The organism is Pseudomonas sp. M5, assembly GCF_016907075.1.
Lineage (GTDB): Bacteria > Pseudomonadota > Gammaproteobacteria > Pseudomonadales > Pseudomonadaceae > Aquipseudomonas > Aquipseudomonas putida_E.
Genome location: NZ_JAFBBH010000001.1, coordinates 1,065,460 through 1,180,404 on the forward strand (window position 1 = coordinate 1,065,460; position 114,945 = coordinate 1,180,404).

The 114,945-nt window shown below is 62.6% G+C and carries 103 protein-coding genes and 2 pseudogenes (2 of these 105 cut by a window edge); 42 read left to right on the forward strand and 63 right to left on the reverse strand.

The features are described 5' to 3' along the window. Positions 1-15, forward strand: the 3' end of a protein-coding gene (gene bamA / locus JOE27_RS04970) for an outer membrane protein assembly factor BamA (protein WP_196914403.1). 2,349 nt of this gene lie to the left of the window's left edge; the window shows 15 of its 2,364 coding nt (coding positions 2,350-2,364); its start codon lies off the left edge, out of view; its stop codon occupies positions 13-15. Positions 16-172: 157 nt separating this feature from the next. Further along, positions 173-520: a hypothetical protein gene (locus JOE27_RS04975; protein WP_046786050.1), complete on the forward strand. Its 348-nt coding sequence runs from the start codon at positions 173-175 to the stop codon at positions 518-520. Here the strand turns inward: JOE27_RS04975 and JOE27_RS04980 are convergent. Continuing rightward, positions 493-972 (reverse strand): isochorismatase family protein, encoded by a 480-nt coding sequence (locus JOE27_RS04980; protein WP_046786049.1) that lies wholly within the window; start codon positions 970-972, stop codon positions 493-495. The two genes, JOE27_RS04975 and JOE27_RS04980, sit on opposite strands and share 28 nt — an antisense overlap. Positions 973-1,296: 324 nt before the next feature. On the opposite strand from JOE27_RS04980, the gene JOE27_RS04985 reads away from it, so the two are divergent. Then, positions 1,297-1,605, forward strand: a complete 309-nt coding sequence (locus JOE27_RS04985; RefSeq protein WP_348632612.1) for a hypothetical protein — start codon at positions 1,297-1,299, stop codon at positions 1,603-1,605. Positions 1,606-1,617: 12 nt separating this feature from the next. Here JOE27_RS04985 and JOE27_RS04990 read toward each other — a convergent pair whose 3' ends face one another. The 3 genes and pseudogenes from JOE27_RS04990 to JOE27_RS05000 form a co-directional block, all read right to left on the reverse strand. Further along, positions 1,618-2,373 carry a putative DNA-binding domain-containing protein gene (locus JOE27_RS04990; protein ID WP_204918102.1) on the reverse strand — a complete coding sequence of 252 codons (756 nt, stop codon included), beginning with the start codon at positions 2,371-2,373 and terminating at the stop codon, positions 1,618-1,620. Next, positions 2,366-3,211, reverse strand: coding sequence for a DUF692 domain-containing protein (locus JOE27_RS04995; RefSeq protein ID WP_204918105.1), 846 nt, complete (start codon positions 3,209-3,211; stop codon positions 2,366-2,368). The genes JOE27_RS04990 and JOE27_RS04995 overlap by 8 nt, the downstream gene beginning before the upstream one ends. A gap of 91 nt (positions 3,212-3,302) precedes the next feature. Further along, positions 3,303-3,623 (reverse strand): annotated as a pseudogene (locus JOE27_RS05000) (hypothetical protein); the annotation flags it as partial. A gap of 460 nt (positions 3,624-4,083) precedes the next feature. Here JOE27_RS05000 and JOE27_RS05005 point away from each other — a divergent pair. From JOE27_RS05005 to JOE27_RS05020, 4 genes are all read left to right on the forward strand, one after another. After that, entirely contained in the window at positions 4,084-4,872 is a 789-nt protein-coding gene (locus JOE27_RS05005; protein WP_046786045.1) for a formate/nitrite transporter family protein, read from the forward strand. Between the two features lie 164 nt (positions 4,873-5,036). Next, positions 5,037-5,564, forward strand: coding sequence for a (2Fe-2S)-binding protein (locus JOE27_RS05010; RefSeq protein ID WP_125923670.1), 528 nt, complete (start codon positions 5,037-5,039; stop codon positions 5,562-5,564). Then, positions 5,561-6,562, forward strand: a complete 1,002-nt coding sequence (locus tag JOE27_RS05015; RefSeq protein ID WP_204918107.1) for a xanthine dehydrogenase family protein subunit M — start codon at positions 5,561-5,563, stop codon at positions 6,560-6,562. The genes JOE27_RS05010 and JOE27_RS05015 overlap by 4 nt, the downstream gene beginning before the upstream one ends. After that, positions 6,559-8,760, forward strand: coding sequence for a xanthine dehydrogenase family protein molybdopterin-binding subunit (locus JOE27_RS05020; RefSeq protein WP_204918109.1), 2,202 nt, complete (start codon positions 6,559-6,561; stop codon positions 8,758-8,760). Before JOE27_RS05015 ends, JOE27_RS05020 begins: the two co-directional genes overlap by 4 nt. 97 nt (positions 8,761-8,857) lie before the next feature. On the opposite strand, the gene JOE27_RS05025 is transcribed toward JOE27_RS05020, so the two are convergent. From JOE27_RS05025 to JOE27_RS24935, 3 genes are all read right to left on the reverse strand, one after another. Beyond that, positions 8,858-10,405, reverse strand: a complete 1,548-nt coding sequence (locus JOE27_RS05025; RefSeq protein ID WP_115274646.1) for a PAS domain-containing protein — start codon at positions 10,403-10,405, stop codon at positions 8,858-8,860. A gap of 150 nt (positions 10,406-10,555) precedes the next feature. Further along, positions 10,556-11,080, reverse strand: a complete 525-nt coding sequence (locus JOE27_RS05030; RefSeq protein WP_046786040.1) for a hypothetical protein — start codon at positions 11,078-11,080, stop codon at positions 10,556-10,558. Next, complete coding sequence (locus tag JOE27_RS24935; RefSeq protein ID WP_256658422.1) at positions 11,049-11,171, reverse strand: hypothetical protein; 123 nt, start codon at positions 11,169-11,171, stop codon at positions 11,049-11,051. The genes JOE27_RS05030 and JOE27_RS24935 overlap by 32 nt, the downstream gene beginning before the upstream one ends. Positions 11,172-11,274: 103 nt before the next feature. On the opposite strand from JOE27_RS24935, the gene JOE27_RS05035 reads away from it, so the two are divergent. Then, complete coding sequence (locus JOE27_RS05035; protein WP_115274645.1) at positions 11,275-12,132, forward strand: SDR family oxidoreductase; 858 nt, start codon at positions 11,275-11,277, stop codon at positions 12,130-12,132. Positions 12,133-12,172: 40 nt separating this feature from the next. Next, positions 12,173-12,637: a hemerythrin domain-containing protein gene (locus tag JOE27_RS05040; protein ID WP_046786038.1), complete on the forward strand. Its 465-nt coding sequence runs from the start codon at positions 12,173-12,175 to the stop codon at positions 12,635-12,637. A 94-nt stretch (positions 12,638-12,731) separates the two neighbouring features. Here the strand turns inward: JOE27_RS05040 and JOE27_RS05045 are convergent, their stop codons facing one another. The 6 genes from JOE27_RS05045 to JOE27_RS05070 all read right to left on the reverse strand — a co-directional run bounded on the left by JOE27_RS05045 (position 12,732) and on the right by JOE27_RS05070 (position 17,788). After that, positions 12,732-13,496 carry a hypothetical protein gene (locus tag JOE27_RS05045; protein ID WP_115275535.1) on the reverse strand — a complete coding sequence of 255 codons (765 nt, stop codon included), beginning with the start codon at positions 13,494-13,496 and terminating at the stop codon, positions 12,732-12,734. Positions 13,497-13,601: 105 nt separating this feature from the next. Then, a complete protein-coding gene (gene crcB, locus JOE27_RS05050; protein ID WP_161872387.1) occupies positions 13,602-13,985 on the reverse strand; it encodes a fluoride efflux transporter CrcB in 384 nt (127 codons plus the stop codon). Beyond that, positions 13,979-14,158, reverse strand: coding sequence for a DUF2986 domain-containing protein (locus JOE27_RS05055; RefSeq protein ID WP_115275534.1), 180 nt, complete (start codon positions 14,156-14,158; stop codon positions 13,979-13,981). Before JOE27_RS05055 ends, crcB begins: the two co-directional genes overlap by 7 nt. A 76-nt stretch (positions 14,159-14,234) precedes the next feature. After that, positions 14,235-14,435, reverse strand: coding sequence for a DUF1289 domain-containing protein (locus tag JOE27_RS05060; RefSeq protein WP_012314714.1), 201 nt, complete (start codon positions 14,433-14,435; stop codon positions 14,235-14,237). Between the two features lie 76 nt (positions 14,436-14,511). Continuing rightward, entirely contained in the window at positions 14,512-16,677 is a 2,166-nt protein-coding gene (locus tag JOE27_RS05065) for a methyl-accepting chemotaxis protein (RefSeq protein ID WP_204918111.1), read from the reverse strand. 178 nt (positions 16,678-16,855) lie between these two features. Continuing rightward, a complete protein-coding gene (locus JOE27_RS05070) occupies positions 16,856-17,788 on the reverse strand; it encodes a LysR family transcriptional regulator (RefSeq protein ID WP_046786027.1) in 933 nt (310 codons plus the stop codon). A 130-nt stretch (positions 17,789-17,918) separates the two neighbouring features. On the opposite strand from JOE27_RS05070, the gene JOE27_RS05075 reads away from it, so the two are divergent. Further along, positions 17,919-18,188, forward strand: a complete 270-nt coding sequence (locus tag JOE27_RS05075; protein WP_115275533.1) for a DUF2790 domain-containing protein — start codon at positions 17,919-17,921, stop codon at positions 18,186-18,188. 1 nt (position 18,189) lies between these two features. Here the strand turns inward: JOE27_RS05075 and JOE27_RS05080 are convergent, their stop codons facing one another. After that, positions 18,190-18,885 (reverse strand): tRNA (adenine(22)-N(1))-methyltransferase TrmK, encoded by a 696-nt coding sequence (locus JOE27_RS05080; protein WP_204918113.1) that lies wholly within the window; start codon positions 18,883-18,885, stop codon positions 18,190-18,192. A 238-nt stretch (positions 18,886-19,123) separates the two neighbouring features. Here JOE27_RS05080 and JOE27_RS05085 point away from each other — a divergent pair, with 238 nt between their 5' ends. From JOE27_RS05085 to JOE27_RS05105, 5 genes are all read left to right on the forward strand, one after another. Beyond that, entirely contained in the window at positions 19,124-19,378 is a 255-nt protein-coding gene (locus tag JOE27_RS05085; RefSeq protein WP_119687127.1) for a hypothetical protein, read from the forward strand. A gap of 145 nt (positions 19,379-19,523) precedes the next feature. Further along, a complete protein-coding gene (locus JOE27_RS05090) occupies positions 19,524-19,778 on the forward strand; it encodes a hypothetical protein (RefSeq protein ID WP_204918115.1) in 255 nt (84 codons plus the stop codon). Positions 19,779-20,001: 223 nt separating this feature from the next. Then, the gene (locus JOE27_RS05095) at positions 20,002-20,172 is read left to right on the forward strand and encodes a YhfG family protein (RefSeq protein WP_119687129.1); all 171 of its coding nucleotides are present in this window, start codon (positions 20,002-20,004) and stop codon (positions 20,170-20,172) included. Beyond that, positions 20,169-20,678 carry a Fic family protein gene (locus JOE27_RS05100; protein ID WP_348632613.1) on the forward strand — a complete coding sequence of 170 codons (510 nt, stop codon included), beginning with the start codon at positions 20,169-20,171 and terminating at the stop codon, positions 20,676-20,678. The genes JOE27_RS05095 and JOE27_RS05100 overlap by 4 nt, the downstream gene beginning before the upstream one ends. 227 nt (positions 20,679-20,905) lie before the next feature. After that, positions 20,906-21,739, forward strand: coding sequence for a hypothetical protein (locus JOE27_RS05105; RefSeq protein WP_125923683.1), 834 nt, complete (start codon positions 20,906-20,908; stop codon positions 21,737-21,739). A gap of 34 nt (positions 21,740-21,773) precedes the next feature. Here the strand turns inward: JOE27_RS05105 and JOE27_RS05110 are convergent, their stop codons facing one another. Genes JOE27_RS05110 through JOE27_RS05120 form a run of 3 tightly spaced genes read right to left on the reverse strand, consistent with a single transcriptional unit; the run spans position 21,774 to position 22,863 of the window. Beyond that, a complete protein-coding gene (locus JOE27_RS05110; RefSeq protein WP_119687132.1) occupies positions 21,774-22,079 on the reverse strand; it encodes a hypothetical protein in 306 nt (101 codons plus the stop codon). After that, positions 22,076-22,321, reverse strand: a complete 246-nt coding sequence (locus JOE27_RS05115; RefSeq protein WP_125923684.1) for a hypothetical protein — start codon at positions 22,319-22,321, stop codon at positions 22,076-22,078. Before JOE27_RS05115 ends, JOE27_RS05110 begins: the two co-directional genes overlap by 4 nt. After that, positions 22,318-22,863, reverse strand: a complete 546-nt coding sequence (locus JOE27_RS05120) for a hypothetical protein (protein ID WP_204918116.1) — start codon at positions 22,861-22,863, stop codon at positions 22,318-22,320. The genes JOE27_RS05115 and JOE27_RS05120 overlap by 4 nt, the downstream gene beginning before the upstream one ends. A 144-nt stretch (positions 22,864-23,007) precedes the next feature. Between JOE27_RS05120 and JOE27_RS05125 the strand changes: the two genes are divergently transcribed. Together JOE27_RS05125 and JOE27_RS05130 are read left to right on the forward strand one after the other, a co-directional pair. Next, positions 23,008-23,367, forward strand: a complete 360-nt coding sequence (locus JOE27_RS05125) for a RidA family protein (protein WP_012314719.1) — start codon at positions 23,008-23,010, stop codon at positions 23,365-23,367. Positions 23,368-23,521: 154 nt separating this feature from the next. Beyond that, positions 23,522-25,522 (forward strand): U32 family peptidase, encoded by a 2,001-nt coding sequence (locus JOE27_RS05130; RefSeq protein WP_204918118.1) that lies wholly within the window; start codon positions 23,522-23,524, stop codon positions 25,520-25,522. Positions 25,523-25,710: 188 nt separating this feature from the next. Here JOE27_RS05130 and JOE27_RS05135 read toward each other — a convergent pair whose 3' ends face one another. From JOE27_RS05135 to JOE27_RS05145, 3 genes are all read right to left on the reverse strand, one after another. Further along, the gene (locus tag JOE27_RS05135; protein WP_115274639.1) at positions 25,711-27,093 is read right to left on the reverse strand and encodes an aspartate aminotransferase family protein; all 1,383 of its coding nucleotides are present in this window, start codon (positions 27,091-27,093) and stop codon (positions 25,711-25,713) included. Between the two features lie 22 nt (positions 27,094-27,115). After that, positions 27,116-28,606: an aldehyde dehydrogenase gene (locus JOE27_RS05140; protein ID WP_115274638.1), complete on the reverse strand. Its 1,491-nt coding sequence runs from the start codon at positions 28,604-28,606 to the stop codon at positions 27,116-27,118. 69 nt (positions 28,607-28,675) lie between these two features. Continuing rightward, a complete protein-coding gene (locus JOE27_RS05145; protein WP_046786023.1) occupies positions 28,676-29,524 on the reverse strand; it encodes a helix-turn-helix transcriptional regulator in 849 nt (282 codons plus the stop codon). Between the two features lie 123 nt (positions 29,525-29,647). Between JOE27_RS05145 and JOE27_RS05150 the strand changes: the two genes are divergently transcribed. Further along, positions 29,648-30,559, forward strand: a complete 912-nt coding sequence (locus JOE27_RS05150; RefSeq protein WP_125923687.1) for a LysR substrate-binding domain-containing protein — start codon at positions 29,648-29,650, stop codon at positions 30,557-30,559. A gap of 48 nt (positions 30,560-30,607) precedes the next feature. On the opposite strand, the gene madM is transcribed toward JOE27_RS05150, so the two are convergent. Genes madM through mdcA form a run of 9 tightly spaced genes read right to left on the reverse strand, consistent with a single transcriptional unit; the run spans position 30,608 to position 37,902 of the window. Then, positions 30,608-31,372, reverse strand: a complete 765-nt coding sequence (madM, locus tag JOE27_RS05155; RefSeq protein WP_012314725.1) for a malonate transporter subunit MadM — start codon at positions 31,370-31,372, stop codon at positions 30,608-30,610. Between the two features lie 5 nt (positions 31,373-31,377). Further along, positions 31,378-31,779, reverse strand: a complete 402-nt coding sequence (gene madL / locus JOE27_RS05160; protein ID WP_046786022.1) for a malonate transporter subunit MadL — start codon at positions 31,777-31,779, stop codon at positions 31,378-31,380. 60 nt (positions 31,780-31,839) lie between these two features. Continuing rightward, positions 31,840-32,760, reverse strand: coding sequence for a malonate decarboxylase subunit epsilon (mdcH, locus tag JOE27_RS05165; RefSeq protein WP_115275532.1), 921 nt, complete (start codon positions 32,758-32,760; stop codon positions 31,840-31,842). Next, positions 32,757-33,371: a malonate decarboxylase holo-ACP synthase gene (locus JOE27_RS05170; protein ID WP_204918120.1), complete on the reverse strand. Its 615-nt coding sequence runs from the start codon at positions 33,369-33,371 to the stop codon at positions 32,757-32,759. The genes mdcH and JOE27_RS05170 overlap by 4 nt, the downstream gene beginning before the upstream one ends. A gap of 1 nt (position 33,372) precedes the next feature. Next, entirely contained in the window at positions 33,373-34,164 is a 792-nt protein-coding gene (gene mdcE / locus JOE27_RS05175; protein WP_204918122.1) for a biotin-independent malonate decarboxylase subunit gamma, read from the reverse strand. Next, positions 34,161-35,009 carry a biotin-independent malonate decarboxylase subunit beta gene (locus JOE27_RS05180; protein WP_046786019.1) on the reverse strand — a complete coding sequence of 283 codons (849 nt, stop codon included), beginning with the start codon at positions 35,007-35,009 and terminating at the stop codon, positions 34,161-34,163. Before JOE27_RS05180 ends, mdcE begins: the two co-directional genes overlap by 4 nt. Further along, positions 35,002-35,301, reverse strand: a complete 300-nt coding sequence (locus tag JOE27_RS05185; RefSeq protein ID WP_012314731.1) for a malonate decarboxylase subunit delta — start codon at positions 35,299-35,301, stop codon at positions 35,002-35,004. Before JOE27_RS05185 ends, JOE27_RS05180 begins: the two co-directional genes overlap by 8 nt. A gap of 1 nt (position 35,302) precedes the next feature. Then, the gene (locus tag JOE27_RS05190; protein ID WP_204918124.1) at positions 35,303-36,241 is read right to left on the reverse strand and encodes a triphosphoribosyl-dephospho-CoA synthase; all 939 of its coding nucleotides are present in this window, start codon (positions 36,239-36,241) and stop codon (positions 35,303-35,305) included. Then, positions 36,241-37,902 (reverse strand): malonate decarboxylase subunit alpha, encoded by a 1,662-nt coding sequence (gene mdcA, locus JOE27_RS05195; RefSeq protein WP_115274634.1) that lies wholly within the window; start codon positions 37,900-37,902, stop codon positions 36,241-36,243. Before mdcA ends, JOE27_RS05190 begins: the two co-directional genes overlap by 1 nt. Positions 37,903-38,185: 283 nt before the next feature. Here mdcA and JOE27_RS05200 point away from each other — a divergent pair, with 283 nt between their 5' ends. Continuing rightward, positions 38,186-39,256: an enoyl-CoA hydratase/isomerase family protein gene (locus JOE27_RS05200; RefSeq protein WP_204918126.1), complete on the forward strand. Its 1,071-nt coding sequence runs from the start codon at positions 38,186-38,188 to the stop codon at positions 39,254-39,256. A 16-nt stretch (positions 39,257-39,272) separates the two neighbouring features. Next, the gene (locus JOE27_RS05205; RefSeq protein ID WP_115274632.1) at positions 39,273-40,424 is read left to right on the forward strand and encodes an acyl-CoA dehydrogenase family protein; all 1,152 of its coding nucleotides are present in this window, start codon (positions 39,273-39,275) and stop codon (positions 40,422-40,424) included. A gap of 95 nt (positions 40,425-40,519) precedes the next feature. On the opposite strand, the gene JOE27_RS05210 is transcribed toward JOE27_RS05205, so the two are convergent. Further along, positions 40,520-41,476, reverse strand: coding sequence for an AraC family transcriptional regulator (locus JOE27_RS05210; protein WP_119687142.1), 957 nt, complete (start codon positions 41,474-41,476; stop codon positions 40,520-40,522). A gap of 313 nt (positions 41,477-41,789) precedes the next feature. Between JOE27_RS05210 and JOE27_RS05215 the strand changes: the two genes are divergently transcribed. Then, the gene (locus JOE27_RS05215; RefSeq protein WP_119687143.1) at positions 41,790-42,674 is read left to right on the forward strand and encodes an alpha/beta hydrolase; all 885 of its coding nucleotides are present in this window, start codon (positions 41,790-41,792) and stop codon (positions 42,672-42,674) included. 6 nt (positions 42,675-42,680) lie between these two features. Here the strand turns inward: JOE27_RS05215 and JOE27_RS05220 are convergent, their stop codons facing one another. Both JOE27_RS05220 and hisN read right to left on the reverse strand, forming a co-directional pair. Next, positions 42,681-43,412, reverse strand: coding sequence for a hypothetical protein (locus tag JOE27_RS05220; protein ID WP_046786400.1), 732 nt, complete (start codon positions 43,410-43,412; stop codon positions 42,681-42,683). Between the two features lie 172 nt (positions 43,413-43,584). Beyond that, a complete protein-coding gene (gene hisN / locus JOE27_RS05225) occupies positions 43,585-44,376 on the reverse strand; it encodes a histidinol-phosphatase (protein ID WP_115274630.1) in 792 nt (263 codons plus the stop codon). Positions 44,377-44,534: 158 nt separating this feature from the next. On the opposite strand from hisN, the gene JOE27_RS05230 reads away from it, so the two are divergent. Then, a complete protein-coding gene (locus JOE27_RS05230; protein ID WP_046786012.1) occupies positions 44,535-45,425 on the forward strand; it encodes a universal stress protein in 891 nt (296 codons plus the stop codon). Positions 45,426-45,624: 199 nt separating this feature from the next. Next, positions 45,625-47,760, forward strand: coding sequence for a TonB-dependent receptor (locus JOE27_RS05235; RefSeq protein WP_204918128.1), 2,136 nt, complete (start codon positions 45,625-45,627; stop codon positions 47,758-47,760). 31 nt (positions 47,761-47,791) lie between these two features. Here JOE27_RS05235 and JOE27_RS05240 read toward each other — a convergent pair whose 3' ends face one another. After that, entirely contained in the window at positions 47,792-48,313 is a 522-nt protein-coding gene (locus JOE27_RS05240; protein ID WP_046786010.1) for an acyloxyacyl hydrolase, read from the reverse strand. A gap of 153 nt (positions 48,314-48,466) precedes the next feature. After that, complete coding sequence (locus JOE27_RS05245; RefSeq protein WP_046786398.1) at positions 48,467-49,351, reverse strand: LysR family transcriptional regulator; 885 nt, start codon at positions 49,349-49,351, stop codon at positions 48,467-48,469. A gap of 105 nt (positions 49,352-49,456) precedes the next feature. Here JOE27_RS05245 and JOE27_RS05250 point away from each other — a divergent pair, with 105 nt between their 5' ends. Continuing rightward, the gene (locus JOE27_RS05250; protein WP_204918130.1) at positions 49,457-50,842 is read left to right on the forward strand and encodes an aldehyde dehydrogenase family protein; all 1,386 of its coding nucleotides are present in this window, start codon (positions 49,457-49,459) and stop codon (positions 50,840-50,842) included. A 37-nt stretch (positions 50,843-50,879) separates the two neighbouring features. On the opposite strand, the gene JOE27_RS05255 is transcribed toward JOE27_RS05250, so the two are convergent. Together JOE27_RS05255 and JOE27_RS05260 are read right to left on the reverse strand one after the other, a co-directional pair. Next, positions 50,880-52,793 carry an AAA family ATPase gene (locus JOE27_RS05255; RefSeq protein ID WP_119687146.1) on the reverse strand — a complete coding sequence of 638 codons (1,914 nt, stop codon included), beginning with the start codon at positions 52,791-52,793 and terminating at the stop codon, positions 50,880-50,882. A gap of 59 nt (positions 52,794-52,852) precedes the next feature. Next, positions 52,853-53,761: a helix-turn-helix domain-containing protein gene (locus JOE27_RS05260; RefSeq protein ID WP_046786008.1), complete on the reverse strand. Its 909-nt coding sequence runs from the start codon at positions 53,759-53,761 to the stop codon at positions 52,853-52,855. A gap of 150 nt (positions 53,762-53,911) precedes the next feature. Here JOE27_RS05260 and JOE27_RS05265 point away from each other — a divergent pair, with 150 nt between their 5' ends. From JOE27_RS05265 to JOE27_RS05275, 3 genes are all read left to right on the forward strand, one after another. Then, a complete protein-coding gene (locus JOE27_RS05265) occupies positions 53,912-55,270 on the forward strand; it encodes a glutamine synthetase family protein (protein ID WP_046786007.1) in 1,359 nt (452 codons plus the stop codon). Between the two features lie 66 nt (positions 55,271-55,336). Then, the gene (locus JOE27_RS05270) at positions 55,337-56,425 is read left to right on the forward strand and encodes a polyamine ABC transporter substrate-binding protein (protein WP_046786006.1); all 1,089 of its coding nucleotides are present in this window, start codon (positions 55,337-55,339) and stop codon (positions 56,423-56,425) included. Between the two features lie 14 nt (positions 56,426-56,439). Then, complete coding sequence (locus JOE27_RS05275; protein ID WP_115274626.1) at positions 56,440-57,735, forward strand: FAD-binding oxidoreductase; 1,296 nt, start codon at positions 56,440-56,442, stop codon at positions 57,733-57,735. Between the two features lies 1 nt (position 57,736). Here JOE27_RS05275 and JOE27_RS05280 read toward each other — a convergent pair whose 3' ends face one another. Beyond that, positions 57,737-59,113: an L-serine ammonia-lyase gene (locus tag JOE27_RS05280; protein ID WP_115274625.1), complete on the reverse strand. Its 1,377-nt coding sequence runs from the start codon at positions 59,111-59,113 to the stop codon at positions 57,737-57,739. A 146-nt stretch (positions 59,114-59,259) separates the two neighbouring features. Here JOE27_RS05280 and JOE27_RS05285 point away from each other — a divergent pair, with 146 nt between their 5' ends. Beyond that, positions 59,260-60,225, forward strand: a complete 966-nt coding sequence (locus JOE27_RS05285; protein WP_046786003.1) for a LysR substrate-binding domain-containing protein — start codon at positions 59,260-59,262, stop codon at positions 60,223-60,225. Here the strand turns inward: JOE27_RS05285 and JOE27_RS05290 are convergent, their stop codons facing one another. From JOE27_RS05290 to JOE27_RS05345, 12 genes and pseudogenes are all read right to left on the reverse strand, one after another. Next, positions 60,226-61,887, reverse strand: a complete 1,662-nt coding sequence (locus tag JOE27_RS05290) for a phosphoethanolamine transferase (protein ID WP_115274624.1) — start codon at positions 61,885-61,887, stop codon at positions 60,226-60,228. It lies immediately after the preceding gene. Between the two features lie 43 nt (positions 61,888-61,930). Then, entirely contained in the window at positions 61,931-63,349 is a 1,419-nt protein-coding gene (locus JOE27_RS05295; RefSeq protein ID WP_046786001.1) for an undecaprenyl-phosphate glucose phosphotransferase, read from the reverse strand. Positions 63,350-63,518: 169 nt separating this feature from the next. Beyond that, positions 63,519-64,268: a WecB/TagA/CpsF family glycosyltransferase gene (locus JOE27_RS05300; protein WP_046786000.1), complete on the reverse strand. Its 750-nt coding sequence runs from the start codon at positions 64,266-64,268 to the stop codon at positions 63,519-63,521. Beyond that, positions 64,269-65,456 carry a glycosyltransferase family 2 protein gene (locus JOE27_RS05305; RefSeq protein ID WP_046785999.1) on the reverse strand — a complete coding sequence of 396 codons (1,188 nt, stop codon included), beginning with the start codon at positions 65,454-65,456 and terminating at the stop codon, positions 64,269-64,271. Continuing rightward, on the reverse strand, positions 65,453-66,655 hold the full coding sequence (locus JOE27_RS05310) for a glycosyltransferase (RefSeq protein ID WP_115274622.1): 1,203 nt from the start codon (positions 66,653-66,655) through the stop codon (positions 65,453-65,455). Before JOE27_RS05310 ends, JOE27_RS05305 begins: the two co-directional genes overlap by 4 nt. Positions 66,656-66,734: 79 nt before the next feature. After that, a complete protein-coding gene (locus tag JOE27_RS05315) occupies positions 66,735-67,691 on the reverse strand; it encodes a VirK/YbjX family protein (RefSeq protein ID WP_115274621.1) in 957 nt (318 codons plus the stop codon). A gap of 10 nt (positions 67,692-67,701) precedes the next feature. Continuing rightward, positions 67,702-68,679: a glycosyltransferase gene (locus JOE27_RS05320; protein ID WP_115274620.1), complete on the reverse strand. Its 978-nt coding sequence runs from the start codon at positions 68,677-68,679 to the stop codon at positions 67,702-67,704. Between the two features lie 58 nt (positions 68,680-68,737). Continuing rightward, positions 68,738-69,262 carry a serine acetyltransferase gene (locus tag JOE27_RS05325; RefSeq protein WP_115274619.1) on the reverse strand — a complete coding sequence of 175 codons (525 nt, stop codon included), beginning with the start codon at positions 69,260-69,262 and terminating at the stop codon, positions 68,738-68,740. 8 nt (positions 69,263-69,270) lie between these two features. Beyond that, positions 69,271-70,227 carry a glycosyltransferase family 2 protein gene (locus tag JOE27_RS05330; RefSeq protein WP_046785995.1) on the reverse strand — a complete coding sequence of 319 codons (957 nt, stop codon included), beginning with the start codon at positions 70,225-70,227 and terminating at the stop codon, positions 69,271-69,273. Further along, positions 70,220-70,837, reverse strand: coding sequence for an acyltransferase (locus tag JOE27_RS05335; protein WP_046785994.1), 618 nt, complete (start codon positions 70,835-70,837; stop codon positions 70,220-70,222). The genes JOE27_RS05330 and JOE27_RS05335 overlap by 8 nt, the downstream gene beginning before the upstream one ends. Positions 70,838-70,959: 122 nt before the next feature. Beyond that, a pseudogene (locus JOE27_RS05340) lies at positions 70,960-72,417 on the reverse strand (GMC family oxidoreductase); the annotation flags it as partial. Positions 72,418-72,676: 259 nt separating this feature from the next. Further along, positions 72,677-74,053 (reverse strand): oligosaccharide flippase family protein, encoded by a 1,377-nt coding sequence (locus JOE27_RS05345; protein ID WP_115274618.1) that lies wholly within the window; start codon positions 74,051-74,053, stop codon positions 72,677-72,679. Between the two features lie 94 nt (positions 74,054-74,147). Between JOE27_RS05345 and JOE27_RS05350 the strand changes: the two genes are divergently transcribed. The 3 genes from JOE27_RS05350 to galE all read left to right on the forward strand — a co-directional run bounded on the left by JOE27_RS05350 (position 74,148) and on the right by galE (position 79,317). Then, positions 74,148-75,674, forward strand: coding sequence for an O-antigen ligase family protein (locus tag JOE27_RS05350; RefSeq protein ID WP_204918133.1), 1,527 nt, complete (start codon positions 74,148-74,150; stop codon positions 75,672-75,674). Positions 75,675-75,678: 4 nt separating this feature from the next. Further along, on the forward strand, positions 75,679-78,279 hold the full coding sequence (locus JOE27_RS05355) for a glycosyl hydrolase family 5 (RefSeq protein ID WP_204918135.1): 2,601 nt from the start codon (positions 75,679-75,681) through the stop codon (positions 78,277-78,279). Between the two features lie 75 nt (positions 78,280-78,354). Then, positions 78,355-79,317: a UDP-glucose 4-epimerase GalE gene (gene galE / locus JOE27_RS05360; RefSeq protein ID WP_119687156.1), complete on the forward strand. Its 963-nt coding sequence runs from the start codon at positions 78,355-78,357 to the stop codon at positions 79,315-79,317. A gap of 66 nt (positions 79,318-79,383) precedes the next feature. On the opposite strand, the gene JOE27_RS05365 is transcribed toward galE, so the two are convergent. The 7 genes from JOE27_RS05365 to JOE27_RS05395 form a co-directional block, all read right to left on the reverse strand. Next, a complete protein-coding gene (locus JOE27_RS05365) occupies positions 79,384-80,190 on the reverse strand; it encodes a CpsD/CapB family tyrosine-protein kinase (RefSeq protein WP_046785988.1) in 807 nt (268 codons plus the stop codon). A gap of 12 nt (positions 80,191-80,202) precedes the next feature. Then, complete coding sequence (locus JOE27_RS05370) at positions 80,203-81,771, reverse strand: Wzz/FepE/Etk N-terminal domain-containing protein (protein ID WP_115274614.1); 1,569 nt, start codon at positions 81,769-81,771, stop codon at positions 80,203-80,205. Positions 81,772-81,791: 20 nt separating this feature from the next. Further along, complete coding sequence (locus JOE27_RS05375; RefSeq protein ID WP_115274613.1) at positions 81,792-82,907, reverse strand: hypothetical protein; 1,116 nt, start codon at positions 82,905-82,907, stop codon at positions 81,792-81,794. Positions 82,908-82,932: 25 nt separating this feature from the next. Then, complete coding sequence (locus JOE27_RS05380) at positions 82,933-83,490, reverse strand: polysaccharide biosynthesis/export family protein (RefSeq protein ID WP_125923708.1); 558 nt, start codon at positions 83,488-83,490, stop codon at positions 82,933-82,935. A gap of 303 nt (positions 83,491-83,793) precedes the next feature. Continuing rightward, on the reverse strand, positions 83,794-83,970 hold the full coding sequence (locus tag JOE27_RS05385) for a hypothetical protein (RefSeq protein ID WP_168216558.1): 177 nt from the start codon (positions 83,968-83,970) through the stop codon (positions 83,794-83,796). Positions 83,971-84,309: 339 nt separating this feature from the next. Continuing rightward, on the reverse strand, positions 84,310-85,428 hold the full coding sequence (locus tag JOE27_RS05390; protein WP_115274612.1) for a glycosyltransferase family 61 protein: 1,119 nt from the start codon (positions 85,426-85,428) through the stop codon (positions 84,310-84,312). 74 nt (positions 85,429-85,502) lie between these two features. Continuing rightward, a complete protein-coding gene (locus tag JOE27_RS05395; protein ID WP_174141914.1) occupies positions 85,503-86,651 on the reverse strand; it encodes a hypothetical protein in 1,149 nt (382 codons plus the stop codon). A gap of 313 nt (positions 86,652-86,964) precedes the next feature. Here JOE27_RS05395 and JOE27_RS05400 point away from each other — a divergent pair, with 313 nt between their 5' ends. Then, positions 86,965-90,753, forward strand: coding sequence for a DUF6543 domain-containing protein (locus JOE27_RS05400; RefSeq protein WP_204918137.1), 3,789 nt, complete (start codon positions 86,965-86,967; stop codon positions 90,751-90,753). Between the two features lie 6 nt (positions 90,754-90,759). On the opposite strand, the gene JOE27_RS05405 is transcribed toward JOE27_RS05400, so the two are convergent. Beyond that, complete coding sequence (locus JOE27_RS05405; protein ID WP_115274609.1) at positions 90,760-92,361, reverse strand: EAL domain-containing protein; 1,602 nt, start codon at positions 92,359-92,361, stop codon at positions 90,760-90,762. A gap of 138 nt (positions 92,362-92,499) precedes the next feature. On the opposite strand from JOE27_RS05405, the gene JOE27_RS05410 reads away from it, so the two are divergent. The 3 genes from JOE27_RS05410 to JOE27_RS05420 all read left to right on the forward strand — a co-directional run bounded on the left by JOE27_RS05410 (position 92,500) and on the right by JOE27_RS05420 (position 95,959). Then, positions 92,500-94,119, forward strand: coding sequence for an NADP-dependent glyceraldehyde-3-phosphate dehydrogenase (locus JOE27_RS05410; protein ID WP_204918139.1), 1,620 nt, complete (start codon positions 92,500-92,502; stop codon positions 94,117-94,119). 121 nt (positions 94,120-94,240) lie between these two features. Next, positions 94,241-94,720: a VOC family protein gene (locus tag JOE27_RS05415; RefSeq protein WP_046785979.1), complete on the forward strand. Its 480-nt coding sequence runs from the start codon at positions 94,241-94,243 to the stop codon at positions 94,718-94,720. A gap of 51 nt (positions 94,721-94,771) precedes the next feature. Further along, the gene (locus tag JOE27_RS05420; protein WP_204918141.1) at positions 94,772-95,959 is read left to right on the forward strand and encodes a hypothetical protein; all 1,188 of its coding nucleotides are present in this window, start codon (positions 94,772-94,774) and stop codon (positions 95,957-95,959) included. Positions 95,960-96,055: 96 nt separating this feature from the next. Here JOE27_RS05420 and ilvA read toward each other — a convergent pair whose 3' ends face one another. Both ilvA and JOE27_RS05430 read right to left on the reverse strand, forming a co-directional pair. Next, on the reverse strand, positions 96,056-97,618 hold the full coding sequence (gene ilvA / locus JOE27_RS05425; RefSeq protein WP_080952106.1) for a threonine ammonia-lyase, biosynthetic: 1,563 nt from the start codon (positions 97,616-97,618) through the stop codon (positions 96,056-96,058). Positions 97,619-97,802: 184 nt separating this feature from the next. Further along, complete coding sequence (locus JOE27_RS05430; protein WP_115274604.1) at positions 97,803-98,234, reverse strand: PACE efflux transporter; 432 nt, start codon at positions 98,232-98,234, stop codon at positions 97,803-97,805. Positions 98,235-98,422: 188 nt separating this feature from the next. On the opposite strand from JOE27_RS05430, the gene wecB reads away from it, so the two are divergent. The 4 genes from wecB to JOE27_RS05450 are packed head-to-tail and all read left to right on the forward strand — an operon-like array spanning position 98,423 to position 105,586. Next, on the forward strand, positions 98,423-99,577 hold the full coding sequence (gene wecB / locus JOE27_RS05435; RefSeq protein WP_115274603.1) for a UDP-N-acetylglucosamine 2-epimerase (non-hydrolyzing): 1,155 nt from the start codon (positions 98,423-98,425) through the stop codon (positions 99,575-99,577). Next, entirely contained in the window at positions 99,574-101,748 is a 2,175-nt protein-coding gene (nrfB, locus tag JOE27_RS05440) for a cyclic di-3',5'-guanylate-activated glycosyltransferase NrfB (protein ID WP_204918143.1), read from the forward strand. The genes wecB and nrfB overlap by 4 nt, the downstream gene beginning before the upstream one ends. Next, entirely contained in the window at positions 101,745-104,747 is a 3,003-nt protein-coding gene (locus JOE27_RS05445) for a phage receptor (protein WP_204918145.1), read from the forward strand. Before nrfB ends, JOE27_RS05445 begins: the two co-directional genes overlap by 4 nt. Next, a complete protein-coding gene (locus JOE27_RS05450; RefSeq protein WP_204918147.1) occupies positions 104,747-105,586 on the forward strand; it encodes a DUF4434 family protein in 840 nt (279 codons plus the stop codon). Before JOE27_RS05445 ends, JOE27_RS05450 begins: the two co-directional genes overlap by 1 nt. A gap of 125 nt (positions 105,587-105,711) precedes the next feature. Here JOE27_RS05450 and JOE27_RS05455 read toward each other — a convergent pair whose 3' ends face one another. Both JOE27_RS05455 and JOE27_RS05460 read right to left on the reverse strand, forming a co-directional pair. Further along, positions 105,712-107,010, reverse strand: coding sequence for an ATP-binding protein (locus tag JOE27_RS05455; protein ID WP_115274599.1), 1,299 nt, complete (start codon positions 107,008-107,010; stop codon positions 105,712-105,714). Positions 107,011-107,016: 6 nt separating this feature from the next. Continuing rightward, a complete protein-coding gene (locus JOE27_RS05460; protein ID WP_115274598.1) occupies positions 107,017-107,718 on the reverse strand; it encodes a response regulator transcription factor in 702 nt (233 codons plus the stop codon). A gap of 173 nt (positions 107,719-107,891) precedes the next feature. Here JOE27_RS05460 and JOE27_RS05465 point away from each other — a divergent pair, with 173 nt between their 5' ends. Beyond that, positions 107,892-109,067 (forward strand): efflux RND transporter periplasmic adaptor subunit, encoded by a 1,176-nt coding sequence (locus JOE27_RS05465; protein ID WP_046785972.1) that lies wholly within the window; start codon positions 107,892-107,894, stop codon positions 109,065-109,067. An 11-nt stretch (positions 109,068-109,078) separates the two neighbouring features. Continuing rightward, positions 109,079-112,207 carry an efflux RND transporter permease subunit gene (locus JOE27_RS05470; RefSeq protein WP_204918149.1) on the forward strand — a complete coding sequence of 1,043 codons (3,129 nt, stop codon included), beginning with the start codon at positions 109,079-109,081 and terminating at the stop codon, positions 112,205-112,207. A 59-nt stretch (positions 112,208-112,266) separates the two neighbouring features. Here JOE27_RS05470 and JOE27_RS05475 read toward each other — a convergent pair whose 3' ends face one another. Beyond that, on the reverse strand, positions 112,267-112,617 hold the full coding sequence (locus JOE27_RS05475; protein WP_115274596.1) for an HU family DNA-binding protein: 351 nt from the start codon (positions 112,615-112,617) through the stop codon (positions 112,267-112,269). A 122-nt stretch (positions 112,618-112,739) separates the two neighbouring features. Between JOE27_RS05475 and mobA the strand changes: the two genes are divergently transcribed. After that, entirely contained in the window at positions 112,740-113,315 is a 576-nt protein-coding gene (gene mobA / locus JOE27_RS05480; RefSeq protein WP_115274595.1) for a molybdenum cofactor guanylyltransferase MobA, read from the forward strand. A 63-nt stretch (positions 113,316-113,378) separates the two neighbouring features. On the opposite strand, the gene JOE27_RS05485 is transcribed toward mobA, so the two are convergent. Then, positions 113,379-114,945: the 3' portion of a M66 family metalloprotease gene (locus tag JOE27_RS05485; RefSeq protein ID WP_204918151.1), read on the reverse strand. 1,382 nt of this gene lie beyond the right edge of the window; 1,567 of the gene's 2,949 nt are visible here — the last part of the coding sequence; its start codon lies beyond the right edge, outside the window; the stop codon is at positions 113,379-113,381.

The following is a 114,945-nucleotide window of genomic DNA, read 5'->3' on the forward strand; positions in this document are numbered from 1 at the left end:
GGGCAGACCTTCTGACTTATCCAGGAGCGGGTTGTGTCGTGCCGGCAGCGGTCGCGAGCAGGCCGCTTCACGGGAAGCGGGTCTTACCCGCTTTTACCCCGGCTTAACCCAAGTTGACAGTCCGTTTGCCTAAGCTGACTCCCCCTAGAACTCGCCTGGCAGGTACCCCTTCATGCTGCAAGAACAACTACCCACCCCGCTGCTGGAGCAGGTGCAGCAACGCCTGGCCAGGTTGCTCGGCCCAAGCTGCATCGTGACGCTGGCCAGCAGCGAAAACGACCAGGGCGTGAGCCACTACCATCTGGCGATCCAGCACGAAGGTCATGGAATATCCCTGGAAGACAGCGGCATCATCAGCGCAGATTTCGCCGATCGCCTGCTTGCCATGGTCGGCCAGGTAAGCACCTTGCTCGATTCAGAAACACTCAAGCGCATGGCCAGCGCTGAGCCATCGCGCCCGCTCGTGTGGATCAGCGACCGGTCAGGACCGTGTCAGACGCAACCTTCGGCCAGCACCTGAGCCCGGGTGATGACATTACCGAAGTGATGCTTCCACAGCTCGATGCCCATTTTCCCTGAACGATCCAGGGAAGACCCCACCGTCAGGTCGGTAATCAACGTCGGCATGAGCCCTTCGTCGAACAGGGCAAAGCCGGCGGCAAGCACGCACGTCTCGGTCTGCAACCCGCAGACCAACACCCGCTCCGCGCCCAGCCCCCTGATGTACTCGATGGTCTCGGCAGTCTGCCTGTAACCCTGTTTGACAAAGACCTTGTCAGCCTCGACCAGGCACTCGTCTTCTGCTGCAGGGTGCCAGCCAAGCTGCCGCTCGAACGGCGTGACCTGTTCATCATGCAACTGGAGCGAGGCAATGGTCGGGATCGTCGCAGACAACGCGCGCACACCATCGACCAGCCACTCGGGCGGGCTGAAGGTGGACTGTACATCGACGATGAGTAAAACCTGCCGCATGGCTGTCTCCGGGGCGCTGGCAAAGGTACGGAGTATACCGTTGCTGGTGGCCGATGACGCCCTTGAACCAGCACCCCGCGTTGCACCACTGATGAGTCAAGTTGCGGTTTTCTAGAACTTTTTTCGGTTTGAAGGTCTATGTGAACAGGCAGATGAAGATTGCCGGCTCCCTCAGGGTTTGCCCGCGACGTCATGGCCCAACGTCCCAATGTCTATCAGAGGTTGTCTTCGCTCATGAAAATCCATGTCCCACGGATAGTGCTCCTGGGCCTGTTCGCGTTCGCGGCAATGGGCTCGGCATCTGCAACACCGGCGAAGGCGTCAATGCCGCTGCTCGCAACCAAGGCCACCTCTTCTCAGGCCCACATCGAGGGCGCCAACAGCCCTTGGCCGAGCCTGGCGAGCGTAGCAGCCGCGCAACCCGCTACGCTGCTTGCCCATGATGACCGTTACCGGCGCGACGGCCACTGGCACGACCGTAGAGACGACTGGCGTCGTGACCAATGGCGGCGCGACCAATGGCGCCGTGAGCAGGCGCGCCGTGAAGCGGAACGCCGCCGCGACTGGCAGCGCCGCCATGAGCGGGCCATGCACCACCGCTACGAAGCCGATCACCACTACTATCGCCGCTGATTCTGGTTGGAATCAAAGCCTCACGGGTCTTTCGTGCAGCCTGGTCCCGAGCACCACGCCTTGAGATTTGAGATTTATCAACAGTTCAAGTCCCAAGGTTTCAATGGTGCCCGGTTCGATGCCGGCACGTGCTGCCAACCCCGCCAGGTGTTCACGCCCGCTCACTTGCCTTTCCTGCAAAGACACCAGCAACGCATGGGCCAGCGGCGCAAGGCGCGAGAAATGCACCTTGTGGTCTGCGCCGCGGCAGGCCAACAGAAGGGTCGGCGTTGTCGGCACCTGCGGTGGAATACGCCCAGGGCCGATATGGCTGACCGGCCACGCGTAGGCAAGTGGCGCAGCAAGGCAGGACAATAACGGTACGCCCTGAAGCAGGTCACCGTTCGGGTCATGCGCCAGCTCTGTGCCATCACTGAGCATCAGCACCGTCTCGATCCATTCATAATGGGCCAGTTCGGCCACCCAGCCCGGCTGGTCGGCACGGTTTTGCAGGTATTCGACCAGCTCGCCAGCCACTTCGGTGAACAGCGGCGTCTGGCAGCGATGGTTGGCGTAGAAGCTTTCAATCAGCGCCAGCCACCGCTCAGGTCCCAGGCTAGCCTGCAGCACCGGAAAGCTGCCGGCCAGCAGCGACTGCACATTGCCGAAGAACAGCCGCCGATACACCGCCAGGCGCCGCGCCTCGATGCCCGGTGGCGGCGGGTTGGACTGCGGGTCACGGATGAACCGGGCCATCCGCATCTGCTGCTCGCGCAAGGTATCAGCCATGGCGCACCTGCGGCGCGCTTGCAGCGGTTTGCAGGTCGCGAATGTAATCCACCTCAAGCAACAGTTCGGCCAGCGGCGGCAGGTTGAAATCGCGCTCCAGCAGGGTCGGTACAGCACCCAAATGCTCATAGGCACGGGCCAGCAAGCGCCACACCTCCTCCTTCACGCTCGCACCGTGGGTATCGATCTTCAGATCCGGTGCTTCATCGTAGTGCCCGGCCACGTGCAGGCACACCACCCGCTCGGCCGGCACGCGGGCGAGGAAATCGGCAGCGTCATAGCGGTGGTTGCAGGCATTGACGATCAGGTTGTTGATGTCAAGCAACAGGTCGCAGCCGGCTTCTTCGAGCACGGCGCTCAGGAACTCGATTTCGCTCATCGCCTGGTACGGTGCAGCGTAATAGGAGATGTTTTCCACCGCGATGCGGCGCCCGAGCGCGTCCTGCACCTGATGGATGCGCTCAGCGGTATGGCGCACGGCTTCGTCGGTGAAGGGCATGGGCATCAGGTCGTAGAGATGACCGTCATCGCTACAGTAGCTCAGGTGCTCGCTGAACAGTGGCACGCGATAACGGTCGAGAAAATCGCGGATCTGCCGTAGAAAAGCGCGATCCAGAGGCTCAGGCCCGCCCAACGACAGGGACAAACCATGACAAGCCAGCGGGAAACGCTCAGCCAGGCGCTCCAAGCCTTTGCCATAACTGCCGCCTACACCGATCCAGTTGTCAGGGGCGCATTCGAGAAAGTCCACGGCACCGGGGGCCATGGTCAGCAACTCAGGCAGCAGCGCCCGGCGCAGACCAAGGCCGGCGCCTTGCAAGGGAAGGGATGTGCTCATGGCGTGCTCCTTGAAGCGACCACCCTCCCGGGCCTATCAGCGCAGGGAGGATAGCGCTGGTGGTCAGTTCTGGCCTGGCTCAGTCAGCTACAGATGGGGCGCGCGAGGCATCGCCACACTTGCCCTCACCACACTTGCCTTCGGCCTGGGTAGCCTTGGCCTTGGCATCGCTGGCGCCACATTTGCCCTCGCCGCATTTACCTTCGGTCTGGGTGGCCTTGGCATGGGCGCTGTCGGCGCCGCACTTGCCCTCGCCACATTTGCCCTCCCCGGCCTTTTCGGCAGCAGCGAGCTGGTAACCCTGCGGCAGTGCTTCGACAGCAAAGGCCGATGCGGTCAGGTTGATGCCGCCCACCAGTGCGATGCTGAGCAGGCCAAGGCGGGTCTTGTTGGGGAACTGGATACGGGACATGGTGCTTCTCCGGATAGGTGCGCGGCCGAGCCGCGCGGTCATGCCTCAAGGGCGATTGCGCCAGAACTACAGGCCGTCGGGCTGTTCATTCGGGTTGGCTCATTTGGCCTGAGGCATGTATCCGTGACGTATCGGCAGAACGAGGCATTTGTAAGCAAGTGGCTTGGCAAAGCGCCTTGATACAGAGTGATACACAGGCGTGTCTGCCAAAGCGAAACCGACAGGCCGCGTCAGGCCTCACAACACCCATCATCGAGTGCCTCTATCAAACCATCCAGCCTATCGATTTGACTGCGTCAAATTGCCTCAGATAACGTGCGCCGCTCTACGAAGTCGATCGAGCTTGTCTGTTTTGCCCTTCTTCTGAATACCTCGCTAACTGCCCTGCGCGCTCTCTGTTAATCCCGACCCGCTGCATGCCTCACGGCGTGACCGTCGTCCTTGTGTTCGAGTTACTGAAATGTCCGTCAATACGCCCTCCCGCATCACCGAGCTGGTCATCGAAGCCGGCACCCGCAAAGCCCACCTGCCCGCCCGCGCCACGCTCATCCTGGGTTTTCTGGCGGGCGCATTCATTTCAATGGGGTTTCTGCTGCACATCCATGTCAGTACCATGATTCCTGCCCCCTGGGCCTCGTTGGGCAACTTGCTGGGCGCCGCGGTATTTCCGATCGGGCTGATCCTGGTCATCCTGGCCGGCGGCGAATTGCTCACCGGCAACATGATGAGCCTGCCCCTGGCGATGTTCGCCCGGCGCATCCGCCTGGTGGACGTCGCGCGCAACTGGCTGCTGGTGACCGTGGCAAACCTGCTGGGCGCGCTGTTCGTGGCGTACTGCTTTGGCCACTTGCTGGGGCTCACTGAAGGTGCCTACCTGAACAAGACGCTGGCAGCGGCAACCAGCAAGACCAGCGCCGACTTCCTCCACGCCTTCGTTTCGGGCATCGGCTGCAACTGGCTGGTGTGCCTGGCAGTGTGGCTGGCGTATGCCAGCCGTGAGATGAGCGGCAAGATTCTCGGCATCTGGTTCCCGATCATGGCTTTCGTCGCCATCGGCTTCCAGCACGTGGTGGCCAACATGTTCCTGATCCCGGCTGCGATCTTCGCCGGTTACCTGAGCTGGGGCCAGCTGGTGCACAACCTTGCAGCAGTCTTCCTGGGCAACGCCGTGGGTGGGGCGATCTTCGTCGGGTTGGCGTACTACGTCTCCTTCGGCACCTCGGTAGAAGAACAAGCCGCCACGCGTTAAGCCCGCCGTTTGCCATGGGTGGCGCAGCCTGCGGTCAAGCAGTGGCCGAGACTGCACACTGCCGCAAGCCCCGAATAAAACCTGAACGTTTGCCGAAAGCCTCCAGTCGCAGGAAATAGACGCACTTGATTGCGCGAATGCATTCCTGACCGTGAGGTTTTCCCATGAACACCAACCCCCAACAGGGTGTCGATGGGCATCCCATCAGCCTGACACTCAACGGCGAACGCACGTCGCTACACGTCCAGCCCTGGACGACCCTGCTCGATCTGCTGCGTGAGCAACTCGATCTGATCGGCAGCAAAAAAGGTTGTGACCATGGCCAATGCGGCGCCTGCACGGTGCTGCGCGACGGCAAGCGGATCAATGCCTGCCTGACCCTTGCCGTGATGTGCGACGGCGCCGATCTGGTCACGGTCGAGGGACTGGCCCAAGGCGAGCAACTGCACCCCATGCAGCGTGCCTTCATCGCCCATGATGCTTTCCAGTGCGGCTATTGCACGCCCGGCCAGATCTGTTCGGCAGTCGGCCTGGCCCATGAAGGCCGCGCCGTTACCCGTGAAGCCATTCGCGAACACATGAGCGGCAATCTGTGCCGCTGCGGCGCCTACAGCAATATCCTTGCTGCGGTCGAAGAGGCATTGCCGCTGGTGCAGGCGACCGCCAAGCCTCAGGGAGGGCCGAACCCATGACCCCTTTCAGCTACTGCAGGCCTGCATCGGTCAGTGAAGCGGTAAACATGGCGGACGAATCCACCCGCTTTATTGCCGGCGGCACCAACCTGGTCGATCTGATGAAGGAGAACGTGGTTAACCCGCAGCGCTTGATCGACATAACCGCCCTGGACCTGCACGGCATCGAGCCCACCGCCAACGGCGGCGTTTTGATTGGCGCATTGGTCAGCAACGCCGACCTTGCCTGGAATGCGGTGATCGAACAGCACTACCCGTTGCTGTCCCAAGCCATCCTTGCGGGCGCATCACCGCAGCTGCGCAACATGGCAAGTACCGGGGGCAACCTGTTGCAGCGTACGCGCTGCTATTACTTCTATGACACCGGCACCCCCTGCAACAAACGTGAGCCAGGAAGCGGTTGCCCTGCCCGCTCGGGTCTCAACCGCATCCACGCCATTCTCGGCGCCAGCGATACCTGCGTTGCCACGCACCCCTCGGACATGTGTGTGGCGCTGGCAGCACTCGATGCCGTTGTGCACGTGCAAGGCCGCGCCGGCTCACGGCTGATCCCCTTTACCGACTTCCATCGCCTGCCAGGCAACACGCCGGAGCGTGACAACCAGCTGTCAGCCGATGAGCTGATTACCGCGATAGAACTGCCACCTGCTGAGTTTGCGCAGCACTCTCACTACCTGAAGATTCGCGACCGTGCCTCGTACGCGTTTGCACTGGTATCGGTCGCTGCCGCGTTGAAGTTCGATGGCGACGTCATCCAGGAAGCCCGGGTGGCTCTGGGAGGCGTAGCGCACAAGCCTTGGCGAGACACAGCTGTGGAGAAGACCTTGCAAGGTCAAAGGGCTTCCCACGCCCTCTTCGCGCGCGCGGCCCAAGCATGGCTGCAGATGGCAAAACCGCTGAGCCACAACGCTTTCAAAGTGGAACTCGCCAAACGTGCGATCGTCCGTGCGCTCAGTGAAGCCGCAGGCGACGCCAGCATTCAGAGGACGACGCCATGACCCAGACGACCAATGTGGTGGGCAAACCCCTGGACCGCGTGGATGGCGTTGCCAAGGTGACTGGCAAGGCGCGGTACGCCGGTGAGTACCCCGAGGCCGGGCTGCTTCACGCCAGTGTGGTATCGAGCACCATCGCCTGCGGCCGGGTGCGCTCGATCGACGCTAGCCAGGCACTGCAGTTACCCGGCGTGGTCGCGGTGCTGCACCACGCCAATCGCCCACGCATTTCCAGCTATGACGACGACTACAGCGATGCCGACTCAGCCGAAGGCTCCCCGTTCCGGCCGCTATTCAACGACCGTGTGCTGTATAGCGGGCAACCGTTGGCACTGGTGGTCGCCGAGAGCCTTGAACTGGCCCGCCATGCCGGCGCCCTGGTGCGCATCGACTACAGCGAAGAGCCGCACCAGACCGACCTGTACGCGGTGCTCGAGCAGACGCACCCGGCACCCGCTGAAACGCCAGAGCCTCGCGGTGATTTCCCAGGGCACTACGCACAAGCCGCAGTACGTGTAGATGCCACCTACGACACGCCCATCGAGCATCACAACCCGATGGAGCCCCACGCGTCGACCGTTTTCTACAAAGCTGGGGACTCACTGGAAATTCATGACAAGACCCAGGGTACCCAGAACTGTCAGGACTACCTGCACAAGGTGTTCGGCCTGCCCAAACAGAACATCAGGGTGCTCGCCGCTTTTGTCGGCGGTGCCTTTGGCTCCGGGCTGCGGCCGCAATACCAGTTGCCATTGGCAGTCATGGCAGCCCTGCACCTGAAACGTTCGGTGCGCCTTACCCTTACACGCCAGCAGATGTTCACTTTCGGCTACCGCCCCCGTACGCAGCAGCGGCTGCGCCTGGGTGCGGCGGCGGATGGCAAGCTGCTGGCAATTGCCCACGACGCGCTCGGCCAGACATCGCGCTTCGAAGACTTCACCGAACACCTGGTGGAGTGGAGCGGCATGCTCTACCACTGCGACAACGTTGCGCTCGGTTATCGCCTTGCGCCGCTCGACGTCTATACCCCGCTGGACATGCGTGCGCCGGGTGCTGCGTCCGGCGTGCTCGCACTGGAGTGCGCGATGGATGAGTTGGCATGCGCTGCGAACCTCGACCCGCTCCAATTGCGTCGACGCAATTTTGCCAGCCACAATGGCAACGACGGCAAACCCTATTCCAGCAAAGAGCTGTTGGCCTGTTATGACCAGGGCGCCGCGCGCTTCGGCTGGGGCAAACGCACCCCAAAGCCGCGCAGCATGCGAGAGGGCAACCAATTGATCGGCTGGGGCGTGGCCGGCGGGGTCTGGGAAGCGCTGCAGATGAAGGCCAGCGCCAAGGCCTGCTTCGACAGCCACGGGCATTTGACCGTCAGTAGCGCCACCACTGACATAGGTACCGGTACTTATACCGTGATGACTCAGATCGCTGCGGACGCTGCGGGGGTCTTGCCCGAGGATGTGACCTTCCTGTTGGGCGACTCCTCACTACCGACAGCGCCGTTGCAGGGCGGCTCGTTTACGGTGTCTTCGGTGGGTTCGGCAGTGCAGCAGGCCTGTCAGATCCTGCGCACCAAGGTGCTGGAACTCGCGCGCCAGAATTTCCCCGAAATAGCGGCGACGCCGGCAGAGAATGTGGCGTTCGCGCAAGGCTACCTGCAAGCGGGGAAACACCGTATTGCCATCGCCAGCATCGCCGCAACGGCCAAGGACGGCGAGCTGCAGGTGCAGATCGACGCCGAGCCCGGTGCCGGACGCCAGCCGTTCTCCACCGCTACCCATTCGGCCGTCTTCGTAGAGGTACACGTTGACGAAGACCTGGGTACGATCAAGGTCATGCGGGTGGTCAGCGCGGTGGCCGCCGGGCGTGTGGTCAACCCGAAAACCGCCCGTAGCCAGATCCTCGGAGGCGTGGTCTGGGGGTTGGGCATGGCGTTGCAGGAAGAGACGCAAACCGATCATGAACTCGGTCGCATCCTCAACCACAACCTGGCCGAGTATCACATCCCGGTGCATGCCGATATCGCTGACATCGAGGTGATGTTCGTGGAAGAGCACGACGATATCGTCAATGACCTAGGCTCCAAGGGGGTAGGCGAGATCGGCGTCGTTGGGGTCGCGGCGGCGGTTGCCAATGCCGTTTACCATGCTACCGGCAAACGCGTGAGAGCGTTTCCGATAACGCTGGACAAAGTGCTCTAGCAGCGGGCGGGGTTTGCGGGATCGGGCGCCACGCAGGCGGCGCTCGAGTCAAGGGTACTGGAGAATTCCAGGCATACCTGCATCCCCGCCTTCAACATCAGAGTTTGAAGCGAACGTGAATGGTGCTTTTATCTGTGCCCCCATCAATCGAGATCGCCGAGCTGCCATAGCCTGAATAACTTCTGACAAGCCGCATGCCAAGGCCCGTTCCGCTAGGTTTGGGATAATTTTCGGGAAACCCGTCACCCTCGTCAGTGACGGTGATCAACGCGTGGTCACCTGCATCCCGCACGCTGACCTCGATGGTGCCTTTGCCGTATTTCAAGGCATTGGTGATCAGCTCGGAGATGACCAGACCCAACGGCGCCATTCTTGCTGGCAGCAGGGTGAATGCGTCAGCGTCAAGGACGATCTTCCGGTCGGCCAGTGCCCTCCCCAGGTCACCGAGCAAGGCACCAAGGTAGTCGCCGGCAAGCACCTCTTGATCGGCCGTCTGATAGAGCCGTTCATGCACGCTGGCAATGGTCACAACCCGACCCGCTGCCGTTTCCAGTTGCAGCTTGACCGCGGCATCCGGCGTCAGGTTCGCCTGCAATAGCAACAGGGTATTGACCAGATGCAGGCTGTTCTTGACGCGGTGATGGATTTCTTCGAGGTGCAGGTCGTTCTTGTTGAGCCTGGAGTTCTGTGCATCGATCAACGACAGCAACTGAGCCTCATAATGGTGCCGTTCGGTGATGTCTCTGGATACCGCAATGAGTTTTTCGACCTGGCCATCGGCGTTCAACACGGGGGCAACGGAGACATCCCACCATTTAGGCGCCTGCTGACCGGTAGGGCAGAACCCTTCGAAGCGGGTCGACTCGCCTCTGGCGACTTTTTCCAAAGCCTCCCGGACGACCGGGCCCGACTCGGCGGGCCAAAGCTGCAACCATGGCTGCCCTTTGATCTCTGCCAGGTCGGCGATATGCATCAACGCCAACCCGGCGTCGTTCATGAACTCGATGTGACCGCTGCTGGACAACACGTTCACACAGTCCGGGCTGGCGTTGAGCATGCTTTCCGAATAGGGGTCGGCCAGTTGAGGATCATCCCCAGCGGTCAGCCGCTCAACCGCCATGGAGATAACGTTGGAGATCCCTTCCAGGAACACCAGATCGCTTTCGATGAAATCCTCACCATCGCTACTGTCTGCCTCAAGTACCCCAAACGGCATCAATGCGCCCCTGATAGGCACGTTGATGGCACGCTCGATACCATACTTTTTCAGCAATTCTGGCGTTCTGAAGCGCTGTTCCTGGCCCAGGTGGTTCGAAATCACAGGCCGATAGGTTTGAATGGCAAACCCGGCAGGGCTGGCCTCGTCGGCCCCCACTGTCGCGTGGCCAATATCGGACTCATCCCACCCTACCCCATGCGACAGCAGAAACCTGTCGCTATCGGGAATCGGCATCAGGACCTTGGCGAATCGGGTGTGCATGCCTTTGGCCACCAGTGTGCAAGCCTGGTCAAGCACGTCATCCAGGTTGGTGGATTTAAGCGACATGACCGCGTACTCGACCACCAGCTCGTGCTGCCTGTGCAGCCGGGCTTGGGATTTCCTGAGTGCGGCACGAATGGTCTCGTCAGGGGGCAGCTGCTGCATCAATAGTCTTCCAGGGCGCTGAGAAATGCCGTTCTAAGGTTAGCCTTTGGAGAAACGGCCGTAGGCTACATCAGATCTGGTGTAACACCGCTGATCGCTTCGGTGCAACCACCAACATTGATGTATGCATGCCCCTTGCCTGCGCTTTGATCATGCAAGCTGGATATAAACCGAATAACTGCCCAGCAACAGCCAGAACCCAAGAAAGATCCAAGGCGTACGCAGCGAAAAAAGCAGGGACTTGCGATGCCCTGCACGGGAGGTTTCCGCCTCGCAAAACAGCGGAGATTCGTCATAGGCCAGGCCCATCATGGGTTCACTGAGCAGAAGATGGCTTTGCTTGAGCTGCCAGTGATCGATGATCCGATAGGCCGCGCGAATGCCAGGCCATGCATTGAGCGTACTCATCACGCCCAGCAATGCGAGAAAGGCGGGCACCAGCAATGTGAACATCTCACCCCAGCTCTGGTTCAGGTTGCCCATGGACGACACGTAAGCGATGACCAGAAACGACTGGGCGGCCAGGTAGGCATCGGTGCGGTTGGCCAGGATGGTGGTCTCGTACTGAATTTCCCTGCGGTAGAAGTCCAGCCGCTCCTTAGGCGAACCGAACATCCTCGCATTGTGTTCATCGATCTCGTGTTCAGGGGTGGTAGGGGTGATGATTCGAGGCACGTGGCGACTCCTGGTGTTCGCTGAGCCATACCGGGTGGCGGTAGGCGCTTGAGCGGTAGAACAGCGCGCACAACGAAAATTCAGTCGCCATGCCCAGGCCAACCGTCCGTCGTTCAAACACCGGATCCCGTCCAACAAACCCTTGTCACATCTTTCGAACAGGTATGAGCCTTCCAACTGCAGGAGCTTGCACCATGCGTGACTACCCTACCCCTCCGTTTCCCTCACAACCGCAAAGCGTCCCGGGTTCGCAGCGCAAGATGGAACCTTCCCCGGACTGTGGCGAGCACACCTACACCGGCAACGGCCGACTCAACGGCAAGATAGCGCTGATCACTGGCGCCGACAGCGGGATCGGGCGTGCAGTCGCCATCGCCTACGCCCGCGAAGGCGCAGACATTGCCCTCGCCTACCTTGATGAGCACGACGATGCGCAGGAAACCGCCCGTTGGGTCCAGGCTGCGGGCCGGCAATGCCTGCTGCTGCCCGGGGATCTGGCGCGCAAACAGCACTGCTACGACATCGTCGACAAGACCGTGGAGCAGTTTGGTCGTATCGACATTCTGGTCAATAACGCCGCGTTTCAGATGGCGCACGACAGCCTCGATGAAATCGACGATGACGAATGGGTAATGACATTCGACGTCAACATCACGGCCATATTCCGCATTTGCCAGCGGGCGCTGCCATCGATGCCCAAAGGCAGTTCGATCATCAACACCAGTTCGGTCAATTCCGATGACCCATCGCCCAAACTGCTGGCCTATGCCACCACCAAAGGCGCCATCGCCAACTTCACCGCCGGGCTGGCCCAATTGCTGGGAGACAAAGGGATTCGGGTCAACAGCGTGGCACCAGGCCCGATCTGGACCCCACTGATCCCTGCCACCATGCCCGATGAGGCAGTGAAAAACTTCGGGTCGAGCTATCCGATGGGCCGGCCGGGCCAACCGGTTGAGGTAGCTCCGATCTACGTCTTGCTCGGCTCCGATGAGGCCAGCTACATCTCTGGCTCACGCTATGCCGTTACGGGCGGAAAACCCATTCTTTGACCTGCAAGGCCGTGATTCCACAACCGCGATGAGGTGCACCATGAACGCTATCGATCTGCTGATTCAAGACCACAAACTGGTTAAAAAGCTGCTGGACGAACTGTCTTCAACCACCGAGCGCGCCGTCAAGAAGCGTGCCGAACTCCTGCATCGGATCGAGCAGGAGTTGCAGATCCACACCGCGCTTGAAGAAGAGATCCTTTACCCGGCCATCAAACAAGCCGGGGGCAAGGAAGAAGCGAAGATGTACTACGAGGCAAAAGAGGAACACCGCACGGTCGATGCGCTGGTGTTGCCGGACCTGCTGCACACCGAAACCGGCACGCTCGAATTTGCAGGCCGCGTCAAAGTGATGAAAGAGTTGCTTGAACACCATATCGAAGAGGAGGAAGACGAGTTGTTTCCCACGGCGAAAAAGCTGTTGAGCAAAGATCTGCTGGAAGAAATGGGCCAAGCCATGGAAGCGCAAAAAAAGATGCTCAAGGGTGAGCAGCGTGCCGCTTGAATTCAAAGCAGCCAAGCAAAAGGCATGAAATGCCACTGGCAGATGCTGCAAGGTGCCGCGGGCAGGACTATGACCCCATACGCCTGCCCTAGCCTCAACCTTTGCCTAGCATTCTCGCCAACACGAACGTTGCCAGCACGGCCAGCACCACTGCGCCAGTAATGGACGGTACCGTACCCAGCGGCTCGATCGAGCTTTTCACCGCCAGGTAAAAGCCCAACACCCCCACAGCGCCAATGGCATTGCCGCGCACGATCGCACCCAGCTCCTGGTGACCGCCCTGAACATGGGCGAACACCGCCAGCGGCCAGGCAATCACCGGGATGGGTGCCAGCAGGCCGCTGGCCACCGGCCCAAGCCATTGGGCACTGGCAGTGATCGCCACCAACAACAGGGTTGCCGTGAGCATGCGCATGGGGATCACCCAGCGAGGCAGCGGCACAACCTTCGCGGCACCGGCCTGCGCATTGTTCGAGGTAAGGATGATGATCAGCGTAAGCAGGAGCAACGTCACGCCGACTGACACCGCCACCATGCCCAAGCGGCTCATCACAAAGGCGGTGACCGCGTAAACCGCCACGCCCGTGATGCAGCCGATAAAAGCGGACACATGCCGGGTCACCAGGTAGTAGAACAGGTAGGTTGCCTGTACGGCGGCCAACCCCGCCAATGCGCCAGGCACCGCCTGCAACGCAAAACCAGGCCCCTGTTCGAGGCTGAGAAACAACATGACCAGGGCCGAGGTGACCGGCAGCCCGGAGAGCAGCCCCCCGATCTGGGTACCCCAGCGCCTGGCTGCCAGCGAGATGGCCAGCATGAGGGTCGGGGTGATCAGGAACTTGAGGTAGAAGGCAGTCATTGAGGGCGGCATCAGTTTCAAAAGACAGGAGTGGGCTTATCGTGCCTGACAGGCGGCAGATAAGCGCCCAATGCTAATGGAACCGCTGGGGCATTACTCAGATTATTAGCGCCCGTTAATAAAGTAGAACGTCGCCAACCCTGCCCCAGTCATCAGCAAGGAACCTGTGACGTGCAAAGCGATAGAGCCCAGAGCCCATGAAATACGCCCCTCCTGCATAAGCGACACGACCTCTGCGGAGAAAGTGGAGAACGTGGTCAATCCACCGCAAAAACCAGTGATCAGCAGCAGGCGCCATTCGGGGCTGAGCGACGGCGATGCGGAGAAGAATGCGATGGCCAAGCCAATGATGTAGCCACCAAGGAGGTTGGCCAGCAGGGTACCTGGCGGCACGGCGGGGAAAAGTGCATTGAGCTTCATGCCCAGGCCCCAGCGAAGCCAGGCACCGACCATGGCACCAATCCCGATGGCCAATAGCGACTTCAACATACAGCATCGCGCTCCGGGCAAAGAACTGGCAGGCATTCGGTACCGGCATCAGCCGCCAGCTTCAGCCGATCGGCCTTGCAGATGTATTTAGGCTTGTTTCGCGGTGCCAGCTTGGCGGCGGCCTTTTTCTGGTGTGCTTGCAGCAACTGCTTGATCTTCTTGCGACGGTTCATGGTGCCACTCGGTACGGGGTTGATCAGGTAGAACACATCATAAATGATGGAACCAGGCCCTGGGGGCGCGGGTGAATCACTCGTTGCCCTGGCGCTTGGCGTTTTTCTTGACGATGGCCTTCATCCGCGTCGCAGCGCGCTGCACGGTGGCCATCTTCTCCGGGCGTTTCATGCCGCGCCACTTGCGGATTTCCTCACGGGTTCGGCCACAGCTCACGCACAGCTCGCTGTTGAGCTGGCAAAGCGAGACGCAGGGGTTTTCGATGTCTTTGGCCATGGGCTGCTCCGGTCGTGGCCGCGGATGATAGCGCACGACGGCCAGATGCGCCGAGAACAGGGCGCTCCACAGGCCCTCAAGCCGCTGCGGCCCTGTCGGTATCGCTGCTGACCTCGAACTGCCCGACCAGCTTCTGCAGCTTGCTGGCATTGGCCTTCACCGTCTCGGCACTGCTCTGCAGCACCACCGCCGTCTGGCGCATTTCACTGGAAGACTGGTTGACCTGCTCAATGGTCTTGCCATAAGCCAGGCTGCGCTGGTTGAGCTGCTGAATGATCTGGAACATGCTCTCTACCGCCTGGTGCAACTGTACGTTCTCCGACGAGGCATCTTCGGCCAGGCGCAAACTGTCATCGACATTATGTACCCCCTCCTCCATGAAGCTGACGGCTTGCTGGGTTTCATTCTGCAGGCCTTCGACCATGTGCCGGATGTCGTCGGCGGCGCGCGCCGTGCGCGAAGCCAGGCTGCGCACTTCGTCGGCCACCACCGCAAACCCTCGGCCATGCTCGCCCGCGCGGGCGGCCTCGATGGCGGCATTGAGGGCCAGCAGGTTGGTCTGGTTGGTGATGTCGCTGATCAGCCCGCTGATGTTGCCGATCTGCGCCATCCTGCTGTCGAGCAACTGCACACTGGAAGCAGAACGCGCTACCACATCCCGAATCGACTGGGTGCCGGCCTGCACCGCCAGGTACTGCTCGCGGGCACGGCTGACCACCTCGTCCATGGCCTGCTTCATCTGCTCTGCGCTGACCGAAGCCTGCTGCAGTTCGCCCAGTTGCTCCTCCATGATGATCATCATCTGGTGCACCGCCTCGGCCACTTCGCTGGAGGTGACGCTCGCTTCGTGGCTGCGCCCGAGCATCATCTGATTGGTGGCGCCCACCGTGCGGCTGGCCTTGACCACTTGGCCCACCACCGAGTCCAGGCGGTCGATGAAGCTGTTGATCCAGCGCGCCATGTCGCCACTTTCATCGTTGGCCATGGTCGTGGTGTCCAAGCGCTGGCGCAGGTTGCCCTCGCCCTCGGCGATGGTGCGCAGTACATCGGTCATGCCATTGAACCTGGCAGCGAGCCGCCTTGGCCCCAGCGCACTGAAAAGCAGTGTGGCAGCCAGCATGCTCACGGCCAGCAGCGCATCGTTGATGCCTTGCGCCAAGCCCGCGTAGTGCTGCACCAGGAAGTTGCAACCAAACAGGCCGGCCATGATCGCGATGTACGGCTTCATCAACCCGTAGCTGAGTGAGCGTCGCCGGTAGACCTCCTCCAGATCGGCTTCGCACATCATGCCCCACCGGTCCGGCGAGCCCGGCAACTGGAATGTGACGCCTTTGCCCACCACTGGTACATGGCGATAGTCCGAATAGCCAGGGTAAGTCACGAACAGGTTGGCGCCCTGGCGGATGGTTTCCCGAACGCCTGGATGAAGCTCGCGGGTGGCAGGGTCGGTAAAGCGCAGCTCAAGCTCGGTATGGCGCTGGACCTGCACGGTGCTCCATGGCGTATGCACCCCACTCTTGAGGTTTTCCCCGTGGGTGAAGGTGCCGTCCTCGAAACGTGAGCGCGACAGGGCGGTACCCGGTTTGATAGCGGGGTCGAAATGCGATTGCGCCATGAACAGGTAATTGTCACCGGACTCGGCATAGATATGCCCGGCCTCGCGCTGGATCAGGTCGCCCAATACATCGTTGGGCACCCGGCCGCAGAGGCAGCCGTAGACCTTCCCTTGCGCTTTGAGCGGCTGATAGAACATCAGTGTCACTTCGTCGTGAAACCGCGACGACGAGGGGCCGATCTGCAAGGTCAGCGGATCACTGTAGGGGCCGTGCAAAAACGGCGCCTTCAACCCCTGGGCCAAGGCGCCCAGTTGCCCGATGCGTTGGCCGTTACTGCGTTGCGCCCAACTCGACAACACAACCGTGCCACTGGTGTCGATGATGAACAGTTCCGAGAAGTCGTTCGCTTGGGCGAGCTTGTCCAGCAATGGCGTGCGGTCGTGAGCCAGGGCCGGGCCAAGGTTTTCAGCAAGTTCCGCCAGGTGTTCCCACTGTTCTCTCGCCCAGCTTTGCAGCAACTGCATGCGGGTCTGGGCTATGGCTTCGAACGTCTGCTCGATGACCGGATAAGTCGATCGGTTGAGCCCGCAGGACCAGCGCATGCTGAGCTTGCCGGTTTTTCCGAACCACGGCAGCCAACGCTTCTCACCCGATGACAACTGCATGGAACCACTTGAGAGCGACATTATCTTCACCATACGCGACATCACAATGGCAAAGTGATAGCAAGTACTACGCCAACTCGTATGCAAGCTAATGATTAGGCAGGTAGCCATGGCCTCAGTACGCCATCTGCGCACCAATGAGGGGCAAAAAATGCGACCTGCGCCAATAAGGGTCGCCCGCCACAGGACCTGATCTCACTCACCGCCAGTACTGCGTGTCATCGACAATCTGTTCATGCCCTGCAAACAGCGCCGGCAACTGCTCCTTGAGGTAATCGATCCAGGTCCGCACCTTGGCATCCAGATAGTGCCGCGACGGGTACATTGCGTACAACGCACACTCACGCAACCGGTAAGGTGCCAACAACCGCCGCAAGCGCCCTTGCTCGATCGCCTGGCTGGCCGTGTAGAACGGCAGCAGCCCGATGCCCATGCCCAGTTCACTGGCCACCAGCATCGCGTCGGCGACGTTGGTCAGGAAGCTGTCGCGCGGCGCGATCACGCAATGGTCCAGCCCTTGGGGAAACACCCAGTCGCCCTCATACATCGGGTACGCCATGCGCAGGCAGCGGTGCTCATGCAGGTCTTCGGGCCGCTCGGGCACACCATGGGCCTCCAGGTAACTGGGCGCGGCGCAGGGGATGCTGAAGATGGTACCCAGCGGCACAGCGATCAGCTGTGAGTCGGGCAACGCGTCGTCCACGGTGATCACCACATCGTGCCCTTCGGCCAGCGGGTCGGGGTTGCGCTGGGACAGGGTCAGCTCCACCACCACCTCCGGGCATAGCGCGTTGTAGCCGGCCACCAGCGGCATCAGCAACAGGCCAAGGCCGTGCGGGCAATGCAGGCGCAGCCGGCCACGGGGGGTCAGGTGCGCGCCACGCGCTTCGCCCACCGCCTCTTCGGTCAACAGCATGATTTGCCGCGAGCGCTCAAGAAACCGCTCGCCGGCCTCGCTCATGCGCAAGCGCCGGGTGGTGCGGTGCAGCAGGCGAGTCTGCAGCTGATTCTCAAGCTCGGCGACGATCCGCGACACCTGCGCGGCTGAAATGTCCAGGGCATTGGCAGCCGCGGCGAAGCTGCCGCACTCCACTACCCGGGTGAAGGTGCGCATGGCGTGCAGCATGTCCATGGGGCTCGGCTCCTTGTTCGTTCTTATTCGTACGTTCCAGGCAGGAATCTATCACGGCTTAGCCCATTTATTGTGCACAGCCAAACAATACATCATTGGTAAAACATTGAAGAAGGAGCCTGCCATGAACATCAAACGCTCGATCGCGCTGCTTGCGCTCTCTGCCACCTTCGCCTCGTTCGGCGCCTTGGCCGCCCCAGGCGCCGCCCAGCCGGCCGCCAACGACAGCGCCAACTACGAATACGGCATGCCGCTGGATGTAGCCAAAGTGGTGTCGATCTCCCCGGCCAGCAACATTGCCGATTGCCAGGTGGGCACCGCACACATGGTCTATGTCGACCATCAGGGCCAGACCCACGAGGTCAACTACCAGGAGATGGGTAACTGCTCGCAGCAGTGATTCAGGCCAGCACCTGGGTGATCCAGCCAACCTGCCTGGCAAAGTCCTGCAGCTTGTGTGGCGCGATCGCATCCCGGGCACGTTCGAAGTTGGCCAGGGTCTGCTGCTTCTGACGCAGCATGCGCTGCCACTTGGTGACAAACGCCGGGCTTTTCTCCCGCATCAGCACCGGGCCAAAATACAGCTCTTCGGCGCTGTAGACCACCGCCTCGCCCGGCTCGGCAACGATGATCTCGTAGTCGAAACGGTTCTCGCGCAACACCTCTTCGCAGACAATCCGGTAGCCGTTGGCCATCAGCCAGGCCCGTAGCTCGCGCTCACCGCCGTTGGGCTGCAGGATCAACCGCTCGCTGCCGCTCAGGCGTGCCTTGCCCCGCTCCAGGATTTCGCACATGGTGTCGCCGCCCATGCCGCAGATACTCACCGCCGAAATGCGGTCTTGCGCCTGGATCGCCTCCAGGCCATCGGCCAGGCGAATGGTGATGTGTTCCTGCAGGCCGTTGCGGCGCACGTTGCGCTGGGCCGAAGCATAAGGCGTTTGCGCCACTTCCCCGGCCACCCCCGCTTCGATCACCCCACGCAACGCCAAGGCCACCGGCAGGTAGCCGTGGTCCGAGCCGATATCGGCCAGGCGCGCGCCTTGCGGCACATGCGCCGCCACACGCTCCAGGCGCATCGACAATGTCTGTTCGTTCAACTCAAGCCCCTTGCTCAACAATCGGCGCGATTCTGACCGCCGTGGCGCGGTATTACAATGCGCGCGGGCCAAGCGGTGCCCTGTGGCTCGACCCCTGCGCCGTGCTCGCGTAGGCTTGCGGCTTTCCTTCCGTCGCAAGTGCACCCTCGCCTACCTCACCCCGCCTAGTACGGTGATCTCAGCGCAAGCCACCTGATTGCATACCCTCAAATGCATTACCAGCGCGGGAGCGACCAAGATGAGCCAAGCCGAAGTCACTGAAAGCCAACGCACCGTCGATGAACTGCTGCCCACCCGCCTCGTCGAGAAGGCGACTGGCCTCGAACGCCAGACACTGGTGCGTTTGCCGGGCTTCCCGCGGTTCGTGGTGCTCTCCATCCGTGCCGATGGTCGGCCGGCCAAGATCGCTTGGCTGAAAAGCGAGGTCGATGCCTGGATCCTCGCCCGCGCAGCGGAGAGGAAACCCACCCAGGCACCTACAGAACCCGCATGAACCGTATTTGCTTCACCACGACAGTGCCGTCAGAGCGCAGCGACACCCCCAGTCCGCTTGGCGTTGGACCCTAGGCGGGGGCGTGTTTTGGGCGGCGTTCGCGGCGCTGTTCGCCTGGATAGCTGACGCCACACCGACGAACATCATGGCCGCTGGTGCATATGGCTTCGCGGCTTGCTGCATCCTCATGCCAGTTTCGTTTGCCTGGAGCTGGGTGGTGCGCAACGTTCAGCACTTCGCCGAAGCGTTCGCGGCGCTACTGGTGGGCGCGCTGCTGTGGGCACATGTATGGCTTCTGGCGTACGTGCTGATGGGGCTGGAGTTTGGTCTGTACTCGATGCCGAACATTGCGGGCTGGTTGCTGGTCAGCCTGTGGTTGTTCATGCGACGGGTCAGGTAGGCGTGGGTTTAGCTTTCGACGAGGTATGGCATGGCAAGGCCGGGAGGGGCATGCCGGGGCCGGGCGTGGCAAGGGCTGTAATCAGCGGTTAGCACATTGACAGCAGTGTGCTCCCCGGTGGCATCAGTCACCACCAGCGGCGTCGATTGAAGGGCACAGGCGGTATCCCAGTAGTGCAAATAGATCGGCTACAATCGCAGTACAAGCAACCAAAGGTATGGATATGGAAAAGCTCAGTTTGGAAGCCAAGAAAGCGTGGTTCGCCAAGCACCGCAAGGCCAACTATGCAGCCAGCCTGCGCCTTGAGGGTGTATGGGTGCAGAAAGGTGAAGACGAGATCAAGCTGCCAACCCGTGCCGCAGCGCTCAAGGCTGTGCGGCAGATCAAGGCTTGAGGCGGGACAAGTACGGTTCCGGCCAAGACACGGACTGCTATCCGGGCACGGACGTCCTAATTAACCTGCTCGACTTGCGCGACCCTGACGACTTAGAGGACGCCGAGCGCTATCTCAGCGCAGTGGCAGCATCCACCATGGAGTTCACGCCACCGCCCTACAGCCTGAACTCCCTCAAACAAATCCACCGTGCTCTGTTTTCTCAGGTCTATAGCTGGGCCGGCGAGGTCCGTTTCAGCGCGATCAGCAGGGACGAAACCCGCTTCTGTAGCCCCGAGCGCATAGCGCCGGAAGCGGCAAGGGAATTCACGAAGATGGGTGCTGCTGGATGGTTTGAAGGGTATTCGCGAACCGACTTGGTGGTTGCAGTAGCGGAGTCTTACGGCACACTAAACGTTGTGCACCCTTTTCGGGAAGGTAATGGGCGCACACAGCGAATCCTGTTTGAGTGGCTCATTGTCAATGCCGGATACTCTATCAACTGGGAGCTGGTGGATAGCGAGTAATGGGTCAATGCCAATATACGGTCTTACCTTGGTGACGACGGGTGGCTGGCTCACATATTCGACCGATGCATCGGAGAGCCGATCACAGAGAGTGAGGCATTGTAGATGTTCCCTGCGCGGTATACCTCTGCACATGTGCCAAGCCGAGAGTAGCGGACGCCTGCCCCCTGCCGCTATGATTGCTGGCTATTTGCCACGTAATGGTCGCGGTGCTGGTGGAGAGGGTAATGGCAGGATTGTGGGAACCATCGGCGGGCGTGTTCTGGAGCACACCACCCGTTGTGCCTGAACCGGCGCTACCTCTGTCGACAGAGATCACTATTGGCGTGATTGTCGCCGTCCTGGTGACCGCGCTGCTGAAACTCTTCGCGCTCTACTGCTGGCCGAAGCGCTGGCGTGTGCGCAACCACCTCGGGGCAATCGGCACCGCACTTACGCTGTCCTACTTCGCCTTTGTGCTCCCACTGATCGGGGGCCGCGTCGACTCACTTATGACCATGCCCTTGAACGAGGTCGGCGACTTCCTCGCCGGTGCTTTCGGGCCGGTAGCATTCATGTGGTTGGTGCTGGGCTTTCTGCAACAAGGTGAGGAACTGCGCCAAGGCACCGAAGCGCTCCAGCTGCAGGCCGTAGAGTTGAGGAGCATGGCGGAAGCCGCAAGCCAGCAGATCGAGGCGCAGCGAGAGGCGTTCGAGCACCAACTCGACGAGAAAGACCGAGCGCTTAGGGCTGTCTTCACAGCCAAAGTCAAGATGGTTACGGGTGGCACTGGGCACATGTCGAACACCATAAACCTCACGAACACCGGGGCCAACGCCTACGACGTTGAGGTTTCTTTTGAGCCACCTTTCCCTGACTGGAGCGGTGGGTATCTTGATGGCATCCGCACAAACAGCAGCGCTCAGTTCTCGATTCATATTCGACCGGAAGACCGCCACCGAGAGGGCATTATGCTTGTGGCTTACAAGGACGCCGAAGGTAGGACGCGAGCTGAGAGCTTTGACTACTCGCTGTTTGACGACTGGATCATGATCGCAAAGACACAATCCACGTCTGGGTGACGGCGCCATCCCTAGCGCCACATGTGCACATCAGTCATCCACCATCTTCCCACGTGGTGCAGGCTTCTGACTTTCCCTGACGGCAGGCCAGGCGCTCGGCGCGAGTGAGCTTCAGCAACCAACTGAGCAGTGTGCCCTCCGCCTCAGGTGCAGAGCGGCACTCAACAATGGACGGCCCCTTCTCGTCGGTCACGCTGCTGATGTTCCACACCGGTCGTGGCAAGTGCACAGCGAACACGTCGCCAGTGCCCCGCTCGATCTTGGCGCGTCTGGTGTCAAGGCTGTGCAGCTTCGCGTCGAGGCGCAACTGCTGTAAATGTTCATGCGTGGAGTGAGTCACGATGCAATACCTCCATTGAGGGCGTCCAGCTGGGCGCGCATATGGTCGAGTTCGGACTTGCGGGCGTTGGACTGGAGGCGACTGTCAGCGGACTTGAGGCGCTGTAGTGCTGCGTGCGCATTTCGCAGTGCAAGGCGTGCGACTTCGCGTTCGGCATCCAAGAATTTCTGCGCGTCCATCAGTTCGTCGACGCGTTTCTGTGCGGCCTCAATGGCTTGTTGTGCTTCGCCGTAGGGGTTCATTTGCGGGCCTCCCGCTGCTGGATGGCTTGCTTCAAACGGTCGAGCGGGCTGCGTTTGCCAGCCGTGACCAGGGGAATCAGCGTGACCTTGACCGCGTTGCGGGCTTTAGTAACGACCTTGTCCAGGGCCTGCCACGCCTTGCTGTGCATCAGGGCGTTAGCATCGCGGAGGATGAGCTGGCCGGTGATTTCGTCGCGTTCGTGGAGCTGTTCAGGGGTCAGCACATGCGTGACCTTGACGGAAGTGAATTCGCCTTTCTGCTTTCCCGGTGCCCATCCAAGGCGACCAAGCTCGACGCGCACTGGGTCATCGGTCTGCTGCGACTGCGCGATGGGGGCGGCGATTGAGAGCGGACCGCCAGGATAGGTGCGGTTCGGCATAGGTTCGCCAAGGGCATCGAGCTTTGGCGACAGGCTTTGGCGCAGGCCTGGCAAGCGGTATTTGATCAGGTCCAGTATCGAGTTGGGACCTCGGGCGTGGGGGTCATTCTCGCTGGCGATGTTCGACAGCAGTGTCACCGGCTGCGCCAGCGTTCCAGCCATCTGGCGGGTGTACCACGTACACATCCATCATTTGGTAATATGATGTAGTCACGGCAAGCGCAACCCCCGTTTCTGTTGGCTAAAATCGACAGTCTCGGAAAGTCAGGCGAAAATTCTTACTTCCGTCGCAAGGCAAAACACTTTATGGCCAACATTATCTTCACCCCGGATTCCGATGCCGAGTCCATTTCTTCCGACGTCGCCGAGTTCAACGGCGTGCTGGTCACCACCCAGATTCCAGCCGATCTGGACGGCGATATCGTGCAGCAGAGCGAAAGCACCCTGCAGGCACTGAAAGAAGCCTTGGAAAAGGCCGGCAGCGGCATGGACCGGGTCATGCACCTGACCATCTACCTCACCGACATGGCCGACCGCGCCGCCTTCAACGAGGTGTACCAGCGTTTCTTCAGCAAGCCGTGGCCGGTGCGCGCTGCCGTGGGCGTGGCGGCGCTGGCGTACCCGCAAATGCGTGTAGAAGTGACCGCGATGGCGGCCAAGGGCTGACACAGCGGTTGCCTCACCGCCAGGGGCTGCAAAGCGGCCCCAACCCAAGCAGGACGCAGTACCGGCAAAACACCTCTGGGCAGCCAAAGCATGCCACCCGCCCATTTCCCCGCTACAATGCCGCCCTACCGTGACAGCCCGAACCTATAACGACATGTCCCTTCCAAAGAATCACCTGGAACTGCTCAGCCCTGCCCGTGACGTGGCCATCGCCCGTGAAGCGATCCTGCACGGCGCTGACGCCATCTACATCGGTGGCCCGAGCTTTGGCGCGCGCCACAACGCCTGCAACGAAGTGGGCGAAATCGCCGAGCTGGTAGAGTTCGCCCGGCGCTATCACGCCCGCGTGTTCACCACCATCAACACCATCCTGCACGACAACGAGCTGGAACCAGCGCGCAAGCTTATCCATCAGCTGTACGACGCCGGCGTCGATGCGCTGATCGTGCAGGACCTGGGGGTGATGGAACTGGACATCCCGCCTATCGAGCTGCATGCCAGCACCCAGACCGACATCCGTACCCTGGAACGGGCCAAGTTCCTCGACCAGGCCGGCTTCTCCCAGCTGGTACTGGCCCGTGAATTGAACCTGCAGCAGATCCGCGCCATCGCCGCCGAAACCGACGCGGCCATCGAGTTCTTCATCCACGGCGCGCTGTGCGTGGCCTTCTCCGGCCAGTGCAACATTTCCCACGCCCAGACCGGCCGCAGCGCCAACCGTGGCGACTGCTCGCAGGCCTGCCGCCTACCGTACACCCTCAAGGACGACCAGGGCCGTGTGGTAGCATTCGAGAAGCACCTGCTGTCGATGAAAGACAACAACCAGACCGCCAACCTGCGCGACCTGGTCGATGCCGGCGTGCGCTCGTTCAAGATCGAGGGCCGCTACAAGGACATGGGCTATGTGAAGAACATCACCGCCCACTACCGCAAAGAACTCGACGCCATTCTCGAAGACCGCCCGGGCCTGGCCCGCGCCTCCAGCGGCCGCACCGAGCACTTCTTCGTACCCGACCCGGACAAGACCTTCCACCGTGGCAGCACCGACTACTTCGTCACCGACCGCAAGGTGGACATCGGCGCCTTCGACTCACCAACCTTCACCGGCCTGCCGGTAGGTGTGGTGGAAAAGGTCGGCAAGCGCGACCTGCAGGTGGTCACCGAAGTGCCGCTGACCAACGGCGACGGCCTCAACGTGCTGGTCAAGCGTGACGTGGTGGGCTTCCGTGCCAACATCGCCGAGCCGCGTGGCGAGTTCGAAGAAGACGGCCACAAGCGCTACCGCTACCGGGTCGAACCCAACGAGATGCCCGAGGGCCTGCACAAGCTGCGGCCCAACCACCCGCTGTCGCGCAACCTGGACCACAACTGGCAGCAGGCCCTGCAGCGCACCTCGGCCGAGCGCCGGGTAGGTGTGGAGTGGCACGCCGTGCTCACCGAACAGCGCCTGATGCTCAGCGTCTGCAGTGAAGAAGGCGTAAGCGTGCAGGTCGCCCTGGATGGCCCGTTCGGCGCAGCCAACAAGCCGCAGCAGGCCCTGGACCAGTTGCACGACCTGCTCGGCCAGCTGGGTACCACGATGTATCACGCCTATGCCATCGTGCTGGACGCACCGCAGGCGTACTTCATCCCCAACTCGCAGCTCAAGGCCCTGCGCCGCGAAGCCATAGAGGCGCTGACCGAGGCGCGCATCAAGGCCCACCCGCGTGGCGGGCGCAAGGCCGAGACCACGCCGCCGCCGGTGTACCCGGAGTCGCACCTGTCGTTCCTGGCCAACGTCTACAACCAGAAGGCCCGCGACTTCTACCACCGCCACGGCGTGCAATTGATCGATGCGGCGTACGAAGCGCACGAGGAGCACGGCGAAGTGCCGGTGATGATCACCAAGCACTGCCTGCGTTTCTCGTTCAACCTGTGCCCCAAACAGGCCAAGGGTGTGACCGGCGTGCGCACCAAGGTGGCGCCGATGCAGTTGATCCAGGGCGATGAAGTGCTGACCCTGAAGTTCGACTGCAAGCCTTGCGAAATGCACGTGGTCGGCAAGATGAAGAGCCACATCATCGACCTGCCGACACCCGGCAGTGCGGTGGCTCAGGTGGTCGGGCACATCAGCCCGGAAGACCTGCTCAAGACCATCCCGCGGGCACCGCACTGAGGGTGACACGCCCCTGTGGCCTGTAGGAGCGGCCTTGCCGGGGCGCCGGACCGGTCGGAAAGGGCTGCGAAGCGGCCCCAGCTGACCAGCAGCGATGCAAAAACCTGGGGCCGCTTCGCGGCCCTTTCGCGACACAAGGCCGCTCCTACAACAACCGCGAGACCTGCGCAGCGGCCGCCTTTACACCATCACAAAATTCCCAGCCCCCGTGCCGTCCGGTCCACGGCAATGCGCGTCTTGTCCACCAGCTCATCGAGCTCGCCATGCGTAGCCACCAGCGCCGGCGCCATGATCATCCGCCCCAGCGTGGAACGAATGATCACACCTTCCTCGAACCCGTAGGTGCGGCACTGCCAGGCCAGGTCGTTCTCGTTGGCGTAACGCTTGCGGCTGCCCTTGTCCTCGGCGAACTGCAACGCCGCCACCAGCCCCGCGCCCTGCACCTGGCCAATCAACGGATGGTTGGCAAACGCCTCACGCAGGATGCGCTGCAGGTACGGGCCGGTATCGTCCTTGACCTGGCGCACGATGCCTTCGTCGCGCAGCGCCTTGAGGTTGGCGATGGCCACTGCGGCCGCCACCGGGTGCCCGGAATATGTCAGGCCGTGGGCGAATACCCCGCCACGCTCCACCAGCGCCTCGGCGATGCGCTTGCTCAGCACCAGGCCGCCCATGGGTACATAACCTGACGTCAGGCCTTTGGCGATGGACAGGGTGTCCGGCTCGAAGCCGAAGTACTCGTGGGCGAACCATTCACCGGTACGGCCAAAGCCACCGATCACCTCGTCGGCGCACAACAGCACATCGTACTGGCGGCAGATGCGCTGGATTTCCGGCCAGTAGCTTTCCGGCGGGAAGATCATGCCGCCCGCGCCCTGAAACGGCTCGGCCACAAAGCCTGCGACATTCTCTGCGCCCAGCTCGAGGATCTTCTCTTCCAGCTGCAAGGCGCAGCGGCGGCCGAACTCGGCCGGCGTCAGCTCGCCACCCTCGGCGTACCAGTACGGCTCGTCGATGTGTGCCACGTCCGGAATCAGCCCGCCCATCTCGTGCATGAACTTCATGCCGCCCAGCGCTGTGGCGGCCAGGGTCGAGCCGTGGTAGCCGTTCCAGCGGCCGATCATGATCTTCTTGTTCGGCTGGCCGACCACCTGCCAGTAACGGCGCACGGTGCGGATCAACACCTCGTTGGCCTCGGAGCCGGAGTTGGTGTAGATCGCGTGGCTGTAGTGCCCGGGCAGCAAGCTGAAGAGCAGTTCGGACAGCTCGATCACCGCCGGGTGGGTGGTGTGGAAGAACATGTTGTAGTACGCCAGCTGGTCCATCTGCGCGGCGGCGGCGGCGGTCAGGTCCTTGCGCCCGTAACCCAGCTGGGTGCACCACAGCCCGGACATGCCGTCCAGGTAGCGCCTGCCGTCGTTGTCCCACAGGTACAGGCGTTCGCCGCGGGTGATGACCCGTGGGCCTTCGGCGTTGAGCGCCTTCTGGTCAAGGAAAGCGTGGATGTGGTGGGCCGCGTCGCTGGCCTGGTAGTCGCGGGTGTCGCGTTGCGGCTGGAAGGGTGCGTTCATTGTTGTTCTCCGTGAGTGAGGGTCAGCGCAGCTGGAACCAGGTGGTCTTGAGCTGGGTGTACTTGTCGAAGGCGTGCAGCGACAGGTCGCGGCCAAAGCCCGACTGGCGGCCGCCGCCAAAGGGCACCGCCACATCGAGGGCATCGACCGTGTTGACCGAGACGGTGCCCGCCTTCAACTGCCGGGCCACGCGGTGGGCGCGGTTGAGGTCGTCGCTCCACAGCGAAGCGGCCAGGCCATAAACGCTGTCGTTGGCCAGGCGTACGGCCTGCGCTTCGTCGTCAAAGGCAGTGATCGCCAGCACCGGGCCGAACACTTCTTCGCGGGCCAGGGCCGAATCCGGGCGCACGTCGGCGAACACCGTTGGCGCGATGAAGTTGTTCGAGCCGTTGAAGGTCAGCCGCTGGCCGCCGCACAACAGGCGTGCGCCGTCGCCCTGGGCCTGCTCGATGGCAGCCATGACACGTGCGCTCTGGGCGTCGTCGACGATGGCACCGGCGCGGCTGGCCGGGTCCAGGGGGTCGCCGGGCAGCCACTGGCGGGCCTTGGCCAGCAGGCGCTCGACGAACTCGTCGTGGACCGAGCGCTGCACATACAAGCGCGAATTGGCAGAGCACACTTCGCCCTGGTTGAAGAAGATGCCGAAGGCCGCTTTCTCCGCTGCCAGGTCCAGGTCCTGACAGTCGTCGAACACCAGGTTCGGGCTCTTGCCGCCACACTCCAGCCACACCTGTTTGAGGTTGGATTGCGCCGAGTACTGCATGAAGTACTTGCCCACCTGGGTGGAGCCGGTGAACACCAGGCAATCCACATCCGGGTGCAGGCCAAGGGCACGGCCAGCGCTTTCACCCAGGCCCGGCACCACGTTCAGCACACCTTCGGGCACGCCTGCCTCAAGCGCCAGTTGGGCCAGGCGCAGGGCCGAGAACGGCGACTGCTCGGCGGGTTTGAGCACCACGCTGTTGCCGGCGGCCAGCGCCGGGGCGACCTTCCAGGCAGCCATGTCCAGCGGGAAATTCCACGGCACCACGGCGCCGACCACGCCCAGCGCTTCGCGCGTGACCGTGGCCAGGGCATTGCCTGCGGTTGGCGCGACCTGATCGTAGACCTTATCCAGCGCCTCGCCGTACCAGGCGAATACGTTGGCCGCGCCGGGCACATCGATGGTGTAGGCGTCCATCACCGGCTTGCCCATGTTCAGCGAGTCGAGCAACGCCAGCTCCTCGCGGTGGGCCATCATCAGTTCGGCCAAGCGCAGCAACACGCCCTTGCGTGCCGCAGGTGCCATGCGCGCCCAGGGGCCTTGCTCGAAGGCGCGACGCGCCGAACGCACAGCCTGGTCGATTTCGGTATCGCCGCAAGCGGCGACCTGGGCCAGCAACTGCCGGTTGGCCGGGTTGATGGCATCAAAGGTCACCCCTGACTGCGCCGCCAGCGGGCGGCCGTCGATCAGCGCCGTGGTGATGAAGCTTTGCCGTGCAGCGCGCTGCTGCCAATCGCTTTTCGTATGCACGCAGGTCTCCCTTGCGGCCGCGCGGGCGGCCGGTTGCAGTTGTTGTAGGTGTGGGTGGCCGTGGCGCCGTCAGCGCCTTCGCAGGTAACTTTCCAGCGGGTCCTTGCTCAAGCCTTCCTGGGCCTGGGCCAGCGAATCGATGAACAGCGAGAACAGCTCGGACTGCTTGGCGATGTCGAGCTTGGTGTAGAGGTTCTTGCGGTGGGTCTTGACCGTGTCTTCACTGATGCCCAGGCGCTCGGCCAGCGAGCGCGTCGAATGGCCGCGCAGCAGGTACTGGGCGATGCGGCATTCGCGCTCGGTGAGCAGCGAGGAGCCGAAGTTGTTCAGCGCGGCGTTGATCTGCCGGCCCAGAGCACTTTCGAAGCGCCCGCCCACGGCGTCGACATCCAGGTGGCTCCACTGGCGCCGCACCACGGCCACCACCCAGGGTGCGACACATTTGAGGTCACTGACCTGCTGACGGTCCAGGCGGCGGGTACTGGCCAGGGCCACGGCGATGGTCAGGTGTTCATCCAGAGGGACGATGAAGTTCAGTTCGTCCTCCAGGTGTGCGTGCTGGTAGAACGACAGGTAGTACTCGCTGCGCTTGAAATGGTCGGGGGCAACGTCGCTGAGGCGAAAGCAGCCGGCAGCCACACTGTCCATGCAGGCACGGTAGAACGGGCACAGCAGGTAGTAGCCTTCCAGGTAGCGCTGCACGTTGCCTTCGGGCAGCCATGGGCCCTCCTCGTCCTTGACGAACAACGCCGAGGGCAGGCCCTTGCGTGGGTAAAGAAACACCGTGATGGCCTGGCACGGCGCAAGCAACTTGAGCGCGGCGAACAGCGCCTCGACGAAGCCCGGCGTGCCTTGGGCGTCGATGACACGGGCCATCTGCGCGTACCAGTCGGGCGATTTCAGCCGGTCTTTGCTCATTGTCGTCGTCCCATGCCGGGGTGGTCATGGTTGGGATTCTTGCATGGGATGCCGGGGGCGGCCATCACCCTTCGGGGTGAGGTTGTGGCATGCTCTGCAGCTCTTTCACTTCAGGGCCTGAACATGCTGATCGACGAAGAACTGACCCTGAAAAAACTCGAGACTTTCCTCGCCTTCATGCGCAGCGGCAACCTCGGCCGCGCTGCCGCCGAGTTGTCCACCAGCGCGGTCAGCGTGCACCGGGCCATTCATTCGCTGGAAAGCGCCCTGCGCTGCCCGCTGTTCAAGCACGAAGGCCGTCAGCTGATTCCGCTGGAAAGCGCCTATGTGCTGGAAAAGAAAGCCCGCCAGTTGATCCAGGACGCTGAGCAGATGGTGCGCCAGACCCGCGAGGCCGCCGGTTTCTACGCCGAACGCTTCCGCCTCGGGGCCCTGTATTCACTGACCGTGAAGACCGTGCCCAAACTGGTGATGGGCCTGAAGCTGCGGCGCAGCGAGCTGAACATCGACCTGACCCTGGGCTCGAATGTCGACCTGCTGCAGCGGCTGAAGAACCATGAACTGGAAGCGGTGCTGGTGTCGCTGGATGAAAGCGCGGCCGACCCTGCCTGCGAGCAATTGCCGCTGTTCTCCGACGATATCTACCTCGCCGTGCCCACTGATTCGCCGTTTGCCGAGCAGCAGGAGGTGGACCTGGCGGACCTGGCCGAGTCCACCTTCATCACCCTGACCCAGGGCTTTGCCACCCACCGCGATGGCGCACGGGTATTCCAGCAGGCCGGGTTCGAGCCGAAGGTGGCGATGCAGGTGAACGACATCTTCACCCTGCTCAGCATGGTCAGTTCGGGGGTGGGCTTTGCACTGTTGCCGGGGCGCATTGCTGCGGTGTACGAAAACCGGGTGAAGCTGATTGCGCTGCAGCCGCGTTACCGGCTGCAGCAACATATCGGCGTGGTGTTCCTCAAGGCCCGGGAGCGCGAGCCCAACCTGCTGGCGCTGCTGGCGGAATGCCGAATGTACAGCCGGGAAAACTGAGCGGCGCACACCGCGGCGGTTCGCCAGAACCACCGCGACAAAGCCGGCCTACGCCACCAGGCCACGCATGCAGAAGTACAGCAGCGAAGGCCCCAGCAGGCAGCCCAAGGCGGTGTAGAACGCTGCGGTCAGGCAGCCATAGGGCACCAGCTTGGGGTCGGTCGCCGCCAGCCCACCGGCCACACCGCTGGAGGTGCCCATCAAGCCACCGAAGATCACCGCAGTGCGCGGGTTGTTCAAACCGATCATCGGTGCCACGAACGGCGTCACCACCATGACCAGGATCGCTTTGACCAGCCCGGCGGCAATCGACAGCGCCATCACCTCGGAGCTTGCGCCAATCGCAGCGCCCGTCACCGGCCCGACGATATAGGTCACTGCCCCGGCGCCGATGGTGGTCAGGCTGACCGCATCGGTGTAACCAAAGGCCATGGCCACCCCTACCCCTGCGACGAACGAGGTGCCGATGCCGAAGAACAGCGATATCACCCCGGACACCCCGGCGCGCTTGAGTTCTTCGATGTTGACGCCAAAGGCCGTGGCGACGATGGCAAAGTCCCGCAACATGGCCCCGCCCAGCAGGCCGATGCCCGAGAGCAGCGGAATGTCCACCAGCCCTTTCTGCCCGCCCGTCATCACCCCGCCGACGTAAGACAACGCCAGGCCCAGGAAAATAGCGATGGCAGAGCCATGCAAACGCCCGCGGGTCAGCTTGTCGGAGAACCAGTAGGACAGCCACATGGTCACGCCGATCACCGCGAAACCACTGACCAGGCCATAACCGTTGATCACTTTCATCATGGATTCGTACATGGCGGTCACCGTTGCGCAGCAGTCAGGGGTTTGTCGGTGCCCGCCTCAGGCTTCTTTTGCCCGATGCGGTCCAGCAGCGGCACCATGGCAAAGCTTGCGACCACTGCCACGACGCCTGCCGTTATCGCCATCGGCCCACCGGACAGCGCGCCCAGCACATTCTGCTGGGCGGCCATGGCCACCACGATGGGGATGTAAATGGCGCTCCAGAATTCCACGCCCTGTTCGGACTTGGCCTTGATCAGGCCACGCTTGTTGAGGTAACTGCCGATGAAAATCAGCAGCAGCATGGCGATGCCGACACCGCCGACGTTGGCAGGTACGCCCAGGAGCTTGCCCAGGAGTTCACCGATAAACAGGCCTACAAGGGTACACAGGGCCAGAAAGGCCACACCGTAGATGATCATTGTTGTTGTCCTCGCGTTGGGTCGAAGTTGCTTGTTGTTGTCCTTCGAAAAACACGGCATTTATGGGCGCTGGCTGACCTCCTGACGCAGCAGGGCGTCCACTGTATCGAGTCGGGTTTGCTCCAGGGCAAGCACGCGCCCCTGTTCGAACACCGGGCGGGCCAGGCCGGTCAGCACGCTGCCCGGCGGTAGCTCCAGGTGCAGGCGCACACCGCGCTCATAGGCGTTGCGCAACGTAGCACGCCAGTCGACGAGCCGGGCCATGTTGCCGGCCAGGTCGTCACGCAGGCGTTGCGGGTCCAACAGCGGCCGCGCGCTGCTGCCACTGAGGTAGGTGATGCGCGGGCGGTTGATCTTAACGCTGGCAAACGCGTGTGCCAGCTCGGCCGCCGGGCCGTCGAGCAAGCGGCAATGGGAGGGCACGCTGACCGCCAGGCGCCTGGCCACGCCCTGGCCACGGCTGCGCGCCCTGGCGGCAACCTCGGCCATGGCCGTGTCGCTGCCGGCGATGACGATCTGGTTGTCGCTGTTGAGGTTGGCCAGGTACACCTCGCCGCCCACCTGCGCCAACAAGCGCTCGACACTGGCCAGATCCAGGCCACTCAGAGCGGTCATGCCGTAGCCTTGTGGGTAGGCACGTTGCATGAGCTCACCACGCAGGGCCACAAGGCGTACGGCATCGGTAAAGGCCAGGGCGCCCGCGGTGACGGCGGCAGGGTAGGCGCCTATCGACAGCCCTGCCACATAGTCGGGGGCCGGGCTGCGTTGCAATAACGTGCGCGCCCAGGCCACCCCGGCCAACAGCAGGCACAACTGCACGGCCCGGGTCGATTGCAATGCCTGCTGGCTGTCCAGGGCCAGCACCTGTTCATTGAGCGTATCGCTGGCCTCTTCCAGCAACGCTGCCGAGCCTTCGGGCAGGCGATGCAGCATCCCCGCCTGCTGCGCGCCCTGGCCAGGGAAGGCGAACAGGCTGCTCACGCTGCGCACTCCAGCAGGTTCCATGGGTCGGCCACCAGCCGTGCGCCAAGCGCCGACTTGAGCAGCACGCGCTGCGCCACCCCGGCCCATTCGCGAAGGGCGATGCCACCTGCAGGGGTTTGCAGTTGCACGTCGAAACGGCAAGGGCCGCAGTCGAGGCTATCGAGCAACTCACGCGCCTTTGCCCGGCTCATGGGCCGCGGTGTGCGTAGCAGCAGGTCGAGGTCGCTGGCCGCGTGCAGCACCTCAACCCCTGTAGCCAGCTGGTAACCCACCCCACCCGTCGGCCCCCAGGCCAGCCCGCAGGCGTCGAGCACAGGGGCCACGCTGGCCAGCGCCTGTAGCGCGGCCCAGGGGCTCGCGCCCTGCCCGCGCAAGGCTTCGGGGCGCAGTTGCCGGCGAATGTCCGCCACGCGCATCTGAACACCCAGGCGCTGCGCGCGCCCCTCCCCGCGCAGCCCCACCGCCACCCAACCTGCCGCGCAGCAGGCACGGCGCACCACCACCGGCTGCCCGGCCGCCAGTACCTGCGTGGCCCAGGCAGGGGCATCGACAGGCAGCGCGGCCGGGGTCATCCCCCAGAGCAGGTCATGTGGCTGCGGCGCGCTCATCTCAGGCCTCCTGCCACTGGCTGCGCAAGCGTGCACGCACTTCGCGGGACGCACTGCGGTGCTCGCCGGCCAACCGTGACGTCAGGTCGGTCGTGTTGCCGATATCGCGCAGCGCTTCGGCCAGGCACGCACGCACCTGGGCCAGATCGCTTGCGCTCGGGGTATCCGCGTTGTCCACACTCAGGCGCCGCCACAAAAGGCCCAGCGAGGCATAGCTGGCCAGGTCGTAGGCCATCGGCGGCACCTCGGCGGCCAAGGTTTCCAATTCTTCGACGCTGCGCAAGGTGATCCGCGCCGCCGCCGCCTTGCCCATCGCGTGCACCATCACCCCGCTGTCATCCAGTGCAATCAGCCGCTGGGCCTGGTAGCCGTGGGCCAGAAACGCACCGGACATGGCCTTGCCCACCAGCAGGCCAATAACCGGGTGCCCGGCCAGGCGTGCCTGGGCATAGGCCAGCACCGCAGCGGCCAGCGCCTGGTGGATGCCCAAGGCTTCCTCGCGGCGGCCATAGGCCTGGCTGGGCACATCAATGACCGCGACGATGGCGCGCTTCTCGCCATCGCGGTCCAGCTCAATCGCCTCGCTCACCGCCTTGGCCAAGGCCCAGCCTTCGAGCAGGCCGACTTCACCGTTGCGCGCCCGGGGGAACGGGTTGTGCGCATCCGGCACCACGGCAATGAAGCGCGCCGTGCGGTTGTCCAGCTCGCCGTCGATGACCCGCAGCGAGGCGGGATATCCTGGCAGTGCTTCGCTGCCGGCCAGGCCTGGCAGCCAGTTCAGGGCACGGTTCATGGGGCATCTCCTTGGTAAAGGGCGCGTACGGCGGCGGCGTCCAGTTGCGGGCAGTCATTGCCCAGGCTGGCAAGCCGCTCGAGGTACCAGGCGTGGCGGCCTGCGCGGTTGGCACTGGGTACGTCGAGCAACTGCAGCAGCTGCTGGCGAATGCTGTCGACGTCATCGGCCACATAACCATCCACCAGGCCGCTGGCATATCGTTGCTCGCCACCGGTCAGGCTCCAGATGAAGGGGCGGTCCTTGGCGTCGTACTCGGCGATGCCAGCTTCCTGCTCGATCACCTGCGGGCCGTTGAGGCCCAGGCGCGCCTCACGGGTCACCAGCAGGTGGCTGCACAGCCCCGCTGCGATGGACATGCCGCCAAAGCAGCCCACCGAGCCTGCGACCAGCCCGACCACCGGCTGATGGCGGCGCAGCTCGACGATGGCCGCCTGGATCTCGGCAATCGCCGCAAGGCCCAGGTTGGCCTCCTGCAGGCGCACCCCGCCGGTCTCCAGCAGCAGCACGGCGCAGGTCGGGATGCCGTTGCGGTTGTCTTCTATGGCCAGCTCCAGCGCACCGGCAATCTTGGCCCCGCCCACTTCGCCCATGCTGCCGCCCTGGAACGCGCCTTCGATGGCGGCGATGACCGTGTTGCGGCCACCGAGCAAGCCCTTGGCGATGACCACGCCGTCGTCGGCCTGGGGCACGATGCCCTGGCGCGGCAACCACGGCGACATCAGCCGCTCGAACGGGCCTAGCAGCTCGCGAAAACTGCCCGGGTCGAGCAAGGTGCGGGCACGCTGGCGCGCTCCCAGTTCGACGAAGCTGCGGCTCTGCAGCAAGCGTTCGGTGTCAGTCATGGGCGATCTCCTCGAAACCTTGCTCAAGGCGCAGGCGTACCACGCCAGGCGTGGCGCCGAAATCATGGATGTCGATGTTCACCGCCGGCCATGTGCGCCCTTGGAACAGGCGCTGGAACAGTTGCTCCCAGCGGGCGCCGCTGCCGTTGACCGAGGTCACCACCTGGATGTTCAGGCTGCCGGCCGTGCCGGGCTCCATCAGGACTTCCAGGTCGCCCGAGCTGACGCAACCCACCAGGGTGCGGCCACGGCCAGGCTCGGCGGCAGGGAATTGAAAGGTCAGGGTTTCCATGTCACAGGCTCCCGGCTTTGTCGAGGAACAGGCAGGCGGCCAGCAGGTCGGCGGCACCGCCCGGTGAGGCGTTCAGTTGCAACAGTTGGGTGTCCAGCAGGCGCAAGTGGCGGCGGCCGTCGAGGGTGGCACTGCCACCGGCTGCGAGCACATGGCGGGCGCCCTGTTGGAGCGTTTGCAGGCCCTCGGGGCCGGCGCGCCAGAGCACGCAGGTGTCACTCAGCGCGGCCATGATCGCCAGCAAGGCATCGAGGCGTGCGTGGTTTTCGCTGACACCGTTGGCGCGGCTGCGGCGCAGTTGCGGCAGGCCGTGTTCGATCACGGCAGGAAAGCCCTGTTGCGCCTGTTCGCGGGCACCGCCGGCGCCGTAACGGTGGCGCACCTGAGTGCCGTGGCTGTCGTGGGCGGTGGCGGCCGGGTCATCGATCAGGGCGATGCGCCCGGCACGGGCTGCGACGGTACTCGCGTCAGCCTGGGCATCCAGGGCCCGGGCGGCCACCAGCAAGCCAAGGGCCCATATCGCGCCGCGGTGGGTATTGACCCCGGCGGTGGTGGCCAGCATCGCAGCCTCCCCTTCACGGCCGATACGGCCCAGCTCGATGCGCAGCGCCAGGCCAACCTCGCCATGGGCCTGGGCGGCGTCGGCCATTTGCCGCAAGCAAGGCCAAAGGGCAAGCGCCGAGGCATGCATAAGGGCCAGCGTCATGTCGCTGTGCGCGCCGCTGCTGCGCCGGTCCACCAGGCCGGGCTTGGGTGACAGGTCGGCCTCGTCCAGCAGGGCTTCCACGGCCAGGTCGGCCAGCCGGTCGGCAAGGGGAATGGCGTTTTCAGGTGCCGGCCTGATCGCCGGCAAGCCTGCCCCCACAGGGATCGTGCAGTTTTCAAGCGGGCGGCCGGCCCGGTGAAGGGGATCATAGGGTTGCAGATCGAATAGTTGCATCACCAGCTCCTGAACCGTGCGGGCGGGTTGTACAGGCCACCGGACCACTCCACCAGGTCGGCGATGCTGCGCGCAGCGAGCAGTTCACGGCTGGCATCGGTACGGCGGATGCCCAGGTCTTCGGGCAAGGCCACCAGGCCTTGCTGGCGCAGGCGCAAGGTGTCCTTGGGGTCATGGCGCAAGCCGATGGCGGTGACCCCGGCCACGGCGGCGATCATCTGCTGGCGCTCTTGCAGGCTGCGGGCCTTGTACAGGTACGCGATACCCTCTTCGGTGAGCAGGTGGGTGACGTCATCGCCGTAGATCATCACCGGTGCCAGCGGCATGCCGACCTTCTTCGCCACGTCCACGGCGTCCAGGGTTTCGACGAACGTCGGTTTGCCGCCTTCCTGGTAGGTTTCGACCATCTGCACCACCAGCTTGCGGCCGCGTTCGAGCAAGGTGTCGGGCACCGTCATGTCGAGCCAGGCCGGGGTGGCGTGGCGCCGGCCGCGGGGGTCGTGGCCCATGTTGGGCGCGCCGCCGAAGCCGGCCAGGCGGCCGCGGGTGACGGTCGAGGAATGGCCATCACCATCGACCTGCAAGGTGGCGCCGATGAACAGGTCGACCGCGTACTGCCCGGCCAGCTGGCACATCATGCGGTTGGAGCGCAGCGAGCCGTCGCGGCCGGTGAAAAACACGTCCGGGCGTTGCGCGATGTAGTCTTCCATGCCCAGTTCGGTGCCGAAGCAATGCACGCTTTCGACCCAGCCGGTCTCGATGGCCGGGATCAGCGTGGGGTGCGGGTTGAGCGTCCAGTTGCGGCAGATCTTGCCCTTCAGGCCCAGCGACTCGCCGTAGGTCGGCAAGATCAGCTCGATGGCGGCCGTGTTGAAACCAATGCCGTGGTTGAGCGACTGCACGTTGTGTTTTTCGTAGATGCCGCGGATGGCCATCATCGCCATCAGCACGTGCACCGGTTTGATGTGCCGTGGGTCGCGGGTGAACAGTGGCTCGATGTAGAACGGCTGGTCAGCGACCACCACGAAGTCCACCCAGGAAGCCGGAATGTCCACGCGCGGCAGGTCGTCGACGCGGTCGACCAGCTGGTTGACCTGGGCGATCACCAGGCCATCGCTGAAGGCGGCCGGCTCCACCAGTGCCGGGGTGTCCTCGGTACTGGGGCCGGTGTACAGGTTGCCGTCACGGTCTGCCATGAACCCGGCGACCAGGGTTACATTGGGGATCAGGTCAACCAGCAGGCGCGAATACAACTCGATGTAGGTATGAATGGCGCCGACTTCGAGCTGGCCGTCTTCCAGCAACTGGCCGATGCGCAGGCTCTGCGGGCCGGCGAAAGAAAAGTCGAGCTTGCGGGCGATACCCCGTTCGAACAGGTCCAGATGCTCGGCACGGCTGACGCTGGGCATGATCATGTGCAGGTCGTGCAGGCGCTCGGGGTCGGCCTTGGCCAGCGAACGGGAGAGGAAGTCGGCCTGCTTCTGGTTGTTGCCTTCGAGCACCACCCGGTCCCCTGGGGCGATCAACAGCTCCAGTGCCTCGACGATGCGCTCGGTTGGCAGCACCACACCGTCGGCCAGGTGACGGACCCGCTCCAGGCGGCGCTGCTTCTCGGCGCGCCGCCTGGACCATTGCGGCGGTGGATTCTTCGTTATGGTCATGGGTGACTCCACGGGTTCGCTGTCGTGGGGGCACAGTAGGACGCGGGGGTTGGGTGATCAATCAAGCTGGGGGCGTGATCGTTACGGTCAGGGTAATGGTTGCAAGAGGGTTGCCTGCAATGCACGACCCTGAAAAACTCAAAGCCGTAGCCATGGCAAAAACGCACGCCTCACCTGCAGATATATCCATTGTGCAGGGCAATTTTGCATGACAGGATCCACCGATCCTCCAGCGCACTCCAGACTTCACTTGGAAAATCAATAACAAAGCAGGGAGAACGCGATGACCGCGCACGCTCATACCTCGGCAACGGCCCATGTACTGGCCGAGGTCCGCAACCAGATTGGCCACCTCACCCTCAACCGCCCCAGTGGCCTCAACGCCCTGACCCTCGACATGGTGCGCAGCCTGCGCCAGCACCTGGACCACTGGGCCGACGACCCGCAAGTGCAAGCGGTAGTGCTGCGCGGCGAAGGCCCCAAAGGCTTTTGCGCCGGCGGCGACATCCGCTCGCTGCATGACAGCTACAAGGCTGGCGACACGCTGCACGAAGACTTCTTCGTCGAGGAATACGCCCTTGACCTAGCGATCCACCGCTACCGCAAACCGGTGCTGGTGCTGATGGACGGCTTCACCCTGGGTGGCGGCATGGGCCTGGCACAGGGCTGCGACCTGCGTATCGTCACCGAGCGCAGCCGGCTGGGGATGCCCGAAGTCGGCATCGGCTATTTCCCCGACGTTGGCGGCAGCTACTTCCTCTCGCGCATCCCCGGGGAGCTGGGCACCTACCTGGGCGTCAGTGGCGCGCAGATCCAGGCGGCCGACGCGCTGTATTGCGGGCTGGCCGACTGGTACCTGCCAAGCGAAAAACTCGCTGAACTGGATGAAGGCCTCGACCAACTGGACTTCGGCGCCCATCCGCTCAAGGCGTTGCAAAACCTGCTCGCGAAGCTGGGCAGCCAGGTGCTGGACGATGCGCCGCTGGAAAAACTGCGCCCGGTCATCGACCACTTCTTCGCCCTGCCTGATATGGCAGCAATCATCGAGCAACTGCGGGCAGTCAGCATCGGCGACAGCCACCAGTGGGCACTGGCCACCGCCGACCAGCTGGAAAGCCGCTCGCCACTGGCCATGGCGGTTACCCTGGAGATGTTGCGCCGCGGCCGTTACCTGCCGCTGGAAGCGTGCTTCGCCATGGAGCTGCACCTTGACCGCCAGTGGTTCCAGCACGGCGACATCATCGAAGGCGTGCGCGCCCTGATCATCGACAAGGACAAGCAGCCACGCTGGAACCCGCCGACCTTGGCGGGCCTGCAACGCCAGCGCGTCGACCAATTCTTCGAAGGCCTGTGAGCCGGGGAGTACACAGATGCAAGACCTGGAACTGAGCGAAGAGCAGATCATGATCCGCGACATGGCCCGGGACTTCGCCCGCGGCGAAATCGCCCCGCATGCCCAGGCCTGGGAAAAAGCCGGCTGGATCGATGACGGCGTGGTGCGCAAGATGGGTGAGCTGGGCCTCTTGGGCATGGTGGTGCCGGAAGACTTTGGCGGCAGCTACACCGACTACGTGGCCTATGCCCTGGCCGTCGAGGAAATCTCCGCAGGCTGTGGCGCCACCGGTGCGATGATGAGCATCCACAATTCGGTGGGCTGCGGCCCGCTGCTGGCCTATGGCACGCCCGAGCAGCAGCAGGCATGGCTGCCGCGCCTGGCCAGCGGCGAGGTGATCGGCTGCTTCTGCCTGACCGAGCCACAGGCCGGTTCCGAAGCGCACAACCTGCGCACCCGCGCCGAGTTGATCGACGGCCAATGGGTGATCAATGGCGCCAAGCAGTTCGTCAGCAACGCCCGCCGCGCGGGCCTGGCGATCGTCTTTGCCGTGACCGACCCAGAGCTGGGCAAGAAAGGCCTCTCCGCATTCCTGGTACCCACCGACAATCCGGGGTTCAAGGTCGATCGCAGCGAACACAAGATGGGTATCCGTGCATCCGACACCTGCGCCGTCACCTTCGACAATTGCCGCATCCCCGCCGCCAACCTGTTGGGCGAGCGTGGCAAGGGCCTGGCCATTGCCTTGTCCAACCTCGAAGGCGGGCGTATCGGCATCGCGGCCCAGGCCCTGGGCATCGCCCGTGCCGCGTTCGAGGCTGCACTGGTCTATTCCCGCGACCGGGTGCAGTTCGGCAAGCCGATCAACGAGCACCAGAGCATCGCCAACCTGCTGGCCGACATGCAGGTGCAGGTCAATGCCGCACGGCTGCTGATCCTGCATGCCGCGCGCCTGCGTAGCGCAGGCAGACCCTGCCTGTCGGAGGCGTCACAGGCCAAGCTGTTCGCATCGGAGATGGCCGAGCGGGTGTGCTCGATGGCGATCCAGGTGCATGGCGGCTATGGCTACCTGGAAGATTACCCGGTCGAGCGCTATTACCGTGACGCACGCATCACGCAGATCTATGAAGGGTCGAGCGAGATCCAGCGGATGTTGATTGCCAGGGAGTTGAAGCACTATCCGTTGTGATGTTCCTCGCTGGGGCCCACAGGTAAAGCCCTGCCCGCCAGGCTGGCAGGGCTCCTGTGGGAGCAACTGGCTTGCCAGCGATTGTGCCCGTCAAGTCAGCGCCGTTGCTTGAAGGTCTGCGAAGGCAGCTGCCCAAAACGCTCGCGGTAGGTCTCGGAAAACCGCCCCAGGTGCAGGAAGCCGTAATCCATCGCCAGTTCCGTCACACTGCGCACCGCGCAACTGCCATCACTCAGGCACGCATGCAGCCGCTCCAGTTTGCGTTGGCGTACGTACTGCTTGGGCGTGGTGCCCAGATGGCGATCGAACAACGCATACAATGAACGCACACTCATGCAGGCCTGTTCGGCCAGCGTCTCGGCTGCCAGCTCCAGTTTGAGGTTGCGGTCGATGTAGTCCAGGATCCGCTCCAGGCTGGCCCCCGGCGTAGCCAGGCTTTCCCGGCGGATGTTGGTGCTCATCAGCGTCAACAGCTTGCTGGCGACGATCTGGCTGTAGTGCCCCTGCACCCGCGGCAGCGAATCACTCACCTCGGCCTCATGGCAGACCATGGCCAGCAGGTTGACGAAACCGTCCAGCTCTTCGAGCCGGTAGTGGTTGCGCAAAAACCGTACCCCTCCCTCAGGCCGCTGCCAGCGCTGCTCCTCGCAGATCGAGTCGAGCATGTGCGTCGGCACCTTGAGGATGAACTTCTCGCAGTCCTCGGAATAGGTAAGGTCCACCGGGTCGTCGGGGTTGATCAGCAGCAGCTCGCCCGGCACCAGGTGGTGCTCGCGCTGATGCCCGCGCCACAGGCAATTGCCGTTGAGTAGCACCTGCAAGTGATAGATGGTTTCCAGGGCTGGTGAGGTGACCCGCACGCTGCCACCGTAGCTGATGCGGCACAGGTCGAGCTCGGCGAACTTGCGGTGGCTGAGGCTGGCCTGCGGATGCGTGGTGCGCGACAGCCCGATGCAGTGCTGGCCCACATGACGGTTGACGTAATCGGACACCGCATAAGGGTCGGCGTGATGGAACACGCTACTGCGCTCGCTCAGCAGGCGGCTTTCCATAGGCAAGGCACTCGGCATCGTTATTGTTCTGGGCGCCGCACCCTACTGGCCTGGGGCCTGTGGTTGCGGTCGTTCACGGTCATTCTACCGGGCCGGGGTCGGGTTTCTAAAGGCAGCTGACCGCCGGTGGCTTGGTCCCACACTAAGCAAAAGATGGGGGTTGGGCAATGAGATGTTCGGATTGGCCGGGCGGCTATCGGACAGGCGCGAGCAGCGCTTGGGCGGTTATCGAACGAAACAGCTTGCAACCAACCTGCACGTCCACCCGGTAACTTTTCCCACATCAGAACCTGCAGATCTGTTAAAAAACCGCATGCCCACCTACTTCCTTACGCACCTGCGCCGTCGCTGGCTCACCTGGCTGTGTGCCACCTTCCTGATGGTCGGCCTGCCGGCCGGCTGCGCCGTGCTGCAGCACAAGGAACGCGAACTGGTATTCCGTATCGAACCTGGCCAGGCCAGCTGGTTCCGCGGCCTGCCCAAGGGTGTGCAGGAACTGGACCTGCGCCCGCGCAGCTTCGCCGCCAACCAGAGCCTGCACGCCTGGTGGTGGCCGGCCCGCCGCGCCGATGCGCCGGCCATCCTCTACCTGCACGGCGTACGCTGGAACCTCACCGGCCAGCTGTTTCGCATCGAACAGCTGCATGCCATGGGGTATTCGGTGCTGGCCGTGGATTACCGAGGCTTCGGCCAAAGCCGCGGCGGCCTGCCGTCCGAAGCGACAGTTTACGAAGACGCGCGCATTGCCTGGGAGCGTTTTGCCCAACTGCAACCCGATGCAGGCAAACGCCTGATCTTTGGCCATTCACTGGGCGGCGCAGTGGCGGTGGAGCTGGCTGCCGACCTGGCGCGCCAGGCACAGAAAGACGGCGGTACAGCACCGGCGCGGGGGTTGATCCTGGAGTCGACCTTCACCTCGCTGGGCGATGTCGCCGCTGCCGTGGCCGATACCACCCTGCCGGTGCGCTGGTTGCTGTCGCAGAAATTCGATTCGCTGGACAAGATCAAGGACGTCGGCCTGCCATTGTTGCTGGTGCACGGGCTCGACGACCGTTTCGTGCCGCCGCGTTTCAGCCAGCAATTGTTCGAAGCGGCGCAGGAGCCCAAAACCTTGTTGCTGGTACCGGGGGCCAGCCACAACAACAGCATGAGCCGCGCCGGCCAGCGCTATCAGCGTGCGATTCGGGCATTGCTGTAACGGGGTTCACTGCACCGGCAGGAAATTCATCAGCAACAGGCTTTGCGCGTAGTTGAGCCCGATCCGCCGGTAGCGCTCATCCAACAGTTGCGCCAGCAAATCCAGCCGCGCGACGATCTTGCCGAACTCCACCGCAAAACTCAGGTTGCTGCCCTCCTGCGAAATCTCGTTGGAAAATAGCAGCAATACCCCATTGGCATCCTGGCGCTGGCTGAGCATCCAGGTGGCCTTTTCGATGTTGCGAGCGGCGTTGTTGACGAACAAAGGGTCGATGGTGTCCGTCATGTAGAACTCGGTTCGCCCACCGTGTGCGGTGATCAGCATGCTGCCGATGGCGTAGATGAACGCACCGACCCGGTCACCGCGAAACTCCGGGCTCAGAGCATAACTCAAGGCAACGAGGTCGCGACGGTTACCCAGCTGCGCCAAGGGTTGACGCTGTTCGATGGCGATGCGGATCTGCCGCTCTGCAGTGGCGGCATCGAGGTAACCGGACATCTTCCACTGGCTGGGGTTGCGCAGGTACAGCTTGTTCATCAGCAGGTACAGGCTCTGCAGGTTGTCGCGCATGGCCAGCGTCGCCATGCGGTCGACACTGGTCTGGAACAGCTCGCTGGGCTTGCCGTTGCCGAACTGGTTGACGATGTCCTGGCCTTGCTGCTGGGTGCAGGCGCCCAGGCAGACCAGTGTGCCTGCCAGCAGCAGGCGCGGGAAGAATACGGGTTTGCTTGCAACCATCGGCACCGGGTCGAAATCGGCGGCCGTGCCGGGGATCGGCGCGGCCTGGCCAAGCATAGAGCCCGCAAACCGGAAAAAGTGCGATGGCGGGGCTACCGCAAGTCAGTGCACCTGCTCGCCGGCTTGCCTAGGTCTGCCAGGCTGGCGCCCATGAAAGCCCTGCAACCAGCGATCACATGGCGTGGCGCAGCATCTGCACCACTTGAGCGTGCAGTACCGGATCACCACACGCCACCACACAGCCGCCGTGCTGTGCCGAACTGCCATCCCAAGCGGTGATCACCCCGCCCGCCCCTTCGATGATCGGCATCAGCGCCTGCACGTCATACGGTTGCAGGCTCGCTTCGACGATCACATCGACAAACCCCGAGGCCAGCATGCAGTAGGCGTAGCAATCGCCGCCGTAGCGCATCAGCCGCGCCTTGTCAGCCACGGCCTGGAACGCAGCCTTGCGCTCTGGGGTATCGAACATGTCTGGCGTCGTGCACATCAAGGTTGCCGCCGCCAGGTCTGCACAGGCGCGGGTCTTCAATGGCGTGCCGCTGCGCCACGCACCTTCGGGGGTACCGACGAAACGCTCACCGGTGAAAGGTTGGTTCATCACCCCCAGCACGGGGCGGGTACCATCGTTCAGGGCGATCAGCGTGCCCCACAGTGGCAGGCCGGTGATGAAGGCGCGAGTGCCATCGATGGGGTCGAGGACCCAGGTCAATGGGCTGCTGCCGATTGCCACCCCCTGCTCTTCGCCAAGAATGCCGTGTTCTGGGTAACGCGCCTGGATCAGCGTGCGCATGGCGTCTTCGGCAGCCTTGTCGGCCACGGTCACCGGGTCGTACAGGCGCCCGCCCTTGTCCTCGACGTCCAGGCTGGCACGAAAGTACGGCTGGATCGCGGCTGCAGCGGCATCGGCCAACTGCTCGGCGAAGGCGCGGAATTCGCCGGTCTGTTCAGCACTCAGGGACATGAAACGGGCCTCGTGAAATGATGGGGCTGGCATCATACCCGACAAACCCTTTGGCGGTAGACGCCTGCGCATTCGCGGGCAAGCCCGCTGCCGCCTAGACTGAACAGACCAGATCAACAGGCATGAACCGGGGGGCTGCCCACACGTGGAGGTGTGCGATGAGCCAGTTCAAGCGTTTGTTAGTCATGCTCGGCCCGCAGATGCGTTACACGCCCGCGCTGCAACGCGCGGCGGCGTTGGCCGAATCCAGCGGTGCCCTGCTGGATATCAATGTCTTCGTCGACGATGTCGACACCTTTGGCCTGATGAGCGACGGCCGTGAACGCGAGCGGCTGCTTGCCGACAACCGCCAGTGGCTGGCCGATGCCACCGAGCAATTGCGCGATGACGGCCTGGATGTGTCCACCGAACTGCTGCTCACCCGTGATCCGCTGGGCAGCGTGATCGAGCGCATCGAGCAGTTGGGCTGTGATTTGCTGATCAAGGATGTACAGCACGAACCGGTGCTCAAGCGCCTGTTGGTCACACCGCTGGACTGGCAACTGCTCAAGGACAGCCCGGTGGCCGTGCACCTGGTCAGCGACATTCGCCTGCCGCTGCCCCGGCAAATCGCCGTCGCCGTCGACCTCAACAGCCACGGTGCCGGCGAACACCTGGACGAGCAGGTGATCCACTGCGCCCATGCCTTGGCCCTGCAGTGCAACGCCGAACTGCACCTGTTGCATGTATGCGATGCGGCCAGGACCCATCTCGCCGACTTCGGCGCCGGCACGGTAACCATGCCCGGTTTCGAGGGCAGTGTGCGCACCGCGCAACGGGCAGCGTTCAATCGCCTGGGTGACCATCACCAGGTCCCGCTGGAACGCCGACACTTTCTGGAAGGTGCAGCGATTCGGGCGATCGCCCAGTTCGTCAGCCACGGCCGGGTCGATGTGATCGTGATGGGCAACCACCGGCATGACGCCATGCAGACGTTCCTGGGCGGGACCACGGCGCATGTGCTGGAGCATCCGTTGTGCAATGTGCTGGCGGTCAAAGGGGTGCGTTGAGGCATCAGCTGAGATTTTTGGGCTGTCGGATCGAGCGCCGGCTGCGCGGTGCTTGATCTGACAGCCCAGTCAATCGCACGACCAGCACCAAACTGGTACTCCCGACCCACTTAAAAATAATGCATTTGATAATGATTCGTAGTACTTTCGCGACGTATCAATCCCCTTCCTAGCGCCCTACTTCAGGATCGTACCGTCGATGCGTCGCACGTTCGTTTCGCTTTGTGTACTACATGCTGTCTCCCCGTTGGCTTTCGCCGAGTCCGAATCACTCGGTAACCCCGCCCAGATCGAACTCCAGGCCTTGAACATTAACGGTACCGCCGACAGCGAACGCGCCGATGGACCGGTCGAGGGCTACAAAGCCAGTCGTTCGGCCAGTGCCACGCGCACAGACACCGCGCTGCACGAAATACCGCAGTCGATTAGCGTCGTACCCAAGGATGTACTCGAAGACACCGGCGCCACGCGGCTGCAGGACGGCCTTGACTACGCAGGCGGCGTTGGCCGCGCCAACAACTTTGGCGGCCAGGGCCTGACCACTTTCACGGTGCGCGGTTTCACCACGGGCGAGTTCTACCGCAATGGCTTCCCGATCAACCGTGGCTACCCCAATGCCCCCGATGCCAACAGCGTCGAGCGGCTGGAAGTAATACGCGGCCCAGCCACCAGCCTCTATGGCCGTGGCGACCCGGGCGGGACCTTCAACGTGGTCAGCAAGCAGCCACTGGCCGAACCCAAGGTGACGCTTGGCAGCCAGCTCGACGACCAGGGCATGCACCGGGCAACCCTCGATGCCACCGGTCCGCTCAATGAAGAGGGCTCGCTCGCCTACCGCCTGAACGTGCTGGGTGAAGGTGGCGAAAGCTTCCGCGACGATGTCGAGAGCGAACGCTACGACGTTGCGCCCGTGCTGAGCTGGCAGGTCAATGACGCCACGAAGATCGTCTTCGAGGGCGACTTCATGCGCAACAACCACCCGCTGGACCGGGGCCTTACCCGCCTGCCCGGCCAGCGCGGCACCGCCTCGCGTGACACCAATATCTGGGAAAAAGGCAGCGACAACCTGCTGCACAACGACAACAACATGGCGCAGTTGCGCTTCGAGCACGCGCTCAGCGAAGACTGGACCTTGGGTGGCGGCATGCAGTGGCTGGACGGCTCACTCAAGGGCAACGCCGTGGAAGCCAATGCGTTGCAGGCTGATGGCCAAACCCTTGGGCGCAACTTCAACTACCGCAAGCTCGAATGGACCGACCGTGACTACCAGCTCAACCTGACCGGCCACTTCGACACAGGTGGCTTCGCCCACACCCTGCTTACCGGTATCGAATATGAAGACTATGACTACAGCTCGATCATTCAACGTTCGGCCGCCGGTGCCGGCGCCTATCCGATCGACATCTTCGACCCGGTGCTGGGCCAGCCCCGCCCTGCCCTGACCCGCACGACTACCCACGACAAGGAAAACCTCAAGACCTGGGCCGCCTTCATCCAGGACCAGGTCGCCCTGACCGAGCGCCTGAAGGCACTGGCCGGGGTGCGCTTCGAGCGTTACGAGCATGACTACGACAACAAGCTGAACAATGCTGGTGACTTCAGCAAGGGCGAAAACGGCGTCACCCCTCGTTTCGGCCTGCTGTATGACATCACCGACACGCTTGCCGTGTACGCCAACACCGCGCGCTCGTTCAAACCCAACAGTGGCGCCAGCCTGCAAGGCAGTGGTTTCGACCCTGAGAAAGGCAAGTCGTATGAGTTGGGTGTGAAGTGGGAAGCGCCCGATCGCCAGCTAAGCATCGACGCGGCTGTCTACCACATCGTCAAGGAAAACGTGCTGACCCGCGACCCCAATGACCCTTCTGGTACCTACAGCATCGCCGCCGGCGAGGTGCGCAGCCGCGGGCTGGACATCAACATTGCCGGCAACCTCACCCCTGAGTGGCGTGTGATCGGTGGCTATGCCTATGTCGACGCCGAGGTCACCCAAGACAACACCGTGCCCAGCGGCACGCGCCTGGCGAACATCCCGCGCAACAGCTTCAGCCTGCTGAACACCTACGAGTTTCAGGATGGACTGGCCAAGGGCCTGGGGCTGGGGGTTGGGGTGAAGTACATCGATGACCGTGCCGGGCAGACCGCCGCGACGACCTACACCATGGCGAGCTACAGCGTGGTCGACCTGCACAGCTTCTACAAGGTCAACGAGCATGTACGGCTGAACCTGGACGTGAAGAACGTGTTCAACAAGGGCTATGACGAAGGGGCGTTCAACACTTACGTGTACCCGGGTGCACCGCGCACGGTGCAAGCCGGGGTTGCGTACACCTTCTGAATGGCCGGGGCCGCTGGCGCGGCCCGCCGTTTCAGAACGCCTTGCTGTAGAACAGCGAGTAGGATTCGATGCCGTCGTTCGGCTGTTTGATACCGGCGTTGGAGTAGTGCATGGCACGGATGCCGACTTTCTGCTCGCCCGGCAACTTCAGGCCGAAGCCGATGCGGTCCTCGAAATTGACCGACGAACCCAGGTGTTGATCGCCGACATCGGTCTTGGAAAATGCTGCCAGGCCGATGCCTGCCTCGATGTACGGGGTGTAGGTGAAGCCGCTGAATTCGTAGGTGAACACCGGGCTGAACGACAGCGAGTGAGCACCGCTGGCCTCGCCACCTTCCCAGTAGGTGTAGGCTGCATCCCAATAACCGGTCACGAAGCCGGTGCTGCTTTGCAGCCATTTCTTGTCCCAGTCGAAGGCCAGGCCGATACGGTAAGTCATGTCGCCCTGGCTGGTGGCGCCCACGGCGCCGGACACCTGCGCGGCCTGGGCCAGATTGGCCCCGGCAACAGCCAATGCGGCGGCTGCGAGCATAGTGGCAAGACGGGTTTTCATCGATGACATCTCCTGATGGTCAACACGGGCAAGCGGGGGCTTTTGCCCCTCGATTTTTACGGTGGCCGGTGCATCCAACCGGTCACACGAGGTAATACTTTTCTGATTATTGTCCAATTAATCAGAAAGTTGGAAGTGAATTGCCACCAATGGCTAATGTTCAGTACGGTCTGAGCCAGCGCGCCGCTCCTCAAGCAGCTTAACGAACATGCTCAAGCTGCGCGATACGGTACCGCGGCGCCACACCAGCCAGGTCTTGAGGTAGCGAAAATCCTCCGACATGGGCCAGGCGCTAACCGTGGTGCAGCCGGGCATGTTGTCGAGCATGCTGCGTGGCAACATGGCCAGGCCGGCACCTGCGCTGACGCAGGCGAGCATGCCGTGGTAGGACTCCATTTCATGGATCTTGCCTGGTACCGCCTGGTCCTGGACGAACCAGTTCTCGAAATGATGGCGGTACGAGCAGTTGGCACGGAAGGCGTAGATACTCGCACCGTTGACGTCCTGCGCACGGGTTACCGGGGCATGGTTGAGCGGCGAGATGATCACCATCTCCTCCTCGAATACCGGCATGCCTTCGAGCGTGGGGTGCAACAACGGGCCATCGACGAATGCTGCCACCAGGCGCCCGGACAGCACGCCTTCAAGCATGGTCCCCGACGGCCCGGTGGAAAGGTCCAGGTCGACTTTCGGGTAGCGCTGGTTATAGGCGGCCAGCAATGCCGGTATACGCACGGCTGCGGTGCTCTCCAGCGAACCCAGGGCGAAGGTGCCTTGCGGGTCTTCGCCCGCCACCGTCAACCGGGCCTCGTGCACCAGGTCGAGGATGCGCCGGGTGTATTCGAGGAAGTTCCAGCCAGCCGGCGACAGGCGCAGGCGGCTTTTTTCACGGATGAACAACTCGACACCCAGGTCTTCCTCCAGCTGCTTGATGCGCGTGGTCAGGTTAGACGGGACCCGATGGATGTGCTGGGCGGCGGCGCTGATGCTGCCCTGTTCGGCCACTGCCTTGAAGATCTCCAATTGCACCAGATCCACAGTCATTCTCCAAACGTGAATGTTTCGCTCATTATTATTCAGTTTTCATTAAACCCCTAGCCCACTAGTCTGGCCTCACTGATGAACAACAACGAGTGTGCAGCCATGAGCCAGATCAGCAGCCTGACCCACGCCATCTCCATCGACCCGCACAGCGGCGAGCAGATCGGCAGCTACCCTTTCGACACCGACGCCGCACTGGAAGCGGCGCTGCAACGTGCCAAGGCTGGCTATCGCCAGTGGCGCAAGGTGTCGCTGGGTCAGCGCAGCGAGAACCTGCTTGCCCTGGCCGACACCCTTGAGGCCAAAGCCGAAACCTTCGCGCAGATGATCAGCCGCGAAATCGGCAAGCCGATCAGCCAGGCCCGGGGTGAAGTGAACAAGTGCGTCGGCCTGTGCCGCTGGTACGCCGAGCACGGCCCGGCGATGCTTGCGGCTGAGCCGACCCAGGTCGAAAAAGCGCGTATCGAATACCGCCCGCTGGGCCCGATCCTGGCCGTGATGCCGTGGAATTTCCCGATCTGGCAGGTGCTGCGTGGCGCCGTACCGGCGATCCTGGCCGGCAACACCTATGTGCTCAAGCATGCGCCGAACGTCATGGGCAGCGCCTATCTGATGGGCGACCTGTTCAAGGATGCCGGCTTGCCCGAAGGCGTGTTCGAGGTACTCAACGTGACCCCGGACGGCGTCACCCGCGCCATCAACGACCCGCGCATCGCTGCCGTGACGTTGACCGGCAGCGTGCGTGCCGGCATGGCGATCGGCGCCCAGGCCGGTGCCGCGCTGAAGAAATGCGTGCTCGAGCTGGGTGGTTCCGATCCGTTCATCGTGCTGGCCGACGCCGACCTGGATGCTGCGGTGAAAGCCGCCGTGGTTGGCCGCTACCAGAACACCGGGCAGGTCTGCGCCGCGGCCAAGCGCTTGATCGTGGAAGAGAGCATCGTCGAGGCATTCACGCGCAAGTTCGTCGAGGCGACACGCCAGTTGAAGGTCGGCAACCCGCTGGAAGATGACACCTACATCGGCCCGATGGCGCGCTACGACCTGCGCGACGAGCTCGATGGCCAGGTCCAGGCGACCCTCGCCGAGGGCGCCACCTTGCTGTTGGGCGGCAACAAGGTCGAAGGCGTGGGCAACTTCTACGCACCGACCGTGTTCGCCAACGTAACCCCGGACATGACCGCGTTCAAGCAGGAACTGTTCGGCCCCGTGGCTGCGATCATCACTGCCCGCGATGCCGAACATGCGGTGGAGCTGGCCAACGACAGCGAATTCGGCCTGGCATCGACCATCTACACCGCAGACTATGCCCTGGCCGAGCGCATGACGGCAGCGCTGGACACCGGTGGGGTGTTCATCAACGGCTATTGCGCTTCTGACCCCCGCGTGGCCTTTGGTGGGGTGAAAAAGAGTGGCTTCGGGCGTGAGCTGTCGCATTTTGGCGTGCGCGAGTTCACCAACGCGCAAACCGTGTGGCTGGATCGCAACTGATTTCGTGAGCCGGGGCTGCTTTGCAGCCCCGGCACGCTCAATCGCGGACCTGGTCCTTGACCCAGTCCAGCATCCCCCCCGGCACGATCAGCTCGTGCCGCGCCCGCGAACATGCGGTGTACAGCCCCGCCAGCATCCGTGCCCGCTCATTGCGGTTGCCGGCCGTTACCGGCGCAACCATCAGCTCCGGCGAGACCATCACCCGGGCGAACTCCATGTTCTTCACATCGCGTACACGGCCAAGGAACAGCTTGGGCGCCTTGTCCCAGCGGTAGCGGCTCTTGGCCTTGGCAAAGTGCTCCGGGGTGTAGCCCTTGCGCAGCATATTGGCCACGGCAACGAACGCCTTGTCGTCCCCCTTGTCTTGCTCAAGGGCCTGCCAGCTTGGGTATCGGAACAGCATCGGGTGACGCGGCCGCGTGCCATAGCGGTACAACTCGATGCAATCCTCGACGAACAGCTCGAAATCCTTGCGTGCGCTTTGCAGCAGCACGAACGGCACACCCTGGTGGGTCAGGCGCTGGAACCATCCGAACAACCCCCACTCGTCATCGACGATCAACGCGGTGGGCTGCTCGGGTACCGTCACAGCATCGAAGAAACTGACCCGCGTGTAATGCTCGGCACTGCCGCTGAAGGCTGCCTGGATGGCCGCTGGGTGGGCCTGGATCAACGGGTTGAGTACGCTGTCCATGGCAGGCCCTGCGCGTAATGAATGGTCGATGTAACGCTGGCGGATGAAGCCGCCATGGTGCGGGCTCAAGCCATTGAGGTTCTGCAGCTCATCGCCCAGGGCAATGACAGATTGCGGGCTGCGATCCAGCACGGCGACCATGGGTGCGGACAACTCGTGGGCTTCATCGACGATCACATGGGTATAGCGGCTGTCGATCAGTTCGGCCGTCAGCGACAACAGTTTGACCCGATGGTAATCGCGCACCGGCAACTGGATCTCGCGCGACGATGGGCGGGTCAGCTCCTGCCAGTACAACCTGGCCTTTTCCAGCAGCACTTCCTGATCCAGCGGCGAGGTCCCCGGGCCGGCCCAGGGCAAGTGATGCAGCTGCAACTGGTTGTCGCCGCTGCGGCAGAAGCTGCGCACGGCCTTGATGCACAGGGCGACCACGTCCCGGGCGGCCAAGGGGCCGATATCGGGGATGGCCAGCCATTTCACCACCTGCGCCTCCTGCGGGCGCCATGACAACTTGGTTCGGTACGGATCGCGCAGGCGCCAACCGTTGCTGGTGAGGTCGCGGTTGAGAATCTCGTCGGCCAGTTGGCCAAAGGTCATCGCCGTGTACGCCTCAGCATCCTTGACCCGTGCCCGCAGTGCCCTGAGCTGGCCTTCGGTGAGGGCCAGCAGCAAGGTGCGTTGCGGGTCGAGCAGGCGCGCGAACTGGTGGATCAGGAAGGTTTTGCCGGTACCGGCGAACCCCTGCACCGCCACCGACTCGTCCACCCCGGACAAGAACTCGCGCAGCAGGCGGTTCTGCTGGTCGCTGAGCATGAGGTCGCTGGCCAACGACGGCAGGTACACCGGGTGCAACGGCGTGACCCGCTGCCGGTAGCTGTCGGCGAACTGGAAGTTCCACTGGCCTTCGGCGTCCTGAAATTCTTCCGCCGGGTAGTCGACTTCGGGTGATACCAGCGCGACGCCGTTCTCACCCAGCATGCCGAGCCCCATGGCAAACGCCTCGCGGTCGAAATGCTGCGCTACCTGGCCCTGAAAACGGCCAGGCGCCGCCGTTTCGACCTCATTGGCAATACGCACGATTTCAGCGAAGCGGCGTTCCTGTGCGTCAGCCGAAACGCTGGCAGGCTGGCGCGGCAGGTTCTGCACGAACAGCACGGAGGCCGCCTGCAGCACGCTGGCGCCAGGGAAAAAATCGGTGGCTGGGGGGGCGCTGGCGAGGCGCTCGGCCTGGTCGCTGGGCAAAGGCAGGTAGAACATCGGGACCTCGGGTGAACACTGCCGGGCACGATAGCAACTTTCCCGAGGCAATGCTGGGTTTAACCGCGAACCGGCCGGCCCCGCTTGAGCGTCTCGCTGGGCAGTTCCCGGAACAACTGCCGATAGCTTTCGGAAAAGCGCCCCAAATGCCAGAACGACCAGCGCATGGCCACTTCGGCAACCGTCACCTCGCCACCGCGCAACAGGTCGCGCCGCGCCCCATTGAGCCGGCGAAGCCGCAGCCAATGGGCCGGCGGCATGCCGGTAAACGCCTTGAATGCCTGCTGCAGCTGGCGCAGGGAAACGCCGGCAACGTCTGCCAACTCCAGCAGGTTAAGGGTTTCTTCGGGGCAGTCGGCAGCCCACTCACTGACCCGCTGCATGATCGCCCGCTCCTCTCCCCGCCGCCCCAGCGCTCCGCCCTGCAGCTGCTGGCAGGCGTTATCCAGGATGAACAGGCAGTCTTCCAGCAACTGTTCGGCCAACGCTTGCCCCGCAAGTGGGCAATCGGCTTGCCCCAGTCGCGTCAGGGTAGCGCTGAGCCAGCTGCCGAACAGCGCATTCTGGCCGCTGCCCAGCGGCACCATGAACAAGCCGTCAAGGCGCTGCGGGTCGAGGGCGTGGCTGGCCAGGAAGGCCTGGTCGAACACCACCGCCACCTCCTGGTAGTTCTCCGGTGTGATCCAGATATTGCGGCTCTGTTCGTTGAGCAGGTACAGGCTGTTTTCGCTGCGGTCGAAGCAAAATGCCAACGCGCCGCTGGGGGCACGGAAAAACTGCTCGACCCGCGTGTTCAGGCGCTCTTCGTACACCTGCACGCCATCCAGGCCCAGGCAACGCAACTGGCCGCTGAAGTGGCCGGGCGACATCTGCCGGTACTGCTGCTGCCAACCGGGGGTGGCGCGCACCTGCTCGGTCACATCGGTGGTGTGGAAGGCCTGGACCTGCAAGGCATTGGGCGTTGTCACGCTGCGTCCTAATTGCACTCTTTTGGTGCATTCATTGCCGAAGAAAGTGGATAGATTGCCCCTGGGGGCTGCGCCCAAGATAGCCCTCAGCACGGCATGTGGGAAGGCTCCTGCACACCAGTGCCACAAAAACCCAACCAAGAGGTCTGTATGAACGCCCCCTTCGATCAGCTTTCCACCTGGCTGAAAGAACACCGGATCACCGAAGTCGAATGCGTGATCAGCGACCTGACCGGCATCGCCCGCGGCAAGATCGCACCGACCGCCAAGTTCCTCCATGAGCGTGGCATGCGCCTGCCCGAGAGCGTGCTGCTGCAGACCGTCACCGGCGACTACGTCGACGATGACATCTACTACAGCCTGCTCGATGCCGCTGACATCGACATGGTCTGCCGCCCCGACCCGACTGCGGTGTATCAGATCCCCTGGGCCATCGAACCGACCGCCATCGTGATCCACGACACCTTCGACAAACAGGGTAACCCCATCGAACTGTCGCCGCGCAACGTGCTGAAGAAGGTGCTCAAACTCTATGCCGACAAGGGCTGGCGGCCGATCGTCGCTCCGGAGATGGAGTTCTACCTGACCAAGCGTTGCGAAGACCCGGACTTGCCACTGCAAGTGCCACTGGGCCGCTCCGGCCGCGCCGAAAGCGGGCGCCAGTCGTTTTCCATCGATGCCGCCAACGAATTCGACCCTTTGTTCGAAGACGTCTATGACTGGTGCGAACTGCAAGGCCTGGACCTCGACACGCTGATCCACGAAGACGGCCCGGCGCAGATGGAGATCAATTTCCGCCATGGCGATGCGCTGGACCTGGCCGACCAGATCACCGTGTTCAAGCGCACGATGCGTGAGGCGGCGCTCAAGCACAACGTGACGGCCACCTTCATGGCCAAGCCGATCACCGATGAACCGGGCAGTGCCATGCACCTGCACCAGAGCGTGGTCGACATCGCCAGCGGCAAGCCGGTGTTCGCCAACGACGATGGCAGCATGAGCGCGCTGTTCCTGCACCACATCGGGGGCCTGCAGAAGTACATCCCCAAGCTGTTGCCGATGTTTGCCCCGAACGTCAACTCCTTCCGCCGCTTCCTGCCGGACACCTCGGCGCCAGTCAACGTCGAATGGGGCGAGGAAAACCGCACCGCCGGCCTGCGCGTGCCGACCTCGAGCCCCGACGCCATGCGCGTGGAAAACCGCCTGCCGGGTGCCGACGCCAACCCCTACCTGGCGATCGCCGCGAGCCTGCTGTGCGGCTACCTGGGCATGGTCGAGAAGGTCGAACCCAGTGCGCCAGTGCAAGGCCGCGCCTATGAGCGGCGCAACCTGCGCCTGCCGATCACCATCGAGGACGCGCTGCAGCACATGGAGGACTGCCAGACCGTACAGCGTTACCTGGGCAAGCAGTTCGTCCAGGGCTACGTGGCGGTCAAACGTGCCGAGCATGAAAACTTCAAGCGTGTGATCAGTTCGTGGGAGCGTGAATTCCTGCTGCTCAGCGTCTGATCTGCGGGGGGCTGCCGTGCAGCCCCTCACACCCCACTCAAAGAACAAGACCAACGAGGTGTCGACATGCGTCATCTGCAAGCCCTGATTCCTGCAGCATTCACCCTGCTGTTCGGTGCAGCCGCCCAGGCTCAGCCCACGGTCAGCGTGTACAACTGGACCGACTACATTGGCGATACCACCCTGGCCGACTTCCAGGCCAGCAGCGGGATCAAGGTGGTCTATGACGTGTTCGACTCCAACGAAACCCTGGAGGGCAAGCTGCTTGCCGGGCGCACCGGCTACGATGTGGTCGTGCCGTCCAACCACTTCCTCGCCCGCCAGGCGCAGGCCGGTGCCTTCCTGCCACTGGACCGCAGCAAGCTGCCGAACTGGAAGCACCTGGACCCGAAACTGCTCAAGCAACTTGAGCAGAACGACCCCGGCAACCAGTACGCGGTGCCCTACCTGTGGGGCACCAACGGCATTGGCTACAACGTCGAGAAGGTCAAAGCTGCACTGGGCATCGAGCGTATCGACTCCTGGGCGGTGCTGTTCGAGCCAGAGAACCTGAAGAAACTCAAGCAGTGCGGGGTGGCCTTCATGGACTCGCCCGACGAATTGTTCCCGGCCATGCTCAATTACCTGGGCATGGACCCGCGCAGCGAAAAGCCGGCTGACTACGCCAAGGCCGAAGCGCACCTGCTTGAACTGCGCCCCTATATCACCTACTTCCACTCGTCCAAATACGTTTCGGACCTGGCCAATGGCGACATCTGTATTGCCTTCGGCTACTCCGGCGATGTGTTCCAGGCCGCCAACCGCGCGGTCGAGGCGAAAAACGGCGTGAAGATCGCCTACAGCATCCCCAAGGAAGGCAGCAACCTGTGGTTCGACCTGCTGGCCATTCCCAAGGACGCCAGCAACCCCGAGCAGGCGCTGGCCTTCATCAACTACCTGCTCGAACCACAGGTGATCGCCAAGGTCAGTGCCACCGTCGGCTATGCCAATGCCAACCCCGACGCCAAGGCCTACATGGATGAGTCGCTGGTCAACAACCCCGAGATCTACCCACCCCAGGAGGTGCTGGACAAGCTGTACATTTCCAGCACGCCGAGCCCGAAGATCATGCGGGTCATGACCCGCTCCTGGAGCAAGATCAAGTCCAACCGCTGAGCCGAGAGCGCGCCATGCCATTCGACACCCAACACACTGCGTCGTACTACGCCGCTACCGCGCGTGATACCGCGCCCTACCCCAGCCTGGACGGCGAACTGACCGCTGATGTGTGCGTGGTCGGCGGTGGCCTGACCGGGGTCAATACGGCGCTGGAACTGGCCGAGCGTGGCCTGTCGGTGATCCTGCTCGAAGGCCGGCGCGTCGGCTGGGGCGCCAGCGGGCGCAACGGAGGCCAGTTGATCCGCGGCATCGGCCATGACGTCAGCGGTTTTGCGCGCTATGTCGGCCAGGACGGCGTGCGCTACCTGAAACAGGCCGGCATCGACTCGGTGGCCCTGGTGGCCAGGCGTATCGAGCAGTACGGCATTGCCTGCGACCTGCGCTGGGGCTTCTGCGAACTGGCCAATACACCTGCCCAGTTCGCGGCGTTCAAGGACGAGCAGCGCGAGCTGGCGGAGCTTGGCTATGGCCATGAAACGCGCCTGGTCGGCCCTGAGCGACTGCATGAGATCGTTGCCAGCGATCAGTACGCCGGCGGGCTGGTGGACATGGGGTCGGGCCATCTGCACCCGCTCGACCTGGTCCAGGGTGAAGCGCGCGCGGCCCATGGCCTGGGGGTACGCATTTTCGAGCAGAGCCCGGTGCTGCGCATCGAGCATGGCACCACGGTCACCCTGCACACCGCTCGGGGCAAGGTCAGGGCACAAAGCCTGGTGCTCGGTTGCAACGCCCACCTGGACGAACTGGAGCCACGCCTGAGCGGTAAAGTGCTGCCTGCCGGCAGCTACGTGGTGGCCACCGAGCCACTGCCCGAGGCTGTGGCCAAGGCGCTTATCCCGCAGAACATGGCGATGTGCGACCAGAAGGTCGGCCTGGATTACTACCGCCTCACCGCAGATCGTCGGCTGTTGTTCGGCGGGGCCTGCCATTATTCAGGGCGCGACCCGAAGGACATCGCCGCCTACATGCGGCCCAAGGTGCTCAAAGTGTTCCCGCAGCTGGCCGACGTGCACATCGATTACCAATGGGGCGGGATGATCGGCATCACCGCCAACCGCTTCCCTCAGGTCGGGCGGCTGAGCCAGTACCCGAATGTCTACTACGCCCAGGGCTACTCTGGGCATGGCCTGAATGTGACGCACTGGACGGCCAGACTGCTGGCTGAAGGGATCGCTGCCGGGCACAGCCAGGGGCTGGATGTCTTCAGCGCCGTACCCCACCTTACCTTCCCGGGCGGCAAGGCGTTGCGCTCGCCGCTGCTGGCGTTGGGGATGCTGTGGTATCGGGTGCGCGAGGTGCTGGGTTGACTCAGCACTCGACGAACGCCACCGCCAAACCACCACGCGAGGTTTCCTTGTAATTGGCATGCATGTCGGCACCGGTATCGCGCATGGTGCGGATTACCCGATCAAGCGAGATGAAGTGCTCGCCATCACCGCGCAGGGCCATCTGCACGGCATTGATCGCCTTGACCGCGGCAATCGCATTGCGCTCGATACACGGCACCTGGACCAGGCCTGCGACCGGGTCACAGGTCAAGCCCAGGTTGTGTTCCAGGGCAATTTCGGCGGCGTTTTCCAACTGCGGCGGTGTAGCGCCGAGCACTTGGGCGAGGCCTGCCGCGGCCATCGAGCACGCCGACCCCACCTCGCCCTGGCAACCCACCTCGGCACCGGAGATCGATGCATTCTTCTTGCACAGGATGCCGACAGCGGCAGCGGCCAGCAGGAACGCCACCACATCGTCGTCACAGGTAGCGGGGTTGAATTTCATGTAGTAGTGCAACACCGCGGGGATGATGCCCGCCGCGCCGTTGGTCGGCGCTGTGACCATGCGCCCGCCAGCGGCGTTCTCTTCATTGACCGCCAGGGCGAACAGGTTCACCCACTCCATGGCACTCAGGGTCGAGCCGATCACATTGGGTTTGCCCAGTTCCTGCAGGCTGCGATGCAGGCGTGCAGCGCGGCGCTTGACGCCAAGCCCGCCAGGCAGGATGCCCTCATTGCGCAGACCGTTGTCGACGCATTCACGCATCGCCGCCCATATCCGCAGCAGCCCTTCGCGCACCTCGGCTTCAGGGCGCCACGCGCATTCGTTGGCCAGCATCAGCTGGGCAACGCTCAACTGGTGGGCCTTGCACAGCGCCAGCAACTGGGCGGCACTGGAGAATTCGTAGGGCAGCGGGACTGCAGCCGCCTGGTTCTGGGGCGCGTCGATTTCACCCTGCTCGACAATGAAGCCGCCACCAACGGAGTAGTAGGTCTGGCTGAGCAGGCTGCCCTGCTCGTCCATTGCCTCCAGGGTCATGGCATTGGGGTGGTACGCCAGGTTTTCCTCCAGCAGCAGCATGTCGCGTGCATAGATGAAAGTCAGCGGGTGGCTGGCGTCGAGCATCAGGCATTGCTCCTGCATCACCTGGCCGATGCGTGACTCGATGGTGGCCGGATCGATCCGGTCCGGCCACTGCCCCATCAGGCCGAGCAGGCAGGCGCGGTCAGTGGCATGGCCCACACCCGTGGCGGAAAGCGAACCATAAAGCCGTACTTCGATACGCCTTACCTGGCCCAGCAAGCCCTGGGTGCGCAATGCCTGGGCAAAGGTGGCGGCTGCCCGCATGGGGCCGACGGTGTGGGAACTGGATGGGCCGATGCCGATTTTGAAAAGGTCGAAAACACTGATAGCCATGCTAATGCCTGACCGCGCCGGGCTGTATCACCGTTACGCGGCTGTCTGGATAAATTGAACGCTATTGCGGATTTGCGCGATACTGCCGCGCTCACCTGTTGATGACCAACGAAACTTTCTAAGCAAGGCTTTAGCAGAACTAAACGATGCGACGACAAATGAACGGCCAGATGTTCGTCTGGCTGCATGTTTTTTCCTGTGCGGCACGGCATCTCTCTTTCACCCGCTGCGCCGAGGAACTGCACATCACCCCCGGTGCGGTCAGCCAGCAGATGCGCCAGCTGGAGGAGCGCCTTGGTTACCGCCTGTTCCTGCGCCGGGCGCGGGGGGTAGAGCTGAGCGCCGAGGGGCAGCGCCTGGCGCAGACCGTGGCCGAGGCCTACGGCAGTATCGAAGCCGAATTGCTGCGCCTGGACGCCGGCGAGATCCGCGGCACCTTGCGCGTACGCTCGATTCCCTCGTTCCTGGCCAAGTGGCTGACACCGCGCCTGCCGCGCTTCCAGCAGCGGTATCCGGATATCGAATTGCGCCTGGTGGCCGAAGACAGTGCGCAGGCGTTGAACCCGGGCGACTTCGACCTGGCCATTGACCTGAATGATGGCAGCTACCCGGGCATGCTCTCGACCCCGCTGCTGGACGAACAGATCTTCCCCGTCTGCTCGCCAGCCCTGCTGCGCGGCCGCCCGCCACTGCACGGGCCTGCGGACCTTGCCCACTATCCACTGCTGCACGACATCACTGCCTGGCGCGGCAGTTCGGACTTTGCCGAATGGGAGTTCTACCTGGAGGGCATTGGTGCGCCACGGCTGGATGTGCGCCGGGGGCATACCTTCAACCGCAATCACCTGACGATAGAAGCGGCGATTGCCGGGATCGGCGTGGCCATAGCCCGTCGCACCTTACTCAATGATGAACTGGAACGGGGTGCGCTGATCGTGCCCTTCGGTGTGCCGATCGCCAACCACAAGCGCTATGTAGTGCATTACCCGCCAGGCGGGCTGAACCAGCCGGGCGCTCGTGCGGTACACGACTGGCTGGTGGAAGAGGCCAAAAGCTTCCTCCTGCAGCACCCTGTTCAAGCCCGTACCGCGTCCACCCGCACACCCGCGTAGTCATTCGACTGCAACGCGTTTCACATCGAAATCAAACGAGGGAACGTACTCACCGGCCAGCAAATGTGGGCATTTGGACGAGACAAAGTTGTCGCTCAACAGGTCTTGGGCGCTGTCATAACCCGGCATGGAAATGCCAGTGATGTTCAACAACGTATGCGGGAGAGAAGAAATACTGACGGTCTGCCCTTCCCGCTGCTTGAGCTTTTGCAGCGTTTGCGCCTGCCGCTGCAGCAGGCTGCCTGAAGCCCAGAAAAACGCCGCGACCGAAAGGTCATACTCATTGCCCATACCGTGCCCTAGCAGGCCGCGGCTGTCATCCAGCAAATTCTCGCCATGGTCTGACGAATAGACCAACAGCGCCTTGCGCTGGCTGCTTTTGAGTTGATCGATGATCCTTCCCAACAGCCAGTCGGTGTACAAGATGGAGTTATCGTAATCTGCGGTGATCCGGTCCTTCGCGCTGTCGGTCGCAGGCTTGAATGTGCCGAACTCGCGTGGGTAGCGGCGGGCGTAATCGAAATGGCTGCCCTTGATATGAATAAAGATCGCCTGTTTTTGCGTGCCGCCTTGCTCGACGATGTTTTCGTAGGCCGACATCAATGCACCGTCGTAGCTGCGCTCAAAGTACTGCCGGCTCTGGGCCTCGGCAGCAATTTGCGGAATGATCCCGCCAAAACTGTCGACTTCCTGGGAAGACAGCCAGTACGTCTTGTAGCCGGCGGCGCGGTAGATGCCAACCAGCGATTTGGTCGAGGCGATCAGGTCCCAGTGCTCGATCGGCTCCAGGCTGAGCATCGAGGGCACCGCGACCGACGTATGCGGCGCCGTGGTGCACATGCTGTTGAACTTGAACACCCCCGACTCTTTGTCAAGGTTCGGCGTGGTGGAATGGTGGTACCCATACAGCGACCAGTTGTGTGGCCGTGAAGACTCGCCGATGACGAACACGAGGGTCTCCACGTCAGCGGCGTCCGATACTGCTGTTATTTTTACCTCGGACTCCAGGCGCTGTTTGATATAGCGCTTCGACTCGGCATACAACGTTACAGTCAAGCCGATTTGCGACAAATAACCCACAGGGGTACTTTGGTCCTTCGCTGCCAAGTCCAGGACTGCACTCTTACCCAGCGAGTTGAGCTTTACGGTTTTATAAAAATAGGCGCCATACCCCAACACCAAGGCACTTATCGTCAAACCGAAAATTGCCTTGTTCTTGTAAAACGTGCGCCCGTGCAACCCTGCCAGCCCAACGCCGTAGCACAGCACGAATACCAGCAGCACCGCGCTGATCGAATGCCAGTAGGTACTGAGGAAATCAGTAGCCTCTTTGTAATTGGTCAGCCCGATAAAAAGATAGGCCGCCGTCAAGCGTGAACCGAAGTTCAGCACCAGAAACAGGTCCACGCTGGCCGCCAGATAAAATGGCAACAACAGAAGATGAACCTTGAATTGATTGGTTGAAACGAAACGCGTGGCCAGCAGCCATAACATTGAAATGGCAAACGTATAGATAACCAGCAAATCCGTTTTCGAGCAATTGCACTCGGCCAGTAGCCTTACGAACAACGGCGACAGCAGAAACGACCATAACAGCAGAACCGGCCACTCTGCCTTCACTACCCTCGAGGCAACACCGCCCAGCCGAGACATGGTTTTCATTGATCACTGACCCTCTGGATGGCGCGCGGTCGAGTACCGGCCTTCAATAAGCCTGCTTGCCGGTAAAGGCATTGAGCGTTCGTACCAGAATCACGAAGTCGAGCCAGAGCGACCAGTTGTTGATGTACTCGATGTCCGAGTTCACCCGCTGGATCATCTGTTCGATGTCCTTGGTTTCCCCCCGGTAGCCACGTACTTGCGCCAAACCTGTCATGCCGGGCTTGATGTTGTGGCGGGCGAAATAATCGACGATGTCCTGGGAGTACAGTGTGTCGTGTTGCAACGCATGCGGGCGTGGGCCCACCAGCGACATCTCGCCGGTTAGCACATTGAAAAGCTGCGGCAATTCATCCAGGCTGGTGCGTCGGATGAAGGCACCGACCCGGGTCAGCCTGGGGTCATTCTTTTGCGCCTGCTGGACCACGCCACTGTCGGGTTGGTGAACGCGCATGCTGCGAAACTTCCAGATGCGAAAAGACTCCCCCGTCCACCCGGTACGTTCCTGGCGGAAGAACACCGGCCCGGGGCTGTCGAACTTGATGACGGCGGCGACCACCAGCAGTACCGGCGACGCACACAGCAGAATGAACGCGGCCAGCACGCGGTCTTCCAGGTTCTTCAGGAACAGGCTCATGCCCGTGAGCGGGGTTTCAGACAACGTCAGTACCGGGATGCCGGCAATTTCACGGACGCTGTGGTTGATCAGGCGCAGCGAGAAAATGTCGGGCACCCAGTTGACCGCAATGCACTTGTCCAAAAGTTTCAGGTAGACATCGTTGATCAGCTCAGAGCCGCCGAGCGGCGTCACCAGGTACACCGTTCGGATAGCCTGCTTGGCGATGATCTCGTCCAGGTCGGCAATACGGCCCAGTACAGGCAAGCGCAATTTTGCATCGGCAGTGCCCTGCCCATCGAGCTGTTCATCGATCAGCACACAACCTACCACCCGCTCTCCGAACCAGGGGTTATTGCTTATTTTCTGGTAGAGGAAGTTGGCCAGGTCGCCCCCGCCGATAATCAATGCGTTGTCCTGGCGAGCATGGGCAGTAAAACGCTTTTGCAGTTCGCGCACGACAATATGCAACAGCAACTGCACAGCGTAACCAAATATAAACAACTGCCCCACCAACAGCCGCGAATACGTTTCGCTTTGTTTGGTAAGAAAAGCGATAACCACCAAAAAACAAAACGTCGCAGACCACGCCTTGAACAGCCTGAAAGCTTTGACGGAAAGGCCAACGTTACTTCGATAAATGGCATAGTGGTCATAAATGACGGCCAGCGCACCGATCAGCAACAGCAGCATGATGACGTAGTCTGAAGTAATATAACCAAACTGATCGTAAATCAGATACCACGCGACACTGGTGACCGCTATGCCATCGAGGCCGGCTTGAATGGCGTTACTCACGCTACTTCTTCGCTGGAGCAAGGAACGGCTGCTTCTAGGCTCGAATACCATTATGAGGCCTCTTTTTATGTGCGTGACCCACGCGTCGCCATTACACCCGTGCGATAAAACCAACCTTAGGTTCAATACCAAATCATTAAAAAGCTGCCACGCCACCCCACGCCGCTTGATATCACTGTAGCAGTACCCGGCAGCCCGTGCGGGGCTGAATCCTCCTCGCTCAGGGTTCTGGCAGGGTCGCTTTGCTGCACAGCAGCGCCCGCAGCAGGAACAGTGGGTTGCCGACCACATAGCGCACGAACAGACGCCTGGGTTCCCTGCTCAGCCTGTACACCCATTCGCCGCCCAACCGGCGTAACCAGTCCGGGGCCCGGGTGACCTTGCCGCCCATGAAGTCCAGGATCGCTCCGCCGCAGACGATCAGGCAGGGCCTGCCCAGTTCAGCCAGGCGGGCCGCGACGTTCTCCTGCTTGGGCATGCCCATGCCCAGCACGATCAGCTCCGGCTGCTGCTGCCGCGCCAGATCAATGTAGGTGTCGATACTGGCGAAACCGTCATGCAGCGACACGACATTAACCCCGTAAAGCGCTTCACCCTGTTCGGCTGCCTGGCTCAGATACGGCTCCTGGGTGCCCCAGAACGCTACCCGCCTGCCGTTGTAAGCTGCGAGCAGTTCGGGAATGAAGTCGGTGCCGTTCATGTTCAGCCCGGGCGCCAGCCCCAGGCGCCGATACAGTATCGCGATGCCGGAGCCGTCGCGCAGCAGCACGTCCGCTGCCGCCAGCGCTGTGCAATAGTCAGGGTTGGCAGCCACCAGGTTCATGGCATGGGCATTGACGAAGCCGAGCACCGTTGCCGTTCGCGGAGCGCTCAGTGCCTGCAGCACCTTCTGCTCATCAGCCGCGTCATCGACCACGCGCAGCTTGCCGATGATTGTCTTCCAGCGTTGCAACCAGGGCCATGCGTCCATTCAGTTGTCATCCCGTTTCGAGCGCACCCATTCAACCTGGCGTTTGAGCAGAAAACCGAGGTACAGGGGAATCTTCTTCGCCGCGTAGAACGGGGCATACAGCAATACGGAAAACGGGATCACCTCACGCGAGAAGCGCCACCAGGCCAACAATACCGCGGCCACCAACAGCACAAGGTTGACGGTGGCAAGCACTGCCGGCAGTAAAATGCCGAAGAACAGAAATGCCAGCCATGCCACGCTGAAGACCACCATCATGGCCAATGCCAGCAACGCCAGCGGCGGTACCAGCAGGTCCACGGCCATGGCCAGCAAAGGCCAGTTACCCTGCGCCAGCGAGCGGCGAATCAAACCGGGGCCCTCCGTCAGCAGCAGCCCCAGATGGCCATGTTCCCAGCGGGTGCGCTGGCTGGTGAGGCCTTCCTGGCTGGTCGGGAACTGGCTGGTGACCGTAGCAGCCGGGCAGAACAGCGGCGGTTTGCCATCGCGGCACAGCTCCAGGCCCAGCTTGATGTCTTCGACCAGATGGCCGGTCGCCAGGTTGGCCGCGGTCACATCCTGCCAGCTGAACGCCATGCCCGCCCCCATCAACTGGCACGGCAAGCCTGCCCGAGCCCATCCACGCGGGCGCACGAGATTCTTCACGCGCCAGGCGAATTCGGCGACCTGCACTTTCAGCCCGGCGCCTGCAGGCGCATGCATCAGGTACAGGGACTGCACAGGCCGGCCGGCCTCGATGCAACAGTGTGCCAAGCGCTCGACGGCACCGGCACTGACCTGGCAATCGGCGTCGATGATCAGCACCACGTGCGGCGGGTTGTGCGCCAGATGCCGTACACCGTAGTCCAGCGCATAGCCCTTGCCCCGCAGGTGCGCGTCCTGGCGCTCGATCACCTGCGCACCGGCAGCACGCGCCAGTGCGGCGGTATCGTCGGTGCAGTTGTCCGCCACCACCAGCAACTGGTCGCCCTCGCGCAATTGCGCGCCGATGGCCGCAAGTGCCGACTCGATGACCAGCGCCTCGTTATGCGCCGGTACCAACACCGCCACCCGTGGGCGTGCGCCCTTGGGCTGTGGCACCGGCCGCGCCGGCAGGCAGGCCAACAGCACCTGGACCAACAGCACCAGTACCGGCAGAAGCACAAGCAGTGCCACGATGCCCAGCAGCCAACTCAGTAAAGTAATCATGCAATTGCCTTGAAATAGCGAACCAGCCTGGCCGCTTCGGTATCGATATCGTGGCGCTGGAGCACGCGCTCGTAAGCCGCTTGCCCCATCCGCTGCAGGGTTTCGGCAGGCTGCGCCAGGCAATCGGCCATGGCCGCAGCCAACTCCTGCACTTCGCCTGCCGGGAACAGCCAACCGTTTTCCCCCTGCCGAACCAGCTCGGGTATGCCGGCCACATAGGTAGTCAATACCGGCCGACGCAGGGCCATGGCCTCCATGATGACCACCGGCAACCCTTCGGCGAAACTCGGCAGCACCAGTGCGCGGGCGGCCAGGATTTCTTCACGTACCTGGGCGCTGCTGATCCAGCCAGTGACGCGCACCTGTGCCTGCAAGCCATGGCGGGCGATCAACGCGTCGATCTGCTCACGCATTTCACCATCGCCGGCCAGCACCAGTTCAAACGCTACGCCCTTGGCCAGCAGGATCCGGGCTGCTTCGAGCAGTAGCAGCTGGCCCTTCTGCTCGCACAGCCGCCCTACGCACACCAGCCGCGGCGTTGCCGGGGGCGCAATGGCCGAACCTTCATGGAAACTACGCTCCAGGCCGCAATGCACCACCTTCACCTTGACCCATTGCTCATGTGCCACCCAGCGAAACAACTGGCTGCGCCCGTAGGAGCTCACCGCAGCGACGAATGCTGCGCGGCGGACCTTCTCTTCCATGTGCAGGAATTGCGGCTTGTCAAACTCCTCGGGGCCATGCACGGTGAAGCTGTAGCGAGGGCCACCGAGCGCGTTGGCCAGCATGACCACTTCGGTGGAGTTGGTGCCAAAGTGCGCGTGCACGTGCTCAGCAGCAGCGCCTTGCAACCACTGCACGACACGGCAGGCTTCAGCCAGGTAGACCAGGTGATAGGGCCAGGGTCGGTCGGCGCGCACCCCCATGCGCAACGCCAGGCGCAACGCTGACATGAAACGCCGCGGCTCGGCGCGCGCTACCTGCAGCATCGGTTTGAGCAGGCCCTTGACGCCCCCTTGCAGCACGTAGCGGGTCTTGCCCTGCTCGGCGATGTCTTCATCGTCCTGCAACTCGGCGTCCCAGCCCCGCAGGGCGATGCGTTGAACCTCCATGCCTTGACGTTCGAGCGCCAGAATTTCGCGACGAATGAAGCTGTGACTGACCTTGGGATACTGATTGATGAAATAAGCAATGCGCATACGCCCCCAAATCGAAATCCGTTTACTGATAGGGTCGGGCCGCTTCTGCGACGCCCTGACCTTTACCTCATGCTGTGGCTCACTGACTACAGGCTAGCTGAGGATGCAACGGCAGCTCTGTTTGCGCGGCGGTGCCGGGCAGTGCTGCTTCTATCTTGGCGAAAACGTCGTCCAGTAGCGCGTTACGCCGTCGGTACATGGCCCGTTTCTTCGGCGCGATGTCCTCCAGGTTACGCCTGGCAGCTGCCAGGGGGACCACAAAGAAGTCCTCACGCTCCGACGTTTCGGCACCGCTCTCCTGCCATATCACATCATAGTTGGCTGCCAGGTCCTGAGCCTTCTCAACCCCGAAATACGGGTGACGGTGGTGCCGGCACTGATCGCCGACAGCATAGATGCGGGCGACCCCGGCCGCTCTGGCCAGGCACTTGAGGGCTTCTAGCAGAAAGCTTCTGGGGCGCAACCCTTCGAAATCCTTGGTCAGGTCGCGGTAGATGTTCAGCGAGGTTTCGCTGTCGATGCCTTTATGGATGCCCTGCACGGCACCAATGAACAGGCACAGCTCGCCCTCTGTGCGGCACAGCGTGAACGCCAGCGACGCCACACGCAGGTCAGCCTGGAACAGGTTGATCACCAACTCCCCTTCCCGCTTGAACCAGATGGGCCGATCCAGCACCAGGGTGCACCCGTTGGAGTAGGCGGACAGGTCGCAGACAACCTGGCGCTCCTCGCGCTCCAACAGCAACAGTGCCGGGCAATGGCTGGCGACCACTTCATAGTGCGATGCCACCACATCGAGCCGTTCACGGGCGTCCCAGCATTTGCTGATGTAGGGCCACTGCACCACCCCGATGCAGTCCACGCCCAGCCTGGCGAAGCGCTCGTTGCCCAGCGCACCTGACATGCGCTGCATGAACGTGCGCAAGTCCGGCCACTGCCTGATCATTGCTGTGGCCAGCTTGTACTTGTTGTTAAGCGCCCGCAGCGAATAGCCGGGTTGCAAGGTGAATACGCTTCTGGCTAACGATCCGAGCATCTTAGGCATCTCATTTGTACTCGATCAACGCCGGGTTACCGGCCATGAACCTGTTCAGCACAAACCTCATCTGGCCCAGCATCTCCGGGAATTTGCCCAGCACCAGAAATACCGCCTGTACTGCGTTTTCACGCGCCGACCTACCGCCACGGCGCGCCAGGCGCAGCATCTGCAGCGGGTAGACCAGCAGCAGTACCAGTGCCCACAGGCCCATCCAGATGCTTGCTAACGCGACCAGCAGTGGAATGCCCAAGCCCCAAACCCAGGCACGGCGCGACTCGCGCAGCCAATGCCGCTCCGGCGGTGCGCCATGCAGTGAGGCGCCCTCGGCATAGGCATAACCTGCGCGTACGCTGCGCCGCCACCACTGGCCGAAGCGCGTCATGGCGGCATCGTGCAGGGTCATCTCAGCAGCCAGGCGCCAGACCTTCCAGCCGGCCGCCCTCAGCCGCACGCACAGTTCGGGCTCTTCCCCGGCGATCAGTGCAGAGCGATAACCTGCGACGGCCACGAAGGCATCGACACGCATGAGCGCATCACCGCCACAGGCCTTGGTTTCCCCCAGCGGGGTATCCCACTCCAGGTCACACAGCCAGTTGTAGACAGAGTGCTGGGGAAAGCGCTCGCGGCGCCGCCCACACACCACCGCCACCTGCGGGTGGGTGTCGAGAAAGGCTTGCGCCGTGACGAGCCAGCCGGCATGCACTTCGCAATCGCCATCGACAAACTGCACATGGCGCACTGCAGGCAGGGCATTTTGCAGGCAGGCAAAACCCTCATTGCGTGCACGCGCGGCGGTGAAAGGTATGGTCATGTCCAACGTCAGCACCTCGACGCCCAAGGCCGATGCCCGTTGCACGGAGCCGTCCGTGGAGCCTGAGTCCACGTACACCACCTTGTCCGCACGCCCCGCCAGCGACGCCAGGCAGCGTTCCAGGCGAAGGCCTTCGTTACGGCCGATAACCACCACGCCAATGCCTGTCACCATGGACCTCACTCGCTGCGCTTGATTAAACCACCCCGGGTACGGTCAGCCATTGCCTGGCTCATGTGAACTCCATCGCTTCGCTGGGTTTCCTGGCCTTGATGGTCGCTGGCACGCCAACGGCCAGTGAATTGTCCGGCACATCGATCAACACTACAGCGTTGGAGCCGATCGCCACGTTGTTGCCGATGCGAATGTTGCCCAGCACCTTGGCCCCGGCGCCGATATCGACGTTGTTGCCAAAGATGGGCGCAATCGGTTCATTGACATTCTTCAGGCCGACCACCACACCATTGCGAATCCGACAGTCATCACCGAATCGCGCATAGCCGCTGATGACGATGCCGCCGAAATGGTCGATGACGAAGTTGCGACCGATCACCACTTCACACGGTAACTCGACGCCAGTGATGATCTGTACGAACTTGAACAGCACCTTGTAGACGAACGACAGCACTTTACGCAAAGGTGCCGGCCGCACGCCGTAGCGCCAGCGGCCAAAACGATAGACCAGCAGTACCCAGAAGCCCTGGGCACCCCAATCTCCACCGTGTGCACGCAAGTCCGCGCGTATGTTCTGGAACATGGCTTCACCTACCGTGTGGGTTGGCTGGCAAACTGGGTCTTGAGCAACAGTGACCAGGTGGCGCGCGTGTGCAGCCAACAGGCCTTGATCGCGCCCCAGCCTCGCCCCTTGAGCAATGCCTTGAGCGCCAGCACCAGGTCACCCAGGCTCACCAGCAGCATGTGCAGGATCAAGCCCGGCACGCCATGGTGCTTGCGAAAGTACAGCAGCTCGCTCTCGATCTGGTAGCTGGAGATCTGCCGGCTCGCGGCCTCCAGTTCGGCGACCGACTTGGAGCTTTCCCCGCCAATGTGCACCACGGTGGTGTGCGGGTAGAACACCACCTTCCAACCGGCCTCCTTCACTCGCTTGCAATGGTCGACTTCCTCGTAATAAAGAAAGTAGCGCGGATCGAACAGGCCCACCTGATCGAGCACCTCGCGGCGCACCAGGTAAAAGCAGCCCGGCAACCAGTCGCATTCACGCACCGAGGCATGGTCCCAGGCCATCTCGTCGACCATCTTCAGCCCGGGGAAAAAGCGCCCCAGGCCGGTACGCGCGACAAACACATTCAAGGGCGTGGGGAAGTAGCGGCAACTGGGTTGCAGGTCACCGTCGCGCCCCACCAGGCGCACGCCCAGAACGCCACAGTCCGGGTGCGCGTCCATGTAATCGACGGTTTTTTGCAGGCTGTCAGCAGCGACGAAGGCGTCGGTGTTGAGCAGCAGCGCGTACTTGCCCTGCAGGTGCGCCAGCAACTGGTTGTTGGCGCGGCCAAAGCCGACATTATGCGTGTTGCTCAGCAGCACAGCTTCCGGGCAGACCTCGGCCAGGCGCTGCACCGAATCATCGACGGATGCGTTGTCCACTACCAGGTAACTGGCCAGCCGTTCACTCCCGGCCTGGCGCAGCGCATCGAACATCGGCTGCAGCAACGATGCGGTATTGAAATTGACGACCATCACGTCGACGGGTTTGCTATCCATTGCTGCCGTCTCCGAAGAAATACTCGCTGCGTTGGCGTGCCAGCGCAGGTTCCACGGTCGGGTCGTAAGCGCCTTTGCGTTGCTTGACCGTCTCGATCCAGGGGTAGGCATTGCAGCGCGCCTCGACCCGGCTGATCAGTTCTTCAGTCGTACAGATGACTTTGGCCGGGTTGCCCCCGACCACCGTGCCGGGTGGAACATCCTTGGTGACGACAGCGCCTGCAGCGACCACAGCGTTCGGCCCTATGGTCACGCGCGGCATGACGATCGCACCATGCCCGACAAAACAGTTGTCCTTGATGTCAATGTAGCCGACCGAATCAAGGTGCTTGCCGTAACAGATCTCGATCAGCGCAACCACACCGTCGTGTCCGATCAAGGTGCAGTCCGACAGGCCCACATTGCTACCGATGCGTACCAGAGTGGGGTCGGTGACATTGCAGCCGCAGTTGATATAGACATTGCTGCCCACCGAGTGGAATTTGCCCCACCGTGCCAGGTAGGTACCCCACTCCAAGGGCGTCGGGTTGCAGAATTTCTTGTAAGCCGAGCCTCCCCGTCCTGTTGAGTAGACATACTGCGTCATGGCATTGCGTATCCATCCAATCATTCTGCTACCCTCGCACGTCAAGCGGTCCTGGACTGTCCCTGAGGCGAACCGGTCTCGTTCTTCTTTATGCTGACCGTATCGCGCTCAACCCTTTCCCCACATTGCTCATCCCTTCGAACAACTGCCCCACTGGCCGCCTTCATCTTCGTATCGAGGTGGTCGGCCAATCTGAGTGCGAACTGCAACAGCGGCATCGTCGGGTTCGAGGCGCCACCTGTGGCAAAAATGCTGCTGCCCGCTATATAGAGGTTTTCACTGCCGAACACCTTGCAGTTGGCGTCGACCACGCCGAACTCGGGGGATGCCGCCATGCGTGTGGTGCCCATGTGATGGGCATGGGGCGACAGTTTCAGGGGCAACTCGGTGTCATAGACAAAATCGTTGAGCTTGACGAAGCCGAGCCCCGCCTGGGCGAATTGCTTGGCCAGTTCAGCGCCGATGCACTTGATGGTATGCCTGTCGGTGGCACTGAGTACCCAATTGACATTGACCTTGGCCACGCCCAGCTCATCTGTTTCGTCGAGCAGCGAAATGCGGCTTTGTGCATCCGGGAACTGTTCGATCATCGTGGTCATGACGCCATCGCCGGGGCAACTGAACTTGGCGACGAACTCGATCTTGCTGGCCAGCCCCATCTGACACGCCAGGGTTTCCAGAAAGTATTTGACCTCGGCCGTTCTGCCGTAGGTCTGCACATCGGAGAGCACCGTAGCGGAAACATTGCCCTTGCCGGCATGGTACTCAGCGACGAATGCATCAGTGGTGTAATACTGGCGCGGCTCGGTGCCCAAGCCATCTTTGAGTATGAAGGTACCCAAGTCGATGTTCAGGTGTTCCATCAGGCAACGCCCGGTCAGGCCCTCCTTTTTCACCACGCCAGCACCCACCAGCGAAGCGCTGTTGAGCAATTGCCTGGCATTCTCGATCGCCCCCATCGCCAGGACGAACTGATTGGCCGCGACACGCTCGCGATGCTGGTCGTAATCGGACACCACCGCTGCCTTCAATTGCCCTGAAGCCTGATCGAATTCGAGGTCGACACAGTTGCAGTTGATGAACACCTCCAGCCCGGGCGTCTCGTTGAGCGCCGATGCGTACTTTTGCGCAAACCGTGTTGGCGGGCTCAGCAGAAAACAGTCAGCATCGAATTCGCCACCGTTCAAGCCGGTGTTCACGGTTTTAAAGCCAGCCCCGTGCGGCAGGTCAACGATCGCCATGGCCGCCGGCAGGTAGCGCTCGATCTGCGCATAGTCGATCGGCCAGCCTGGCAGGCCGACAGGCGGCGCTACGGCAAAATCGGACGAAGTGAAGGGGCGGCAACGGCCTGCCCAATGATTGGAGGTGCCGCCCAGGTAACGCAGGCGCGTCTGTTCGGCATACAGCTCAAGGCCGGTCGAGGTGCACGCGTAGAGTTCCTGCGAGCGCGGCTCATACTCACGCCCTCCCCCCTCGAGCAGCACCACGCTCCACCCCGCCTGCGCCAGCTGCAGGGCCAGGGTGATGCCGGCCGGGCCGGCACCGATGATGCACACGTCGTAGGCTTCGCGCAGGGCTTTCTCAGCCTCGAAGTCCTTGATCATGCTCGACCGTCCTTGAAGTATTCCGAAGGCAAGACCCAGCCGTTGATCACAACGAACCCGCCCTTTTCCGCCGGTTTGCGCCCAGCGCCAGGGACGATACCGAAAACAGCTACGCCGACACCCAGCAACACGCCATGGCGAAGAAAGCCGCGGCGACCCGATTGCCGATCAAGAAACTGTAGCTTCCCCATGATCACAAGACCTATGCCGTTGATTTTATCTAGCCCGGTATCGTTATGTGCAGCCTGCCGGGAAGGCTTCAGAGCCAGTCGAACAAACGCGTGATCAGGAAGCCACACAATGCGCCGACCGCAATCATCGGTAGCACCACAAGTTCACGCTTCATACTCCAGATATTCAGCTTGGAATTGACATAGACGATCAGTGCCAGCGTCGGGAAGGTATGCAGAGCGGCCCCCCATATGGCGTATTTCACTCCGCCAATGGCCAGCAACAACGGTATCAGTGCCCACAAAGAGACGAGCCGGATGATGTTGTCCATCGCCTGGTACTTGGTATGGCCCAAAGCGATCCACAACTGATGTGCCAAGGTATAGCGCAAGGTGAAGAACGACAGCGACAGGATAGCCAGCATCGGGCCTGCGTCGGCATAGCGCTCATCGTACATCCAGCCGATCAGCAGCGGGCTGGCAGTCAGGAAACCGCCACACAGGAACAGCATGACCAGATCGACCAGCAGCCTGAAGTGGAAGTAGAGTTTTTTCAGGCGCGCCTGGTCACCGGCCCTGGCCGCTTCGCTGAAAGCTGGAAGCGCCACTGACCCGACCAGTTTGAGCAAGCCGGTCTGGATCGACCCGAGAATCAGCACGGCAATGGAATACACCCCAAGCTGCGCCACCGTCATCGTGCCGCCGAACCAGATGCGGTCGCCATACATGGCCAATACCCCAACCATCGAAGACAGCAGTATCCAGCGCCCGAACACGATCAGTTCGGTGAGCGCTGCGCGGTCCCATTGCAGGCGGTTGTGCGGGCCATGCAAGGCGAAATGGCCCAGTAACGTGCCAACCAGCGCCGAGGCCAGGCCGGCGACCACCAGAGACCAGATGGACCGGGTGAAATAGCCGATCACCAGCATCGTGACCAGCCCGACGACCTGCGATGCGAGCTCTATCAGCACCACGCGCTTTTGCTGGAAGGCGCGTACCGCGACGTCTATCTTGGTGGACTGGAAACCCCAGATGATCGCTGAAATGCCGGTCACCGCCAGCACCAGCGGCAGCTCTGGCGCTGCATAAGTGGAATGCGCCGGCCACAGATCGGCCAGTTGCGCCCACCAGGCGCCGAGGGCCAGCAGCAGCGTCAGCGCGAACAGCACAAAGCCGCGCACGATCTGCACCGTCCAGGCGGTGTTGAGGAACAATGGGTCGTCGCCGCGGTGGCTCTGGATGATGTTCTGCCGCAGGCCGACATCGGACAGCAGGTGCAGCAGCACAGAAACGGTGGTGGCAATGACCATCACCCCAAACATTTCCGGCAGCAGTATCCGCGCCATGATCAGGTTGCCGCCCAAGCGCAGCACCTGCGAGGCCACCAGCGAGACCAGGTTCCATGCGCCTGCGCCCATGGCACGCTTGCGCAGACTGGCAGGTGCTTGCACATCAATCGACGGCATGACTTGAATCTCTGACTGAATGGCTAGAAGTCACTATAGTTTCAATTAGCCATGATGCTAGTGCCCATCCACCCAGGGACAGGTGACCTCTCCCATGCCCGAACATTTACGTGCGCTGATCGTCATTTTGTTCCTGGCTTGCGTGGTGTTCTTTCTCGCACGCAGCCCGGCAAAGGACCTGATTGCCGAGAGCGATTTCAAGCGCCGCCGCAACCTGTGGTTCGCGTTGACACTGGTGGCCTTTTTTGCCCACAGCTACTGGATCTACACCGCCGTTGCCGCGGTCATCCTGCTCACGGCCAGGCGCCGCGAGCGCAACCCCATGGCGCTGTTCTTCCTGTTGCTGTTCGTCATACCGCCCGCGTCGAAAGAGGTGCCCGGCTTTGGCGTGGTCAACTACCTGATCGAGCTGAACCATCAGCGCATCCTGACCCTGTGCGTGCTGCTCCCCGCCGCACTGGTGCTGAGCAAGCAGAGCGATACGCTGCGTTTCGGCCGCCTGTGGGCCGACAAGCTGCTGGCCGCCAGCCTGTTGCTGATGGGGCTGCTGTACCTGCGCGAGACCACGATTACCGATACCCTGCGCCAGGCGGTGTACTTGTATGTCGACGTGTTCTTGCCCTACTACGTCGCCAGCCGCGGGTTGAGGGAGCTGAGCGACTTCAAGGACGCGATGCTGGCCTTCGTCATTGCCGCTTTGGTCTTGTCGCTGCTGGCCGTCGCTGAGTACGCGCGCCACTGGCTGCTGTACAACGCGTTGCTCGACGCCCTGGGTGTGGAGTGGAGCATGAAAGGCTACCTGAGCCGGGGCGGTTCGTTGCGCGCCAGCGTCACCGCCGGCCAGGCCATTGCCCTGGGCTATGTGATCACGGTTGCGATTGGTCTGTTCCTGTTCGTGCAGGGCTTCGTGCGCAGCCAGCTGCAGCGCACCCTTGGGGCCTTGCTGCTGGCCGCCGGCCTGTTTGCGCCACTGTCACGGGGCCCCTGGGTGGGCGCGGTGGTGATGATTGTCGTGTTCATCGCCATGGGCAAGCGTGCAGTCACGCGCCTGTCCCTGCTCGCACTGGCAGGGGTGCTGAGCATTCCGCTGCTGACCATCGTGCCCGGCGGCGAAAAGATCCTCGACCTGCTGCCGTTCATCGGCAGCGTGGACAATGAGAACATAACCTACCGCGAGCGTCTGCTCGACAATTCGTGGATCGTCATTCAGCGCTACCCGTTGTTCGGATCGTTCGATTTCCGCAACACGCCGGAAATGCAATCGATGATCCAGGGCGAGGGCATCATCGACATCGTCAACACCTACATCGGCCTGGCGCTTAGGATCGGCCTGGTAGGGCTGGCGCTGTTCGTGGGGTTCTTCGCCTGCGTCCTGATGGGCATCAACAAGAGCATGCGTACCTTCCCCGACAAGAGTGACCCTTACCGCCAGCTCGGCAGGGTGCTGTTGGCGACCTTGCTGGGCATCCTGGTGACCATTTTCACGGTAAGCAGCATCACGGTAATCCCGGTGGTGTACTGGTCGATTGCCGGGCTCGGCATCGCCTACATCCAGATGGTCCGCAGGCTCGCTTTCGCCGATGCCGAACACCCTGCCAACGCCAGCCTGCAACCGAGGTAGTTCAATGACCGACACTTCATTCTGCCCCTTGACCCGGGCAACGGCACTGGTTGGCCTGCTGATGCTGCCGCTGGCCGGCATGGCCTCGGAGTGGGTCGTCAGCGTCGACGAACAGAACGGCCTGCCCAACCTGACGCGCGGCGGCGGCCCTGCCTTTGCCTCAAGCTTCGACTTCTGGGGTGAAGACTGGAGCTGGACGGGCTTCTACCCGACACTCAAGGTTCAGGGGCCTTACCGCTACACCTTGACGGGGCGAAACAAGGACCTTGATTTCGACCTGAAAGCCGATATCCAGAAGGACCAGGGGCAAACCCTGACCTGGCACTTCGACCTGCAGGCACAGAGCAAGCAGGCCGATGTGATGGGCGGCGGCATCGTCTGGCGCTTCGACCCGGCGCTGATCGCCGGGGAAATGGGCGACCCGGTGCTGTTGCCCGGCAACCGCGGTTGGGCTTGGGGCAAGAACAGCGGCGGGCCACGTGTGCAAATGCGCTTCGATCCCCCGTTGGCCAAGGTCTATTTCGAGCGGGGCGATACCAGCCAGGTGCGAACCTTCTTCTACACCGACCCGATTCTGCCTGGCCGCCAACAGATCAAGGCGGTGCTGACCGTTGCCGGGGATATCGCCATAGGGCCCACGCCCAGCGAACGCTTCGGCCTGGCCGACCCCACGCAATGGCCGGATGACCAGTTGGACTGGCGCACGTCACCTGTGGACCTGTCGTTCCTCAACGCGGGGGAAATACCAGCCGGCAAACGTGGTTTCGTCAAAGCATCCGGTGAACAACTGGTGTTTGCCGACAACACCCCGGCGCGCTTCTGGGGCACCAACCTGTCGGCTTATGCGCTGTTCAAAACGCCTGACGAGGAAATCAAAGCGCAGGCCAAGCGTCTATCGGCACTGGGCTTCAACCTGGTAAGGCTGCACCACCACGACTCCCCGTGGGTGAGCCCGAACATCTTCGGCGATCTCACCCAGCTCAAGAACACCGAGCAACTCGACGCCGAAGCGCTAAGGAAGATCGACTGGTGGATCAAATGCCTCAAGGACGAAGGCGTGTATGTCTGGCTCGACATGAACGTGTCACGCATCCTGACCGCCAACGACAACATTTACGCCTTCGATGAACTGCCCAAAGAGCAAGGCGTTGCCGCTGTAAAGGGCTATGCCTACGTCAATGTCACCATTGCCCAGGCCATGAAGCGCTTCACTGAACGCTACATGACCCACATCAACCGCTATACGGGGCTTGCCTACAAGGACGACCCGGCAATCGCGGCCATTTTGCTCACCAACGAAAACGACATCACCCAGCACTTTGGCAACGCGCTATTGCCGGACAAGGGTGTGCCCCGCCACAGCCGGCTATACATGGACGAAGCCAAGGCTTTCGCCGCCCGCCAGGACCTGCCGGCGGACAAGACCTGGCGTGCCTGGGAGCACGGCCCCTCCAAGCTGTTCCTCAACGACCTGGAGCACCGCGTTTTCGCTGACATGATCAAGGACCTGCGCAACATCGGGGTCAAGGTACCCATCTCCACCACCAGCACCTGGGGCGGTAACGGCTTGTCCTCGCTGCCGTCGCTGACCACGGGTGACGTCATCGATGCCCACAGCTATGGCGGCATCGGGCAGCTGGAGAAGAACCCGTTGACCAGCGGCGGCATGATCGACTGGCTCGGCGCCGCTCAGGTGGTGGGGCTGCCGATGACGGTCACCGAGTGGAACGCCGAACCCTTCCCGCTGCCTGACCGCCACTCATTGCCGCTGTACGTGGCAGCGACGGCCAGCCACCAGGGCTGGGACGCAATCATGCAATACGCTTACAGCCAGCAGGGCTTCTTCAGCCAGTGGCGCCGCGCAGACAACTGGAATGCCTACAACGACCCGGCGCTGATGGCCACCCTGCCTGCCGCCGCCCTGCTCTATCGCCGCGAGGACGTGCAGCTGGCAAAAACCCGTTACGTCTTCGCACCCACTCCAGACACCTTGTTCAACAGGCCGATCACACCCAATACCTCGGTGCTGCTGCGCACCGCCATGGAAAAGGGCCAACTGCAGATCGCCATGCCCCAGACAGCGCAATTGCCGTGGCTACAGGCCAGCGCCATCCCGGCCGATGCGCAGGTGCTGCGTGACCCAGACCACTCACTGCTCGATGCCAACGCCAGCGAGTCGGTCACCGATACCGGGCAACTGCGGCGCAACTGGCAACAGGGCGTCTACACCATTGACACGCCCTCGACCCAGGCCGCGACCGGCTGGCTGGGTGGCCAGGCAATGGACCTTGGCGACATCCAGCTGCAGCTGAAAACCGCGTATGCCAGCGTGGTGGTACAAAGCCTGGATACCAAGCCGCTCAACCAATCGCGCAGCCTGCTGATTTCACTGGGTACCCGTGCTGTGCCCCGCCCCGACGACATGACTCCGTTTCACGTCGAGCCGCTCGAAGGCACCCTGAGCGTCAAGGCGCCAGCAGGCTTGAAACTCTACGGCCGCACGGCCGATGGGCAGGAGCAGGTGCTGGCGTCGTCCTACCAAGAGGGGCGCTACATCATCCGTTTCGACGGGCGCAGCATGACCAACTGGCTTTTCTTGAAATAGGGCATATCGCCATCTAGAGTCAATTCAGACCTGTATTCCAGGCATTCGACGCTGCTTCTGTTCCAGGAGGATTGGATGAAGTACTTGGTTGTCGGGGGTTCAGGCTATATCGGCTCACACATGGTCAAGCACCTGTTGGCCGCAGGGCACGAAGTGGTGGTAGCGGATACCGTGGCCACCGGCCCTGATATCGAATGGGTCGAGCTGGATATCGCTGATGCGCTCGCGCTAGATGCGCTGTTCGACGACTGCCACTTCGACGCCGTTTTCCATTTTGCCTCGTTCATCCAGGTGGCAGAATCGGTCACCGACCCGTGCAAGTACTACCAGAACAACGTCGCCGCCACGCTGACCCTGCTCGATGCAATGGTGCGAGCCGGGATCAGGCACTTGGTCTTCTCCTCTACAGCAGCCGTTTACGGCGACCCACAGTACATCCCCATCGATGAGCAGCACCCCAAGGCGCCGATCAATCCCTACGGGCGCAGCAAGTGGATGGTGGAGCAGATCCTCCAGGACTTCGACCGTGCCTACGGATTGCGGTCGGTGTGCCTGCGTTACTTCAATGCCGCGGGCGCCGACCCGGAAGGTTCGCTGGGTGAATGCCACGAACCGGAAACCCACCTGATCCCGTTGATCCTGCAGGCGGCCTCTGGTCGGCGCGAGGCGATCACCGTGTTCGGCCATGATTACGACACACCCGACGGCAGCTGTATCCGTGATTATGTGCATGTGGCCGACCTGGCGTCGGCACACGCGCTGGCGGTGGACTACCTGTTGGCCGGCGGCGCAAGTACGGCGTTCAACCTGGGCAATGGCCTTGGGTTTTCGGTGCAGGAAGTGATCGATACCGCCCGGGTCGTGACCGGGCGGCAGATCAACGTGGTCGAGGCAACGCGCCGCGATGGCGACCCGGCCAGGCTGGTTGCCGATGCTGCCCGGGCCAGGGGGGTGCTGGGATGGCAGCCACGGTTCGATTCACTGGAGCAGATTGTGCGGCACGCCTGGGACTGGGAGCTTCAGTACCCCTGGCAATGACGTGAGCGCAATAGCAAGCAAGGAGCAAGCATGGCTAGCCAGCTCCTTGCATCAGCAATCAAAGGCTCAGTAGTAAGGCCGCGGTTGCTCATCCGCCTTGTTCAATACCGCCCCGATCAAATTCGCCGTCGCCAGATGATGCAGGCAGTCTTCGATATCCTTCTTGCTGTTCACCCCGTTGGCAACTACCAGCAGCACACAGTCGAACTTCGGCAAGACGGTCAATGCATCGTCGGAACTCAACAGCGGTGGCAGATCGAAAATGCAGATACGCGAGTCGTAGCGGTCGCGCAGGTCGCTGATCAGGCTGTTGACCTTGGGCGATGACAACATCTCGGTAGACATCGGTATCGGTTCACGCGTGGGCAGCACCACGAACCGCGGCAAGGTCGGGTTGACCAGTACCTCTTCCAGCCAGGCCTCGCCTTTGAGCAGCTCGTTCAGCGCTTTGTCCATGGGCAGGCCAAGGCTGCTGCCAACCCTTGGACGACGCAGGTCGAAGTCGACCAGCAGCGCGGTCTTGGTGGTGTGGTGGGCGATGCTCATGGCCAGGTTGACCGCCAGCACTGTCTTGCCCGCCTCGGGTGTCGGCGAGGTGATCGCCAAAGTCCGCCAGCCGTTTTCTTCCATGGCCTGCAGCACTTGCGTGCGCAGCAGGTCGATGGCCCCGCTCATGTTCGAGTTCTTGTTGTAGGAGACGATCCGGTTGCGTTCCAAATGCTCCGCACGCAGCGGCACCACCTTGGTCTGCACGTAATCGAATTGCCCCAAGGCTTCGGGCTGCTCCGACACAGGCGCCGCCTTTGGCGTTTCAGCGGGAGTGGGAGAAACCTGATGAATGTTCTTTCCGATAGCCGGCGTAATTCTGTCCATCGCTGCGCTTCCCTATTCAAACCGAGCCATAGCTTTAAACAGCAAGAGGTCCAGTGGCATGTAGAACACATGGACGACCACCATCAGCATAGCAACCAGCAACAACCCGCCGATGACCAGCAGCACCCGCCACTTGCGGCGCCTGGCCACATCGGCCTGCGTGGAAATGTACGGCACGGCCACCAGCACCCGCTTGCCCAGCACGCTTTCCAGCGCACCGACACCCCGTATACGCTGGTTCAGCATTTCCAGCAGCATCACCAGCGCGCCGCCCACTGCCGGCGCCAACACCAGGCCAAGGGCGACAATTTTCTTGCGGTTGGGCTTGACCGGTTTTTCCGGCATCAAAGGCGGCTCCAGCAACACGAAGCGCTCAGCCTTGTTTTCCTGCTCCAGACTTTCGGTGATCTTCGCGCCCATTTCCTTGTCGCGGATTTCTTCATACTTCTTGCGTGCGTTGTCATGGTCACGCATCAGTGTTACCAGGCCGCGCTCCACTTGCGGAGCTTCGAGGATATCGGCCTCATAGCCTTCCATTTTGGCCGTCAGCTGACGTTTCTGTTCAGCAAGCGATGCGATGCGCGACTGCGTAGCCGCCATTTTGGTACGTACCCTGGCCGCATCGAGGTTCATGGCCGCCGCAGCGGCGATGCCCTTCTCGCCCGAGGCCTTGAGCAAGTCGATCTTGCGCTTGACGGCCACCACATCGGGGTGCGCCGGGGTGTATTTGGTCAACAGCCGGGCATACTCGGCCTTGAGGCTGGCCAGGTCCTGTGGTTGGTCCGCCGAGGCAGGCCTGCCGCCAGCCGCCTGCGCGGGCACCCCCGCATTGGCGGCCGCCAGCTCCAGTTCGAGGTAACGCAGCTCTTCCTGGGCGGCCTTGTAGTCGCGATCGACCTCGCGGAACTCCAACTCCGAACGCGACAACATGCTCATGCGCAACTGCTGGTTCTCAGGCAAGGCATTGGCGTGCGCCTGCTTGAAATCCGCCAGCTTGTTCTCGAGCGCAGCCAGCTCGGCGCCCAGCTTGTTCGCCTCCTGGGTAAGGAATTCGGTGGTCTCGGTTGCGCGCTCGGTGCGCTGTTTCATGTTTTCGTTGAGAAACAGCGTCACCAGTTCGTCGGCCACTTCCTTGGCAACTTCAGCGCGCTTGTCCTCATAGGAAACCGTGAACGCGACCGTCGCCTCGCCACGCCCTTTGACGTAGGTACTGAGCGTGGCCACGACGATTGCACTGCGCATCTGCTCGATCTTGTCGGTCTCACTGAACCGCCTGCCCTTGTCGGCGAACAGGTTGTACTTGTCGATGATCTTCAGCAGGTTCTCGCGGGTCATGACGCGCTGACGAATGACCTCGATGCGCTCATCGGCAAAACTGTTGTTGTTGGCCGAGACCAGCTCTGGCGAAATCTGTTGCGACTCCACCAGGATGGTGCCGGTCGACTGATAAAGGGGCGGCACCGAGACGGCGACCCCGACGGTTGCCGCAATCACGACCACGATGCTCACCCCCAGCAACAAGGCGCGGTCCTTGATGATGGCGATGTAATCTTTAAGGGAAAGCTCGTAGTCCGTTTTCATGGTGGCCACCCGTGCGAGAGTCAGATGTCGGGATATCTGTACGTCAGCGTCAATCCGGCAATGGTCGCGTCAGCATCGGGCAAGCCGTCTTGCTGGCGCTGCTTGTACATCAACGAGAAACGCAGGTCCCAGGCCGGTGAAAATGCGCGGCTTGCCCAGATGCCATACGTTTGTAACGTGTTTGGCGAGACCCCTTTGCTGTCCTGCCAGGACGCATCGACGCCCACGCGGTCGACCTCGGTGACCAGGTAGCTCCAACTGCCGCGTACCATATCGAGTTCGGCAAAGCCGCCCTCGGCGTTGGCAACGGTGCTGCGCTCAGCGCTGAAGGTGGCATCGGCACGATCGCCTCGGTAGAACAGCGACATGCCACCTTCACCGCGGCGCCCGCCGCCAGAACCCGTGGTCTTGTTCACGCCGATATGCATCTCGCCTTCAAACCGTTCGGAAAACCGGTGCCTGACACCGATATTCGGGCTGTAGCTGTTGGAGGACACCGCGGTGGTATCGTCCTGCGGTTCATAACGCCTGGCGTCGAAACCGGTGATGATGTCGGTGCGCTCGCTCCAGGCGTAGGTCCATGTCGATGTGTTGTACAGCTCGTCGTAACCGGTCAGCGAACTGATGTCATAACGGGCATGCGAATAGGTAAGGACGTTGGCCAGCGTGCTGCGCTCGGTCACCGCGCTGCTCCAGTTGGCCTCGAGCGTGGACATCTCCTGCGTGCCGTCGGTGGTGACCACGCCGGTGTCCTGCACAGCACCGGACAGTGTGGAACTCTCCTCATAGCGCGCCAGCAAACCAAAGCCACCGGTCTCGGTCTCGCGCTGCCACCCCAGGCTCACTTTGGGGTCTTCACGGTCATCGACGATCGACCGGTCGGATGAGCGCAGCACGTTGACACCCAGGCCCAGGCGCAACTGGTCGCGGTCGAACTGACCGATCAGGCTGTAGTCGGGCGCAATGATGGTACGCGTCACACCTTTCTCCTCGGACGTCAGGAGCAATGGGTTGCTGTCGTACTCGACAGACGTGGGCACCACGACTGAAGACTGCCAAATGGCGGCGTGAACCACCCCGGACAACGGCAACATCATGATTGCCGTCGCAATATTCGTTGGTCGGAAAATAGGCACTAGAGATTCTTATATATTGGTAGGGTCAAGGTACGACCAGCGTATCGCCAGCCTGAAGTTGGAAGTTGGTGGACATGTCGCGCCCGGAAACCAGATCCTTGTAGCGCACCGGCAATACCTTTTGTGAAGGGCCGCTGCCGCGGATGACCTTGATGGCACTTTCGTCGGCGAATTTGTCCATTCCACCCGACATGCTCAGCGCCTGAAGCACCGCCGTAGGGCCTGCCATGGGCACCGGGCCTGGCTTGATGACCTTGCCTTGCACATACACAAGGTTGCCCGCCGTACCCGTGACAACGACGCTTACATTAGGATCTGCCAGGTAGGGTTTGAGGCCGGCAGTGACCTTGTCGGCAACCGCTGTGACGTCCAGCCCAGCCACATCGATTCGGCCTGCCAGGGGGAAGGTGATGCTGCCATCGGGTAGTACGACGGTTTCCTGGCGAAGGGTGTCCTCTTGCCAGACCGAAATCAGCACCCTGTCACCGGGGCTGAGCAGGTACGCCGGGTTGCCTTGATCGGCCACGCTGGTGCCGGACCAAGTCACGAATACGCAAAAGATGCAAATCAGCAAACGCGCCATGAGGGATCCCTCCGGCCTTGCGGCCCAGGTTCAAGAGCACTGAATGAGAACGACACTAAACCTCTCGCTCCACTTCGCAGCCGTTACAGCGCTGCGACGGCCTCAAGCATCCAGGAGGCCCTTTACCGCAATGCCGCTTCGCCTGCCACTGCCAATTTGCGTCTGGGGCGTCAGCTACTGGAATATAGCAACAGCTGTAAAATTGACAAGCGGCTAATCCCGTCTTCGACGCAAACATCCATTATTTAGCGTCAATTCACTGGCAGTACGGTTAAGTTGATCGTAATGGTAACAACAGCGTCCTCAAATTTTCTTTCTGTTGGCAACTGCGACAAAGCCGATCACCGCAAACGCAAACACCCAGCCTGCCGTTGCCAAGGGAACAATATTTGCCTGGCTCATATAAGAATCAGCCGCCCGTGCCGCACCACTCAATAACACCAACAGAAAGATGGATTTGATGAACAGTGTTGAGCGCATGGTCCCCTCCTACGAAGAGGAAAATTTATTATGGGTTTTTGGCGGAGGAATGAATCGCTGTTGATTGGAGCTTATGGGCACGATGCCATTACGTCAACGTTCCGACACCATAATAAATCTCAATCGACTGCCCCTCGACTCGTCAAATTATCGACATGCAGAAGATGCAGGCACTTTTCACCCGCTCGTGCTTCTAGCAACTCATTGATATGCCATAAAAAATAAACTGTCATCAGCGCCCCACCCTGGCCAGCATGCGGGTAGTCGAACCGGGGCACGACTTGAACGATGTGTTTCATAGGCGAGAAACATTGAGAATCATTGCGCTTAGCGTCACGCTTATGACGGAAAAAGATCGAGGGTACGTTCGACCTCATCAATATCGATCGTGAAGCCATCACCCTGCGGCGTGCCGACGACGAAGCCAAAATGCTGATGGTCACGGTCCGTCAGGTACTTGTAGTAGCTGACGAAGCGGTTAGGCGGCTGCAGCGCCAGCAGCGAGCCGCCTGAACGCAGCACATTGACGCCGTGAACCAGCTGGCTGCCTTCCACGCCAATCACCGTCCTGGCCCCCGCGCATGCCGCGACGATGGTCGGCACATCGCACCTGAGTGGGTCGATCACGCGAAAGCCACGGTACTTGCGCAAGTGTTCGGCGACCTCAAGTTCGTTGCGCATCAAGCGCAATTGGCCTTCACAGCCGCGCAGAATGAACACGCCAGGGTGCGTTACAGGGTCCACATGCGACAGCAACTTGTCGCCCATGGCACGGTAGCGCTGATGCCGGCTGCGGTTGTTGCTCACGTCGTCGAACAGCACCAGCTCCTTGAAAAATGCGCTGCGCAAGCGCAAGGGTTGCATGTCCAGCCACGCCTCATAGCCGGGGGCCTGGGTAAACAATGGAAACCTGGCCGATGGTGCCGTGGTAACAGGGATGCCCTCGTTGCAGGCCAGTGCGTAGGTCGGGCAATCTTCCATCAACCAGGTACCAAACCAAGTGTTGCCGTTTTGCGTGCAATACACAGCACCCCGCTCTATCTCGTAGTCCACCGTTACCCGCGGGAAAGTGCTGGGCTTCAACGACAGCCAATGGCTGGCGTCGTCTTTGTATAACGCCCCGTCAATCAGCCAGACATCCTTTAGCAGGTAGCCGCGCGTCGGGCCTTGCTGCGCACGGATACCGCCTTCCATGGTGAGCGCGGGGTGAACATGGGGGAAAAAACGCTTGGCCTCCCAACCGGTCACGCGTTCCAGCTGGTTGGGCAAGAAATACGCCGGTGGAGAGACGGTGGTTTCGCCGGGCGCGATGTCCCAGGTTTTAACCGCCCGACTTTTTATGTCGATATCGGCTTTACGGGCAAGCCGCTTTCTGGCCATGTGTTTGTAGGCGGCCAGTGTCCAGACAGTTTCGCTGGTAATCAGCGTTGAATTGAACTCAGAAATATTACTACCCATGGCAAGCCCCCTATGATAAGAACGCCAAAAAGCTCGCAAGCGACGTCCTTATCCAGGCCGGCCCTGACGCTAAGTTAGTTGGACAACACCCTTTCCATCGTGGGCGGTGATTTCAAGTTGGCATACCGTTCGCGCAAGTTCTCGAAAAACAACTCACCCGAACTTCTATTGCCATAGAGGTATATCTTGTGCAGGCCGCCAAACACCATTTCGTGGTAGCGGCTTGCAAGCGCTTCATCACTGGACCCTTCCGGTAAACCCAGGTGCAGCGTCAACTTGTTGCCCTCGACCGCAAACAGCGGCGTGTCCCAAAGAAACTGGGCCACTCCCGTCTTGGGTAGACGGATGAACATGTAAGCGTGGTTGCCCAGCGAGTCGATATCACCCCCGCGCCGCCGCTTCCACTTCAGTAACCCGTCATCCGGGCGCGCCAGACAAAGACCGATGTCGTAATAGTCGTAGCCATTGGCCAAGGCCCACTCCAACGCCAGGTAGGTGGTGATGGAGTTGACCTCACGCAGTTTCTTGGCATCGGAAAACACGGCTTCGCAGTAACCGAAACGCAAGGTGCTCCAGTAGCGCTTGCCAGCCCGGGTTATCTCACAACCCAGGTGACAGGCCACCACCTCGCCATCCAAGGTGATCAAGTCCAGGCGGCCTACCCCCTTGGCCAAACGAAACACCTCCTCGGTGGGAAACTGTGCCGCATGAATGCCTTGCCGTGCGCTGGCATAAGGCCGAAGCAGGTCACGGTCGGCCATGGCAATTTCGTCATCCGAGAGCGTTTGCCTCATCTGGTACAGCGGTCGGTTCTTGCGGATACTGCGGCGCAACTCACTGTCATAGCGCGCGGTGATATCGTCCAGCGAGCGCCCAAGCGGTACGACGGCACTCAGGTAGTGCGGTACGGACAGTGCCCCGAGGGTGGGTAACTCACTGACTACTACGCGGCTGGGCACGCTGCCCGCCGGGCCCTCGGGTGCTGGTGCCTGCTGTTGCGCTTTGCCGCCTATCAACAGCTTGGCCATTTCGCGCTGTTGCTTCCTGCCGATGTAGAGAATTTCGTAGGGGCTTTGCTGCTGCAGCCTGAACCGGGCGACCTCCCAATGCCAGAAGCACGCCCGCCCAAGCATGTCGCGTAACACGTTTGATACGGTTCTGATCTCGTAACGCAGCGAAGGTGAGATGAGTTTTCGAGCTATGGCCATCATGTGCGCTTTCATTTCTTCTTCGACGTCCTTTGAATTCAAACGGCCTTATCGGAAGAGAAGCGGGTTATTGCTCGAGACAATGACGTAAGCGACTGATAATCCGACAACATTGCCCCTTGCCGGCCTAACATTCAGTAACAATTTAAGATGCAAGCTCGCGTATTAGCAAGCGGCGTTTTGCAATCGCCTGCCTTCATTTCATGACGTCAATTTTCTTTCCTGTACGCGTTGGGTCATTGATTGTTGCAATGGGTAATTAACTACCTCACCGCTACGATGCAAACGGCGCCTGCTATCGGCTCTTTCTCTCATGCAGGTACCGACGATGACTGATTTCGCCCTTCAAAACCCTCATCAGCAACTGATCCAGGAACAGCTACCGGCCTGGGCCAGAACGATGCAACCTGAGCACTGGCGGCGCTTGCGCGAGAGCGTGCAGCCCGAGCAAGGCCTGGAGGGTCAAGCGCCATGGTTCGCCAATGCTGCACCCGATCTGCGCGAAGCAGTGCTTGCCAGCCAGCGCCGCCTGGACGACTCGCAGTACCAACTGGCGCGCGCCATGGCGGGCCTGCAGAACGTTGCTGAATTCGCCGAAGCCTTGCTCGAGCAACGACTGAAGGCCGAGCACCAACTGTCGGTGCCGCTGCGCAGTACCCAGCTCATCCATATTCAACACAGGTTCAGTTTCGGCACCTACGTCACCGGCCACAAAGCGACCAGCCTGCTCGAAGCCGCCCTGCACAACTTCGAAGAGCAGCCCACGTTCAGCCACGGCAGCGCCCTGGTACTGGACGGTGATGCGCAGTTCGAAGCCACCACGGTCGTCGGCCAGACCACATTGGGCGACAGCGAAACGCTGGTCGATATCGACCTGCCGTCCGAGTCATACCGTATCGACCCGCTGCCGCTTGCTCCCAGCGGCTACGCCCGCAGTTGCCGGGACCTGGACATTGGGCAGCGTTATCAGGAACACCTGCAGGCGATCTTCGAAACGCCCTCAAGCCCTGTACGCGCGGCCTTCATGACGACCCTGCGTGACCGCCTGCGCCTTGCCGCCGACATGGCCTTGCTGCGCCACACCATTACCGGCGCCGGCCGTGATGTCATTGAACAACTGCTGGCGCAGGCCCCCGTACGCTGCTGGCAGCCATCGCTGTTCGGCATCGCGCTGCACGAAGTGCTGATCATCGACGCCGGCACGGCGGGTTTGTTGGTGTACCTGCCCGGTGATGAGCAGCGCCTGCTGCAGTTTCCCGGCCTTGCCGGCGTGCATGCACATCTCGCCACCCACTTGCTGCAAGCGGATTACCGACGGGGTTTCCAGCGATACGTCTCATCGTTGCAGTGCTATCGTTTCCTCGACCTGTTGCACCAGAACCTCGACGCCGCAGGTAACAGCCCCGCAGATCAACGGTGGTCGATGCGCGAGGGCGCCGACCTGCACCTGGCCCTTGCCCCCATCGAGGCGCCACTGCTGGCTTTCCTCTATGGCGATCATGTGGCACGCCTGAAGGCCGAGGCCGCAGCCGTGGCAGTGCCTACCGCAGAGGTCGACAGGCAAGCGCACCAACGGCGCATCGCCCAGTGGCAAAGCATGGGGCTGGACGCACTGATGGTTGCAGGTTTCTTCATACCCGGGGTTGGCACCCTGTTGACAGGGGTCATCGCCTGCCAGTTGCTTGGGGAGGTGATCGAGGGTTACCAGGCTTGGAGCATTGGCGACCGCCACCTGGCCTTGCAGCACATTGAGGCGGTAGGCCTGAACCTTGCTGCGATCGGCGGTTTGCATGCAGCAGGCAAGGTGCTGCCCAGGCTGTTCAACAGCGCGCTGATGGAAAGCCTTGAACCGGTGAAACTGCGGGACGGCAGCCGACGGCTCTGGCGTACAGACCTTAAGGGCTATGCGAGCAACGTGCAGTTACCTGCAGAACTTGAAGCCAACCCGCAAGGGTTGCGAACCCACCAGGGCAGACAATTCATCCGCCTGGATGGCCAACACTATGAAATTGCCCTGGACGGCACCGACCAACGCTGGAGGATCGTCCACCCCAGTGACCACGAGGCCTACCGGCCGCTGCTGGAACACAACGGCGAAGGCGCCTGGCGCGCGGAACACGAGGCACCTCAGGACTGGGCCGACAGCCAGTGCGTGCGCCGCCTGGGCTTGCCTGTGGATGCACTGGACGATGCGCAACTGCAACAGGCCATGGTCATCAGTGGTGTGGACCGGGCACGTTTGCAGGCAGTACACCTGGCCGGTGAAGCCACCCCTGCACTGCTTGCCGATACGCTGGAGCGTTTTACGCTGGCGAAGCAAATGCCCGAGCTGGACGGCGCAGCACTGACGCGTATTTACGGCCGTACGACAAGCGCCGCCGAGCAGCGGATGTGCGATACCTACGCGCCATTGACCCCACCGCTTGCCAGGCGTCTGCTGGCTCGGCTCTCACCGGAGGCGTTGGCCAATTGGCAAGCGCAAGGAGCGTTACCGGCCTGGCTGCACCTGGAAGCCGAACAGATCACCCGGGATCTGCCATTGGTCCGTGCCCTGGAAGGCCTGTATCAGCCGCGCCTGGCCAACCGCGACAGCGAACGCTTGCTGCTCGCCTGCATGCAACGGTACTCCGGCTGGCCACAGCAGTTGCGCGTTGAGATCCGCGAGGCCACGCCAAAGGGCACCGTGCTGGCGGCCATCGGCGACGAACAGGCCAACGAGCGTTGCCTGTTGCTCAGGTCGGGTCAAGGCTACGAGGTCTTCAATGGCGAACGCCCGGTTGCCGGGCCAGTGCATGCCGATGCGTACCAGGCGCTGTACGACGCAGCGCCACCAAACCTCAAGCGCGCGTGGGGCAGTGCTGGCGCGCTGGGCGAGCGCACGCAGCGCCTGGCCGCTGCCGAGCGGCGCAAGTGGCCGATGCGCCTCTGGGGGCCACAGGCCAAGCGCCCTACCCCGCGCCACAGGTTGCGCGGTGGCGCACCTGTCACTCCACTGGCACCCGCCTCACCGTTCTTCAACCAAAGCGTGCCGGCGCGCTTGCGCAGGCTCTACCCCAGCATCACCCAAGAGCAGGCCGAGCGCTTACAGGCAGACTGGCGTAACACGATGCGCTCTGCAGAGACAGAATTGCGCATTCGTGAAGACACCTTGACACAGTTGCGCACCGACCTCGATCGATGGGCAACGGCCGTTCCCCGGCGCCAGCCCGCCGTGCGCAGGATTCTCAACGCCTGGCAGCAAAATTCGATACGTGTGCTGTCCACCGGCCAACGCATCCACTCCCTGGATCTGAAAAACTTCGAACTGGAAAACAGCGACTTGGCTACCCTCACGCTGCCAGCAGGTTTTAACCACGTCGCGGACCTTGACCTCAGCGGTAACAGCGCACTGAGCGAGTTGCCCGCACACTGGCTGCAATGCCTGCCCGAACTGCAGCGCCTGACCTTGAGCCGTTGTCGCTTCGCCGCGGTTCCAGAGGTTCGGGTACCTGGCAACCTGCAATGGCTTGACCTTGAACATAACCGCATCAGCTGGGACGCACGCTCACAGGCAGCACTGGAGCGACTGGACGGGTTGAGGGTGCTGGATCTCTCCGAGAACCCGTTGCTCCACGCGCCGAACCTGCAGAACCTTCCAGGGCTCGGCTCGGTGTTCATGGTCAACTGCGGCTTGACCGAACTCCCCCAAGGCCTTCAACGACTGGAGTCGGTGCTGATCATCGACCTGTCCGAGAACCAGTTCCAGCGTCTTCCACAGGGGTTCACCCTGCCCGCGGCCAACGCCAATGCCTTGGCCCTGGAAAGCCCGGCGCTAGGGCTGCCCATTCGCGAGCAGATTGAGGATTACTTCCAGCTTCATGGAGCTGACCTTCTGGTATCCGATATCGACTACCAGACGCTGTTGGCCAATGCCAGCGCACAGCGACTGCGCTTGTGGTCGCGCGTGCCGTTGCACTACCGGCGAGAGCTGCGCCAGCTGATCGAGGACATCACCGATTTCGATGACTTCGATGCAGGCCTGGAGGCACTGTGGCGCTGCCTCGAACGCATGGATGCAGACCCCGCTTTTCGCGATCTGGCGCTAGACTCGCCGGCGGCCTTGCTGCTGGATCTCTGAGCCGCTTCAGGCACTGCCCTGGCGGCCCCGCTCGGCACGGGTCGCCAGCCAGCGCGCAAGGTCCGCCGCCGGCATTGGCCGGGCCAGCAGATAGCCCTGCCCCTGGTCGCAACCGGCGTTGCGCAAGAAGTCATACTGTTCCTGGGTTTCAATGCCCTCGGCAGTGATCCGGAAGCCCAACGCATGGCCCAGGTCGATGATGGCCCGGGCCACGGCCACTGCATCGTCATCGTCCGGCAGGTCTTTGATGAACGCACGGTCGATCTTCAGGTGATCGATCGGCAGCGCTCGCAAATAAGCCAGTGACGAATAACCCGTGCCGAAGTCGTCCACCGCCGTGGTCACGCCCATGGCCTGTAATTGGGCCAGTACCTCACAGGCCTGTTGCTGGCTTTCCATCAGCAGACTTTCGGTGATTTCCACTTCCAGCAGGCTCGGCGCCAGGCCATGACACTCCAGCGCCTGGGCCAGGCTGGAGACATAGTCGCTGCGTTCGATCTGCAGCGCCGCCACGTTGATCGCCATTGGCCCGGGTACGCGGTCCTCGTCGCGCCAGGCGGCCATCTGCGCGCAAGCCAGCGCCAACACGCGCTCACCCAGCGGAATGATCAGGCCCGTGCGCTCTGCCAGCGGGATGAACTCGGCCGGTGACACCAGGCCATGAACAGGGTCCCGCCAGCGCAGCAATGCTTCGACACCCTGCAGGCAGCCGCTGAACAGGTCGACCTTGGGTTGATACCACAGCTCGAACTCGTTCGCCTGCAAGGCACGGCGCAGGTTGCGCTCAAGCTCCAGGCGCTGCTGCAGGCGGGCAGTCATGTCGGTGTGGTAGGGGCGCCAGGCGTTGCGCCCGCTTTCCTTGGCTGCATACATCGCCGTATCGGCGTGACGCAGCAGGCTGCCGACATCCTCACCGTGCTGGGGGCACCTGGCCAGGCCGATACTGCCGGTCACCAGTGCGGTACTGCCATTGAGATCGAACGGGCGTTGCAGGCAGCGCAGCAGGTGAGCCACCTGGTGGCTCACCTGGCCCTGGGTGCCGCGCAACATGAAAACGAACTCGTCGCCGCCAAGGCGGCACACCCGGTCAGGCGCGTCCAGCTCCTGCAAAAAACGCGCGGTGGCTTGCTGCAGCAACAGGTCGCCCATGGCATGGCCGAGGCTGTCGTTCACCTGCTTGAAGCCATCGATGTCCAGCATCAACACAGCCAGACCATCGCCCTTGAGAATGGCATCGGCCAGTTGCTGCTGGAACAACACGCGGTTGGGCAAGCCGGTGATGGTGTCGTAGTGGGCCAGCCGCTCAAGTTGCGCCTGGGAGCTGCGCAGTTCTCGATTGCGTTGCTGCAGCTGGCGTTGCTTGCGGTTGATCAGGGCCAGGAACAGGCTGGTCAAGCCCGTACAGGCCAGGGCGAACCAGAGCAGCGGCGAGACCAGAGGGCTGGCCATCAGGCCGTCAGGCTGGCGCTGCACGTCCAGATGGCCCAGCAGCACCGACAGGGCGATCCCGGCCAGGGCGAAGCCCACCGGCATCAGGCTGCCAAGGAAGCGGCGCAGCTGGCCGGTGGGCGGCGGTTCATCAGGTAGTGGGGTATTGGACGGGGTCATAGGCCTTCGTATGCGCTCGATTGCTTATGTATCGGCGCACTGCGGGCAATATTGAGCCAGACTGGTATTTTTCTTTCGCCGGGTGCATCCTCGAAGCTGAAGCGATTCACCTACCCAGACTTGTGAGGTGCAGTACACATGGACCACCTGCTCGATTCGCTGTTCCCTGCTGCCGGGGATGTCCCCACGCCTTGGCAGCTGGGTGAACCCCTGGAGCAACGCGATTACCTCGTCAATGGCGAACTGAGGCGCTGGGACGGCCCGCTGGCCACCGTGCGCAGCCCGGTTTGGCTAAAAGAAGGTGACGGCGAGCGACAGGTCATCCTCGGCAGCGCCCCGCTGCTCGATGCTGATACGGCACTGACGGCACTGGACGCCGCCGTGCAGGCCTATGACAAAGGCCGCGGCGCCTGGCCGAACATGCGTGTCGCCGAACGCATCCAGCATGTCGAAACCTTCCTTGCGCGCATGCGCGAACAGCGCCAGGCCGTGGTAAAGCTGCTGATGTGGGAGATCGGCAAAAACCTCAAGGACTCCGAGAAGGAGTTCGATCGCACCTGCGACTATATCGTCGACACCATCAACGCCCTGAAAGACCTCGACCGCCGTTCCAGCCGCTTCGAACTCGAACAGGGCACCCTCGGCCAGATCCGCCGCGCACCGCTTGGCGTGGCCTTGTGCATGGGGCCTTACAACTACCCGCTCAATGAAACCTTCACCACGTTGATCCCCGCGCTGATCATGGGCAACACCGTGGTGTTCAAACCGGCCAAATTCGGCGTGCTGTTGATTCGCCCGCTGCTCGAAGCGTTCCGTGACAGCTTCCCGCCGGGGGTGATCAACGTCATTTATGGCCGCGGCCGCGAAACGGTCAGTGCCTTGATGGCCAGCGGCAAGGTCGACGTGTTCGCCTTCATTGGCACGCACAAGGCCGCCAGCGACCTGAAAAAGCTCCACCCGCGCCCGCACCGCCTGCGCGCCGCGCTAGGGCTCGATGCCAAAAACCCCGGCATCGTGCTGCCCCAGGTAGACCTGGACAATGCGGTCGAAGAAGCGGTCACCGGCGCGCTGTCGTTCAACGGCCAGCGTTGCACCGCACTGAAAATCCTGTTCGTCCATGAAGACGTGGTCGAACCGTTTCTCGACAAGTTCCAGCGCAAGCTCGCCGCGCTCAAGCCTGGCATGCCCTGGGAGCCGGATGTGGCCCTGACGCCGCTACCGGAGCAGGGCAAGGTCGATTACCTCGACGCCCTGGTGGCCGATGCCACGGCCAAAGGCGCGCGGGTGGTCAACGAGGGTGGCGGGAACAGTCGCGGTTCGTTCTTCTACCCTGCCCTGCTCTACCCGGTAACCGGTGACATGCGGGTGTACCACGAAGAGCAATTCGGCCCCTTGGTACCGGTGGTGCCCTACCGCGACCTGCAGACGGTGATCGACTACGTGCTCGATTCCGACTTCGGCCAGCAGTTGAGCCTGTTCGGCAACGACCCCAAGACCATCGGCAGCCTGGTCGACATCTTTGCCAACCAGGTGGGCCGTATCAACCTCAATGCCCAGTGCCAGCGCGGCCCTGACACCTACCCCTTCAATGGTCGCAAGAACAGCGCCGAGGGTACCTTGTCGGTGCATGACGCCCTGCGTGTGTTCTCGATACGCACCTTGGTCGCGACCCGCTTCCAGGAAGCCAACAAGGAGCTGATCAGCGAGATCATCCGTAATCGGCAGTCGACGTTCCTCACCACCGATTACATCTTCTGAACGGGCCCTGCTTATAGACAAACGATCTACCTGAGCTGTCGATTTTCGAGCTGCCTGACCGACTTTATGCAACAGGGGCGCAACCTGCCCCTTTCGCATTCATTTCAGAGGAGTGTCGAACATGGCAGCCCGCCCCATTCCCGAAGGCCAGCACAGCATTACCCCGTATTTGGGCATCAAGGATGCCGCCAAGGCCATCGACTTCTACAAGCAAGCCTTCGGCGCGGTCGAAATGTTCCGCCTCGAAGGCCCGGACGGCCGCGTAGGGCACGCCGAGCTGAAGATCGGCGATTCGTCGCTGATGCTCGCCGACCCGTGCGACATGGCGGGCGGCCTGACCTCCAGCCAGTCACTCAGCGGTGTCGCCATTGGCCTGCACTTGTACGTGGAGGACTGTGACAAGGTCTACGCCCAGGCCATTGCCGCCGGGGCCACCCCGTTGCATGAGGTAAAGGACCAGTTCTACGGCGACCGCAGCGGCACGTTGAAAGACCCGTTCGGCAACATGTGGTTCGTCTCTACCCACAAAGAAGACCTCAGCCCCGACGAAATCCGCGCCCGCGCCGCCAAACTGTTCGCAGGCAACCAAGCGACTGGTTGAAAGCGGCGCGACTTTGCCTGAAGCTTGTGGCTCGTAGCTTGGAGCTGCTTCATGCGAATCATCGACAAAACCGCCGCGCAGGTACGTAGCCTGACCCCGGCCGAAGAGGAACTGCTGCAGGCATTCGCCACAGGCACTCTCATTGGCCCCGGCCTGTTACAGGCCAACCAGCTACTGATGAAGGTGCGCAGCGCCAACCAGTGGCTGGCCTGCGATTGCCGCAAGGACGCCCTGCCTGTGCTCAATGTCACCCTCAATGGCAACACCGGCACACTGTTTCTCAAGAACAACCCCGGCACCGCCGAGCATGCACCCGGCTGCCCGTTCAGCAAAGACGAGCGTGAGGCCGCCGAACGCGAGGCGGACCCCGCCCCGCCCGCCGCCTGGCTGGCCCCTGACACGCCACTGCGCCTGCTCGGTGATTTTCGCAAGGCCAGCGAAAACAGTGGCGCTGCCCAGGATGGCAACGAACGCCGAGAGCAACAGCGCCTGCTCTCGCTGCTGCTGACCTGGATCGAAACCAGCGGCCTGAACCTGTATGCCACGCACCTGAAAAAGGATCTCACCGCGCAGTTTGCCGAGCTGCGCAGTGTCGCCAGCCGTTACCCCCTGCTCGAACGCGTGCCCGCCAGCAACTACCTTGAAACCCGGCTGGACATGAAGCACATGATGATGCTCAAGGCCCGCCTGCGCGAAGCCACCGTGTTCGGCAACCATCGCCGCCATGGCCTGTTGCTGGACTGCGTCGAGCAGATCAAGGGGCGCAAGCTGTTCAACAACCGCAGTGAGGATGGCTTCGACTTTCAGGGGCATCACCTGTACTGGGGTGGCAGCCGGGTGTCAGGGCCGCTGCTGGCGCTGATCCTGTACTCGCCCACCAGCGCAGGCAGTCACTTCTACGAGCTGATCCACGTGGCCAGCGTGCCGGTGTTGTCGCGCGCTCACCTGTTCCCGGTTTACCGCGACGAGGAGCGTGAACCGCTAAAGGCCTTGGTGTCGTTGATCGACTGGATGGCCAGCAAGGGGGTCAAGGTGCAGATGCGAAGGCCCGTGATCGGTGGCCAGGTGATGGATGAACTGGTGCTGACCTCCGACCATGACCGCGTGCTGTCGGTGTCGCTGCTGGAGCAGCCGGTCGGGCCGGAACCGGATGCCGAGAATTTCAAGCGGTACGCCGACTTCAAGAGCCTGGAGACATTCCGCAAGTTTGTGGCCGGGTTCTTCATGCGCGAGCGCTGAGCTAGCAGTCGAGGCGGGCCGGCCTATGGCCAGGATGTTGCTGGGCTGTTGCGATCGAGCGCGGCCCGCGCGGCGCTCGATCGCAACAGCGCCCGATCACCCAAGAAACAGCTTGTAAGCAGGATTCTCGGTCTCATCCCAGTACCGATAGCCCATCTCATCCAGCGCCAGCGGCAGCCCTGCCTGCTCATCCTCGGGCACCTCCAGCGCGGCAAACACCCGGGCTTCGGCCGCGCCGTGGTTGCGGTAATGGAACAGGCTGATGTTCCAGCGCTTGCCCAGCCGCTCCAGGAAGCCCAACAACGCTCCCGGACGCTCCGGGAACTCGAAGCGCAGCACCCGCTCATCGGCTCCCGGCGCCGCATGGCCACCCACGGTATGGCGCACATGCAGCTTGGCCAGCTCGTTGTCGGTCAGGTCGAGCACGCTGTAACCCTGCTCGGCGAGGTGTGCCAGCAGTTTCTCCCGGGGGTCGTGCAGCGGGTGCGTTTGCACCCCGACAAACAGGCGCGCTTCCTTGCCGGGGTAGTAGCGATAGTTGAACTCGGTGATCTGGCGCTTGCCCAGCGCCTGGCAGAAGGCCCGGAAGCTGCCTGGCTGCTCGGGGATGGTCACGGCAATGATCGCCTCGCGCTGCTCACCCAGCTCGGCACGTTCGGCCACATGGCGCAGGCGGTCGAAGTTGACGTTGGCACCGGAGTCGATCGCCACCAGCGTCTGCCCCCGTGCGCCTTCGCGGGCCACGTACTTCTTGATGCCAGCGACCGCCAGCGCGCCGGACGGCTCGGTGATCGAACGGGTATCGTCATAGATGTCCTTGATTGCCGCACACAGCTCATCGCTGCTGACGGTCACCACCTCATCGACGAAATGCCGGCACAGTTCAAAACAGTGCGCACCGACCTGGGCGACCGCCACGCCATCGGCGAAGGTACCTACCTGCGGCAGGATAACCCGCTCCCCCGCAACCATGGCGGCCTGCAGGCAATTGGAGTCTTCCGGCTCGACACCGATCACCTTGACCTCGGGGCGCAGGTACTTCACGTACGCGGCGATCCCTGCCACCAGGCCACCGCCCCCGACCGGCACGAAGATGGCATCCAGCGCACCCGGCTGCTGGCGGAGGATCTCCATGCCGACCGTGCCCTGCCCGGCGATCACGTCGGGGTCATCGTAAGGTGGCACGAAGGTAGCGCCTTCGCTGTCGGCCAGGGTCAGTGCATGGGCCAGGGCGTGGGGGAAGCTTTCACCGTGCAGCACCACATGCCCACCCCGCGAACGTACACCTTCGATTTTCAGCGAAGGCGTGGTGGTCGGCATGACGATGGTCGCCTTGATGCCCAGATGGGAGGCCGCCAGTGCCACACCCTGGGCGTGGTTGCCTGCCGATGCGGTGATCACCCCACGCTCGCGCTGAGCAGGGGTCAGGCGCGCCAGCCGGGTGTAGGCACCGCGGATCTTGAACGAGAACGTGGGCTGCAGGTCTTCGCGCTTGAGCAATACCTGGTTGCCCAGGCTGGCGGACAACGCCGGCGCCGCTTGCAATGGGGTCTCGATGGCCAGGTCGTACACCGGCGCAGACAAGATGCGCCGCACCTGCTCCGACAGCAGCTGCTGAGGGGTAAGCGGGGTACGGGGGCTGACGTTGAGGCTGGTCATCGGGTGCAACTCCTTGGCTGTTTTCACGTTGCCCAGGAGTCGAAGAGTAGAAACCCGCCTCCAGGGCGGGTTCGGTGCACGTACGCGCTAGCCCGCCAAACTGATAATGGCGGTAATAATAATGGCGTTCACATGCGGGAAAGTGTTCATGGGGTGGGAACTTATCCCGCTGTACCTTGGCGTGTCAACACTTGGCTTGCTGTGCCGAGAGCGGCACATCGAACACCTTGTCGAAACCCCACTGGAACACGAAGGCATAGACGAAGAAGAACACGAACAACGCCATGTTGGTGAGCAACGCTGCCCACAGGCTGACATCCAGCCAGTACGCCACCAGCGGCAGCAGGATCACCACCAGCCCGCCTTCGAAGCCCAAGGCATGCAGCAGCCGGCGCATGAAGGTACGTTCACGCTGGTGCTGGCGCGCCTCCCAGCGCTCGAAAGCCCAGTTGAAGCCCATGTTCCAGCTCATCGCAATGCCCGACATCAACACTGACAGCACGGTCGACTGGGCCATGCCGGCACCGAACGCCAGTTCCAGTGCCGGCGCCACACAGGCCACGGCGATGGCTTCGTAGAGGATGGCCTGGACGATCTTGCGTGCCTTGCCTTGCATCTTCAGCTCCCTGTCGAAAAGGCCTACCACGTTACTAGAAGCCGCTGGCAAGCAAAAGCCTGAATACCTGGCCCGGCCACGCACAACCGTGCATTGGACAACCCGGCACCTGACTGCTTGTATCTACCCATTGCAAGTGGCGCGAGGTCGTACACCTTCGTCCAGGGAATCGTACGAGGAACAACACGATGGCCAACACCGTCATGATGGTATTCGGTACCCGCCCAGAAGCGATCAAGATGGCCCCACTGGCCAGGGTCCTGCGTGAGTGGCCCGACATCGACCTGCACATCTGTTCCACCGGCCAGCACCGCGAGATGCTTGAACAAGTGCTGACCGCCTTTGGCCTGAGCGTCGATCAGGACCTCAAGGTAATGACCCAGAATCAGACCCTGAACGGCCTTGCCCGTGACCTGCTGGACTCGATCGACAAGGCCTATGAACGGGTCAGGCCAGAGATCGTGCTGGTCCATGGCGACACCACCACCAGCTTCATCGCCGGCCTTGCCGCCTTCCACCGGCACATCCCCATCGGCCACGTCGAGGCCGGGCTGCGCACCGGCAACCTGCAGCAACCCTGGCCTGAGGAAGCCAACCGGCGCCTGACCGGGGTGATCGCCGACCTGCACTTTGCGCCCACCACCAAGGCCCGCGACAACCTGCTGCGCGAAGGCGTGCCGCTGGAACAGATCGAGGTCACCGGCAACACCGTCATCGACGCCCTGCTGTGGATGCGCGAATACCTGATGGAAACCGCGTGGCAGCCCGCCGCCGACTCACCCCTGCACAAACTGCACGACGATCAGCGCATGGTGCTGATCACCGGCCATCGTCGGGAAAACTTCGGCGCCGGTTTCGAACGTATCTGCCTGGCCCTGGCCGAATTGGCACTGCGCTACCCCGATGTGCAGTTCGTCTACCCCGTTCACCTCAACCCGCAAGTGCAGAAAGCGGTCTACGGCCTGCTCTCGGGGCGTGACAACATCCACCTCGTAGCCCCGCAGGACTATCAGCACTTCGTATGGCTGATGAACCGCGCCCACATCATCCTCACCGACTCCGGTGGCATCCAGGAAGAAGCCCCGGCACTGGGCAAGCCGGTGCTGGTGCTGCGCAAGGTCACCGAACGGCCGTCGGTGCTCGAAGGCGGTACGGTGAAGCTGGTCGGCACGCAGACCGAGCGCATCGTCAAGGAAACCAGCCAATTGCTGGACGATGGCCAGGCCTACGCGCGCATGGCCCGCGTATTCACCCCCTTCGGTGACGGCCACGCCAGCGAAATCATCGCCGAGCGCCTGAGCCGCTGGTTCGAGGAAAGCGTAACCAAACGGGATGACGCATGAGCCTGGCTTTCATCGATTTCGTTACTTACGTACTGTTTGGCCTCAAGATCCTGGCGATCATCCTCGCCGCACTGATGTTCCTGCTCGGCCTGGACGACCTGTTCATCGACCTGTGCTACTGGTGCCGCAAGCTGTTCCGCCATTTGCGCATCTATGACAAGTACGCCAGGGCCGACGAGAAGCGCCTGTTCGAGGTGCCGGAAAAACCCCTGGCGATCATGGTCCCGGCTTGGAACGAAGTGGGCGTGGTGGGTGAAATGGCGCGCCTGGCGGCCTCGACCATCGACTACGAAAACTACCAGATCTTTGTCGGCACCTACCCCAACGACCCGCAAACCCAGGCCGACGTCGATGCCGTGTGCCTGCACTACCCCAACGTGCACAAGGTGGTCTGCGCCCGCCCCGGCCCCACCAGCAAGGCTGACTGCCTGAACAACATCATCGATGCCATCCTGCGCTTCCAGGACGACGCACGTATCGAGTTCGCAGGCTTCATCCTGCATGACGCCGAGGACGTTATCTCGCCCATGGAGCTGAGGCTGTTCAACTACCTGCTGCCCGCCAAGGACATGATCCAGATCCCGGTGTACCCCTATGCGCCGGAGTGGAAAGGCTTCACCGCCGGGCACTACGTGGACGAGTTCGCCGAGAACCACGGCAAGGACGTCATCGTCCGCGAAGCGCTGACCGGCCAGGTGCCCAGTGCCGGTGTCGGCACCTGTTTCAGCCGCCGCGCCATCAGCGCCCTGCTCGAAGACGGTGACGGCATCGCCTTCGACGTCCAGAGCCTGACCGAGGATTACGACATCGGCTTTCGCCTGAAGCAAAAAGGCATGAAGTGCATTTTTGCCCGCTACTCGGTCACCGACCCTGCACTGGCCCTCAAGCACGAGTGGCGCCCCGGCATGAGCCGCGAGTTCGCCCAGGTGATCTGCGTGCGCGAGCACTTCCCGCGTGACTGGCAGCATGCCATCCGGCAAAAGTCCCGGTGGATCGTCGGCATCGTGTTCCAGGGCACCAGCAACCTGGGCTGGAGCCGAACAGGTGCGCTCAACTACTTCCTCTGGCGGGACCGCCGGGGCCTGTTCGCCTACCTGCTGGGCTTTTTGGTCAACCTGTTGCTGCTGGTGCTGCTGGCCATGTGGCTGGTTACGGTGATTGCGCCGCAGTCCTGGCGCTTCATGTCGATCGTCAGCGACAGCCAGCTGCTGACCACACTGCTCTGGCTCAACGGCCTGATGCTGATCAACCGCCTGTTCCAGCGCGGCTGGTTCGTCACCCGCTATTACGGCATCGGCGAGGGGCTGCTGTCGGCCCCCCGGATGATGTGGAGCAACTTCGTCAACTTCTTTGCCAACCTGCGCGCCCTTCGCCAAGTGATGGAGATGGGCGATTCACGCCGAGTGGCCTGGGACAAGACCACCCACGAGTTCCCCGCCATCGCCTCACCGGCCCGCACTCCGCTGGGCCACCGCCTTGTCGCCAAAGGCTACATCAGCGAAGCGCAGCTCGAGCAGGCAATCACCAGCCCGGTGCGGCGGCGCCTGGGCCGCGAGCTGCTGCTGCGTGGCTGGCTGACCAGCGAACAGCTGGTGCAGACCCTGGCCGAGCAACTCGACCTGCCATGGGCACCGCTCAACCCGTTCAAACTCGACCCGCAACTGATCGCCCTGCTGCCGCGCCGGCTGGCTACGCACTACGGCGTGCTGCCGGTGGCCGAAGACGGCAATACGCTGGTGCTGGCCAGCGAGAGCCCGGTCAGCCAGGTCTCGCTGGGGGTGATCAGCCGCCAGCTCAAACGCCCGGTCAGCTGCCGCCTGGCCCCCCAAGGCCGGGTGACCCTGGGCCTGCGCTACCACTACCCCAGCCCCTGGCAGACAGACCAGACCCGGCAGATGCTCGACGTGCTCGAACGGCACCAGGACAACGCCGAACTGATCGAGCAGGTGAGTATCCACCAGGTCATGCTCGGTGCGTTGCTGCAGGTGCGCGGCATGGTCCCGGTGACCCTGTTCAACCAGGCCCTGATCGATTTTGATCCCGAGCGGCAGAGCCTTGGCGAACACCTGATCGCGCGCGGCATCATCACCGAGCTCGTGTTGCAACAGGCGCTCGAAGAACAGGCCAGCGAACAGCAGGCCGCCTTTGACCTGATCAGGGAGGTGGCATGAAGCCGCGCGTTACCCTCACACTCACCGGCCTGTTGTTGTGCACCACCGCCCTGCCTGCCCTGGCCGCGCCCATGACCGATTTCCAGCGGTTCACCAGCTACCCGTTCATGGAGCGCGGTTACCGCGAAGCAAAAAAGGACAATTGGGGCGAAGTCGAGCGCCTGACCCGCCATGTACTCGGGCGGGTGCCGAACAACGACGAAGCGCGCGCGCTGCTGGTCGAGGCCCTGGCCCACCAGCGCCGCTACAAGGAAGCAGAAGCACTGGCCGAGCAGCTTGGCAGCGGCACGGAGCATGCCGACGCCCTGCTTGAACTGCGCCTGACCTGGATCGAGCAGGACCCACCCGCGGCCAGCCAGGTGGAGGGCTGGTTGGCCACAGCTGACGGCGCACACCGGGTACGCCTGTGGCAGGCCTACAGCCTGAGCCTGGCCAAATTCGGCGGCGCCAGCAGGGCCCTGGACTGGCTGAACCAATTGCCACCACGCGGCGATGGCCAGGTACTGCGCCTGGCCAGGGCCAATTTCGCCGAGCAACTGCGCAACTGGAACGCCACCATCGATCAGCTGCAGCCTCTGGCCGACAAGGGGCAATTGCCGGTGGATGCCTGGCAGCGCCTGGCCAACGCCTACGTCCAGCAGGTCGATGAAAAAGGCCTGACCCGATTGCTGCAAAGCGCGCCTTCCCCCGGGATGGCCACCCAGACCCGGCTGGCCATGGCCAACCGCGCCATCGCAATGGGCTACAGCAAGCAGGCCCAGCGCTGGCTGCAAACGCTGCCCACCGAGCAGTTGCAACAGCCCGAACAGCGCCAGCAGCTCTGGGAGCTGGCCCGCGAAGGCAACGATGCGCCGCTGCTCAGGCGCCTGAGCAACGAGCTGCAGCGGCCCTGCCTGGAAACGGTCGACTGGCTTTCACGGCACGATCCGAACATTGCCCGCGAACAGTTCAAGGACTGCTCTGCAGGCGCCGAACCACGCGCCTACGCAATACTCAAGCAGCGCCTTTACGGCGACCCGGCAGCGCCGCCACAACCGCGCACGGCCGCCGAGTGGGAGCAACGTTACCGGCGCACGGGCGAGCTGGCCGCGCTTGAGCAAGCGACCTTCCTGCTGGTGCGCCAAGGCCACGACGAGCGCGCCCGAGCCTTGTTGGAACAGGCCTACGACCGGCGTCAAGGACGGCTGACACCCTCACTGCTGCAGCGCCTGGGCAATCTTTATGCTCGCCAGGACGGCCAGCTGGACAGCCGCAGAATGCTCAGCCTGATCCCCCAGGTGGATGCCAATAGCCGTGCCCAACTGCTCGGCCGCTTGGCCGAGGCCGGGCAATGCGACACCGTGCGCCAGGCCGTGCCGGCAAGCCCCAGCGAAGCCGGGCAATACCGTGCACTGGGGCGCTGCGCCATGCCTGAACAGCCGGGTGAAGCGGTGGTCTATTACCAGGCCGCCGAGCGCCTGGGCGACAGTGGCAACCGCCTGTCACTGGCCTATGCCCTGGAAGCTGCAGGTGACTCTGCCGCAGCCCTGCCCATCTGGCGCAGCCTGCCGGACAGCGCCTGGAACGACAACGCCCGCCTGACCGCCGCCGCCGGCGCGCTGAACGCGGGCGACCCGCAAGCCGCCCGCCGCTACTGGGACGCCGCTGCGCACACCCGCGCTGATGACTGGGCACTGGGCGCCGCCATCGCCCAGCGCCAGGGTGACCTGCAGGCCGCCCTTGGCTTTCAGCGCCAGGCACTGGCACACAACCCGCGCGCCGACCACTACTACGCAGCCGCCAACACCGCACAACAGGCCGGCGACAGCGCCCAGAGCACTGCCTGGCTGGCCGAAGCGGTGCGCCTGGCCCCCGACCAGCCACGCTATCGCGCCGACTACGGCATGCGCCTGGCCAGCTCGCCAGACAAGACCGACCGCCGCCAGGCGATCCCGTATCTGCAGCGCGCCACCCGCGATTTCCCCGAGGACTACCGCCTCGGCGAAACCCTGGCCGTGCGCTACGACGAAGCCGAAAACAGTGCCTCGGCGCGCCGCGAGCTGCGCCGGGTGATCGATGTGGAGCAGGACCTTGTCGACGGCGATGATGAATACGGCAGCCTCGATGCCCGTAAATACCGCCAGCGGCGCGCCCACGAAACCTTGGCGCGGCGTGACACCGTGACACTGGCCAGCACCTGGTCGCCAGCCGGCATCTCGACCAACGACAGGTTCCTCGACGACGGCGTGCGCAGCGGCAGCTCGCGCCGGGCACAGTCGCAGAACGTGCAACTGGCCATGTGGGACCATGCCTTGGGCGAAGAGCCCAGCCGCAATGGCAGCACGCTGTCGGTGTACGGCCGCGTGCTGTTCGGCGGGCAAAGCCGTAGCGACTACGCGCAAAGCATGGGCACCGGTGTCGGCCTGCGTTACAAACCGATAGGCCAGGCCAACCTCAACCTGTACGCCGAGCTCTACCACCAACGGCAGATCGACACCGAGCACTACAGCGGCCTGAGCCTGGGTGAGCTGCTCAGCCCGGCCAAGGTCGGTGGCAACTGGGGTGACCTGCGCCACAACGCCGAGTCGAGCAACGACCTGCTGCTGCGCGCCACTGCCTCGTTTCTCGACCAAGGCGACTGGCGCAACGACTGGCGGGTAGACGAGGACGACTGGAACGAGCGTTTCCTCTACCTCGACGCTGCCTGGTGGACCCGTGCCGGTGACCATGCCTGGCTGTCCCGTTACCAGCAGGGCCATGCCTGGAAATTGCCCGGCACTTCGCCGCAAACCCTGATGCCCTATGGCTTCCTCGAGTTTTCCAGCCAGGACCCCAGCAACGACTGGCGCCAGGATGCCCGCGCCGGCGTGGGCGTGCGCTGGCAATGGTGGTTCGACGATGACCGCTACAACGCCTACCGCGGCTCGCTGAAAGTACGCGCCGAGTATCAGCAGTCGTTGGGTGGCAACCTTTACCAGCGCGCCAATGGTGTGCTGGTCGGCGCGGAGATGAACTTCTGATGCGTACCTTTCTGGCCATCTGCCTGTTTGCGTTGAGCCTGCCGGCCGTGGCCGACCAGCGCCTGTTCTATCAACCGCTGAACCGCGACGCCAGCGTCAGCCCCGCCCAATGGCAGCAACTGTGGCGTGCCACCGTGGCCCAGGGCGGCAAGACCGTGATCGTGCAGTGGAGCGCCTATGGCGACAGCGATTTCGGTGGTGCCCAAGGCTGGCTGGCCAACAGCCTGCGCGAGGCGCATGCCCAAGGCCTGCAGCTGGTGCTCGGGCTGTACATGGACCCGGCCTATTATCAGCGCATCGAAGCACTCGACGGTGATGGGCTGAGCAGCTACTGGAAAGCCCAACTGGGGAGATCCCTGAGCCAGTACCGGCAGGTGCGCCAGCACTGGCAAATAGAGGTGGCTGGCTGGTACCTGCCGATGGAGCTGGACGACCTGCACTTTCGCGACACGGGCCGTCGTCAGGCGCTGTACAGCCAGTTGCAGGCGTTCAGCCGGCAGTTGGACAAACCGCTGCATATCAGTGCCTTCAGTGCCGGCAAGCTGGCGCCGCGGGTCAACGGCGCCTGGCTGGACCAGCTCGCCGGCCTGGGCGTGAGCGTCTGGTGGCAGGACGGCGCTGGCACCGGACGGCTGCCAGCGCTGGTGCGCCAAAGCTATGAACAGGCCTTGCCTTGCCGCGTGGGCGTGGTGCGTGAAGCATTTCACCAGGTGAGTGGGCCGGGGCAGGCTTTCAAGGCGCAGGCTGCGCAACCGAAGCTGACCGGCGGATGCCATGCCGAGGCGGTGTTTGCCCTGCGCTACCGGCCTTGGGCTCGGGGTGTTCTGCAGCAGAACTGAGACTGCCTGCACCTGCCTCATCGCCGGCAAGCCGGCTCCCACAAGTACCCCGCTGCTCTCAAGCTCAGCGCAAACCCAGTGGGAGCCGGCTTGCCGGCGATCATCGGCGAAGCCGGTGCCATGGACTAACCTGCTGGCAAGCGAATCATGAACAGTGCACCACCCAAGGCCGACTGCGTCACCGTCAGCGAGCCACCCTGCCCCTCGATGGCTCGCCGGCTGATCGCCAACCCCAGGCCGAACCCGCCGGTATTGCGATCACGGCTGCGGTCCAAGCGGTAGAACGGCTGGAAGATGCGCTCACGCTCTTCGACCGGAATGCCGATACCGTCATCCTCTACCGTCAACAGGCAAGCACCGCTCTCTTCCAGACGCAAACGCAGCAGCAGGCTCTGATCGCAATAGCGCATGCCATTGCGCACCAGGTTCTGCACCGCGCGGGCCGTCAGGCGCGGGTCAAGCACGAAGCGCGGCAGAGAACCTTCGGCGCGTACCTCCCACTCAATGCCACGGCTGTCGAGCTCTTCGGCAAAGCCGCCGAGCACACTGTCGACCAGCTCAAGCAACGACACCTCGACCCGCTCACGGGCTTGGTCGGCGTTGTACAGCCGGCTGTAGGACAGCAGTTCGAGCACCAGTTCGTCCAGCTCGCGCACGTGCCCGACCAGCTCCAGCAGGCGCTTGCGGCTGGTGGGCGGCACTTCGTCGAACAACAGCACCAGGCCGAAGTCCAGGCGAGTGAGCGGCGTGCGCAACTCATGGGACACGGCGTTGAGCAGCTCACGCTGCTGATTGACGTGGCGCTCCAGGTCGCCGGCCATGGTGTCGAATACACCGGCCAGTTCACCGATGTTCGAATGCGGAGAAATGTGCGTACGCTCGGCCATCTGCCCCTGGCCCAGACGCCTGGCCGTTTCCTTGAGCCGCTCAAGGTCGCGCCAGTGCGGCCACACCCACAACAGCAGGCAGCCAAGCATGGCGGCGCCGATCAGCACAGTCACGCCCCAAGACAGCACGTTGATGTCCAGCGGGTCCGGTGGCGAGTGCAGGCTCACCAGCCAGCCCTCTTCCAGCGGCGCCAGCACCGTTTCGTAATAGCCCCACTCGCCGATGCGCACTGCGTACAGGCCATGCGCCAGACGCGCCTGCTCCGGCGCGCTCAAGCTGGCCTGATCGGTACGCAACAGGGTCACCTGCAGCGGCGCGAACGCCTCGGCCAGCTCCTGTTCCACCGCAGGCCATTGCTCGCGCGGGGCCTGGCGGAACTGGCGCACGATCAGTGACTGCACGCCTTTGGCCTGGTCCAGGTTGTAGGCCACGAAGCGGTCATGGAACAGGCCGACGATGGCGTCAGGAATCAACAGCAGCGCACCGGCGTAGGCGACGATGATCACCAGGTAAAGGCGCACCAGAATCTTCAGCATGTCGCTTCAGCACTCCCATTCGACGCGGCTGAACAGGTAACCCTTGCCCCACACGGTCTTGATCTTGCGCGCTTCGCCGGCACTGTCATCGAATTTGCGCCGCAGCTTGGAAATGGCCACATCCACCGAGCGGTCGGTGCCGTTGAACTCGATACCGCGCAGTTGCTGAAGGATGCGGTCACGGCTCAGCACTTCCCCGGCGTTGCGCGCCAGCACCACCAGCAGGTTGTATTCACCGCTGGACAGTTCCACCTCTTCGCCGCGCCAACTGACCAGGCGCTCGGCCAGGTCGATGCGCAAGCCACCGATCAGGATCTGCTCACTGTCCAGCCGCGGCTCATGGACGCTGCTGCGGCGCAGCAAGGTTCGCACCCGCGCCAGCAGCACCCGCGGCTCACACGGCTTGGTGACGTAGTCGTCGGCGCCCATCTCCAGTCCCAATACCTGGTCGTGGCTGTCGTCGCGGGCCGTCAGCATCAGGATCGGCAGGCTTTGGGATTCCTGGCGCAGCAGGCGGCACACCTGCAGGCCGTCGATACCCGGTAGCATCAGGTCAAGGATGACCAGGTCGGGTTTGTCTTGCCGGAACGCGTCCAGCACATGGTCGCCCCGGGCGATCACCCGCACATGGAAGTCGTTGCGTTGCAGATAGCTGGCGATCAATTCAGACAGGGCGCTGTCGTCTTCTACCAGAAGAATGTTTGGCATAGGGCTTGGTACGAGCAGAGGGAGGCCAATACAGGCATGTAGCGGCAAGAATATAGAATCCCCACGAGTGCAGGATTTTTCTTCACACTTTTTCACACACCTCCTACAGGTATTAACAGGCACCCGTGCCCTGCCTGCCTTAGCATACGGCCGGTCATCATCGGAAGATCCGTATGCCTATCATCCTTATCCATCGCCTGCGCCCCGTGGCGCTCGTGGCGCTTCTGGCCCTGTCCGTTGCCGGGTGCAACGACACCGAAGAGCAGGACGCCAAGCCCCCCGTACCCCAGGTCCGGGTAGAAACCCTGCAGCTCCAGCCCCTGGCCATCAGCACGGAACTCAGCGGGCGCCTTCTCGCCCCGCGTACCGCAGAGGTGCGCGCGCGGGTGGCGGGCGTGGTGCTCAAGCGGGTCTACCGCGAAGGCAGCGACGTCAAGCAAGGCGACGTGCTGTTCCTGATCGACCCGGCACCGTTCAAGGCCGACCACGATAGCGCCCGCGCCACACTGGCCAAGGCCCAGGCCAACCTGTACCAGGCCCGCTTGCAGGAGCAACGCTACCGCGAACTGGTCGACGACAAGGCCGTCAGCCGCCAGGAGTACGACAATGCCCGCGCGGCGTTCCTTCAGGCCGACGCCGAAGTGGCCGCTGCCAAGGCAGCGCTTGAACGGGCGCGCCTGAACCTGGGCTACGCCACGGTTACCGCACCGATCTCCGGGCGCATCGGCCGCGCCCTGGTCACCGAAGGCGCGCTGGTGGGGCAGAACGAGACCACGCCACTGGCGACCATCCAGCAACTGGACCCGATCCACGCCGACGTCACCCAGTCGACCCGCGAGCTCAACACCCTGCGCCGTGCGCTGCGTGCTGGCGAGTTGCAGCAGGCAGGCAATGGGGAGGCAAGCGCCACGTTGATCCAGGATGACGGCAGTGCCTACCCGTTGCCCGGCAAACTGCTGTTCTCGGACATCAGCGTGGACCCAAGCACCAACCAGATCACCCTGCGCAGCGAGTTCCCCAACCCTGACCTGGACCTGCTGCCCGGCAGCTACGTGCGCGTGCGCCTGGAGCAGGCCGTACAGCCCAAAGGCATCAGCGTACCGCAGCGCGCCATCCTGCGTGACAGCGCCGGGGTGCCGAAGGTGCTGGTGGTCGACGCGCAGGCACGCATCAGCGAGCGCCAGGTGGTACTGGGCAACGCCCAAAGCGACCGCTGGATCGTCAGTGAAGGCCTGGCCGCCGGCGAGCGTGTGGTCATCGAGGGCCTGCAACACGTCAAGGCCGGTGACCAGGTCCAGGTCGACACTGCCCAGGGCAGCCAACCCATCGCCCAGCACAACGGCCAGTGAGGGCCTGACCCATGCCGCAATTCTTCATCGACCGCCCGGTATTCGCCTGGGTGGTCGCGCTGTTCATCCTGCTGGCCGGCGCCCTGGCCATCCCGCAACTGCCGGTGGCCCAGTACCCCAACGTAGCCCCGCCGCAGGTGGAAATCTATGCCGTGTACCCGGGGGCGTCCGCAGCCACCATGGACGAGAGCGTGGTCAGCCTGATCGAGCAGGAGCTCAACGGCGCCGACAACCTGCTGTACTTCGAGTCGCAGAGCAGCCTGGGCAGCGCCACCATTACCGCCACCTTCGAGCCGGGGACCCACCCGGACCTGGCCCAGGTCGACGTGCAGAACCGCCTCAAGGTGGTCGAGTCGCGCTTGCCGCGCCCGGTGACCCAGCAGGGCCTGCAAGTGGAAAAAGTGTCCACCGGTTTTCTGCTGCTCGGCACCCTGACCTCTGAAGACGGCAGCCTCGATGAAACCGCCCTGTCGGACATCCTTGCCCGCAGCGTAATGAACGAAATCCGCCGCCTCAAGGGCGTCGGCAAAGCCCAGCTGTACGGTTCCGAGCGTGCCATGCGGATCTGGATCGACCCGGGCAAGCTGATCGGCTTCAGCCTCACGCCCAACGATGTGGCCAACGCCATCGCCGCACAGAACGCCCAGGTGGCGCCCGGCAGCATCGGCGACCTGCCTGCCCGCAGCACCCAGGAAATCACCGCCAATGTGGTGGTCAAGGGCCAGCTGAGCACCCCGGAAGAATTTGCCGCCATTGTGCTGCGGGCCAACCCCGACGGCTCGACGGTGACCATCGGCGATGTGGCGCGGGTCGAGATCGGCGCCCAGGAATACCAGTACGGCACACGCCTGAACGGCAAGCCGGCCAGCGCCTTCAGCGTGCAGCTGGCGCCGGGCGCCAACGCCATGGAAACCGCCACCCTGGTACGGGCGAAGATGCAGGAGCTGTCGGTTTATTTCCCGGAGGGAGTCAAGTACGACATCCCCTATGACACATCACCGTTCGTCAAGGTCTCCATCCAGCAGGTCATCAGTACCCTGTTCGAAGCCATGCTGCTGGTTTTCGCCGTGATGTTCCTGTTCCTGCAGAACCTGCGCTATACGCTGATCCCGACCCTGGTGGTGCCGGTGGCGCTGATGGGTACCTTCGCCGTGATGCTGGCGCTGGGCTTCTCGGTCAACGTGCTGACACTGTTCGGCATGGTCCTGGCCATCGGCATCCTGGTCGACGATGCCATCGTGGTGGTGGAGAACGTCGAGCGGATCATGGCCGAGGAAGGCTTGCCGCCGAAGGAAGCAACGCGCAAGGCGATGGGTCAGATCAGCGGCGCCATCATCGGTATCACCCTGGTGCTGGTGGCGGTGTTCCTGCCCATGGCCTTCATGAAAGGCTCTGTCGGGGTGATCTACCAGCAGTTCTCGCTGTCTATGGCGGTTTCGATCCTGTTCTCAGCGTTTCTGGCCCTGAGCCTGACCCCTGCCCTGTGCGCCACCCTGCTCAAGCCGCTGGCCAAGGGCGAACACCACGAACGCAAGGGTTTCTTCGGCTGGTTCAACCGCAGTTTCGAACGCATGAGCAACGGCTATGAGCGCTGGGTGGTGCAGGCTCTCAAGCGCAGCGGCCGCTACCTGCTGGTGTATGGCGTGCTGCTGGCGGTGCTCGGCTACGGCTTCAGCCAGTTGCCCACGGCGTTCCTGCCCACTGAAGACCAGGGCTACACCATCACCGACATCCAGCTGCCACCAGGTGCCAGCCGCATGCGTACCGAGCAGGTAGCCGCACAGATCGAGGCGCACAATGCCCAGGAGCCCGGGGTGGGCAACACCACGGTGATCCTCGGTTTCAGCTTCTCCGGCAGCGGGCAGAATGCGGCGCTGACCTTCACCACCCTGAAGGACTGGTCCGAGCGTGGCGCCGACGACAGCGCCCAGTCGATTGCCGACCGCGCCAGCGCCGCATTTTCCCGGATCCGCGATGCGGTAGCGTTCTCTGTGCTGCCGCCGCCCATCGACGGGCTGGGGGAGTCCACCGGTTTCGAGTTCCGCCTGCAGGACCGGGGTGGCATGGGCCATGCCGCGCTGATGGCGGCGCGTGACGAACTGCTGGCCGGCGCCGGGAAAAGCAAGATCTTGGTGAACGTGCGCGAAGCTTCGCTGGCCGAAAGCCCGCAGGTACAGCTGGAAATCGACCGCCGCCAAGCCAATGCATTGGGCATATCGTTCGCCGACATTGGCGCGGTGCTGGACACCGCCGTGGGCTCCAACTACGTCAACGACTTCCCCAACCAGGGCCGCATGCAGCGGGTGGTGGTGCAGGCCGAAGGCGACCAGCGCAGCCAGGTCGAGGACCTGCTGAAGATCCACGTGCGCAACAGCAGCGGCAAGATGGTGCCATTAGGCGCCTTCGTACAGGCCAAATGGGTCAGTGGCCCGGTGCAACTGACCCGCTACAACGGCTACCCGGCCGTGTCGATTTCCGGTGAGCCGGCGGCCGGCTACAGCTCGGGCGAGGCCATGGCCGAAGTCGAGCGTCTGGTCGCGCAATTGCCGGCCGGGGCCGGCCTGGAATGGACCGGCCTGTCGCTGCAGGAGCGCCTGTCCGGCAGCCAGGCACCGCTGTTGATGGCGCTGTCTCTGCTGGTGGTGTTCCTCTGCCTGGCGGCGCTGTACGAAAGCTGGTCGATCCCCACTGCAGTGCTGCTGGTGGTACCGCTCGGCGTGCTTGGCGCAGTGCTGGCGGTGACCCTGCGCGGCATGCCCAACGATGTGTTCTTCAAGGTCGGCCTGATCACCCTGATAGGCTTGTCGGCGAAGAACGCCATCCTCATCATCGAATTCGCCAAAAGCCTGGTGGACCAGGGCGTGGATGCCGTCGACGCCGCCGTGCAGGCCGCCCGCCTGCGCCTGCGGCCGATCGTGATGACCTCGCTGGCATTCATCCTCGGCGTGGTGCCACTGGCCATCGCCACCGGCGCCAGTTCGGCGAGCCAGCAGGCGATTGGCACCGGGGTGATCGGCGGGATGCTCAGCGCCACATTGGCGGTGGTGTTCGTGCCGGTGTTTTTTGTGGTGGTGATGCGTTTAGGCCGAACTCGCCAAGAACCGGCCGAGGGCAAGTTGACAAACGTCGAGAATCTGTGAGGCCAGTGGGGCTGCATTGCCAGCCCCCTTTGCCCCCCTCCACTGGGCGGTGCAGGCGGCTATTGACTGTCCTGATCCTGTCCCATCACGGCGTCTTTCAACCCTTTACCAGGCTTGAATTTGACAACGGTGGCCTGCTTGATCTGGATCTCTTTACCCGTTCTTGGATCACGCCCCTTGCGCACTTGCCGTACATCGGTTGTGAAAGACCCAAATCCAACCAGCCTGACCTCCCTTTTCTTGACCAATGACTCGGTAATGGCTTCGATCAGCGCTTCGACAACATTGCCAGCCTCGACCTTGGTAAGGTCAGCCTTGAGTGCTACGTCCGCTATCAATTCACTTTTGTTCAAGTCTTTGCTCCTTGGCGTACCTGAATGGGCCTGTGCATTGCCTGCCACTGATACCATTGAATGAAGATCGACCAATCAGCACAACTGGCAAAAATGCCAGGTCGCCGCTTACCGCCCAGCCTGGACAATTGCACTGCACCGTGGGAGGGTTCGCTGCCCTACGTTCAGGAACCGGCCCAATGACCAAACCCCTACCGCCCTTCACCACGTTGATCCTCGCCGGTGGCCGTGGCCAGCGCATGGGTGGCCGTGACAAGGGGCTGGTTCTCTGGCGCGGCGAGCCGCTGGTGGCGCATGTGCAGCGGGTGGTGCGGCCCCTTTGCGACGATGTGGTGATCTCCTGCAATCGCAACCACAACGTTTATCGTCCGTTCTCCGATCAGCTGGTCTGCGATGCAGAAGCGGACTTCCCAGGCCCGTTGGCTGGGGTGATTGCCGGCCTGACAGCGGCGAGGCATGCGTGGGTGGTGGTGCTGGCATGCGATGCACCGCTGATCGACCCCCACTTGATCGAAGATTTGCTGCAGTTGGCAGTGGCCAATGACAGTGCGGTCATGGCGCGTCAGGGTGGGTATTGGCAGCCGATGTTCAGCGTGCTGCCGCGCAGGCTGCTGCCGTTGCTCAGGCAGGCCTGGGCGGATGGAGAGAGGAGCCTGCAAAAGGCCCTGCTGCACGCGCCGGTCGAGGGGTTGGAATACCCCGTGGGTGACCCACGCTTGAGCAACTTCAATAGCCCAGATCTGCTGCAGGACTAGGCCAGGTCGCTTGAGCCAGCGATGCGCAAGCGACCTGGTTGCTATCTACACTGCGCACACGCCTCATTCACCATTGATCGTGTAAACCAGTTCCTCCTGGGGGGGCTCCAGAGTACGCGTGAACAGCGTTTCACCCCGATACACAAGCTGCACTTTCTCGGGCCGATCAGAAGTATCGAGATTGACATGGAATTTGTTCATCACATTCGCCTGCAGACGGATGCCGGGCAGATTGTAGCGCCGCACCCCAGCTACCGTGACTACCCAAAGCTGCCAGCCAGGGTTTGCGGATGCACCACTGTCATCCTCGTAGACGAAGCCGTAGGCACCATGCAAAGCGGGATAAATATAGTGTGGTAACTCACGCTGCGGGTCGTAGTAACCCACCAGCGTAGTGATGGGTACACCGAACTTTTGCGGCACGCGCTCAACACTCACATCCTCTGCATGGGTGTACTCACGCCAGGCTCCCCCCTCAGACATATACAGTCTCAGGGAGCCTTGGGAGAGCGGCAAAATCAGGCCATTGATATGAAGCTGCGTCTGGTACGCGGCCCCCTGATCAATGCTGATAACCCGGCGCTCGTTCAACTCAGAGGCAGGAGGCACGTGGATGGCAGGCCCCCAGTCCCCATCGCGCATCACGACATTGAGCACGGCGAAACCGGCCAACAGGCTCTGGAGGTTAGCCTGACTCAAGTCATTGTTTGGCACAGTGATTCGCGCCATGCTCGTGTCTAACAGGATCGTCTCTGTCCAGGTTGCCCCGTTCGAGCGATAGCTCTTGAAAAACCCTCGCCCGATGTTCAACGTCTGACCATTGATGGACAGTTGGCTATTGTAACCGGCGTCATGATTGAAGGTGATCACGCAGTTGGCATTGGAGGATGCAGCACGCGGAACTTCAATACGCGGCGCCCAGTTTCCATCCTCCATTTCGACCCTCACCACGGTATTGAGGTCGAACAAGGCCGACAGGGCAGCGTCGCTCAAGTCGTTGTTGGGAGCTGTTAGTTGGGGGCGTAAGTCAACTCTGTGAGCGTAAGGTTCCATGCCTTGAGCAAGGGCACTCCAGCGGCGGAAGCCTGTCGCTGAATCAGACGCAAAAACTGCCTTTCCCTCAAAGAATTCCTGAGTGATTGCCGCGGTATGAGGCGTGTGCAACGTGAAACGGTTCAAATGGGACATCGGTGCGCCGCCCGCCATCGGGTCGAGACCGAAGGCATGGCCATGAAAAGGCGCCTGGCACTGATCCTCGACGCAGGTGGGTTCTTGCGTAATGTTCGCCCGGAAGTTGGGTATGAACTGACCAAGGCGCATGTCCCAGCCCCACATCGCGTTCAAAGCCTGCGCGGGGCGATGTACGGAGCCGCCGAACCCGCCAGGGTAATGGCCCAGTCCGTAATTATGCCCAACCTCGTGACTGAACTCATTGCCCAGTGAGTCATCCAGCGTGACGATGCCTCCCCCTCCCGACCCGCCGTGCACCTGAATACCATTCACGTATCTCCCCTGGCTATTATGGGCGGTGAGCTGTGCTGCTACATAGGGGCTCTGCTCGCCCTCCCCGGGCGTACTGTGGAGCCCATAGTTAGCGTTATTGATGCCTAGAGATATCAGCTCCTTACCG

Coding starts and splice junctions, on each gene's coding strand:
- JOE27_RS04975 (WP_046786050.1), top strand. CDS start 173: ATGCTGCAAGAACAACTACCCACCCCGCTGCTGGAGCAGGTGCAGCAA.
- JOE27_RS04980 (WP_046786049.1), bottom strand. CDS start 972: ATGCGGCAGGTTTTACTCATCGTCGATGTACAGTCCACCTTCAGCCCG.
- JOE27_RS04985 (WP_348632612.1), top strand. CDS start 1,297: ATGCCGCTGCTCGCAACCAAGGCCACCTCTTCTCAGGCCCACATCGAG.
- JOE27_RS04990 (WP_204918102.1), bottom strand. CDS start 2,373: ATGGCTGATACCTTGCGCGAGCAGCAGATGCGGATGGCCCGGTTCATC.
- JOE27_RS04995 (WP_204918105.1), bottom strand. CDS start 3,211: ATGAGCACATCCCTTCCCTTGCAAGGCGCCGGCCTTGGTCTGCGCCGG.
- JOE27_RS05005 (WP_046786045.1), top strand. CDS start 4,084: ATGTCCGTCAATACGCCCTCCCGCATCACCGAGCTGGTCATCGAAGCC.
- JOE27_RS05010 (WP_125923670.1), top strand. CDS start 5,037: ATGAACACCAACCCCCAACAGGGTGTCGATGGGCATCCCATCAGCCTG.
- JOE27_RS05015 (WP_204918107.1), top strand. CDS start 5,561: ATGACCCCTTTCAGCTACTGCAGGCCTGCATCGGTCAGTGAAGCGGTA.
- JOE27_RS05020 (WP_204918109.1), top strand. CDS start 6,559: ATGACCCAGACGACCAATGTGGTGGGCAAACCCCTGGACCGCGTGGAT.
- JOE27_RS05025 (WP_115274646.1), bottom strand. CDS start 10,405: ATGCAGCAGCTGCCCCCTGACGAGACCATTCGTGCCGCACTCAGGAAA.
- JOE27_RS24935 (WP_256658422.1), bottom strand. CDS start 11,171: ATGGCGACTGAATTTTCGTTGTGCGCGCTGTTCTACCGCTCAAGCGCC.
- JOE27_RS05035 (WP_115274645.1), top strand. CDS start 11,275: ATGCGTGACTACCCTACCCCTCCGTTTCCCTCACAACCGCAAAGCGTC.
- JOE27_RS05040 (WP_046786038.1), top strand. CDS start 12,173: ATGAACGCTATCGATCTGCTGATTCAAGACCACAAACTGGTTAAAAAG.
- JOE27_RS05045 (WP_115275535.1), bottom strand. CDS start 13,496: ATGACTGCCTTCTACCTCAAGTTCCTGATCACCCCGACCCTCATGCTG.
- crcB (WP_161872387.1), bottom strand. CDS start 13,985: ATGTTGAAGTCGCTATTGGCCATCGGGATTGGTGCCATGGTCGGTGCC.
- JOE27_RS05055 (WP_115275534.1), bottom strand. CDS start 14,158: ATGAACCGTCGCAAGAAGATCAAGCAGTTGCTGCAAGCACACCAGAAA.
- JOE27_RS05060 (WP_012314714.1), bottom strand. CDS start 14,435: ATGGCCAAAGACATCGAAAACCCCTGCGTCTCGCTTTGCCAGCTCAAC.
- JOE27_RS05065 (WP_204918111.1), bottom strand. CDS start 16,677: ATGTCGCTCTCAAGTGGTTCCATGCAGTTGTCATCGGGTGAGAAGCGT.
- JOE27_RS05070 (WP_046786027.1), bottom strand. CDS start 17,788: ATGGACATGCTGCACGCCATGCGCACCTTCACCCGGGTAGTGGAGTGC.
- JOE27_RS05085 (WP_119687127.1), top strand. CDS start 19,124: ATGAGCCAAGCCGAAGTCACTGAAAGCCAACGCACCGTCGATGAACTG.
- JOE27_RS05090 (WP_204918115.1), top strand. CDS start 19,524: ATGGCCGCTGGTGCATATGGCTTCGCGGCTTGCTGCATCCTCATGCCA.
- JOE27_RS05095 (WP_119687129.1), top strand. CDS start 20,002: ATGGAAAAGCTCAGTTTGGAAGCCAAGAAAGCGTGGTTCGCCAAGCAC.
- JOE27_RS05105 (WP_125923683.1), top strand. CDS start 20,906: ATGGCAGGATTGTGGGAACCATCGGCGGGCGTGTTCTGGAGCACACCA.
- JOE27_RS05115 (WP_125923684.1), bottom strand. CDS start 22,321: ATGAACCCCTACGGCGAAGCACAACAAGCCATTGAGGCCGCACAGAAA.
- JOE27_RS05120 (WP_204918116.1), bottom strand. CDS start 22,863: ATGGCTGGAACGCTGGCGCAGCCGGTGACACTGCTGTCGAACATCGCC.
- JOE27_RS05125 (WP_012314719.1), top strand. CDS start 23,008: ATGGCCAACATTATCTTCACCCCGGATTCCGATGCCGAGTCCATTTCT.
- JOE27_RS05130 (WP_204918118.1), top strand. CDS start 23,522: ATGTCCCTTCCAAAGAATCACCTGGAACTGCTCAGCCCTGCCCGTGAC.
- JOE27_RS05135 (WP_115274639.1), bottom strand. CDS start 27,093: ATGAACGCACCCTTCCAGCCGCAACGCGACACCCGCGACTACCAGGCC.
- JOE27_RS05145 (WP_046786023.1), bottom strand. CDS start 29,524: ATGAGCAAAGACCGGCTGAAATCGCCCGACTGGTACGCGCAGATGGCC.
- JOE27_RS05150 (WP_125923687.1), top strand. CDS start 29,648: ATGCTGATCGACGAAGAACTGACCCTGAAAAAACTCGAGACTTTCCTC.
- madM (WP_012314725.1), bottom strand. CDS start 31,372: ATGTACGAATCCATGATGAAAGTGATCAACGGTTATGGCCTGGTCAGT.
- madL (WP_046786022.1), bottom strand. CDS start 31,779: ATGATCATCTACGGTGTGGCCTTTCTGGCCCTGTGTACCCTTGTAGGC.
- JOE27_RS05170 (WP_204918120.1), bottom strand. CDS start 33,371: ATGAGCGCGCCGCAGCCACATGACCTGCTCTGGGGGATGACCCCGGCC.
- mdcE (WP_204918122.1), bottom strand. CDS start 34,164: ATGAACCGTGCCCTGAACTGGCTGCCAGGCCTGGCCGGCAGCGAAGCA.
- JOE27_RS05180 (WP_046786019.1), bottom strand. CDS start 35,009: ATGACTGACACCGAACGCTTGCTGCAGAGCCGCAGCTTCGTCGAACTG.
- JOE27_RS05185 (WP_012314731.1), bottom strand. CDS start 35,301: ATGGAAACCCTGACCTTTCAATTCCCTGCCGCCGAGCCTGGCCGTGGC.
- JOE27_RS05190 (WP_204918124.1), bottom strand. CDS start 36,241: ATGCAACTATTCGATCTGCAACCCTATGATCCCCTTCACCGGGCCGGC.
- mdcA (WP_115274634.1), bottom strand. CDS start 37,902: ATGACCATAACGAAGAATCCACCGCCGCAATGGTCCAGGCGGCGCGCC.
- JOE27_RS05200 (WP_204918126.1), top strand. CDS start 38,186: ATGACCGCGCACGCTCATACCTCGGCAACGGCCCATGTACTGGCCGAG.
- JOE27_RS05205 (WP_115274632.1), top strand. CDS start 39,273: ATGCAAGACCTGGAACTGAGCGAAGAGCAGATCATGATCCGCGACATG.
- JOE27_RS05210 (WP_119687142.1), bottom strand. CDS start 41,476: ATGGAAAGCCGCCTGCTGAGCGAGCGCAGTAGCGTGTTCCATCACGCC.
- JOE27_RS05215 (WP_119687143.1), top strand. CDS start 41,790: ATGCCCACCTACTTCCTTACGCACCTGCGCCGTCGCTGGCTCACCTGG.
- JOE27_RS05220 (WP_046786400.1), bottom strand. CDS start 43,412: ATGGTTGCAAGCAAACCCGTATTCTTCCCGCGCCTGCTGCTGGCAGGC.
- hisN (WP_115274630.1), bottom strand. CDS start 44,376: ATGTCCCTGAGTGCTGAACAGACCGGCGAATTCCGCGCCTTCGCCGAG.
- JOE27_RS05230 (WP_046786012.1), top strand. CDS start 44,535: ATGAGCCAGTTCAAGCGTTTGTTAGTCATGCTCGGCCCGCAGATGCGT.
- JOE27_RS05235 (WP_204918128.1), top strand. CDS start 45,625: ATGCGTCGCACGTTCGTTTCGCTTTGTGTACTACATGCTGTCTCCCCG.
- JOE27_RS05240 (WP_046786010.1), bottom strand. CDS start 48,313: ATGAAAACCCGTCTTGCCACTATGCTCGCAGCCGCCGCATTGGCTGTT.
- JOE27_RS05250 (WP_204918130.1), top strand. CDS start 49,457: ATGAGCCAGATCAGCAGCCTGACCCACGCCATCTCCATCGACCCGCAC.
- JOE27_RS05255 (WP_119687146.1), bottom strand. CDS start 52,793: ATGTTCTACCTGCCTTTGCCCAGCGACCAGGCCGAGCGCCTCGCCAGC.
- JOE27_RS05265 (WP_046786007.1), top strand. CDS start 53,912: ATGAACGCCCCCTTCGATCAGCTTTCCACCTGGCTGAAAGAACACCGG.
- JOE27_RS05270 (WP_046786006.1), top strand. CDS start 55,337: ATGCGTCATCTGCAAGCCCTGATTCCTGCAGCATTCACCCTGCTGTTC.
- JOE27_RS05275 (WP_115274626.1), top strand. CDS start 56,440: ATGCCATTCGACACCCAACACACTGCGTCGTACTACGCCGCTACCGCG.
- JOE27_RS05280 (WP_115274625.1), bottom strand. CDS start 59,113: ATGGCTATCAGTGTTTTCGACCTTTTCAAAATCGGCATCGGCCCATCC.
- JOE27_RS05285 (WP_046786003.1), top strand. CDS start 59,260: ATGCGACGACAAATGAACGGCCAGATGTTCGTCTGGCTGCATGTTTTT.
- JOE27_RS05290 (WP_115274624.1), bottom strand. CDS start 61,887: ATGAAAACCATGTCTCGGCTGGGCGGTGTTGCCTCGAGGGTAGTGAAG.
- JOE27_RS05295 (WP_046786001.1), bottom strand. CDS start 63,349: ATGGTATTCGAGCCTAGAAGCAGCCGTTCCTTGCTCCAGCGAAGAAGT.
- JOE27_RS05300 (WP_046786000.1), bottom strand. CDS start 64,268: ATGGACGCATGGCCCTGGTTGCAACGCTGGAAGACAATCATCGGCAAG.
- JOE27_RS05305 (WP_046785999.1), bottom strand. CDS start 65,456: ATGATTACTTTACTGAGTTGGCTGCTGGGCATCGTGGCACTGCTTGTG.
- JOE27_RS05310 (WP_115274622.1), bottom strand. CDS start 66,655: ATGCGCATTGCTTATTTCATCAATCAGTATCCCAAGGTCAGTCACAGC.
- JOE27_RS05315 (WP_115274621.1), bottom strand. CDS start 67,691: ATGCTCGGATCGTTAGCCAGAAGCGTATTCACCTTGCAACCCGGCTAT.
- JOE27_RS05320 (WP_115274620.1), bottom strand. CDS start 68,679: ATGGTGACAGGCATTGGCGTGGTGGTTATCGGCCGTAACGAAGGCCTT.
- JOE27_RS05325 (WP_115274619.1), bottom strand. CDS start 69,262: ATGTTCCAGAACATACGCGCGGACTTGCGTGCACACGGTGGAGATTGG.
- JOE27_RS05330 (WP_046785995.1), bottom strand. CDS start 70,227: ATGGATAGCAAACCCGTCGACGTGATGGTCGTCAATTTCAATACCGCA.
- JOE27_RS05335 (WP_046785994.1), bottom strand. CDS start 70,837: ATGATTGGATGGATACGCAATGCCATGACGCAGTATGTCTACTCAACA.
- JOE27_RS05345 (WP_115274618.1), bottom strand. CDS start 74,053: ATGCCGTCGATTGATGTGCAAGCACCTGCCAGTCTGCGCAAGCGTGCC.
- JOE27_RS05350 (WP_204918133.1), top strand. CDS start 74,148: ATGCCCGAACATTTACGTGCGCTGATCGTCATTTTGTTCCTGGCTTGC.
- JOE27_RS05355 (WP_204918135.1), top strand. CDS start 75,679: ATGACCGACACTTCATTCTGCCCCTTGACCCGGGCAACGGCACTGGTT.
- galE (WP_119687156.1), top strand. CDS start 78,355: ATGAAGTACTTGGTTGTCGGGGGTTCAGGCTATATCGGCTCACACATG.
- JOE27_RS05365 (WP_046785988.1), bottom strand. CDS start 80,190: ATGGACAGAATTACGCCGGCTATCGGAAAGAACATTCATCAGGTTTCT.
- JOE27_RS05370 (WP_115274614.1), bottom strand. CDS start 81,771: ATGAAAACGGACTACGAGCTTTCCCTTAAAGATTACATCGCCATCATC.
- JOE27_RS05380 (WP_125923708.1), bottom strand. CDS start 83,490: ATGGCGCGTTTGCTGATTTGCATCTTTTGCGTATTCGTGACTTGGTCC.
- JOE27_RS05385 (WP_168216558.1), bottom strand. CDS start 83,970: ATGCGCTCAACACTGTTCATCAAATCCATCTTTCTGTTGGTGTTATTG.
- JOE27_RS05390 (WP_115274612.1), bottom strand. CDS start 85,428: ATGGGTAGTAATATTTCTGAGTTCAATTCAACGCTGATTACCAGCGAA.
- JOE27_RS05395 (WP_174141914.1), bottom strand. CDS start 86,651: ATGAAAGCGCACATGATGGCCATAGCTCGAAAACTCATCTCACCTTCG.
- JOE27_RS05400 (WP_204918137.1), top strand. CDS start 86,965: ATGACTGATTTCGCCCTTCAAAACCCTCATCAGCAACTGATCCAGGAA.
- JOE27_RS05405 (WP_115274609.1), bottom strand. CDS start 92,361: ATGACCCCGTCCAATACCCCACTACCTGATGAACCGCCGCCCACCGGC.
- JOE27_RS05410 (WP_204918139.1), top strand. CDS start 92,500: ATGGACCACCTGCTCGATTCGCTGTTCCCTGCTGCCGGGGATGTCCCC.
- JOE27_RS05415 (WP_046785979.1), top strand. CDS start 94,241: ATGGCAGCCCGCCCCATTCCCGAAGGCCAGCACAGCATTACCCCGTAT.
- JOE27_RS05420 (WP_204918141.1), top strand. CDS start 94,772: ATGCGAATCATCGACAAAACCGCCGCGCAGGTACGTAGCCTGACCCCG.
- ilvA (WP_080952106.1), bottom strand. CDS start 97,618: ATGACCAGCCTCAACGTCAGCCCCCGTACCCCGCTTACCCCTCAGCAG.
- JOE27_RS05430 (WP_115274604.1), bottom strand. CDS start 98,234: ATGCAAGGCAAGGCACGCAAGATCGTCCAGGCCATCCTCTACGAAGCC.
- wecB (WP_115274603.1), top strand. CDS start 98,423: ATGGCCAACACCGTCATGATGGTATTCGGTACCCGCCCAGAAGCGATC.
- nrfB (WP_204918143.1), top strand. CDS start 99,574: ATGAGCCTGGCTTTCATCGATTTCGTTACTTACGTACTGTTTGGCCTC.
- JOE27_RS05445 (WP_204918145.1), top strand. CDS start 101,745: ATGAAGCCGCGCGTTACCCTCACACTCACCGGCCTGTTGTTGTGCACC.
- JOE27_RS05450 (WP_204918147.1), top strand. CDS start 104,747: ATGCGTACCTTTCTGGCCATCTGCCTGTTTGCGTTGAGCCTGCCGGCC.
- JOE27_RS05455 (WP_115274599.1), bottom strand. CDS start 107,010: ATGCTGAAGATTCTGGTGCGCCTTTACCTGGTGATCATCGTCGCCTAC.
- JOE27_RS05460 (WP_115274598.1), bottom strand. CDS start 107,718: ATGCCAAACATTCTTCTGGTAGAAGACGACAGCGCCCTGTCTGAATTG.
- JOE27_RS05465 (WP_046785972.1), top strand. CDS start 107,892: ATGCCTATCATCCTTATCCATCGCCTGCGCCCCGTGGCGCTCGTGGCG.
- JOE27_RS05470 (WP_204918149.1), top strand. CDS start 109,079: ATGCCGCAATTCTTCATCGACCGCCCGGTATTCGCCTGGGTGGTCGCG.
- JOE27_RS05475 (WP_115274596.1), bottom strand. CDS start 112,617: ATGGTATCAGTGGCAGGCAATGCACAGGCCCATTCAGGTACGCCAAGG.
- mobA (WP_115274595.1), top strand. CDS start 112,740: ATGACCAAACCCCTACCGCCCTTCACCACGTTGATCCTCGCCGGTGGC.